A 115,343-nucleotide genomic window follows, 5' to 3' on the forward strand; every position below is an offset into this window, starting at 1 on the left:
AACAATCTAGTAAAAAGTTATGCCAGCAAGGCTGCGCAAACCGCTTTGTTCCGCAGTGTATATCTTTGGATGACGCTGGCACTGGTCATTACGGGCTTTGTAGCCATGTACGTGGCCAAATCGTACACCCTCATTGAGGCCATGATGCAGAACTCCATCTTGTTCTGGGGCTTACTGATTGCCGAAGTAGCCCTGGTGATGTATCTTTCTGCCCGCATACATAAAATCAGCTTCACCACGGCCACCCTTCTGTTCATCGCCTATTCGGTACTGAACGGGGTCACAATGTCCGTGCTCTTCCTGATTTATACCCTCAGTTCCATTGCCACTACCTTCTTTGTGACAGCCGGAACATTCGGAGTAACGGCTTTATACGGCTATATCACCAAGAAAGACCTTACCCGTATCGGCAGTCTTTGCCTGATGGGAGTAATCGGACTGATTATCGCCTCACTGGTGAACATGTTCCTTCACAACACGATGATGGACATGATTATTTCCTACATCGGCGTGCTGCTCTTTGTGGGACTTACAGCCTACGATTCGCAAAAAATCAGGCAACTCCTGTCGCACGACGACATTGAGGTCAACGAGACCACACAGAAGATAGCCCTGCTGGGAGCCTTGACCCTGTATCTCGACTTCATCAACTTGTTCATTTATCTCCTCCGGATACTTGGAGACAGAAAATAAACCTTTTTCGAAGCTAATTTCTTTTATATATGGAAGAAATTAGCTTCTTTTGCAAAGAATTTCCAACTTTAATAACACAATAACATGAACCAACTTTCAGATCGTTTGAACAGCCTGTCGCCTTCGGCTACACTGGCTATGTCACAGAAAAGTAGTGAACTTAAAGCTCAGGGGGTTGACGTCATCAACCTGAGTGTGGGAGAACCGGATTTCAACACTCCTGACCACATCAAAGAAGCTGCCAAAAAGGCCATTGACGAAAACTACTCTCGTTATTCACCTGTTGCCGGCTATCCGGCACTACGCAACGCCATCGTGGCAAAACTGAAAAATGAAAACGGTCTGGAATACACCGCCGCTCAAATCAGCTGTGCAAACGGTGCCAAGCAGTCTGTCTGCAACACCATCCTGGCACTGATCAACAAAGGTGACGAAGTGATTGTTCCGGCTCCTTTCTGGGTAAGCTATCCGGAAATGGTGAAACTGGCAGAAGGTACTCCGGTCATCGTTCGTGCAGGCATCGAACAAGACTTCAAGATTACCCCGGCTCAGTTGGAAGCTGCCATCACTCCCAAGACCCGTGCCCTGATTCTTTGCTCTCCGTCTAACCCGACAGGTTCTGTCTATTCAAAGGAAGAACTGCAGGGACTGGCAGAAGTCATTGCCAAGCACGAACGTGTCATCGTCATCGCCGATGAAATCTACGAACATATCAACTACATCGGCAAGCACCAAAGCATCGCTCAGTTTGCTGACATCAAAGACCGTGTAGTCATTGTCAACGGTGTATCAAAGGCATACGCTATGACGGGATGGCGTATCGGTTTCATCGCCGGTCCGGAATGGATTGTGAAAGGTGTGAACAAACTGCAGGGACAGTACACTTCTGGACCTTGTTCCGTATCACAGAAAGCGGCTGAAGCTGCTTACATGGGCACACAGGCTCCGGTAGAAGAAATGCGCAAAGCATTCGAACGCCGCCGCGACCTGATTGTGAAACTGGCAAAAGAAATCCCTGGATTTGAAGTGAACGTACCACAAGGAGCCTTCTACCTGTTCCCGAAATGCGACTCTTTCTTCGGAAAGAAAGACGGCGACCGCGTTATCAACAACGCAGATGATTTGGCTATGTACCTGCTGGAAGTAGGCCACGTGGCTTGCGTAGGCGGTACTTCCTTCGGAGCACCTGAGTGCATCCGTATGAGTTACGCCACTTCCGACGAAAACATCGTGGAATCTATGCGCCGCATCAAGGAAACTTTGGCTCGATTGAAATAACAAGCTGAAAAACAAAATCTTACAAAACAGCTTCGGGATATTCCCGAGGCTGTTTTTTTATGCCCTGAAAACGCACTTGCGTTTGGAACAAAACGTCCTTACGTTTTCATTGAAACGCACTTGCGTTTCCAATCAAACGCAAAGGCGTTTTCCACGAGCCAAAACCAGCCCGTTTTTCTCTCTGAAAACAGCAAAAAAATAAGGGAACCCCGAAAAGGATTCCCTTATTGTGTGTCATACAGACGACTCGATTATCCCAAGTGAATTGCTTCAGAAGGACAAACGTCAGCACAAGTTCCACATTCTGTGCAAGCGTCCGGATTGATTGAATATTTATCACCTTCTGAGATTGCTCCAACCGGGCATTCATCGATACAAGTACCGCAAGCGATACAATCGTCACTAATTACGTAAGCCATTGTTGTAAAAAAGTTAAGTTATTATTAGTCCAAAATTGATAGTGCAAAGTTAATCTTTTTCCTATCAGTTGCCACATCCACTTTACATTTTCTAGCCAATTTATATTCTGTCTAAATAGAATCAGCGCATTATCGACTGATACATTACCTGTTGCACCCGGGTCCGGATGTTGTATTTCACCAAGTTATTCGGCCCCAAGGCAGAAGGATACGTCCGGTTGCTCAGGAATACAAATACCAGCTCGTTGTCTGGGTCCACCCACACACAGGTACCGGTATATCCGGTATGACCAAACACCGAAGCAGGTGCTTCAGGCGTACACGGACTGTTTTCCGGACGTTCCACATCGGGCTTATCGAAGCCCAGTCCCCGGCGGCTGCTGCGCGACTTCAAGGTAGTAAAGAGTTCGCACGTCGCACGGCTCAGATACCTCCGGTCGCCACAAATACCTTTGTCTAGCCACATCTGTGCAATCCGGGCCACATCGTGGGCCGTAGAAAACAGACCAGCATTTCCCGAAACGCCTCCCATAAAGGCGGCCGCCTCATCCTGCACAAACCCTTGTAAAGGGCCGCCGCGCAACAAATCTTTTTCTACAGAAGGCACCAGCTGCTCCTTCTTGAATTTATGCAAAGGCTGGAAAGTCGTATGTCTCAAGCCCATCGGACTGTAAAATACGCTGTCCAGGTACACATCCATCGGTGTACCTGTTATTTTCTCCACCATCTCCTTCAGGAGCATGAAATTCAGACAACTGTAACGGTATGATTTCCCTTTCAACGGAGCCTCCACAATCTGCTTCACCACTTCCCGGCAAAATTCCTTGTTCAGGAACAAGCTGTCGGCCACTTGAAGCGGATAATCTGCCGACGGAATACGCGACACCCACTCCGGTTTATACCGGAAATCCTCGCACGCATAAACATTCTCCGCCAGTTTCAGGGTATGGTTCTTATCGGGTTTCTTACGGAACAGTTCCCCCTTGCACGACTTCATGTCGATGGCCTCTTCATAGAAAGGCAGATAAGCCGGAAGCCCTGACTCATGGAAAAGCAAATCCTGAATGGTGAGACGCGACTTGTCCGTTTTTTTCAATACGGGCAAATAATCCGATACCCGGTCGGTCAGGCCGAATTTACCTTCGTCGTAAAGTTTCATGACTGCCAGCAGCGTAGCCGTCACCTTGGTCAGCGAGGCTAAATCGTAGAGACTGTTTTCCTTCACCGGAGTCATTCCCTCATAGGTATAATTTCCAAAACACCTGTTGTACACCGGAAGTCCCTCCCGCAAAATCATGACATGACAACCCGGATAAGCCCCGAGTCTGATTCCTTCTTCCGCGATACTGTCGATACGGGCCAGTATGGAGGCATCCATCCCCACCTCTTCCGGGGCATATTTACGAGGAGCATCCGGATCAACCGTGATTCCGTCGCCCGCCTTGAACAGCCCGGCCAACGGAATGGACAACCGCCCGTCGGCATACGCATTGCCTAAAAACAAATCGGCCACCTGACGCTGCACACCGTCCGCGTCTGTATGGGCCAAAATGACGGTGGAAGAATGGCGGACCACTTCCGGAATCTTCTCCAGCATCTTCATGTCGCCGAAACAAACCAAAGCCAGCGGTTTGTCTGCCGCCAGATTTTCCAGCAAAGGCGCATAAGGTTCGATTTCCGCAGTGTGCAAAGCCACCAGCACACGCTGTGCCGGACGCAGACGAGTTCCGATTGCCTCCAGCGAATCTACATTCGCATGCAGCCAGCTGACCGGAAATTCCTCACGCAACTGATGATAAAAAGGATATGCCTCCGACAAGGAAGAAGACACACTCAGCAATACCGTCCCCGACACAGACAAATCGAGCGGAAGAAGGCCCAAAGAGTCCTTCAACACCGTCACTGCCGCCTTTGACAGGTTTTGCTGAAGCGCCAGCGACTCCGGGGTATTGATTTTCGCTTCAAGTCCCTCCACTGGTATCTCCTGCCAGGAAGAAAGCCCCAAAGCGTACTTGAACATCAGTACCTTCCGGCACTTCCGGTCAATCTCTTCCTCCGACAAACGTCCTTTTTTAATGGCCGTCATGACCCCGTCAATCTCTTTCTTCAGGTTGCGGGGAGCCAGCAGCACATCGTTGCCGGCAATCAGCGCCTTTGCGCAAACATCTTCATGTCCTGCAATACCTTTCATTTCCAAAGCATCCGTCACCACAAGTCCTTGGAAGCGCAACTCGTCTATCAGCGTACGCATAATCACTCCTTGCGAGATGGAAGCCGGCTTGTCGCCCAAAGTAGGGGCGTGCAAATGGCCTACCATCACACCACCCACACCGGCTTCAATGGCCTTCTTGAAAGGATACAATTCCACGCTGTCCAAACGCAAACGGTCAAAATTCAGCTCCGGAAGTGCCTTATGAGAATCGATTTCCGTATCGCCATGTCCCGGGAAATGCTTGCACACCGCCAGCACTCCCCCAGCCTCCAGTCCGGTGGCATAAGCCACCACCTTGTCGGCCACCCGTTTCGCCTCACTGCCGAACGAACGGAAATTAATTACCGGATTATTGGGATTGTTGTCCACATCTGCCACGGGAGCAAAGTTCACCTGCACTCCTATCAAGCGGCACTGACGAGCCACCTCCTTTCCATAGGCATAAATCAGTGAATCATTCTGCACACAACCCAATACCCGGTTGTAAGGAAACGAGGGCGTATTTTTCAAGCGCATACCCAGTCCCCATTCCCCGTCGAAGGTAATCATCAACGGCACCGAGGCACACGACTGGGCAAAATTGGTCAGCTGCACCTGCTTGCCGGCTTCTCCACCGGTAAACAACAGGCCTCCGATGGCATAGTCTTCCACGGCCTTGCGCAACACATTCTTAGTATACTGGTTCGTCACCGGTTGGAGCGTATAGATAAACAATTGGCCCACCTTCTGCTTCAAGGTCATACGCCCCATTTGCTCGTCCACCCATTTCCGGCAGGCTCCCGTGTCTTGCATCTGTTTTAAAAGAGCAGGCTCCTGTGCCCAAATGCCGTTCACCACCAGGCAGCACAGCACCCAGCTCCACCAATTTCTTTTTATCATTCTAGCTTTTGTTTTAATTTTTCTGCATCTTGACCTTCATCTTTCCGACAAAGGCAGCACTTTTCCCCATCTGCTGCAAAGGAACTTCCACTCCATCCAGATTCTTATAAAATTCCGGACCTTCAAAGAAGGAATGCGAATGTCCTCCCAGCACGATATCAATATGACGGGTATTTTCAATGAGTTCCACATCCGAGTAAGGTTCCCCTTTCCAACCCAGATGCGACAGGCAAATCACTAAATCACAATGTTCCTGATTCTTCAACAAATCGGCTACACGCTGCCCTTCCGACACAGGGTCTTCAAACTTCACATTGCCATAATTGGCATGTGCCACCAGTCCGTCGAGTTCCGGACTCAACCCGAACACCCCGATGCGGATACCTTCCCGTTCCAGAATGGTGTATTCTTTCACCAAGCCTTCCAACACCGTCCCAGTCACGTCATAATTGGCGCACACGATGGGGAACTGTGCCATCTTGAACAGACGGGCCATGTTATCCAGTCCGAAATCAAACTCATGGTTTCCGATGGTACCGGCATCGTAGCCCATCTCGTTCATCATCTTGATTTCCACTTCTCCTTTAAACAGATTGTAATACGGACTGCCCTGAGAAAAATCTCCCGAATCAAACAGTAACATGTCCTTGTGCTCCCGACGCTGCTCCTTGACAAAGGTGGCCCGACGCAGCATACCGGCTTTTCCCGCCAATAACGAATCGGGGAAATAAGAGGCGTATGGTTCTATACGACTGTGCATGTCGTTTGTGTGGAATATATACAATTCTTTTACCGACTGAGCTGCCAACACACCTGCCAACAGGCACATCAGCCACAAACAATATATCTTTTTCATATCTTTCGTTTTCTAGTTCAATTGGACGCACTCACTTTTATTCTCCCTTCTACCTGTGCAGAGACAAACTGTCCTTTCTGCTCGCACTGTTTTACCGCATCGAGCAACAATCCCCGCAGCAACGCATCTTTCGGGAATGTCTTCGACTGCGCTTTCCGGAAAGCCATCATCCGGTCATTGCCTTCGGCCAGATAATCGATGGTAGCTACCGTGTAGACTTTCTTTTCCTCTACCGGACGCCCATTGACTTTTGCATCCTGCAGATTTCCCTCTTCATCAATCTGCAAGGCAGCCCCACTAAGCCCCTCACCGTGCACGGAAGCAATCTCCGCAAAAAGTTCCTTCAAAGTAGCACCGTCCATCGTCAATACGCACAAGGCATTCTCGAAAGGTGCAATCTCATAAATGGTACCATAGGTAATCTCCCCTTCCGGCATCGCATTCCGGATTCCTCCCATATTCATCACAGCCACATCAGCCGGCCTGCCAATGGCCCGCACGGCCGACTGACGAAGCACATCCGCAATCCAGTTTGACAAGGGTGACTCCGGACGATAGGCACTCAAGGCCTTTGCCGAATGACCGATAACCGGCTTCATGATACTGTCTACTTTCTGCTGATAAGGCTTCAATATATTTAATGCTTCAGGGTCGGTATTCCGGTCATATTTATCAGTTATGGCAATCCGTCCACCTTCAACACCCGCCAGCGAATAGCCTGAGCTACACCCGGCCAACAACCATCCGGCAAGAAAACCGACGGCCATACCTTTCACAAGTTTCATCTCCATACAATTCATAAAAATAAAATTTATTTGAAGTCAAAAGTAACTAAAAAAGAAACACAGACAAAAGCTATCTGAAAGCGTTCTCATTTTTTAATAAAATACCCGGGAAACATTTGGCAACATCATGAAAAAACGCTATCTTTGCCCCGCTTTCGCGCAATCGCTGTCAAAGAAGAGTTACTTGATATGTTGCGTTGTAACGATCAAACAATTTAATTTATTACAAAACATGGATTTAATTAAAATTGCAGAAGAAGCATTTGCTACTGGCAAACAGCATCCTTCATTCAAAGCTGGTGATACTATCACAGTAGCATACCGTATCGTTGAAGGTAGCAAGGAACGTGTACAGTTGTATCGCGGTGTTGTTATCAAAATTTCAGGTCACGGTGAAAAGAAACGTTTCACTGTCCGTAAAATGTCAGGTACAGTGGGTGTTGAACGTATCTTCCCATTGGAATCTCCGGCTATTGACAGCATCACTGTCAACAAAGTGGGTAAAGTTCGTCGCGCTAAATTGTACTACTTGCGTGCACTTACTGGTAAGAAAGCCAGAATTCAGGAAAAACGTGCCAACGCGTAATCCAAGTCTATCCCTGAAAAAAGACAAAATAAAAGAGCGTATCGGTTATCCCGATACGCTCTTTTATTTTATGACTCATCCAGCATCTCCTTCAACTTCTTCTTTCCATAAAAGATTCGGCTCTTCACCAACCCTATCGGAATACCGGTATGCTTGGCAATCTCCAGATACTTGAATCCCTTCAACCGCATCGAAACAACTATCCGCAGATTCGCCGGCAGCTCATCAATCACCTGACATACCTCCTTAAAGCTATATTCATCATCTGCAAACTCCATAGCCCGGACCATTTCTTCATTCACACTGCCATCGGACAAGCTCAGAAACAGGCTATATTTCTTCGACTTGCAGATATTGATGAAAATATTGTGCATAATAGTATATAACCAACCCTTAAAATTGACATTTTCATTATACCTCTCTCTATTCTCCAATGCTTTCAATAAGGTTTCCTGAATCAAATCTTCAGCATCCTCCCTTTGGGAAAACAACAAATACGCATAACTGCGGAGTTTTCCCTGCAAGGCTATCAGCTCCTCCTCAAAATCAAAACGTTCCATATCTGATCAAGACCTACTCTCCTATATAATATATGTATCATCCTCTCTTCAAATCTTACTAACTCAATTACGTGCTTCATTCTTATTCCAAAGGCAACATCCTCCTCCACTCTTTCGCAAGTATCCGCAGCAATTCAAAAAAGAAATCACTGACATTCACCTCATCTGCATACAAATCAAAGGCCAGACAGCGCAACGAGGAATCGTCCACCTCACGAGTCCAACTCAAAAAATCATCTACCTGACGATGGAAATATTGCTCATGAGAAAAGAATGCCTCCAGTGCGGCCATTGGTTCCTGCTTGTCTTGCGGAGTGAACACTTGCTCTTTCACGGATACCTCAAGCCCTCCAGCGAGCAAATACGCGGTTATCTTGCCAATTCGCGCAGCCTTCTTCTGCACCTGCATCCCTAACCAAGACGACAACATCGGCATGTTTTGTTCACTAAAATACAATTGAAAAGCCATATAAACCCCAAAGGACCATATTTCATTATTAAGCTGCTCATTGACAACTTCTTCTATTCTTTTATCCATAATTTTTCTTTTTGACTTGAATTCACAATTCGATGCGACAAAACCGCATTGCAAAAAGTAGGAAAATGACTTTTTATCACATTTACCACGAAAAATCAGACAGAACGTCTATCCGTTTTACCCCAATTCTTGAAATTTCTTTTCAAAACAGAAGGGTTTCACAAGACTTCCGACAGCACAAATCCTTTTCCATATACGACAAACCACTTTTTCGTCCTGAAATTTCATAACCGTTCATCGCTCACCACCTATGCCCAAAAGAAAAAATGGCACAAATTTTGTTTCAAAGATTTATGACGAGACAAAACAAAAAGAAATAATAGAAGAGAAAAATCTGATTACAGAAGGAATCGCGATCTACAACATGAAATGTTTTCATATACAATCCAATTGTCAGCTTACTTCCCCCAAAAGCCGTTATTATAATACTGAAGCGTGGGGAACTTTAGCATTACCTGTTCAGAAGTATCCCCATACTTGATAACCGAGTAATACATAAAGCCCCACGCCTATTATATAAATACATTTTCGATTCTGAACTGCAAATATAAATAGTCCGTGGAGCGTCTTTGTATTATCCATTGTTATCGTTACGAAATTGGGGATTTCCTGAACTTGTGGATAATGTCAAAACGCTTCTAATACTTTCTTTTCTCTCTTAGAGTAAAACAAATATACAAAATTTTTTAAATCACACAGAGAAACGGCGCTATTATTTTTTAGCTTTCACGCCAGAAAGCCAATTACAGAAACATTTAAAACAAAAAGAGAGGGTCACTTAATGTGACTCTCTCTTCTGGTGATCCGCTTGGGGCTCGAACCCAAGACCCCAACATTAAAAGTGTTGTGCTCTACCTGCTGAGCTAGCGAATCAATCCTTGTTTGCATCGGTTATTTCCCGATTGCGAGTGCAAAGGTAGAAGTTTTTATCATAACTACCAAATATTGTCCCTATATTTTTTCAATATTTTCTCACTCTATCACGCATACAACTGTTTTTCAGCTATTTATTATTCTGTTCCTGTTTCAGTGCTTTTTGATAGCAGCAGCGGCACAAAGGTTCATATTCCTCTTTTTCCCCCAACAGAACCCTTTTCTCGTTCGAAACGGTACGATGCGACACGTATGCCAGATTTCCACATTTCACACAAATGGCATGTACTTTCGTAACTTCATCAGCAATGGCGCACAATGCAGGTATCGGTCCAAAGGGAATGCCTTTAAAGTCCATATCCAATCCGGCGATAATCACCCGAATGCCTTGGTTAGCCAGCTCATTGCACACCTCCGGCAATCCGTCATCAAAAAACTGTGCTTCGTCAATCCCCACCACATCAATCTCCGAAGTAAACAAAAGAATACTTGCAGAAGTATCAATCGGAGTCGATTTGATACTATTATTGTCATGTGACACCACATCCTCCTCCGAATAACGGGTATCTATGGCCGGCTTGAAGATTTCCACCCGCTGATGGGCAAAAGTAGCCCGCCGCAAACGCCGAATCAACTCTTCCGTCTTCCCTGAAAACATGGAACCACATATCACTTCTATTCTTCCTCTCCGGCAAGTTTCTTCCCGGTGGTCTTCTGAAAATACTACCATATAGCTTCATTCTATAAAACAAGTACAAAATTACAACGATAGGTTGAAACTGCCGAAAAATCGAGGTTTTTTTATTAATAGTGTCGAAAAGGACATATAAAGAGAAAACTTCTGTTAAATGTTTGATGAATCGGGCGCGTGAAGACGAAAACTTTTTACCTTTGCTTTATCACATATTAAGAAAAGAAAATGGGTAAACTATATGTTGTACCTACTCCGGTAGGCAATATGGAGGACATGACTTTCCGTGCCATCCGCATCCTGAAAGAAGCGGATTTGATTCTGGCTGAAGATACACGTACATCGGGTATCCTGCTGAAGCATTATGAAATCAAGAATGCCATGCAGTCTCATCATAAGTTCAATGAGCACCAGACTGTGGAAAGCGTGGTCAACCGCATCAAAGGAGGGCAAACTGTAGCCCTGATTTCCGATGCAGGTACTCCGGGCATATCCGACCCCGGATTTCTGGTAGTGAGGGAATGCGTAAGAAACGGCATAGAAGTGCAATGTCTCCCTGGAGCCACCGCTTTTGTACCGGCACTGGTTTCTTCCGGTCTGCCGGACGAACGCTTTTGTTTCGAAGGTTTCCTTCCACAAAAAAAAGGCAGAATGACTCGTCTGAACGGTCTGAAAGAAGAAACACGCACAATGATTTTCTACGAATCACCCTATCGGCTGGTAAAAACCCTGACGCAATTTGCTGAGATTTTCGGTGCAGACCGTCCGGTATCCGTATGCCGTGAAATCTCCAAAATACATGAAGAAAGCGTACGGGGCACTTTACAGGAAGTTATTGCCCACTTCACAGAGACTGAACCAAGAGGAGAAATCGTCATCATACTTGGAGGAAAAGAAAACTAAATTATAATTCTAAATTAAAAAGTTATGAGAAAGGTTGTTTTATCTGCTTTATGTGCTGCCGCATTATTGACAGCATGTAACAATTCCGGCCAGGACAAAAGCACATTGCAAGCCCAGAATGATTCACTGATGCTTGAACTTTCCAACCGCGACACAGAGCTGGACGAAATCATGGGATCTTTTAATGAAATTCAGGAAGGATTCCGCGAAATCAATGAAGCTGAAAACCGTGTAGACTTGAAAGAAGGTACCCTCGAAAGCCAGTCGGCTGCCGACAAAATAAAAGAAGATATCCGCTTTATCAGCGAAAAACTGAAATCGAACCGTGAACAGATTGCCAAACTGGAAGCACAGCTGAAAAAAAGTAATTACCAGTCCGCACAACTGAAAAAAGCCATCAAAAACCTGACCGCAGAACTGGCTGCCAAACAACAGCAAATCGAAACATTGCAGGCAGAACTGGCTGCCAAGAACATCCGTATCGCCGAACTGGACGAAGCGGTCATGGACTTGAACAAAAACGTAGACGAGCTGAGTGCTGAAAACGAGGCCAAGACAAAGACAGTGGAAGCACAGGACCAAGCACTGAACACTGCCTGGTATGTATTCGGAACGAAATCTGAACTGAAAGACCAGAAAATCCTGAAAAAAGGGGATGTCTTGAAAGACAACGAATTCAACAAGGATTATTTCACACAAATTGATATCCGCAAGGAAAAAGAAATCAAGCTTTACTCCAAACGTGCCGAACTGCTGACCACCCATCCGCAAGGTTCTTACGAACTTGTGAAAGATGACAAAGGACAATTGACTTTGAAAATCAACAATCCGAATGAATTCTGGAGCGTATCACGCTATCTGGTAATTCAAGTGAGATAAATCAATATCATTTTACATAAGGTCCTCTTATTCCTGCATGGAATGAGAGGATTTTTACTTTATATCCGGCCCAATTTACTCCCAACATCTCACTTCCTGATAGATGAAACGATTGAACTCTATTCTTTCATTTTTTTGTATTAACAAATAGTATTTCTAAATTTGCATTTATTATTTGCATAATACCATGAAACGACATATTTTTCTACTCCCAATATTTGCTATAGTTTCCGTTTTGGGATGGGGAGCTCCCAACATTTCCAAGGAATATATTAATTTCAGCCCGCTAAGGAACCTCATACAACTTCCAACAAACGAAGTCCGAAATCTTTTTCAAGACAAGGAAGGCTATATCTGGATTGCCACTTATAACGGACTGGTACGTTATGATGGCTATTCCACAAAAGTATACCATGCCGAACCTGATGGCAGTGAAAAATCGATTGACGGATTCATCAATGCAATTGCAGAAGATTACCAGTGCAATTTATGGATTGGCACACACAACGGATTATACAAACTGAATAAAAGAAATGATAAAATAGAAAATATTTCACTTCCACACCCGCAAGTGACAAATGTAGAGACAGTCACATGCACACACAAAGGAGCAGTATGGGTAGGTACCAATAAAGGCCTATTCATAAAAAAAGAAAATGAAACCAATTTCACCCAATATAAGTTTGAAACGAACATCGACGTTAAATCCATATTAGAGGACAAGAGAGGACATATTTGGATTGGCACATGGAACCAAGGACTCTATCGCTATGACCCTACGAGACAACAACTTTATACTTATCACAATGTATGTCCCAGCAATTCCGCACATGTCATTTTTCAGGATAAGAATGAAAATATATGGATTGGAACATGGAGGTATGGCCTATTAAAAATGCAGAATCCATACGACATGCAACATTATGGATTTATCCGGTACACGCATGATGAAAACAACCCTTCAAGCATCGCCGACAACATCATCTATACCATCACTCAAGATAGAAACACCGGAAAACTCTGGATTGGCTCTCGGAGCGCACTCAGCATCATGGAACCGGAGAACGGGACGTTTACCAATTACTATCCGAGCGACAAAAGTGGACATCTCCCTTTTAATGAGGTGGATGCATTACTTTCTAGTGCCGATGGACTAATGTGGGTAGGAATGCTCGGCGGAGGAATCCGGGTAGCAAATACAAACACCCGGAAATTCAGTCTGAACTCACTCAGAAGCATACGCGACATCTTTCCCAGTGCGTCAGTACGAGCCATTTGCCCCATCGACCAAAACTGGATTTGGATCAGTATCATGGGGTTCGGATTTGTAAAATACAATATGCAAAGCCATGAGGTTATTCCATATAATCAAATGCCAGCATTCAGGAGTCTACCTCCTGTATCCACCGTCAACGAAATCATCCGGCTCAGAGAAAATGGAGAATACTGCTTTGCCACATGGGATGACGGACTCTGGATTCTTGATGAAAAAAAGGTAGAGGAAATAAATATTGACTCCTATCCACAACTAACGGATGTGTGTATTTATTCCGTACTGGAGGACAACAAGAAAAATATATGGTTAGGCACGCGCAGTGGAATCTTTTTACTCACTCCCCAAAAGAAAATGCACGCACTGAATGACTTAATAGAAAACAATGCATATATTCCTCCCAAGGAATCTATATTCCGCTTACAAGAAGACAAAGATGGCCATATCTGGGCTGCAACACCTAATTCGGGAATTTGGAAAATCACTCCTAAAAATCATAAATTCGTAACCAAACAATACAGCATCAATTTGGGAAACGCAGAAGCAGTGGGAGCCATGGCATTGTACATTGACAGTGAGAATACCATTTGGGCAGGTACAAATGGGAAAGGACTAAATGTCTATAATCCTCACAAAGATTGTTTTCAGAATGCATTGCCCAATACAATGAAAAAAGGGGAAGTAGTTTCTTGCATACTTGAAGATGACCAAAAGGGGTTATGGGTCACCATGACCTCTGAAATGATTCATATTGACAAAACAAAAAAAGGGAAAAACATACAAGTATTTACCACCGAAGACGGACTACAAGACTACATCTTCAATCGAAATGCTTGTGCGAAGGGAGAAGATGGCAAATTATATTTCGGTGGGGTTCACGGCATAAACAGTTTCTTTCCGGAAGAAATCAATTATGATACTGTTTCATACCCTGTAGTATTAACCGACCTGAAAATCTACAACACATCCATTTCACACATGTCAGACACAGAACTGCAAAAAATAATGGATTCATCCTTGGAATATACACAACATATAACCCTTTCATACAAACAAAATAATTTCAGTATCGGATTTTCAGTATTAAACTATATCAACCCCATACTGAATAAATATGAATACAAATTAGAAGGATATGATAATCAATGGATTTCTACAGAAGGTTATCAACCAGCCGCATTCTATAACAATCTTCCTGCAGGTACTTATACTTTCTATGTAAGAGGGAGTAATCCGAATGGGTTATGGTCGAACAACATACGTTCTGTAACCATTACCATTTTGCCTCCTCCCTGGCTAACCTGGTGGGCTTATTGCATCTATACTATTTTGTTCGCCTTATTGGTATGGTATTCCTACAGAATCATACGTAAAAGAATCCACCTGCAACAAATGGTAGAATTGGCCAATATACAACGCCAGAAAGACGAAGAAATCAATCACAGCAAACTGCAATTCTTCACCAATATCACCCATGAACTGCTTACCCCATTATCCATCATTTCCGCCTCAATTGATGAAATAAAAATACATTTTCCGGAAACCCGGAACTCACTGCCGGAAATAGAAGATAACCTATTGCGGTTAAAACGATTAATACAGCAAATACTGGAATTTCGGAAAGTAGAAAACGGACGCCAGAAACTGAAGGTTTCTTACGGAAACCTAACCACCTTCCTGCAGCATTCGGCACAAGCATTTACTCCATTGGTCAGAAAAAAAAATCTGCACTTTGCTTTTCAGAATATGAGTACCGAATACCAAGGCTATTTTGATCATGACAAGCTGGATAAAATCATCTATAACCTTTTGTCCAATGCAGCCAAATATACCACAGAAAATAAGTATGGGGCATACAACGAAGCGGTTTTTTCAATGGTCGGGGAAAATGGGCGAAAGGCTTTGAGAACCAAATGGTTTAGGCATGTTCGGGAAAATGGGCTGAATATTTCGAAGCGGTTTTTCTCTTTACATGGGCTTACATCTGCTTTACGTTTGAGGGGCTTTTCTGCGGATCTTCGGGCGATTGCTTTACATCGGGCTTGCAGATGGGGCTAAAACGTCCTGGAAGGGCTTTATTTTCGGCTGTGTGGCCGTTTTATGGCTGGGTTGATGGATTTTGTTATATGATGGTGTGAACGGCTGTATGGCCGTTTTTTTAGTGTCTATTTTCAAATATTATTTCTTGAAATTCTTCCAAATAGGTATTATTTGGTATATTTGCAGCATAATAGAAACGAGTATGGCAAAAGTGATTCATGTGCATTTGCTGCATAAAATAGATGGAACGAAGCAGAAAGACTGGTATTTCAGCAGTATATCGGCTGTTTATACGGTTCTGACGGCAGAACAGGTGGGAGCGACCAAGAACTACCTGCTTCATGCCGGACTGTCTGGTAACGGCACAATATGCACGAAAAAGGCTATAATTAAGCAATCTACGCTCATTTCGGGCGGTAGTAAGGGCAATGGTTAGAACGACATAATAACGCCGTTAGAAAGGCTTGTAGGCGTTATTTCTTTGAATGCTGATTGGGGAGCTTATGGCTCCCCTTTTTTATGCCCTTACGGATGGTAATTTTTGGTTTAGGGTTACTATTACGGTTACTGTTTAGGGTTACTACTTTAATGAGTTTAGGGTTACTTTTAGGGTTACTTTTTTGGATTTTGGAGGGTTCGCCCGAAATAGGAAAGAATGCAGTAAATGTAAATAAGTGCCGTTTTTCGCTGTTTTCAGATAGGAAAAACGACACTTACTTTATAGATACACATTATATATATAGCGTGAAGCCTTTGATTTTCAGTTGTTTTTGCATCCTGATACTCTGTAAATGCCTCTAAAAGTGTGTGCGTGCGTCTTATTGTGCCTGTTGGGTGATATGACGCATGTGCTTCCTCATTAGAAGAACTTGCTGATGCTTCCAATGACTTCAAAGACATTCATGATGCGTGATTTGTCGAATTCCTGCTCATCGTAGTCCTCTGTATTAATGGGAATGAAGCGCAACTTGCTTGGATCCGGCGACCTGCGCAGGATTTTAATGGTACGGATGGTGTCCAATACCACTGCATAGATTTCTCCATACTGGATGTCGTTGAGTGTGCATTGTCGCAGGGCGATGATGTCGCCATGGTTTATTTTGGGCTCCATGGAGTGGCCGGTGACATTGCACCAGAGGCTGGCTTTTTCGAATCCCCTTATTACGATGTTGGTGGCAGGTATGTTTACCTGAGAGTTGAACACCTCATCGAATCCCCCAATAAAGTCAACATCGTAGTATGGTGTGCCGACAGATGGGTTCATAGATGTTGTAGGCAGAGTCGAAGGATTGGCTTCGTCTGCTGTTTGAATGCCGTTCAAATCATCTTTCAACATGCTACCTGCACCAGTAAGTAACCAATCGGCAGATAATTCTGGATAGGCTAATAGAATTTTTTCAATATTCATTGAGCTCATACCTTTGCCAGACACCTTTGCTTTCCCGATAAGTCCAACAGAAAGACCGGCATTGACAGTCATTTGATTGTCATTTATGCCCTTTTTCTCCATGAAATATTGAAGTCTTTCTATAAAATTCATGCCTTTATATTGATTTTCTTCCATATTTAGTTTGGTGTATTGAAATATTTCTATATATTTGCAGCGTGTTTAAGATGTAAACAGCGCGCCAAATATACAAAAAAGGCGTGTGATTAGCGAATTTTAAGTATAAGATTATGAAAGAGACATTATTGAGAAAGGTAAAACCGGAAACATTGGAAAAACTCCTCAGTGCGTTTGGTGATGTTCTTGATGAAATCAAGGATGCAGTACCTAACAAGAATGAAAGGTTACGAGATGAATTATATACATCTTTACTCGTGATGAACTATGATGCGTTTCAGACACTAAGGTGGCACGAACAGAAGAAACAAGAGGGCAAAGAGATTGCCGGATAACTGGCAGCCCGGAAAGACGGGCAGGGGCGGCAGGCACGGCCGGAAAGTTGGTAAATTGAAAATAAGAAAGCGTAGAAAGCCGCTGGGGTTCGATTCCCCTCGCCCCACGATATTAACCTTTAAAAATTCAGATTATGGCAAAGAAATTCAACCAAGGAAGGGATGAACGCCAGTTCAAGCAGAAGCTTCGCACGATGATAAGCAGTGCGGCCCATACACAGAACATTGCCGACCAGGCTATGGATTTGGCCGGACAGTTCATGACAGAGGATGCGATCAGCAACTCGGATGCCTACCGGGTGATAGAGAATGTGAGCTGTGTGTGCGAGGAAGCCATGCAGGTGCTGATTGAGGAACTGAAGAAGGGAACACGCCTTTACGAGATCCTTCCGGATGATTCGGATGACATCAAGCGGAAAGCGATTGAGGAATTATAAATGAGCAATATATCAAGAGATAAACGATATGAGAAAGCAGATTTTGACAGATAACGAGACAAAGACCTTCCTGATGAAGACCTTTAAGTGCAGCCGTCAGGCTGTGTGGCAGGCACTGAATTTTGTCCGTGACAGCGACCAGGCCCGTCGGATCCGTACCCTTGCCCTGAAGCGAGGCGGTAAACTGACCGACGGGAACTTCATCCCGAACTGCGAAACCACCTTTGAAGAGTGCGAGAAAACCATGACCTGCACCTTCGGTCCCCGTGTAAAACTGGTAGTCCAACGGAAGACCAACGATGTGGACGTGTACGTGGACGGAAAACGGACCGAAACCTACCAATGTGAGTTTGTATCAGACTTCATGCAGCTGCAGCACGAGACCCAACAGATGGCAGCCGCCTTATAAACAGAAATGAAATGGAGTATTATGGAAAGATATTGTGCATATCCTACAATGACCTGACCTACGACGACCGACCGGTGATGGTGAACGGGAAGGCTGACTACAGCAGAAGCCGCACGCTGAAAGGCGTTCATCCTTCCACTCTTTCCGAAGAAGAACTTGCTCCCATCCTGTCGGTACCCAATTACAAGAAATTAGCGGCCAAGAAAGAAATCAACGTAGTGCGACCCGGCAAGGGGCTTGGAAGCTATGCACTGGTAGAGATAGCGACCATGCCACTGCGGTTTCAGGAAAGGATAAAACTAAAATACGGAGACATGAAAGAGGACGTTATAAGAAATTGGCTCGGCAGCCATTACCACATCGATGCGAAAGCCCGGGAGTTCTACACCCGATTCCGCTTTGACAACGGAGATACACTGCCACCGGAACACATCCAAGAATATACGGTAAACGCTTCGGTAATTGAGGCAGTGATGCGTGCCATGGAGGATGCCACGTTTATGCGAAAGGCCATGAAGGCCGGGCCGGTGAACTGGGGCGAACTGGCAGGAGCCATCAGTTACTACCAAGCAGAGTTCGGACATACCTTGCCTGTCAGTTCCAACCGCTTCAAGAAGCGTGTGAATGACTTCAAGGCCAACGGCTATGAAAGCCTTATCAGCCGCAAGTTCATGAACCAGAACCGCCGGAAAGTGACCTATGACATTGAACGCCTGCTGCTGAGCATCGATGCCCAACCGGAGCAGCCCTTCAATACCACCGTGTGGGAACAGTACAATCTATTTGTGCAAGGAGAACTGGAGCTATATGACCCCGAAACCGGCGAGGTGTTGAATCCGGCAGACTTTACCGACAAGGATGGAAATCCGCTGGTATTGAGCCCGGCCACAGTAGCCAACTACCTGAACAACCCCAAGAACAAGGCCCTTCGCGGTAAGCTGCACATGAGCCAATGGGATTTCAACAATGCCTACCGTCCTTATCATCTGCGCAGCATCGGTGAATATTCCTTGAGTAAGGTTTCTCTTGACGACCGCGACCTGCCGCGCCCAATGAAGGATGGCAACCGAGTGAAAGCCTATTATGCCTACGATGTGGTGAGCGGTGCTGTGGTGGGATATGCCTACAACCGGTACAAGACTACCGAGTTATTTTTAGACTGCATGCGAAACATGTTCCAGACCCTGGACCGGAACGGCATGTATATCCCCGCCGAGTTAGAAGTGGAACACCACCTGGTAAGCGACTTTGCCGACGGATTGATGCAAGCCGGTACCGTCTTCCCCCTGATCCGCTGGTGTAACCCCGGGAACTCGCGTGAAAAACGTGCCGAGCACAAGAACCGCGAAAAGAAATACGGTGTGGAGAAACGCACGCAGGTAGGTATCGGCCGATGGTATGCCAAGCTGGAGGCCAACCGCCCGAAGGAAGAAAAGGTGTATGACGAAAAGAACAACACCTACAAGGTGAAGACCTATAGTTATGAAGAATTGGTAGCCGATGATATACGCGCCATTGAGACCTTCAACGCACAGCCTCACCCCAACCAAAAGCGCTATCCGGGCATGAGCCGTTGGGATGTGCTTTGCGCCCATCAGAACCCGAACCTTGCACCTTGGGACAAGGCCGTTCTTTACCGGTTCATCGGACAGCACACCGAAACAACCATCCGGCAGAACACCTACTGCACGGTGATGTACAACCAATACGGACTGCCCAGCCCGGAAATCATCGAAAAGCTGGAGCCGAGGAACTACAAGGTAGATGCCTATTATCTGCCCGATGCCGACGGAACCATCAACGAGGTATATATCTACCAGAACGGACGATATATCGCCACCTGCAAGCCCGTAGCCCGTTACAATGAGAATACAGCCGAGCAGACCGAGTACGACAAGGCAGCCTATACCGAACAGTCCAAGTATGTAGCTCAATTCGACAAGATGATGAAGGACGGCAAGATCAAGCGTGTGGGCATCCTTGCCAAAGAGGAAGCAAAGCTGATAACAGAGGTACAGGCGGAAGCCGTTCCCCTTCCTGCACAAGCCGAGGAAGAAGATTACTCAGCCTATATGGACATCAGTGCCTTCGAGCATGATGCAGTAGCCAAGATATAATTAACGACGTTAGAACGAATTTAAAACAGCATTCAAATGGAAATAACAAATGAAGTAAAGCAACGTATTGTGGCAGCGATAGCCGCCGACCGTGAAAATTATCCCAGTGACAACCGCCATGCCACGGCACTGGGCATAGCCCCCAGCGTTTACAATGCCATCAAGCGGGGCAATTATGAAAAGCAGGTCAGTGATGCCAACTGGGTAGGTATAGCCCGAAGATTAGGCGTGCAACTGCGTACAGAAATACCTTGGCTGGCAGCACAGACCCCGACCTACGTGTTTGTGAGCAAGCAGCTGGAAGTGTGCCAGGGAAGCGGGCTGAGTGCCATCCTGTGCGATATGCCCAATATCGGCAAGACCTTTACAGCGAAAGCTTACGTGAAGCAGCACAAGCACGCCGTATATGTGGACTGCAGCCAGGTGAAGACCAAACTGAAGCTGATACGCTACATTGCCAAGGAATTCGGTGTGACCAGCAACGGACGCTATAGCGACGTGTATGAGGATCTGGTGGCCTACCTGCGCACGATTGATACGCCCCTGGTTATCCTGGATGAAGCCGGGGACCTGCAGTATGAAGCCTTCCTGGAGTTAAAGGCGCTTTGGAACGCTACGGAACGCTGCTGTGCCTGGTATATGATGGGTGCCGACGGATTAAAGGAGAAGATCAACCGCGCCATCGAAGGCAAGAAGGTGGGCTATACCGAAATGTTGAGCCGCTACGGTGACTCCTACAGCAAGGTGACCCCGGACGATGCGCAGGAACGCGAAAAGTTTCTGAAGGCACAGGCTGCCATCGTCGCAAAAATCAATGCCCCGGACGGTGCCGACATTGCCAAGATTGTTCATAGCACCGGAGGCGGCTTGCGGCGCGTATATACCGAAATCGAAAAATTAAGGAGGATGCAGGCATGATAAGCAAGATAGAAATGCAAGCGATGGATGCTGTTATCGGTATCCATCGCGAGATGAGAAAAGCGAATGAGATAGACTGGGAACAGCGCAGATATGAAATTGCCAAAAGCATGCTTCCGGTAGTAAGAAGCAATTCATCAGGTATAATGTCTATAAAACAAGTTGCCAGACTTGCTGTGGACTATGCTGATGCTCTTATTGAAGAATTGAAAGGAGGTAACCGTGAAACTGAAGAGAGCCTACAGTCCCGGTGAGGTGCTGAACATGAAGATTCCCCGGTTCGAGTTTTCCGGGGACTGGCAAACCTCGATAGGCAACCCGGCCAAGAGCGGCGTGTGGATTATTTGGGGAGCCAGCGGAAACGGTAAGAGCAGCTTTGTGATGCAGCTGGCCAAGTACCTGTGTAGCTTCGGACGCGTAATTTATGACAGTTTGGAAGAAAGTACCGGTTTGTCGTTCCAGATGAGCCTGAAACGGCACAAGATGGGTGAAGTGAAAAAGAAGCTGATTATCCTTGACCGGGAACCGATGGAGCAATTGGAGGAACGGTTACGGCGCAGAGGCAGTCCCGGAATCGTGATTATCGACAGCTTCCAATACAGCGGCTTGAACTACAAAACCTACAAGGAGTTCAAGGAACGTCATCCCAAGAAACTGTTTATCTTCATCAGCCATGCCGAGGGGCTTCATCCGGCAGGTAGAAGCGCCCGCAAGGTGGAATATGACGCCGATGTGAAAATCATGGTAAGCTGTTTCAAAGCCTGGTGCAAAAGCCGCTTTATGGAGCGGCCCGGTGAGCCCTACGTGATATGGGAAGAAGGTGCTGCCAAAACATTGAAGGACGATAATATGGAGGATTATTTGAATGATGGAATGGGAGAATAAGCTGTACCAGATACTCCTGAAAGAACAGGAAGCGGAGGCCGTGGTGGACGATTGGGTAGAACGTAACATACAAAGCGACCTCCGTCTGCGCAGGGCCAAGACAAAGGGACACGTAGTGATAGAAACCAGGGATGTGATGTTTGCTCGGAATATTCAGGTATGGCATCCGTCCTGCCAAATAAACATTAAAGATTTGAAGTGATGGAAAAGAAAGAAGAAAAGAAAGTGTGCTGCATCTGCGGCAAAGAGTATGAGGGCTACGGATACAATCCGTTCCCGGTGAAAGAAGAAGGCTGCTGCTGCCAATCGTGCAACTACAGTGTGGTGGTTCCGGAACGGTGGGAACGACACAAGGCTTTTCAACGTGGTGAAGCGACCGGTGCCGGGAAAGTGTACATCAGCGGAGCCATCGCGCACTATGATATGAATGAGCGCAAGGAAGCCTTCAGCCGTGCCGAGGAGAAACTGATGGCACAAGGCTATGATCCTGTAAACCCTTTCAGGAACGGATTGCCGGATGAAGCTCATTGGAGAGCCCACATGCGGGCCGACATTGCCCTGTTGCTGGCTTGTGACTATATCTACATGCTGAAGGACTGGGAACTGAGCAAGGGAGCCAAACTGGAGCTTGACGTAGCCAGTTCGTGTGGCATTAAAGTATTGTTTGAATAACCTTTTAATAGTGAATGTATGGAAGAAAAACAGAAAGTTCAGGTCGTATTTGAATTTGACCGTTCCGAGTATGACGCGTATCTCTTTTTGATGAATCAAAAGAAGACGAAAGAGGTAGAGCAAATATGGAACACCATGAGCGGTGAGCCTGTGGTTGCGGATATTGATTTGTTTGAAGAGGACAGCCAGTCTGTAAAACTTATGATGATAAGTTTGGCAATTCTTTCAGTGGAGAAAAAAGTGAAAGGATGATATGGCACAGGAAGTAACCAATTTCGCCCGGTTCTATGCATTGTTCAACAAACTGCCTTATCAGGGCGATCGGGAGGAATTCAAAAAACAAATCGTGCTGCAGTACACGTGGAACCGGACAGACAGTCTGAAGGAAATGACGGCCAAGGAGTATGAAGTTTGTTGTACTGCTCTGGAGAAACTGAGCGGACAAGACGAATGGCGGCAGAAACTTCGCGAGGAACTGCGACGGAAACGCAGCGTCTGCCTGAAGCTGATGCAACAGTTGGGTATAGACACCACCGACTGGAACCGGGTGAACGAATTCTGCAACAACCCCCGGATAGCCGGCAAGCCCTTTGTTCAGGTTAGTACAGCCGAGCTGGAACAACTGGCCATCAAACTGCGGGCTATCCAACGAAAAGGAGGTTTAACCGATAAATAGAGCAATATGGATAAAAAAGCACATGAAGCGCTTGAGCGCATAAGAAAAGACGTGACCCTTACGACATCCGATATGGAGAACCAGGATGCAGCGGAGTTTTTCAACGAACTGGCCGACTGGGCGTATGCCAATGGGGAGGCCATGCTGATAGACGATGAACCGGAAAAGCAGGATGATTATGAGGATAGATGACCAAGACAAGCTGATAAAAGCGGGGTTCTGTATAATACGAAAGGATGATTATCCAGGCCCGAGGATAAAGATGTGTACCGGCATAAACGGTGGCTGGAAGACATACAAGAAGTTTGAAACCAAAGCAGAAAGAGACAGGACATTCGCTTTGCTGCTGAAGGATGACAAAGTAATAGCTGATTAACAACTAAAATGATTTAAAATGGAAAAGAACAATCAAAGTGTGGACATCAAGTCCCTGAGTAAAGAACAGCGAGCAGCCCTCATGGCCCAGCTGCAGCAAGAAGAGAAAGAAGACCGCATCGCCCGTCGTGAAACTTACGAGGCATTACGCGGTGAGTTTATGCACGAAGTAAAGACCAACGTTCTTGAGATGGTGAATGCCGTGACCGGGTTCCGCGGATGGCTGGAAAAAGAAGCCGATGCCTTTACCAAGGTGATGAAGGAATACGGCCAGGTGAAAAGCGACGAACAGCGCAGCTATACCATTACGGACGGAGACTTCCGTCTGGAAGTGAAAAGCAACAAGGTGAAAGGCTTCGATGAACGAGCCGACATGGCAGCCGACCGTCTGATTGACTATTTGAAGCGCTACATGCAGAACAGCGAGAAAGGTTCTGATGATCCGATGTATCAGATGGCCATGACCCTGCTGGAGCGCAACAAGATGGGCGACCTGGACTACAAGAGCATTTCAAAGCTGTATGAACTGGAAGATAAGTTCGATGAAGAGTATGCAGACATCATGCGCCTGTTCAAGGAAGCTAATGTAGTGCAGCGCAATGCCACCAACTACTACTTCAGCCGCCGCAACCCTGAAAACGGCGTATGGACCCGCATTGAACCCAGTTTCTGCCGTTTGTAGCCGAAACCCGTTAACCCTATAAACAGAAAGCGCCGCAGTTGTTATAATTGCGGCGCTTTTGTTCTTAAAATAGATGGAAATCAGTTATTTTTGTAAGAGAAATAAAATGTATGGGCAAAGGACGGGATAAAGAACTGATCAAGCTGCGTGACGAGGCACTATGCCGTCGTTACTACTATTGGACAGAAATACAGCGGTTGCGGTTCGACGATGCTTTAAAAGTGTTGTCGGAGCGCGAATTCTTTATATCCGAGGAACGTATCATGACCATCATCCGCCGGAAATCACGTGAGGGAACAGACTACAATCTGAAGCCTGTTCCCAAGGTGAAAGCCCCCCGTCTGACTGCCGCCCAGCTGGAACTATTCCCCATAAGATGACGGCATGGCCGATTCATCGTGCAGTGTGAATGAGAACGTCATTTCATAGACCTTGATGTAATGCGGCATGGCATACGAACGGCTTTTCTCGCGTACCAGCGGCGAAGCGTTGTCCGTGCATTGCAGACACTGCAGCGACTTGTATAATTTCTTGGCCAGCTGCTGCCTTTCCCTCACCTTGTCATACGTGCCGGATGCGTAGCTTGTATCGTCGTAACAATCGATGGCCAGCCGGACGGTCAGTGCGGATTCGCTTTTCTGTGCCCCGTATCCGAGGTCGTGCCAGTCGGAGTTTGTATTTCCGATTAATACACAAGGGAAAGTGACCGGGTACTGGTCTTCTTCTGCTCCCATTTCCAATTGTCCGTAGTCCTCGTCGATGAGAGAGAGTTCCGGCATTTCCTGTGCAATCTGTTCCATGATTGCGATAAAAATTTCGTCCATATCGTTATTGGTTTAAAATGTTGGTAATTTCCTGGTCCACCTTTTCCCGGATACGCCGGTTCAATTCTTCGCTTTCGCCCATGAACTGGCGCTGCGGGATGCGGATGTGCAGTTTCTTTTTTTGGGTAAGCGCCATGTTCCTCCAGAACTGTGCCTGCGGATTCAGTTCCTTCGGCTTGGAACGTCGTTTGACGCGTTTCTTTTGCCCTGTGCCGGTTTTTTTTCTTTTTCCCGAAGCCTTGTAGAACTTGGCCCATGCAAAGCGCCTCATGCGGTCTGTGACGGTGACATCGATTTCCCCGCCCCAGTTGTTGATGGGTGCATAGACCACCTCGTTGAATACCCTTACCCGGTAGTCTGCAGGTGTATATCCGACCGATTTGAACAGATGTTTCCTGCCGGAGAGCAGCGTTCCATAATTGCTGGCGGCATCGGAACCTCCCGAGGACAGCCGTTTGGCTTTGGGCCAAGGGTGAAGACCGCCATTGACAAATCCACCCTGCCGGAAGTTATCCTGAAAATGGTCTTTGGCCATTCGTCCTACCATGACTGGCATTTTGCGGCGCATCATACTGTCCAGCCTGTCACGTTTCCGCTTTATCATTTCCGTAAAATCTTTTATGTCCATAATCATCAGTAATTCAAGAATAATTTATAACTTTGCAACCGAGGCTTCCAATATGCCTTTTATGCGTTATGAATATACCGGAACAAGTAAAGAACGAGGCCCGTGTACTTATTGAGCAATACGGTGACACCTTCGAATACCTTGGTATTTATGAAGGCCAGGAAGCCTATGTGTTCAAGTTTCCGGGGGACTCCTGTACCGGTTATCCTTTCGTCTATCTGTATGACGGTAAAGACGCAACCGAAATAACCGGTCCGTTATCCCTTGACGTTATCGATTCATGTATCGAAAATATCGAGGAAGGAGACATCGAATAGCTTATTGTCAATTCTCAGGACTCCCCTGCAGTTGTGGGAAGTCGCAGCTCCTATTTCACATAAATATTTTACGTCTTTCCATTCCATTCCTGAACCGGCAGAATTATCGCTTTGGGGTTCGATATACCTTAGTTCACCATCCGCAAACCGTTGCAGGATTGTAGCATGACCTCCTCCACTTTTCCAGCCGATGCACAATTCATACACGCCTTCTTCCTTACATACCTCATTGAAATACTCCATGTACCTTTTAGGGGTCATTTTCAGGTATCCTTTGTGCGCAAGCCAGCTGTTTATACTTATATGTTGCGCCGGAGTACCGTCGGTGTTTTTCCAGACTTCAAAAGCACGTCCATTACTCAGATATTCAAGTTTAGACCCTGCGACATTGCCTTTGGCGGTAATATCCCATCCACGTAATCGTAAAGCGTATGCCGGTGCGCAAGTCTGGCAGTTGATACTGTATGGAGTATCCCGTTTTTTATCGTAATCGCTGTTCTTCCGGTATCTGTTTCCCCTTTTATCGCGGTATATTCCTTTGGAATCCAAAATATACTCTTCCACATGTTTGGGATTTGCATTCTGTTTGTCCGCCTTATCCACATCCATAGGTTTTCCTTTTTTGATTTTAAGAGCCTTTTCCATTTCGAGGTTGTTCCGGGCAATGGCCATTTTTTCCTCCCCGGTAAGGTAGTCCGGCATTTCCGCAATCATCTCGTCAATACGGGCCATAAGTTTATCCACCGCTTTTTGGGCACCCTTGTGGGCTTCTGCCTGATATGGATGATTGTCGGAAAACAGTTTGCCGTCCGTTCCCGGATTGTTATCCAGTCCGGGCTGGGGCTTGTTCTTGTCGTCTTCGTCCGGAAGTGGTGTCGGCTCCTCGTCGGTGGCAGTGAGGTCGCACTTGCAGTTCCACCGGTCGCCCGGTCGGTGGATGTTCCAGAACGTGTCATCAATCGGCCGGATGGTATTCCAGAACGGGCGGTGGTCAGCCCCCGGATGAATGGAGGTGGACGGTAGCCATTTGAGGTTGGGCAGAATATCGCGTTCGCGCAGGAACTGTTGCCAGTCAGCCGCCTGATGCGCCCGGATGACCGCCGTATCATACTCCGTCCGCAGCCAGTGACGAACCTGATGGGAAGCAATGGGCAAGACTTCCTGTACCCATTTGTCGAACGGTTTTAAAATGCCGTTTGAATCCAATAAAAGTCGTGCCATGTCATTCTGCATACGATGTACCTTGAATGCCGAGAATACGGCATTGTTCCGGAGTATGGCATTTCTGAAATCCTCGTCCGGAGTAATGGCCTTGGATTTGCTGAACCCTTCCTTTGCCGCCTTGTCCATCTTTGCCCATATTTCATTGAACAGGTTGATTTCGATTTCGGTTGCCGGATGAAAGTCCCTGCTGTATATGTTCAGCAAGGCACGCCGCAGCACCTCTTCGGAGAAGTCAAACTCCATGGAGATGCTGCCATTATCAGCCGCATACAGTCTGTCGACTACCAGTCTAAAGCTGCCCCGTCTGCCGGGGCTTTCACGAAAAAACCTTTGAGCCAGTTCCGGAAGTTTCTTTTCTGTTTCGGTGTCGGTTCATCATCCCGTCCCTTATTCGCTGGCTCCGGCTCCTTCTTCGGGCTTGGAATCTGGTCGGCTTGTTCAGCCGTCTTTTGTTCCGCCTTCAGCTGCTCGTAATTGGCCGGTTTGTCGATACCGAATTCCTCATAGAGATAGTCGTCGTCGATGGGGATGTTGAAGTTCTTCTTCAGCTGCGTGAGGATGGATATTTTGGTACCGGCATCCGTTTCCTTCGGTTCGGGGAAACAGAACGTACCCCCTTCGGTGTTGATGCCCATGCGCAGCAGAATGTCCGTCATGTCGTAATTCAGCACGTTGAGCACGTACTTCCGGTCGGCCTCCAGTACCTTGTCCTCTACTTTCTTATGAACCGTACCCAAAGCCTGCGTGCCTTTTTCGGACGATTCGGTGGTCAGCGTATTGCCCAGTATCAGTTTGGAAATTTCGTTGTTGCACCGCTCGCAGAGGCGTTCATAGACATCGGCAGACCCTGTTTTGTTTCCGGCTTCCGTGAGTTTGAGTTCCGTGTCCTTGGCATGGAAGAACTGCGCCAGACTTCCGGCATTGGCCGCATCCTCCATGGCCCGCTGGCGTGACTCGTCGTCGTCGGAATCATAGATATATTCCTGGATAGGCATGCCGAATACCTCGGAGAACTGTGCCCAGTCGCCCGTAGTGTTACGTTTGTAGATGACCCAAGGTGCAGCCTTGGCCAACAGCCCCAAATCGGACGGTGAACCCACAAACAGCAGGTCGGTATATTCATTCCAGGAATGGCCGGTAATGTCCGTCTGGTGGCGCAGGATGAGTTCCCTGACCGGATCCACATGCTTGCGTGGTACCAGGTCATAATCCACCCACTCCTGCAGCTTGTAGAACTGGCAGAGCGAGAAGCCCCAGAATTTCGCATCAAGGATGTCACCCACCAGCCGGTTGAACCAGGGCGACTGTATCTGTTCGTTGATTTTATCGTCGGGCTTCCCGTCCACCCGGAATTCCATGTTGGAGCACAGCACGGCATTCTTTCGCTTTTCGAGCACACAGGAAAGGTGGGTATCCATCAGAATGTCCTCGTAGAGGTCATAAAGTTTGTAACGTCGCGAGAAATCGACATTCTCGGCCACCCTTACGGCTGCCATGTAGTCGGAAATGTCCAGCCCGAAGCGTTTGGGCTGTGTGAGCACAATCACATTCGGTCTCTTTTGTCCCGGCAACGTGAAGTTTCCCCCTACGGTGATGATGCCGGCTTTGTTGTTTTTTCTGTTTTTCTTTTTCATGATGCTTGCTTTTTACCAGTGGTTCGTTCGTTTGCGGTTGCTTTGAATGCGGAAATCCGACCTGCCCGCCCTTTGTTCCTCGGGCAGCAGCGGAGCCCCTTCGATTGAAATGTCCTCGTCGGCCACCGCCTTCATCCATTCCACCGCCCGTTCGTAACGATCCTTGCGTACCTGGGAAAGTTTCTGCGGGTTGTGGATGCAGAAGATGTGATAGACCGCCATGTCGATGACCATCATCAGCACGAGCTGGTTACGGTTCTCGCCGGTGGCTGCAAAAATCTTGTTGCAGTCGTAGCGTTTGCCCAGATAACACCGCATTTCGGCAATGGCCCTGTCCTCGCAAACCTCAATGACCGTTTCGTCTTCGCGAACCAGTGCGTCGAGGATGTCTCGGTGGATGCTCGCATCGTAATCGGTAAGTTCAACAAATTTGCTCATAGTCCTATTGTTTTAGAGTTGTCATAATCTTTTCTTATTCCGTTTTCTTACATCCTTCCGTGATCGGAATACGGGCGGTTCAATGCGCCTGATCAGTTCGTCAATGATACGGTTCGCCCCTTCGACCGCATCCGGTCCGTCGGCCGGATAGCGCATGGTCAGGGTGAACAACTTGAATTGATCCTCCAGTTCCTTCATGTGCGGATTGTCCCGTTCAGCCTCGTTGAGGATGAGGTTCCCCTCGCGGTTGAGCGGTTCAAGGTTGGCCTCGATGCGCGTAGCCTTGTCCGTCTTCTTCTCCTCGTCGCCCCGGATGAACAGCGCAATCTTCTGTTCGCGGCGTACTTTTGCCACCAGCGGTTTGAACACCTGTTGGAAGAAAGGGTCCTGCAGCTTGTTGTTCTCCATGTAGCAATAGACATTGGTCTTGCCCCCGACAAATTCAAGCATCCGGACATACCAGTCAATGAACTCCGCATTGAGCGCCTGTGCCAGGAAAGTCTTGATGACGTAAAGCCTGCCACCCAATTTGCCACAGAGCGAAACCGTCTTGAAGGATTTGCCTTTCTTACCCTTGCTTTCGCCCGGTGCCGGGTCGCCATACACCACGAGGAACTTGAATTTGGAGAGTGCCGGAACCTTGCCGTATGCAATGTTTTCGAATACCTCTCCCACGGAAATCGGGTTGTTGAAATATTCTCCCTGTGCCGCCTTTTTGGATATTTTGGACAGTGTGCGGTCGATGTCCTCTTCCGAGTTCTTTTCCGGCCATGTGGAAAAACCGTTTTTGTCGCGGATGTTCACGATGTCCCAGGAGTCGGCCATTTCGCCCGCCCTCACCACGCAGCAGTCCTTGGCGATGATGTTTCCGCAGAAGATGACCAGTGTAGGTTCGGAAATGGACCTTGTGGGATACAGCGCATTTTCCCACCAGTCCCAGCGCTTCTGGATGATGTCCGGGTTCTTGGTATCCTCGTCCGTATCAAAGTCATCGACCAGCAGTACGTCGGGACGTATGGCCTCGTTTCGCGAACCACGCGGAGATTGTCCGGCACCCAGTGCGCGGAAAGAGACCTTCCCTTTGGTGGTGAATTCATCCTCGGTCCATGAGCCCGGCAGTTCCTGTTTGCCGTAGTATGCCATGATGCGTCCGTTGGCTTCGAGATTGGCCCGGTAGGGATCGAGCAGGCGCACCGCATTGTCCTTGCTGTTGGAGGTCAGAATCACATTCTTTTTGCGTCCGGTAAGCGTGAGATTCATGACGATGAACATGGTGACGGTGGATTTGGCCAGCTCACGGCTCCAAGAAAGCACCTCAAACCATTCATCGTGTGCAATGATCCGCCGGATAGCCTTTTTCTGGAAGTCGGCAAATTCATATTTGACATAATTCGGAAAAAAGAACTTGATCCATTCTATGGGATGTTTCTCAAGATATTCCCGGTGTTTTTCCCGTTCGGCTGCCGTCATGTTCCTATCGACCGGTGTAGCCCTTGCGATGTCTTCTTTGTACTTCTCCCAATCGAGGAGAGCGAGTCTGTCAGTCTGTTTCATTGTCTATCCCTTTATAATTTGTCTTTAATGTACGCATCGGCCAGGCGTGTAATTTCCTTTGCCTTTTCGAGGTCGGCCGCCCGTACCCAGTCGATGAGCCCGGTGAGGACACTGATGATGTCGGCAATGCCCACTTCCTGCTCCATGTTGCGTATGGCCGCCGACAGTTTCCCGAGGATGTCAGCCTCCTTGGATGAGGGGAACCGTTCCCCTTCGGGCCGTTCGGCGATGGCCTTGTTTATTTCGGCCACCTGCCGGTAGAGGTTAGCCACCTGTTCCTGCCTTGTGAGCGTAAGCCCCACCTTCTGTTCCTCCCACTTCCCGGCCCGTACCCAGTTGGACACGGACACCCGTGACACGCCCACCCGGTCGGCGATTTCCTGCTGTGTGAGGTTTTCCTTGAGGTACAAAGTTTTTGCCCATTCCTTTTTCTGGGCATTCGTCAAATCTGCCATAAATCGTCCTTTTTAGTTGTAAATCACGTTACAAAATTGCATGAAAAAGCGGGGTTTGTAAAAGCGCGTACGCATGATGACGGGTTACAGCGTTATGATAACGCCAGAAAACGTTATGATGCGGACGCGGTTTCTTGGTGCCATGGGAATGTTCTATTTTCGCACCATCGAAAGGCGGGGAAACCGCTGGTAAAGACATGACGATGAGCAGATTTTTCAATATTACAACGAGTGACGACGGCACCAGTACGATATTCCTGTACGGGGACATCGGAGACTATACGGAGGTGCAAAGCGGGCGCATAGCCCAGGAACTGATGGAAGCCGAACGCGTGAGCCGACGCATCCATGTGCGTATCAACAGCAACGGCGGGGAAGTGTACAGCGGCATTGCGATATTCAACGCCCTGCGCCATAGCCAGGCCGACATCCGCATTTATGTGGATGGCATAGCCGCCAGCATGGCCAGTGTGATAGCCCTTTGCGGCAAGCCCGTAGAAATGAGCAAATATGCCCGTCTGATGCTGCACAGTGTGAGCGGCGGGTGTTACGGCAACAAGCAGGACCTGCAGCGTTGCATGGAAGAGATAGAAAGCCTGGAAGGCAGCTTGAGTGAAATCTATGCCGAGCGGCTGGGCATGAGCAAGGAAGAAGTGAAACAGACCTATTTTGACGGCGAGGACCATTGGCTGACCGCCAAGGAAGCCCTGGACCTTGGTTTCATAGACGACATCTATGATGCAGACCCCGTGCCGGCAGACAGTACACCGGCGCAGATATATACTTTATTCAATAACCGGCTCGTTGAGCCACAAAAAAACAGAGAAGACATGAATCTGGAAGACGTAAAGAAACGCCCGCGCTTCAAGGACTGCGCGAGTGATGCGGATGTGTTCCGCCTGATGGACCAACTGGAGGAAGAGGCAGGCAAGGTACCTATCCTTACGAAAGAGAACACCGACCTGAAGGCCAAGGTGAAGACCTACGAAGACAAGGCTGAAGCCGAAGACCTTGCCGCCCGCAAGCAGCTGCTTGACGCAGCCGAGCAGGACGGTCGCATTGATGCGACTACCCGCCCCATCTACGAAAACCTTTTGGCCAATGACCGCGAGAACGGCGAAAAGGCCCTGGCCCAACTGCCGGTAAAGCGCCGTGTGATGGAAGACCTGCATCTGGAACCGAATGGTGAAGAAAGCCCCTGGAACAGGCGTATGCGAGAAATTAAGGACAAACGTAAAAAGTGATTGAACTATGGCAATAATTGTAAGAAACACGAATTACAGCGGCGAGGTACTGGAACAGTTGCTGACGCTTGCCGCTACGAGCAATGAGATTGTGGAAAAGGGGCTGATCATGGTGATTCCCGGTGTGGAGAAGAAAATCAGCCTGCCGCGCCTGAAGACCGGCAAGATGCTCCAGAAGCGCAAGGAGAACCCCGGCGTGGAGGATTCGAAGGGCAACTTCAACTACGACGAAAAGAGTCTTGACCCGGTGGACTTCATGGCCTTTACGGTGTTTAACCCCCGCACGTTCGAGAACATCTGGCGCAAATGGCAGCCGAAGGGCAACCTGGTATTCTCGGAACTTCCGCCCGAAGCGCAGAACGCCCTGCTTGCCGAGTTGGCCAAGCGGGTACAGTTTGAACTGGGTGACCACTATGTGAACGGTGAATATGGGGATGATGACGACCACTTGTTTAACGGCATCCTGACCCAGATGGCCAAGGATACTGAGGTGATTGTGGTGGACAGCGCAGAATCGACCATGCTGGGCAGACTGAAAGCCATGCGTGCGAAGATTCCCGTGGCCATCCGCAACAACCCGGACCTCCGCATTCTGATGAGCGTGAACGACTTTGACAAGTATGATGACGAGCTGACCCAGCGCGAGTCCAAGAACACGAGCGAAACCGATGTGAATGCCCGTCGCTACAAGGGCATTACCATTGAGACGCTTGCGGCCTGGCCCGATGATCTGATTGTGTGCACCCTCTGTTCGCCCGATGCCGGCGGCAACCTGTTTGCGGCTGTGAACCTGCAGGACGATGAAGACGTGATTCAGATTGACAAGATCTCGAACGCGAGCGAACTGTACTTCTTCAAGATGCTGATGAAGGCTGACACGAACATTGCCTTCGGTGAAGAAGTGGTGGTGCTGGACAAGCGAAGCAACCCCGTGTTCAAGGCGAGCGAGAAGAAGATTTCAGTTGACCCTGCCAGTGTGACCCTTGAGGCAACCGGTGGCAGTGAAGAAGTGACCGTGACCGCCAGCGGAGAATATGAGATAGGCAGTGCCCCTGCCGGCTTCAAGGTGGAAGCGACGGATAAAGGCGTGAAGATTTCGGCCGGTGCAAACAGTGGCAGTCAGAAAACCGGTACACTGACCCTTACGCTCAATGCCGACCGCAGCAAGACGGCCAAGATTACCATTACCCAAAACCAGAAAGGATAAGATGGTATGGCAAAATTGAAGTATCTGGTAATTCACTGTACGGCAACCCCGGAGGGGCGTGAGGTATCATCGGCGGACATCCGGAAGTGGCACACTTCGCCCGTAAGCCAGGGTGGCAGAGGTTGGAAACAGGTGGGCTACACCGACCTGTTCCACCTGCAGGGCGGTGTGGAACGCTTGGTGAACAACAACGAGGATGCGCAGGTGGATCCCTGGGAAGTGACCAACGGAGCCAAGGGGTACAACAGCGTGAGCCGCCACATTGTGTATGCCGGCGGTGTGGCCAAGGACGGCAAGACCCCGAAGGACACCCGCACCGGCTGCCAGAAAAAGGCACTGGAGAAGTATGTGAAGGACTTCCATCGCAGATTCCCGGATGTGCGCATTGTGGGACACAACGAGCTGGCGGCCAAAGCCTGCCCCAGTTTCGATGTACAGAAATGGCTGAAAGAAATAGGTATTAACCAATAATAAAAGAAGCAATCAATGAAACGAATTATGCTGTTTATGATGCTGATGCTGGGAACAGTATCGGCTGTGATGGCCCAAGGGGCCGATGTTCCGGCAACGGACTATGACGCAATGATTGGCACCTTTGCCGGTTTCGTCGGCGGTGTGGTGGTGCTTACTGAAGGGTTGAAAGGTTTGTTCCCCAACATGAAAGGCTGGGTGACGCAGCTGGTGAGCTGGTGTGTGGGCTTGGTGTGCGCGATGCTACTGTGGTGGCTTGATGCCGGATTTGTGAGTGATGTGAGCTGGGACATTGCCTTGCTCTATGGTTTTGGTGCCTCACTTGTAGCCAATGGGGTAGCCGACACGGGACTGGTGCAATGGGTTATCGGACTATTCCGAAAGAAACGCGAGGAAGCAGAATAAAAGGTTGACTGACTAAAAAACGGGTGGTATGGACTTTAGCGAGATCATGAACATTATTCTTAGCGGCGGCCTTGTGGGCACTGCAGCAGCCATCGGTTCCCTGCGTGCTACGGTGAGGAAAGCGAAAGCGGAAGCGATGAAAGCCGAAGCCGACGCAGAGGGTGTGCGTGTGGATAACGCAGAACATGCCACTCGCGTTTTGGTGAGCAATATTGTGGTACCCTTAAAAGAAGAACTGAATGCAACAAGAAAAGACCTGCAGGCCAACAAGCGCGAAATGGCGCGACTGCGCAAGGCCATTGACACTGCCAACAGTTGCCGCCATCATGATGACTGTCCTGTGCTTGGCGGGCTGCGCAAGCAGCAGGAAGAGCACGACGGTGGAGAAGATACAGACGGAATCGGCAAGCACCGACAGCGCGAGCGGAAGCCGACGGGCGGGACTGGTGATGGCGGGTATACCGGCGAGTTCGGTGAAGCTGTCTATACCTGCGGACAGCCTCCGTAAACTTCCTGAAGGTGCCGTGTACCGTGGCAAGAGCGGACAGGCGAATCTGACCGTAGGCAGCGACGACAGCGGGAACATCGTGGCCGAAGCCTCGTGTGACAGTCTGCAGCAGCTGGTGCTATGGTATGAAGAAGAGCTGGCGCGCATCCGTAGCGAAACCAAGAGCGAAATTTCAAATGACGTTCAAACGGTAGAAAAACGCCCTCCGAACCGGATGCGGACGTTTATCACAGGTGTATTGGCCGGCTTATTGGCCGGTGTGTTATTAACCATCAAACTTTATAAACGATGAACAAGAATTTCATGTACGGCATAGGAGCCGTAAAGTATAAGGATTTCACAATCGGGTATATTGAAAAGAACTCGTTTGACCTGGGCGGCAAGAAACCCGAGGCCGCGAAGATCGAGGCCGAACAGGTGCAGGGTGCCCCGGTGCTGGTCATCCCACAGAGTAACGGCGGCATCGCCCCGACGTTCAATGTGATCCAGATGAACTATTCGAACCTGCACAAACTGCTTGGCGGCAGCCTGCATTATAAGAAAGAAGACTCGGAAAAGAAAACTCCGATCGGCTGGACAGCCCCGTCGGAGGTGCTTGTCATGCAGGGACCATGGGAACTCTCCCTCGTGTCCGGACAGAGCGTACTGATTCCCAACGCCACGCTGCTTTCCAATCCTGCAGGCAAGCTGACCCTTACAGAAACCTCCAAGATAGAGGTTACGCTCGAAGTGGCGATGCCGGAGGACGGTTCGCAGCCTTACGGCGTGTTCGATACGGAAGCAATACCGGACGAGTGGGGGCAGTACAAGCTGCCGCCGGCGGAAGCCGCGGCTGCAGCATCGCTCCAAAGTGAGGAGGGCTAACGTATGGCTGACCGGCTGGAACAACTGATAGAGATGGAGTGTGCGGACGCGCTGCTTGACAGCGGCGTGTCCGTACCTCTTAAAAGGTGGAAGCTTCCGTGGCTGAAACGCCCGGTGGAGGTGCGTGTGACGATGAAGCGTCCGAGGCTGCGGGGTCAGATTCTGCTGGCGCGGGAATACCTGAAGACGGGTGTCAAACCCGATTGGCAACCGAAGGACAAGACCGAGGAACTGGCCTTTGTGGCGGAGCATGGTAAGGCTGTGAGCCGCCTGCTGGCCTATACGGTATGCCGGGGATACGTGTCGCGGCACGTGGGCATCGGGGTGACAGCGTGGGTACTGCGGAACTTTGTGGAGTGGCGTTATCTGACGGCCATGTTCCGAACATTCGAGCGTCTGATGGGCACGAAGGATTTTATGCGTATTATCAGCTCGACAGCGCGGGCGAACCCGATAACTCCGAGACTGAGCCAGGCAAGGAAGGGGAGTTAAGAACCCGGTATGAAGGTTCCCATAGCCCTTTCGGCTTCGTGTGGCAGATTGCATCGGCGACCGGCTGGAGCGTGGATTACATCCTTGATGGGGTGAATTACCAGACGCTGATCATGATGCTGAGCGACGCGCCGCGGTATGTGCGGAAAAAGCAAGGCGGCGGAAACGGTGCTCCCAGACCGGAACACAGCGCCGAGGATGAAGCGAACGATATAGTAGGATTTTTTCAAAGCAAACTGGAATGAGCAAACCTGTAGAAGTTGAATTTTTGATGAAGGACAAACTCACGCCCGGCATGAACAAGGCCGAACGTGAGGCGCTGGAACTGCGTAATACCGTCAGGCTGCTGGAGGCTGAACTGGAAAGGCTGCGCCTTGCCGGGGAGACGGCTGCCCCCAATCTGGACCAGAGTGCCAATATCGCGCAGATCCATGCACTGGAGAAGCAGCTTGAGGAATTGCGCGGCAAACTGAAACTGCTGCAGGAGGAATCGGAATCCGTGCAGGTCACCCCTGCAGACATGCCCAATGCACAGCGCCAGTTCAACGGGCTTCACAACAGCATCCAGCAGATGGCCCGTGAAATGCCTTCTTTGGCCATGGGACCGCAGATGTTCTTTCTGGCCATATCCAACAACCTGCCGATTTTTACGGACGAACTGGCCCGTGCCCGCAAGGAATACGATGAGCTGCAGAAGTCAGGCAAGAAAGGCACACCGGTATGGAAACAGGTCCTGTCCTCGCTCTTTTCCTGGCAGACGGCCATGACCACCGGCATCATGCTGCTGGTAATGTACGGTGATGAAATCTGGGATTGGACGAAAAACCTGTTCAGTGCCAAAAAAGGCGTGGATGAATTCAACGTATCAGTCAAGGAAATGACCGAGATAGAGAAGGACGGCCGTGCCCAGATGGTGCGTACCCGCTTCGAACTGAAATCGGTCATCGATGAAATAAAGAACTTCACCGGCAGCAAGGAACAGGAAAAGGCGAAGGTAGAGGAACTGAACCGCAAGTACGGGGAATCTTTCGGGTATTATAAAACACTTTCCGAATGGTATGATACCCTTATCCAAAAGAGCGAGGACTATGTACAGGTCCTGCTGCACCAGGCCAATGTCCAGAACCTTGTAAAAAAAGCTGCAGAAGCCGATGAAGAGGTGAATAAAATCAAGGCGCAGAAACCGGAAGAGGCGGAAAGCGCCATGGGTTTTTTCGGGAAATGGGGACAATATATCATGCAGTCAAGCATGGCAGAATCCGGGCAGTTCTATGATGCACAGGCTGCCATTAAGAAACATGATCAGGAAGCTTATGACATACTGTTGAAAAATGCCGAAAACAAACGCGACGGTTATCTGAAAAAAGCGGAGGAAGAGGTAAAGAAAGCGGCAGAAGCAGCCAAAAAAGGAAATATCGGCGGACATACCGACCCCGAACAGTCCGGGGAGAATCCGGAAGCGGAAGCCAAGCAACGGCTTGCCACAGAGCGCAGGCTGGCGCAGGATCTTGCCGCCCTGCAGGCCGAGAACCGGAAGGAAGAGATAGACCGTATGCAAGCCGGTACCGAAAAGAAACTGGCACAAATCGAATATGACTATAACGCCCGGAAAGAAGAAATAAACCGGCAGGAAGCCGACTGGAAGCGTGAGAACAAGGAAGCCGGTCTTTCCACCGGAGATAACGGACTTACCCGGGAGCAACAGGATGAACTTGAAAAAGCCCGTGCCTCAAACACCGAGTCAAGGAAAAAAGCGGAGGCGGACGTGTACAGGGAAGAGGCGGAAGCCATGCGTGACTATCTGAAGGAATACGGGACCTTCCAGCAGCAGAAACTGGCCATCGCTGAAGAATATGCCGAGAAAATCCGCAAGGCACAGTCCCAGGGAGAAAGGCTGACTTTGGAGAAGCAGCGTGATGCGGCTGTGCACAAAGTGGACATGGAAGCCCTTACCCAGAAGATAGACTGGGGAGCAGCGTTCGGGGATTTGACCGGTCTGCTTGCAGACCAGATGAAGAACCTGCTTGGCGAGCTTAAACAGTATGTCAAGACGGATGAGTTCAAAAAAACGGGAGCCGCAGACCAGCAGGTCGTTTACGATGCCATCGAACGGATTCAAAGCATGCTCCCCGGTGGCAACGGGACATTGGATTTTGCCCGGCTGCAAACGCAGATGCACGCTTTGGGGGATGCCGTAACACGCGTGCAAAATGCGGAACTGCAGCAGGAAGCGGCATTCATTCGGTTAAAAGCAGCGCAGACCGATTACAACAAGGCTCTTGAAAGCGGTAACCAGGCAGAAATAGAACGTACTAAAATCGCTCTTCAAACGGCCCAATCGTCCAGCATTTCAGCTGACGAAGAATACCTGAACGCCACCTCTGAAATGAAGGCGCTTGCCGGGGAGGTGAAAAGTGCCTCCCGGGACACGGTTGACGGGTTGAACATGGTATCCGACGGGTTGCACGGCTTTGCGAGCGGAACCTTGCAGGGATCATTTGAAGGAATCCAGAACATGCTTACCGGTCTTTCAAAACTGAATATCGGAGGCAAGGTCGGCGATGCCATCAGCCGGATGTCCGAAACCCTGTCAAGTGCCGGAGTCATCGGACAAATCATATCGGCCATTCTCTCCATACTGGATTTGCTGAAAGACGGTATTGGCCCGATTATCTCATCATTGATAGATACCATTTTCAATGCGATAACCGGAATACTCGACAATATCCTCAGCGGAGACCTGTTCAAACAGATAGGCGGTTCCCTTGTGAATGGTATCGGAGGACTGCTGAACACGGTGTCTTTCGGAGGTTTCAACAAACTGTTCGGCATCGGCGGGAACGCCAGGGAAGTGCAGGCGGCTATAGACCGTCTTACGGACCGGAACGAGAAACTGCAGACTTCCATCGAAGACCTGACCGATACCATTAAGGCAAGCAAGGGGACAAAATCGGTGGAAGCTTACCGGGATGCTTATAAATACCAGAAAGAAACGAATGCAAACTATCTGCAGATAGCAAAGGAACAGGCACGCTACAGCGGAAGTCACCACAGCTGGAACTACTACTGGGGCGGTTTCAACCAGGCACAGATAGACAAACTGAGCGGACAGATCGGCCGCCAGTGGGACGGGAACCTGTGGAGCCTGAGCCCGGAGGAAATGAAGGCACTGCGCAGCAACGTGGATATGTGGACGCAAATCCAGAATACCGGTAAGGGAGGCTATGGCGGGCGACTGACCGAGAAACTGGATGACTACATAGACCAGGCCGGCAAGCTGGAGGAACTGACCGACCAGCTGTATGAAGGGCTGACGGGCATTTCGTTCGACGGTATGTACAGCAGCTTCATCGACAACCTGATGAACATGAAGTACGGTGCCAAGGATGCGGCGGAGGATATATCCGAGTACTTCATGCGGGCGATGCTGAGCAACAAGATCGGTGAGATGTACAGCGACAAACTGAAAGGCTGGTGGGAGAAGTTCGGCAAGGCCATGGAGGACAACGAACTGACCGAGGCGGAACGGAACGCGCTGATGGAAGAGTACATGCAGTATATGGATGAAGCCCTTGCCCTGCGTGACAACCTGGCGGCAGCCACCGGTTATGACAAGACGCAGCAGGGCGGTACGAGCCAAAGTGCGAAAGCGGGCGGCTTTACGGCCATGACGCAGGACCAGGGCACGAAGCTGGAGGGCATGTTCACCGGCGGGCTGCAGCACTGGAGCAGCATGGACGTCCGGCTGGAAAGCGTGGTGGAGAAGATGGACACGGCTGAAGGGCATCTGGCCCGGATAGCCGAGAACACCGGTGTGAGCGCCGGACACCTGGGCGAACTGAAGGAAGTGATAAAGAAAATGATACGTGACGGACTAAAAGTGAAGTGATATGGGCAATATACTGAGCGGACTGGTGCTGGTGAACGGCACGGACATCTGGACGGAATACGGCGTGTTCCTGGTGGAAGACCGACGCGGGGGCATGGAGAACCTGACGGCCATCCTGACCCCGAGCAAGGCCAAGAAGGATACGGCTGTGGACATACGGGAAGAGCACGGGGAAAAATACAGCCCCGTGCTGACCCCACGGAATGAAGCGCGTGACGTGACGCTGCATTTTGCGCTTTACAACAAGACCCAGGCAGGCTGGATGAAGCAGTACTTTGCCTTTGTGAATTTCCTGAAGCAAGGGAAGGACGGCTGGCTGGAGATCCGTTTCCCCCAGCTGGATCTGCAGCTGCGGGTGAAGTATGCCGACTGTACGAAGTTCACCCCGCTGACCTATCTGTGGACGGAAGGTGTGCATGCCGGAAAGTTCCGGGTAAAGTTCCGGGAACCGAAACCGATTATATAACCATTCAAACGCTATTAGAATATGCTTCTAACGATATATGATAAAGCCGGAACCAAGCGTGCGGATGTGGCCGTGAACGACAGCTCGACGCAAAGCAAGGAAGTGCAGGGAGACAATGTGCTTTCCCTGTCGTTCAGCTATTATGCCTTCCTGCCCCTGGACGTGAACGACTACACGGACTATCTGGGCGAACGGTACTGGCTGACAGAACGCTACACGCCGAAGCAGGTGAGCGATGGTGAATGGGAGTATAACCTGAAGCTGTACGGTATCGAGAGCCTGATCAAGCGGTTCCTGGTGCTGGAGACGACGGACGGGGACACCAACCCCCTGTTTACCCTGACGGCCACGCCCCGCGAGCATGTGGCGATGGTGGTGAAGGCTATCAATAACGGCATGGGCCACATTACTGACTGGAAGACGGGTACGGTGGAAGGTACGGAGCTGATCACGATAGACTACGAGGGGATGTACTGCGACGAAGCGCTGAAAGCCATCGCGGAAAAGGCAGGCGGCAAGGTGGAATGGTGGGTTGAGGGGCAGACTGTGAACGTGTGCCGCTGCGAACACGGGGAAGAAATCACCCTTGGCTATGGCAAGGGGCTGACCTCCCTGGAAAGAGATACGAGCAACACGGCCAAATTCTATACGCGCCTGTTCCCGGTAGGCTCGACCCGCAACATCGATGCGGAGAAATACGGCAGCCCGCGTCTGATGCTTCCCGGCGGCAGGAAGTACATCGAGCAGGGCGTGGAGGAATATGGCATCTATGACCATTACGAGCAGGATGCTTTCAGCGGCATCTTCCCCCGTCGGGTCGGTACGGTGAGCTCGGTTCGCAGCGAGGAGGTGGCAGACGATGAAGGAAACAAATTCACCGTCTATTATTTCCGGGACGGGGAACTGGACTTTGACCCCAACCTGTACGAGCTGGCGGGTGAGACAAAACGTGTGTCGTTCCAGACAGGCGACCTGGCCAGACTCGGGGAGAGTGACGACCACTATTTTGAGGTGAACTACGACAGCGCGGCACGTGAATTCGAACTGATCACCATCTGGCCCTACGATGACGACACCCAGCTGCCGGGCGGCAAGCTGGTGCCCCGAGCAGGCGACACCTATATCCTGTGGAATATCCGGATGCCGGATGAGTATTACCGGCTGGCCGAAGAGGAGTTTGCGGTTGCGGTGGACGAGTACAACCGGGACCACTGGCTGGACATTGCCGCCTACAAAGCCCCGACAGACCCGGTATACATCGAGGAGCACGGCATAGACCTGTTTGTGGGCAGACGGGTGAAGCTGGAGAGCCGGAAGTATTTCCCGGAAAAAGGCTACCGTCAGAGCCGTATCACCAAGATCAGCCGCAAGGTGAACGAACCCGGGCAGATGGACATCGAGATAAGCGATGCGCTGCAGGTGGGCAAGTTCGACAAGGTGACGGACAGCATCGGTGCGCTGAAAAGCTATACGAAATCAAAGACGGAAGGCGCTGCCCTTCCGGACATCATACGAAGCTGGGACAAGACGCTGCCCACGGACAACAACCTGTTTTCCGCCCGGCGCAGCCAGAAAGAGTTCCTGAGCAAGAACCAGCCGGACACAGCCAAAGAGTCCATCCGCTTCCTGAAGGGTGTGAGCTTTGGCGAGGCTGCTGGCGGCAAGCCCTGCGGCATCGTGGATGGTGAGGGCAATGCCGAATACTTGACTGCCGTGATCCGCGAACTGCTGCGCAGCACGGAGTTTGTGGACGGGCTGACCGGTGAGGGCTGGCAGCTGTGGATTGACCAGCTGACCGGACTGACAAACCTGACGGTGGACAAAGTGACTGCCCGGCAAAGCCTGGTGGCGCTGGAACTGCTGATCGAGAAGGTGCGCAGCGTGTGCGGCCAGCTGGTGGTGTCCGCTGCCAACGGCAAGATCAAGGACGTGGTGAAGCAGGGCGACAACTACCGCATCGTGTTTGAGCAGGAATCGGGCTTTGTGGCCCATGACCTGATGCGCTGTGCGGTTACGGGTGGTAAGAAACTAAAAGCATACTGGGTGGAGGTGGCTTCGGTGATAGCCGGCGGTGTGCTGGTCCCGGTAAGCGAGTTTGGCGGGGTGAAGCCGGAGGCAGGCGATGAGTGCGTGCTGATGGGCAACACCGAAAACCCGCTCCGGCAGAACCTTATATCCATTGCGGCCACGGAGGACGGGCAGCCCCGTATCGACATTCTGGACGGTGTGAAGGCCAAGAACTTCAACGGCTGCCTTCGTTGCCGGCTGGGTAAGCTGGACGGCATCAGGAGCAGCGCTTTCCCGGCAGACAAACAGCCGAAAGGAAACGGCCTGTATGCCGACAACGTGTGGCTGAAGGGTACGTTCGTGTTGATGACGGGCGAGGACATCCTGACGCGGTTTGAGATAACCGAGGGGAAAATCCATTCAGCCGTGGAAAGCTTGCGCAAGGAAATACGCGAAGAACAGAGTTATCTGGACAACAGCAGTTTTGCCGACGGCATGGACAAATGGAAGACGGGCAGCAAGGCTACGCTGTTCACCCTGGGCGGACGCTGGATCTGGGCGAACGGCGGTCCTTACGGTACGAAGCCGGACGGCCATGCCGAGATACGGACCGAAGGCAAGGTGCCTTATGCCTATATCCGGAACAGCTATATCATGCAGAAACTGGAGGACTTCCGGCTGGTACCGGAGTACCGGCAGACGAACAGCCAGGGCGAACGGGTGCCCGGCGTGGTGTATCTGTCGTTCAGCTACCGGGTTATCAAGGCCGGAAGGTTGAAAATAGAATTTGTGAACGCTGATAAGACCGGGTTTGAGAACTTCAACATGTTCGGCCATGAAGAGGACCTGCCCGTTGGCGGTGAGAAGATGTTCACGTTGGACGGACTTTGGAACGGCACTGGCGACTTCAAGCTGTCGTTTACGGGCGTGATTTACATTTCGCTGCTGGTGTTCAGCACCAACAAGGCGGACGCACTGGCCTATAAGTACCGTACACTGTTCGAACAGAGCGACCGGCTGGTAAAGATTTCAGCGGCGGTCTTCGACAAGGACGGTAATGCGCTGAAAGAGACCGGGCTTGTCATAAAGCCTGAAGGTTCCGGTCTGTATGCGCAGGACAATACAGGAAAGATTGCCCTTATCGGGGTGAGCGTGGAGGAAGAGGACGAGTACGGAAATACCGTGAGCAAAATCAAGCTGACAGCCGACCATATACAGCTGGAGGGACTGGTAACGGCCAACGGCAACTTCAAGATACTGGAAGACGGCAGCATTGAAACGACCAACGGTAAGTTTACCGGAGAGATAGACAGCAGCAAAGGGAAAATCGGCGGCTTTGAGATAGGGAACGGCCGTATCGGTTCTGTGGCCGACTCTCACGGGAGCGGTGGCGGTCTTGCCATTTATGATGATTTTTTCCGTGTCGGCGGCAGCAAAGGATATGTGATGTTCGGTGATGATGTGATACCGTCTTCTGCAGGAGGAGCTTTTACCGCTGTCGGTCGTATCGTGAACTCAGCCCCCAATATATACGGGAATTACGGCTTCGACCAAGCGAACTATGGATTGTTTATAGATGTTACCGGCGGTACGAAGAACTACGGTATCAGCAGCAATGCGGCATTACTTGCCCCGGCGTTTATCAATACGAAAGCCAAGCTGCTTACCTTCGGAAGTGGAAACTACACGGTGGATTTCTCACAACACAATATCATTTTGATGTATTACAATGAACCCAACTACAGTAAGGTAGAGGTTACGCTGCCGTCGGAAAGTTCTGTGGCATACAAGTTCGGCATGAGTTACTTGCCTACCGATTTTGCAGCCATTGTCACGTTCAGGGTCAGACCCGGTTCAAAGAATATCATACTAAAAGGTATCTATAACCACAATGAAGATTTGCAAAACTACGAGATGGCATCCGGGGACTCCGTAACGGTACTTATTACAAAAGCGGACGGATTCCGTTACCAGATATTGAATCATTCATCCTAAAAAACAGATATATATGAAAAAGTTAGATTTCAGGAATTTCAGCGTTCCCACCGGAATAACCCGTCAGACGAGGGAGGTTTTCGATGCACGTGAGCAGATAGCCGATTTGCTGTATACGCGTGTCAGTGGCATCAAGGCCCATCGGCTTGCGTTCAAGATTTTCGAGAGTACCGGCGAGACCGAGTTCAGCGATGAGGAAACCGGGATGATACACATGGCGGTGGAACGCTATTGTCTTCCCAATGTGATAGATGCCCTGAACGAAATCCTGGGCGGGTCAGAAACCGATAAAAACGAATGAGTATGGCAGAAATGACACAAGAAGAACTGGTTCAGGAAGTGCTGGACCGTGTACTCCAGAGTTCTACCGGCGTGGAGGACTTGGAGACCGTCACCTCGCTGAGCGGTGTGAAATCACTGCCCGGGGAGAAGGACGGCAAGATGGTGAACGTCCCCCTGGAACTGATAGGGAAGCCTGCGAGCGATGCCGCCGCCCGTGCCGAGGCTGCCGCCAAGAAAGCGGAAGGAGCCGTAGCCGGACTGGAGGAAAAGACCCAGGCCGCCACGGAAGCGGCCACCAAGGCCAACGAAGCGGCAGCCAAGGCAGAAAACGCCGCTGCCAAGGTGGAACAGACTACGGCAGCAGCCATCGGCGGGGCTACCGCACGCTTTTCCTCATGGATGGAAACAGGCAACGTTTTACCTGACAAGAGTACCAAACCGGGCGGCAGCGTAGTGTATGTAGCGGATGCCGGGAAGTTCGCCTACCACATGGACTCCACCCTGTACGGGGACTGGGATGTGGCGGGTGTGCCTCCTGCCGGCATATTCATGAATGCGGACCGGACAGCCATCCTGCCGGACAAGCTCTACCTGCTGGGTGATGCCGTATATACCGGAACAGGCGGCAGCCTGAGACTGCTGGCCTACCGGCATGAGGTGATGAGCGGGGAAGCTTACGAGGCGCTGCAGGACAAGGATGCGAATACGCTGTATCTGATTTATGAGGAGGATTGACGATGATAACCATAGGCGGTAAGGAAATAACGGCTGCGTATGTGGGGAAACGTGCCCTGTCGGCTGTCTATGCCGGGGCAAGACTGGTGTGGTCTGCGATAAGCAGCTGTTTCGGACTTGGATACTGGAAAGGCGACGAGCCGTGGAACGGATCGGACGCATGGAACGGTAGCAGTAAAACTGATAAATGAATGATTATTATAAAAGGACAGTATTATGGCAAAAAGGAAAATAAGCGGAATCATCAACGCGACCGAGCATCCGATGAATCTTGAAACACCATGGAATCAGAAACAGCCGGACGGCACCTATCATGCCTATGCAGGCGATGACATCGAAGCGTTCCTGAAGAAGGAACTGTCAAACCGTACCCCTACCGAGGAACTGGTGAGCGGCGAGACGAAACCTCCTACATCCGGAACGGTGTTCGATGCGATGGTGGGTACGGTGACGGACGTGGATGTGCAGGACAGCGAGGACGGCACCCAGTACGTGATGACCGTCAAGCAGAAGGACAACCAGGGCGGCGAGAGCTCGAAGGAAGTGCGCTTTTCCAAGTACACGGACGATGACAAGGTGGTGGTGAACATCGACCTGACGGACAGCGGCGGTGCGGGACTTCCCGCCTCGCAGTATCTGGCACTGGGCAGCGGCTTTGTGGTGAAATACTCCGTAGGTGTGGGCACTGCCGGTGGCGGTACGGTGGACGGCTACAGCGACCTGAAAGCCCGTGTAATCGTGAAACGCGGTTCGACCGTCATCAGTGAGTTCCGGGATGCGGAGTTTGTGGGCGTTACAGCCGGACAGAGCTATACCTTTGACGCTTCGCCCTATCTGAAGGATGCCACTGCCTATACCGTACAGGTGGAAGCGCAGGCAACTTACCAGGACGGCACGCTGATGAAGACGGCCACGGCCATGGTGACCATGGTGGCCATGGAGCTGGAGACCACCTACTCGGCGGGCAACGGGCTGGCCGACGGGGGATATAAAAATGACGTGAACATCCCCTTTACTGCCAAGGGCACGAGCGGTGAGAAGAACATCTACTACCGCGTGAACGGCGGACAGGCCTTTACCCTCGGTCTTTCGGCCGGCAGCGGTGTGCAGCAGAAGAACGTGACCATCCCCCTGACACAGATGCAGGAGGGTACGAACGTGGTGGAAGCCTACGCGCAGCATGAGAACTCCGGTGTGGTGAGCCGGGTGCATTACATTACGCTGCTGAAGGCAGGCGGAGGTGTGACAGCGTATGCCGGCCTGATGTTCAGCCACCGGGCAGCGGGGTTCCAGCGTGACTGGAAACACCCGGTGCTGGAGGCAGAGCAGTTCACGGCATGGAACTTCACGTATGCCGGCTATGACCGCGATGCGTACACGGCCCGTGTGAAAGTGACCGACCGGGGCAGCGTGGTGAAGGAAGACCTGCTGCAACGCGGTGAGACCGGCAGCTACGGACGGACGAACGTGAACGTGGAACCGTTGGACTACCGTGTGTCATGCGGCGATGCCGTGCTTGAGGTGCAGGTGAACACCACATCGCACCCGGACATTGAAGCCACGCTGGCACCGGATGCCGTGTGTACGTTTGACGCCTTCGGGCGAAGCAACACGGAAAACAACCCGGCAAGCTGGGTGAGCGGTGACAAGCGTATGGAGTTCCGGGACGTGCTGTGGAGCGTGAACGAATATGGTGCCGGTAGCGGCTGGCACAAGGACCGCCTGCTGCTGGCCGGTGGTGCAGGTATGACCCTGACCGCTGACGGCGGTTACCGCCCCTTCAACGAGGCGGACAAGCCCGAGGGATTTGCCATCCGTGACGTGGGCATGACGCTGGAGATAGAATACAGCACGGCCAACGTGACGGATACGGATGCCGAGCTGATCACCTGCCTGGGGCAGCTGGACAACGGCAACCGGTACGGGCTGATTGTGACTCCGGAAGAGGCCAAGTTCCTGACCGGTGTGGTGACCGAGGCGATGGATGCCGGACAGATGCTGCGCTATGAAGACTCGGTGGGTACCAAGTTCCAGCCGGGTACGAATATCCGCATTACCTACGTGTTCTATCCGAACGTGCAGACCAACGAACAGCGCACGCTGATCGGTTTCTATGTGAACGGTGAAGAGTCGGCTGCTTCCAAGTGGCTCGACAAGGTGAATTTTGACATTCAGAGCCAGTTGGAATTTAAGTCGGCGGGTGCCGACCTGAACGTGAAGAGCGTGCGTATCTATAACAAGGCGCTGACCTCGGACGAGGTGCTGAACAACTACATCGTGGACCGCAACCACCTGGAGGATGCCGACGGGGAACCGGGCGTGCGCTCACTGGATGAGGACAACCGCGTGCTGAATGAAGGAGATACGGTGAGCATGGAGAAGCTGATGGGGCTGATGAAGAAGCGCCGGAACTCGATCCTGGTACTGATAGGCACGGGCAGCGTGGGCAGTGAGGTTCCGAGCGACAGCGACACGCTGAACGTGGTGGATGCACTGGCCCAGCTGAACGACAAGAAGGCCAACAAACTGGTAAGGGAGGTCCGTTTCTATAACGGAGAGGACAGGACGCTTGACTTTATCCTTACCAACGTATATGTCCGTATTCAGGGTACTTCTTCCGTGAACTATGCCAGAAAGAACTTCCGTTTCTACTTCCAGAAGACGGCAAGCGGCTGGACGGTTACATTGAGCTACGGGGAGATTGACGGAAACGGCAGGCAGAAGAATCCGGTGGTAACTACCGGCAAAAAAAATCTCTTCAAGTTACGCAGGAACTCGGTAGGCGCGAAGCTGGCATGTTCCAAATGCGACTTCTCGGACTCGTCCATGACCACCAATACCGGAGGTGCGAAGCTTATCAATGACGGACTGAAAGAGATGGGGCTGCTTACGCCTGCCCAGCGTTACGCCAAAGACCATGGGCTGAAGGACGATTACCGTTCGGCCATCGACGGCCTGCCGTGCGACCTGTTCGTAGCGAAGAGTGCCGACGAAGACCTGACCTATTACGGCCAGTACAACATGAACAACGAGAAGAGCGACAGCTACCCCATCTTCGGGCAGGATGAGACCATCGGCGGCGAGAAATGGGGCGAGGGCGACACGCTGAACTACCTGGAAGCCGACGAGGAAGGACACAAGCAGTACCTGCCCGTCTGCTTCGAGACGCTGAACAACTCCAATCCGCTGTGCCTGTTCCACTGGTTGCCGAGTACCGAACCGGAGCATAAGGATTTCATGGACTACAACTTTGACGGAGGACTGGAATTTAATCATCCGAAAGATACCTTCTGGTCGGACGGAGGCGGTGACGCGGAGGAAGAACCGAACCTGAAAGACCACCTCGGTACCGGTGACAAGTACGACAAGATGTACAAGGCCACCGACCGCATGATGAGTTTCGTCTACCGGTGCGTAAAGGAAACGCCTGCGGGCAGGAACATGGTTTACAGCACGGAATCCCATTCGTTCGAGGGGGTGGACTATGAGGACGACGGCGACAAGTTCCCTACCGCCAAGTGGCAGAGCGATACGTTCAGGAAAGAGGCATCGAAGTATTTCGACCTTCCCCACCTGATTGCCTACTATCTGTACGTGCAGTTCAACCTCGGCGTGGACCAGCTTGCGAAGAACATGCTTATCCGCACATGGGACGGTGTGAAATGGTCGATTGACTATTATGACGGCGACTGCCAGCTCGGTTCTGACAACAAGTCGTTCCTGACCGGGAAGTATGACGACAACCGCCAGACGAAGCGCGACGGGGCTTATGTGATGCAGGGTCATAACTCGTGGCTGTGGAACCTCATCGTGGCCAATTGCTGGGACATGATTGTGGAGATTATGGTGAGCGGATGGAACGGGGGCGCAAGCTTCATGAGTGCTTTCAGTATCCAGAAAGCCATTGACCATTTCGATACCGAACAGATGAAGAAGTGGTGCTCGCGCCTCTATAACAAGTCCGGCATCTTCAAATACATCTATCCGTTCCTGAACGAAATGCCGGTGGGTGCGGACGGAGCCAAACAGACCTATCCGCAAATCTACGGTCTGAAGGGTTCGTTGAAAGCACACCGAAACTACTTCATCCAACGCCGGTATGACCTGAAGCAGGTGGAGTACGGCTATGTATCCACGCTGGGTGCCCAGTTCTACCAGAGTACGGCATCGCTGGACAAGGCCTACACGCTGAAACCGATGCAGTACCGTCTGACCATTCCGTACCGTGTGCAGCTTTCCACCAGCAACGGCGTGCAGGCCGACAGCGGCGTGGTGGATGCGGACGTGCTCCACTCGTTGCAGCTGACCCGTGCCTTCGGTGAAAATGACCCGTTGAAGATCATCGGTGCGGCGAAAGTCAAGGAACTGGTTTGGCATGAGGATGCGTTCGCAATCGGCTTCAACTTCGGTCTGCTGACCTCACTGGTAAAACTCGACATGAGCGTGGAGAAAGCCAGCGGTTACCGGAACGGCTCGTTCATGGCTTCGACGAACGGCATGCTGCTTCTGGAAGAAGTGAACATGCGGAACAACCGGCTGGCCCGGAACGGGGACAACGGCAATGTGGCTACTTTGGACTTGAGCTGGCAGGGCCGCCTGAAGAAACTGGACGTGAGGGGTACGGGGCTGACCCGTGTGAAACTGGCCACCGGTGCGCCCGTTGTGCAGTTATGCCTGCCGGACACGATTGAGGAACTGTTCCTGGAATATCTGACCAAGCTGTCCGACAGTGGCCTGATACTGGAAGGCATCAATAATGTGCGGGGCTACCGCTACACCAACTGCCCCGGCATCGACGGGTTCGCTATGCTGGAACGCCTTCACCAGGCCAGACTGAACGGCAGCGGCAAGCTGGAACGCTTCGTGCTGGAGATAGACCGGGAAGACGACGGAACCCTGCTGAAGAAGTATTACGACTACGGAACGTATACGCAGACGGGTGCCGTGGATGACCGGCATTCGGGACTGAGGGGCAAGCTGACCCTGACGAAGTATCTGGCTGATGAGGAACTGGAGAAGTATGCCGCCCGTTATCCGGAACTGACCATCAAGCAGCCGCCCTATACGATGATTGAGTTTGACGACAGTGTGGCCGACGATGCCAATGTTTCGAACCTGGACAACAAGACGGGGTACAAATTCGGCAATACGTACAAAATGAGCGGGCATGTGAATGCCATCCTGTCCAAGCGCCACCGCGTATTGGCCAAGGTGACCAGGATGCCCACGAGCCGGAAGGTGGAGATAGCCGGGCAGCAGGTGGAAGTGAACAACCCGGACGGGGAGATGACCTATTTCCCCCTGCATGACGAAAGCTCGAACTTCTATGCCGATGCGGAGGATATGAACGATTGCACGGTGGCGAAGCTGGACGGCAGCGAGGGAGACTGGATGATGTATGAGCCGTTTTACTGGAGCAAAGGCATCAACGATTATTTGAACAACAAGAAGTACGCCTGCTACAGCAGTTATCCGGAGGACGAAATGCCCCCGATTCCGGACGCGACGGTACTGACACTGGATGCCATCAAGGAGACACAGGGCGGCTGGCTGGGTGAACGCAAGATCATGAGCGGCAAGCCCACGCTGATGGAATCCTATACGACGGACAAGGCTTATTCCGTGTGCAAAGTGGACGTGTCGGGTTACAGACGTGTCCGCTTCCCGAGCGTTCCAGGAACAGGGCTTATCGGCAGTGTGTTTGCTGATGCGGAGGGAAACATCCTGAAGAGTATTGTGGTGCCGACCATCGGCTTGAAATTTGAAGCCGGCATGTATCTGATAGCAGACGTTCCGGAACGTGCTACAGCCCTGCATTTCTCCATTCTGAACACGGCAGAGTTTGACTGCGTGGTGCTGAGCAACAGCGACAAGATAGAGGACATGGAACCGGATTGGGTGGCCAATGAGGAACATCTGTGTGCCGTTGTGGGCAGTTCTGTAGTGGGCAGCAAGTTGCGTGCCTGCATAACCGGAGCTTCGACCACGGCAAGCATGACATGGACGGACTTCCACTATTACAGCCAGCAGCGTGGCATGCAGCAGATAGATGCCCTGATGCACAGCCGCATCGCGAACCTGAGCTATGCAAAGTACGGGCGTAGGGACATGCAGGAACAATGCGGTGCCGGTCAGCATAACAATAACCGGACAACGGGTGGAACGGCCGACCATGGAATGACAGACACCATCGGCTATGACGAAGCGTATGTCATCAACAACAAAATCACGAATTCGCTGATTGACGGCTTGGTGCATCAGTATGCCTGGTATAAGAGCCGGGACGAATACGGACAGGCGACCGTGGTGCAGGTGAACAATATCTGCTGCCTGGGCTACGAGGACATCTACGGCAACAAGTATGACATGATGGACGGCGTGGATCTGCCGAATGACAGCGGCAACCAGGGCAAATGGCGCATCTGGATGCCTGACGGCAGTATCCGTATGGTACAGGGCAAGAAGGACAGCGGTCAGTGGATTACAGGCGTGGCGCACGGCAAGTATATGGACATGGTTCCGGTAGGTAATTTGAACGGATCATCTTCCACCTACTATACCGACATGTACTGGATAAGCACCGCTACAGTCCGTGTGGTCTATCGCGGGTACAGCTATGCGTATGCGCTTGGCGGTGTGTCGTATGCGCATGCGTTTTACGATGCTTCGCTTACGAGTGCGAATGTCGGCTCGCGTCTGGCCTTCCGCGGCAAAATCGTCCGGGCGCAAAGCGTGGCAGCGTACAAGGCGATACGCGAGGTGGCGTAAGCGCAAAGCGCCAAAGCGTGGAGCGAAGCGACTAAAACGAAAGAACGGGATTCGGATGGTTTCCGAATTCCATTTAAAAGGTATTCAAATACCGGCGAAGCCGGTCGAAAAAATAGAATTTTGAGGTATATGAAAAAGATTATCGCATTTTTAAAAATGAGTAACCGTTACAAGCATCTTATCGGTGGTTTGATGGTAGGTCTATTGGGATTTACTCCTTGGACGGCCTTTTATGCTGCGGCCATTGCAGCTTCCTGTCTGGAACTGAAAGATACTCTTCGGGGAAGTCCTTGGGACTGGATTGATTGGGGGCTCACCGTCGCGGGTGGCAGTATATCCGTTTTATTTTGGATGATAGTGTAATTCGTTTATCTGTTTTGCCTGTTAAATCAGTAACTTTGCAAGCGGTAGAGTTCCCCAATAGTCCGTGTGGTCTATCGCGGGTACAACAATGCGAATGCGAATGGCGGTGTGTCGAATGCGAATGCGAATAACGATGCTTCGAATACGAATGCGAATGTCGGCTCGCGTCTGGAAATCTAACAAATCGGCGTACAGCAGCGGGGACGTGTCCCCGAAGCGGTGCCGAGGGGAGCAAGCCACAGCAACAGCACCAGAAAAGGTGGAAAGCTGAAAAATCACGCGTCGGGTGGAGTTTGGTAGGCTGTTATCAGTTCGAAGAAGTCAGACCCGGGGAAAGGAAGGCCCTCATCTTCCATGTTTATTAACCAATAGCTTATGCGCAGGGAAGGATATATTATCGAGGAAATCATCGAATACTCCAATATGTCGGAGGCATTCGATTCGGTACTTCGCGGAACCGATCGTAAGAGGTCAAGGCAGGGACGATTCCTGCTTGCCCATAGGGAGAAGATTATCACCGAACTGACGGCTTCCATTGCGGACGGCTCATTCCGGCTGGGCGGCTACCATGAGAGGGAAATTGAAGAATACGGTAAAAAACGTATTTTGCAGATCCTGTCCATGAAAGACCGCATCGCTGTGTTTGCCATCATGAATGTGGTGGACCGCCACCTGCAAAAACGTTATATCCGGACAACTGGTGCAAGCATCAAAAGGCGCGGTACTCATGACCTGATGAACTGCATACGTACCGATTTGCAAAAAAATCCGGAAGGCACGCTTTACGCATACAAATTTGACATCCGGAGGTTTTATGACAATGCGCGGCAGGACTTTGTTATGTGGTGCTTCCGGAGGGTGTTCAAGGACAAAAGGCTGTTGGTCTTGTTGGAGCGGTTTGTTAAGCTGCTGCCGGAAGGTATCAGTTTCGGACTGCGCAGTTCACAAGGGGCAGGAAATCTGCTTCTGTCTGTATTTTTAGACCACTATCTGAAGGATAAGTACGGGGTTCGTTATTACTATCGCTATTGCGATGACGGACTGGTACTCGGTAAAACGAAAGCGGAATTGTGGAAGATTCGTGATGCTGTTCACGGGCAAATGGGAAAAATAGACTTGGAAATAAAGCCGAATGAACGGGTGTTCCCTGTGGAAGAAGGCATTGATTTCCTTGGCTATGTTATCCGTCCCGACTATGTAAGATTGCGGAAACGCATCAAACAGAAGTTTGCCCGGAAAATGCACGAGGTAAAATCGAGAAAAAGACGGCGGGAACTGATTGCCAGTTTCTACGGCATGACGAAGCACGCCGACTGTAATAAGTTGTTTAAAAAATTAACAGGCAAAGAAATGAGAAGTTTTAAAGACTTGAATGTCGCTTACAAGCCGGAAGACGGTAAAAAGCGATTCCCCGGAGTGGTGGTAAGCATCCGGGAACTGGTAAACTTACCCATTGTAGTGAAGGACTTTGAGACCGGTATCAAAACCGAGCAGGGAGAAGACCGCTGTATTGTGGCCATCGAAGTGAACGGCGAGGCAAAGAAGTTCTTCACCAACAGCGAGGAAATGAAGAATATTCTCGCACAAGTAAAGGAAATGCCGGATGGTTTCCCGTTTGAAACGACCATCAAGACAGAGACATTCGGCAAAGGTAGAACCAAATACGTGTTTACATGAGAAGAGTTGAAGGAAGTTCCGGGGTTTCGCTGATGGAATGCACGAACCCGGTTAAAGACAAATGGCGCATCCGATGGGATGTGCAGGAAAAAGAGAACGGCTCTGCCTCCTACATGGAAGAGGAGTTCGGGCATAAGCCTACTGATGAGGAAATCCACACATTGGTTATGTCCTGGTATAACAGCCAGACTGATGCGGCTATCCTATCCGGATTCGCCTATAATGGTGCCCATGTATGGCTTTCTGTGGAGAACCAGTACAACTATAAGGCAGCATACGATTTGGCCGTTCAGACGGGCGGAGAAACCCTGCCAGTGACGTTTAAGTTTGGTTCGGATGAACAACCGGAATACCATACTTTTACTCAGTTAGAAGAACTGAAAGATTTCTATACAAAAGCAGTAGGATTCATTCAGACAGTTCTGGCTGAAGGCTGGGAAAAAAAGGACAAGTTCAATTTGGAATTATATCGGATTGAGTGATTGACAATCCCTTCGGGGGAGGGATAAAAAAAGCCCCCGGCCTGTTAATATAGACGCCAATCATTTATTAACACAAAACGCCACGAGAGTGCGCGACCGGGGGCAATGCCCTCTGCCGCACTCTCGTGGCGTTTTTACGCATTAAATAAATGATTGGCATTGCAAAAGTACAAAAATGATTGGATATGACATTGTTTGAAGCACTTAAATTTAACAGAGAACCGCTTGAAATGCTTATAAGTTTGGGCGGCAAGCAGGATGACCTTCGATTCATAGACTTATATACGGAGTATGAGGTCATGAAAAAACAAGGTGAAAAGACCACTTATGCAGTGGCGTTTTTGGCAAATAAATATTCGGTAAGCGAACGTAAGGTGTATGATGTTATCAAACGGTTTGGAAAGCACTGCACGCTCGGTGCAGTGTGATTGATGTGCCGGGGATGCCTTGTGTTGTCCGGTAGAGCTACCTTTGTACAACCAAAAATAAAGCTCATGAATAAGTATTACCAGACATTAGACAAGATACTCCAAACGGGCAAAATCCAGACCAATAGGAAAGGGCGTATCAAGTATCTATTAAACGAAAGGCTCATGCTAACCCCCGCTGATTTACTTGACATATTTGAAAGCCACGGGATAGCCAGGAAAAAGCTGAAAGAGGAATTGAAACTGTTTATGCAAGGAGTCCGGGATGTGGAAAAATACAAAGAGGCAGGGATTACCTGGTGGGATTATTGCGGCCATACCCTTGTAAACAGCTATCCAACTTACTTTGAAAAGCTTCCACCCCTCATAACCAGGATTAACCGGGAAAAGCGCAACAGCAAGAATTATGTCCTGTTTCTTGGAGAAACCGGGGTGGAAAGCAACCAGGCACCCTGCCTGAGTCTTGTGCAGTTCCAAATTGATGAGGGAGAATTGGTGCTATCTGCATATCAGCGTAGTTCTGATGCGAACCTTGGGCTTCCGGCTGATATTTATCATCTTTATCTGATGGCAAGGCAGGTGGAGCTTCCCCTGAAGTCCATAACCCTTGACCTTGGAAATGTGCATATATATGAAAATAACATTGACCGGACTCTGGAACTGTTATCCGGAGTTGAAAACATTAAATTTGACTTGAACGTATGAAGAATATGAATTTATCTGCACCACTGCCATTTGTAGGCCAAAAAAGAATGTTTGCTAAAGAGTTTATTAAAGTTTTGGAACAGTTCCCTGAAGATACCGTGTTTGTGGACTTGTTTGGCGGTTCCGGACTTCTTTCGCATATAGCCAAAAGAAGCAAGCCCGATGCTACTGTTGTCTACAATGACTTCGACAACTACCGGTTCAGACTGAAAAATATCCCACAGACAAATAAACTGCTTGCCGATATTAGGGAGCTGGTGGGTAATTCGATACCCAAACATAAACCAATTAAAGGGGAACTTAGAGAACGCATTTTTAAACGTATCGAGGAAGAAGAACTAAATGTTGGGTACGTGGATTTTATAACCTTATCATCCTCACTTATGTTCTCCATGAAGTATAAATTGTCTGTAGCCGAAATGCGCAAGGAAGTCCTTTATAACAACATTCGCAAGACCGGTTATCCGGAGTCTTCTGACTACTTAAAAGGGCTTGAAATTGTATCATGCGACTACAAAGCAGTATTCAACCAATATAAGGATGTTCCCGGAGTCGTCTTTTTAATTGATCCGCCTTATCTTTCCACTGATGTTGGTACGTACAATATGTATTGGCGCTTGTCTGATTATTTGGATGTTTTAAAGATACTCGAAAAGCATTCCTTCGTTTATTTCACATCCAATAAATCCTCCATACTTGAACTGTGTGAATGGATTGGAGCAAACAAAACCATTGGCAATCCTTTTGAGGGTTGTACAAAAAAGGAATTCAATGCCCACATGAATTATTCTGCCGAATATACAGACATGATGCTGTATAAGAAACAGGAAAAATTAGTTCATAAAACAGCTGCTTAGCACTGAACAAAGATACAATTTTTCAAGTAGAAGGCCAAACTTTTGAGCCTTATTTTAATGCCGTTATAAAGCCATTTTTTATGAAATTATAAAGCCGAAACAGAGGTCATTACAAAACTTTTGTTTCGGCTTTTTGAGTGTTGCGCGCTTTCCTTTTTTGAACGCTTCGTTTTGTCCTTTTCCCTGAAAATCGAACGCTTCGTTTCGGATTCTGCGGAAATTTGGATTTGCGGATTATATAAGACAATCACTATAGCACAAGCTTATCATATCGAACAAAATCTTTTCCAGATAAGCATCAGCAATCCAGGAGAACCCATACCTGAAAACAAGCTGAAACATTTATTTGAAAGGTTTTATGAAGGAGAATACCGCAAATTCCACACCATTGGTACAGGAATAGGACTCTCTCTGACTAAAGACCTTACCCTCCTGCATCACGGACAAATAAAAGTGGAGAATGACAAAGAAAAAGGGAATACGTTTACCGTATTAATACCCATAAATAAAGATGCATATAGCAAAGAAGAAATTGACGAAGAAAACGAAAGTCACGAAACGTTAGAATCAAACATGCCACAGGAAACAACAGAGTATTTATCTGCTAATGCTATCCAAACATTTCCAGCCCATAGTCCCGATAAAGAAAAACCGTCCTTGCTGTTCGTGGAAGACAATGAAGAACTGCGGAATGTAATGCGACGTATCCTTACAGATTATTTTAACCTTACAGAAGCTTCCTGCGGTGAAACAGCTTTGATCCAACTGGAAGACAAAGACATAGATATCATCGTGTCTGATGTCATGATGCCAGGAATGGATGGATTTGAACTATGTAAAAAAGTAAAAGAAAAATTCGAAACAAAACATATTCCATTCATCCTGTTAACAGCTAAAACTAGCGATATTGACAGAATAGAAGGATACGAAGCGGGGGCCGACGGATATATATGCAAACCTTTGAATATTCCGGTCTTGCTTGCCAAAATAGACAACCTGCTGAAGAAAAGTGGGTCTCAAAACGGTAATTCCAAAAAACAACTGGTTTTCGAGGCCAAGCATGTGGATTATACAAGTCTAGATGAAGAATTCCTAAAAAAAGCCGTCGAATGTGTCAATGCACACTTGAGTGATATGGATTTCGATACAGTAACATTTGTCAAGGAAATGCAAATGTCCAGAAGTACATTAAACGAGAAACTGAAGCAACTGACCGATATGACACCACTGGCATTCATATCAAGCATACGCCTGCAGGCTGCATTTCGCCTATTGGAAGAAAAGAAAAAAATACGAGTTTCCGAACTGGCCTATGCTGTAGGCTTCAATGACCCCAAATACTTTAGCCAATGCTTCAAGAAAAAATTTGGTTTTCTACCTAAAGAATATACCATAAACAAGGAAAACAACAACGAATAAAGAATCAGCCTCACCGGAAATGGATGAAAAAACAGCAGAAAAGGATGAAATTTTAGTTTTTATCCTTTTCTGCTATTTTTTCATCACCCCATCGTCTTCATAAAACTAATTTTGAGCTTGCTCAATCAAAGAAAGCAAACTTAAACATTAATATTATGAAACGTAGAAAACTAACTGTAAGTAAAATGTTAGCTTTAGGATTGCTCATATCCTATTCAACTCACATTGAAGCTAACATTGCCAACGAAACAACCGGTATTCAACAAAACAACGCGTACAAAGTTTCTGGAGTTGTCACCGACACGAATGGAGAACCTGTTATTGGAGCCAGCATTGTGGAAAAAGGTACATCTAATGGAACAATCACAGACCTTGATGGGAAATTCGTACTCGAAGTCAGTGCAGGAGCCACATTAAATATATCTTATATAGGCTATAAAAGCCAAGAAGTGAAAGTTGACCGCAATGGATTATCACTGAAGCTCACCTTAAAAGAAGATACTGAAACATTGGACGAAGTCATCGTAGTAGGATACGGAACTGTCCGTAAAGCTGACTTGGCAGGTTCCGTGGCCGTCATGGACAACAAATCCTTCAAAGACCAGCCTGTAACCCGTATATCTGAAGCTCTGCAGGGGCGTGTTTCCGGCGTGCAGGTAGAAAATAGTGGAGTGCCTGGCGGAGACATCCGAATCCGTGTCCGTGGAGCCAATTCTGTGAACCTCAGCAATGAACCTTTATATGTAGTGGATGGTATCGTCCGTGAAGGAGGTCTAAGCGGGCTGAACACTGACGATATCAAATCTATTCAGGTTTTAAAAGATGCCTCCTCTACTGCCATATATGGTTCTCGAGGCGCCAATGGTGTGGTATTGGTTACAACAAAGACAGGTGTGGCCGGACAAACTCAAATTACGTTTGATGCATCAGTAGGAGTATCCAACGTATATAAGCACTATGATATGCTCAGCCCTTACGAATATGCCGAAGCGTACAATTTCTGGTATCCAGGAAACGGTTACTCTGACAGCGAACTGGAAGCCCTCAAGACAGGAAAGAAAGGGATAAACTGGCAGGATGAAATGTTCCGTTCCGGCTTGGTACAGAACTACAAACTGGCCCTTTCAGGAGGTAGTGAGAAAACACAGTATTACGTTTCTGCAAACTATGTGAACGAGCAAGGTGTACTGCGTTATTCCGACAATGAACGATACTCCGCACGTGTCAACTTAAATTCAGACGTAACAAAATGGCTGACAGTTACCACCGACATACAATTCACTCATGGCGTAAGAAACGGAAACACCTACATTGCCAGTAAAGGAAATCCTATATTCAATTCATTGAACTATGACCCAACCATGGACATGTTCACTGAAGATGGAAAATATAATGTAGGTAAAAACACAACTGGAGGTAACCCGCTGGCAGCCATCGAGGCCACAGACAATGAACTGCGTACTTATGCGGCCACCGGTAACCTGTCTCTGCGATTCAAGATTATCGACGGATTGACATTTACGACCACAAACGCTTTCGATTACCAAGATAACAAATCTTATTCCTTCTCTTCTGCTAAATCAGGCCCCACAGCCATCAGCAGTATGGGAAACAGCGATGCTTTCCGGATGATGCTGCAATCAACGAATAATTTCACTTACATGAAAAAATTCGGCAAGCACAACCTGACTGCTACGGCTGTATGGGAAGCTACTTCTACTGAATATCGTAACATGAATATCGGCGGAAACAATCTTTCAACCGAAGCCGTAGGATGGTGGAACGTAAATATGGCAAGTACAAAAACATTAGGAAACAGCTATTCAAGAGAAACATTGCTATCTGGCGTAGGACGTGTGATTTACAACTACAATGACCGATACACTTTAACTGCTACATTCCGTGCCGATGGTTCTTCCAAATTCAGCACAGACAAATGGGGATACTTCCCGTCTATCGCAGTAGCATGGGATATCAGTAATGAACCTTTCCTGAAAGACTTTAAAGCCTTACAAAACATGAAGTTACGTGCCAGCTATGGTGTAATTGGTAATCAAGGTATCAGTTCATACTCTACTCTTGGATTGTTAGGACAAGCTTATACCAACTATGGAACTTCTTCTCAATTGTATTATGGCTATTGGCCTACATCACTGCCAACCCCTGATGTGACCTGGGAAAAGACCAAACAATTTGACTTGGGACTGGAATTTGCGGTATGGAACCAGCGCTTGTCATTCTCATTCGACTATTTCTACAAACGTACAGTCGACTGCTTGATGCAGGAACCTATTCCTGGATATAATGGAGGCGGCAATTACCTTGCAAATGTAGGACGTATTGACAACAAAGGTATCGACTTCTCTATCAATGCCCGCCTTGTTCAGACAAAAGACTGGCAATGGAACTCCACTTTGACAGGTACCTACCTGAAGAATGAAGTAAAAAGCTTAGGAACTAATGAATATATTTACGGAAAAACTCCGGCAGACAAGATGGCCGATGAATCTACTATCGTCATGCCAGGATACAGCATTGGTTCTTTCTATGGATATGTATGGGAAGGAATCAGCAAAGATGGTAAAAACGTATATGCAGATTTGAACAACAACGGAAGTATCGATGCCGGCGACCGTACCGTAATCGGTAACGCAAATCCGAACTTCACCTTTGGATGGAACAATACAGTAAACTATAAGAACTGGGATTTAAGCATGTTCCTGACTGGAGCCTTTGGAATGGACCGTTTGAACCTGGTACGCTATGCCATGTCTACCTCCATCTCGGATGCATCCTTCATCAACACAAAAGAAGCATACGAATACAACTGGGATGTCAATCCGAACAATGCTAAATTTGCATCCTTACTGAACGGAGGAACTAACTATGCAAACTCAACTCAATGGGTAGAAAATGCCAGCTATGTACGCTTGGCTAACTTAAGTGTAGGATATACTTTCCCTAAATCTAAGACTAAATTTGCAGATATCCGCTTGTCTGTCAGCTGCCAGAATCTGTTTACCATTACCAAATATAAAGGTATGGATCCTACAGCCTCAGCCTTTACAGACGACTCTTCAAAGAGTGTGGATGTGAGCAGCGGTGTAGATATAGGTGGTTATCCCACTCCTAGGACTTTCACCTTTGGTGTAAAGATGAATTTCTAATATCAACAATGCATAGAACTTTTAATAAATCGATCATTATGAAAACAAAGATATTTATAAGCGCATTAATGGCTTGTGCAGTGGCCATGACCTCTTGCAGTGACTTCCTGACCGAAGACCCGAAGGGACAAATGGTACCCGAAAATTACTTCACCTCACAAAACGACCTGGATGGTGCCATCAACGTACTATATGCCCAAGTGCAATATTCCATTAACGGTACACATACCTTATCTCCTAACTGGATGGGAGACGACTTGACCGCACTCACAAGTGGAAACAAAGATGTATATCGGGAATTCGACAGCTACAAAGTGAATGATAACAATGCCGATTCAAAAAGTGCATGGAACACCAACTATGCAATCATAAAAGCTGCCAACTTTATTGTTAATAACGTAGAAAAAGTTCCCACAACTGAAGACGAAATTAATATTGGAAAAGGACAAGCACTCTTTTGGAGAGCTGTAGCTTACTTTAAACTGGTACGCTGGTACGGAGAAATTCCTTTGATTCTTACCACGGATTTGGATTTCAATGTCAAAAAATCTACAATAGCACAGATTTATGCTCAAATATGCAGCGACCTGGAAGAGGCTGAACGTATTTTACCTTATGCCTATACCTCTTCTCCACGGGTTGCAGACGGACTGAACAACTATATAAACAAAGGTGCTGCACAAGCGGTATTGGCCGCCGTTTATATGGCTCGGGCGGGCTACCCACTGAATGAAACCTCTTACTATAGCAAAGCAGCCCAAATGGCTAAAGCTGTAATAGATGGTGTGAACAATAGCAACTACTATTACAAACTGGAACCCAATTACAAAGACCGGTTCATGTATGTATCCAACCCTTACTCACAAGAAGGTGTAGTAGCTGTCAAATTCAACAAAGACAACCCATGGGGATGGTCGGGATTAGACTCTTGGAACTCCGTTTGTCAGGCATACGAATCTGTCACCAACGGCGGATGGGGGGATGCCGTAGGAGAAATCAAATATTGGAAAGAAATGCCAGAAGGACCTCGAAAAGATGCTATTTATGGAAGTGACGGAGGTAAGATCTTGGTTGAAAAGAACACCTATAAAGATAAGCTGATTGATTGGTATCAGAAAGATGATAAAGGTACATTCATTCTCAGTGAATGTCATCCGATGTTCCGCACCTTACTATATGGAGGAGGTACAGATGGTAGCGCAATGAATGACTATAATGACCGGGAGTATACAATGAACAACGGTATCTGTAGCCAAACATTATATTTGGTTTCATACAGTGAAGTTCTGCTATGGTATGCTGAAGCACAAGCACGTAGCGGGTCTGTAAATGAAGAAGCCAAACAATGTTTACAAAAAGTGCTAGACCGTGCATACGGAAAAGGAGTAGACAAAGCGGAAAATTATGCCAATAACCCGACAACATTTGCAGACAAATGTTTAAAAGAGCACGGATATGAAGTCACAGGATATTATGTAGCTCTCGTGGTTCGGGCCAATGACCAGCTTCGTATGAATGATCTTAAAAACACATTTGCTTCACGCCAGGCAAATACTCCAGTAGAAGTCGCTCCAGGCGTATCTTTGACAGAAGGTGTGGAAGTGACAGGCAGCTGGAATGATTCACGCAACTATGCCACAATTCCTTCATTTGACGCTGATCTGAACGAAAACTTGAAATAAATTATTTTAAATAAAAGTCACAGGAAAAGTTCTATCTACCTGTGACTTTTTTATTTTTCTCAATCTAACCCGATTCATGAAAATAATAAAAAACCTTTTTATAATCGTATCCCTATGTGCAATCGGATGTACTTCTGCTCCTCCCATATATTATTTGGATGCCACAAATGGAGACGATACGAATACTGGAATGTCTGCAAATCATGCATGGAAGACACTGAAGCGAACAGAAAATCTTTCTTTGGAACAGGGAGCCAAATTGTTGTTAAAACGTGGAGAGACCTTCAAAGGAGAACTGAAAATAACCGGGAAAGGAATTGCTCAAAATCCCATTATCATTGATGCTTATGGTGAAGGAAAACAAAAGCCACGCATTATAGGTAATGATTCTTCCAAGTATGCTGTATGCATCTCTAATTCTGATTATCTAACTATCCAAAACTTGGAAATAATCAATACAGGAGAAAAAGCCTTGGCTGGACGTACAGGGCTAAAAGTGGAATGCATGAATTATGGTGTATCACATAACATCAGAATTAATAATATTACCGTACGGGATGTCAACGGCTCTCTTGTCAAAGAAGAAGGAGGAGGCAGTGGAATTCTGATTGTCAATGGCGGCGACAGTATTCGTTCCCGCTTTGACAGTCTGACGATTGAAAATTGCCATATCCTACGCTGTGCGCGCAATGCCATAATCTGGAGCGGATATTACGACCGGAAAAACTGGTATCCGAATACCCACACCATCGTAAGAAAAAATCTCATTGAAAAAGTTCCAGGCGATGGAATTGTTCCCATTGGATGCGACAGCACACTGATTGAATATAATCTTATGTGCGATTCTCCCGACACACTTCCTATGACAGAAGCAGCTGCAGGAATCTGGCCTTGGAGTTGCGACAATACTATCATACAATACAATGAAGTGAGTCATCATAAAGCACCCTGGGACGCCCAAGGGTTTGACTCTGACTACAATTGTCAGAACACCCTCATACAATACAATTATAGTCATGACAATTATGGAGGAATGGTCTTAATATGTAATAGCGGAGAAGCTGGAGATTATAGTTGTGGCAATATCGGAAGTGTAATTCGATATAATATCAGCATCGGTGATGGAATACGCCCCAAAGAAACAAGGCAAGGGATGTTCTCACCTAGTATCCATATTGCAGGTCCAGTAAAACGAACCTTAATTGAACGAAATATTGTACATGCCAACCATAAACCATACGCTACCACAGACCGAACAATGATTACTTCTGATTCATGGAGTGGATACGCAGACAGCACCAGCTTCCGGCAAAATATTTTTTACGCTGCAGAAGAAAGTCGTTTTGATTTGACCTTTTCAACTCACAATATCTTCCAGCAAAATGTTTATATTGGCAAATTCAAAAACCAGCCGGAACACACCTCTAATCTCAAAGCAGAAAATATTTACAAAACAAAAGTCCTAGATATATCTGCTGAAGGATACAAAGGTTTGTATCATCTTATGGATTCTATGACAATAAAAGGCCGTAAGCTTCATTACATAAATCCAGAACTTGCTGAAACTTTTTTCAATACGATATTCGTAGAAGCTAAATAACAATTATCCCCTCATTCTCCTATACCAGAAAAATGAGGGGATAATTGTCTTTCATGAATCAACGCCCAAAACGTTCTTTCAATTTGGCAAGCATATCTTTGGTCATAGCATCCAGGTCATATTCCGGTTGCCATCCCCATTCCTCGCGGGCACAGGTATCATCCAAGGAATTCGGCCATGATTCGGCAATAGCCTGACGCAAGGGATCCACCTGATATTCCATTTCAAAATCTGGAAGATACTTCCGTATCTGCTGATAAATAGTGTCCGGCTCAAAACTCATGGAAGCGATGTTAAATGAGTTACGATGTACCAGTTTTGTCGGATCCGCTTCCATTATTTCGATTGCTGCCCGCAAAGCGTCCGGCATATACATCATGTCCATATAAGTGCCTGCCGCAATCGGACAAACAAACTTTTCACCTTTTGCTGCCGAATAATAAATATCTACCGCATAGTCAGTAGTTCCACCTCCCGGAGGAGTCACATAAGAAATCAATCCCGGGAAACGTACCGAACGGGTATCGACTCCAAAACGTGTAAAATAATAGTCGCTCAGCAATTCTCCAGAAACTTTTGTCACGCCATACATAGTCTTAGGGCGCTGTATGGTGTCCTGAGGGGTCTTGTCTTTCGGAGTTCCGGGACCAAACGAACCGATAGAACTCGGCGTAAAGACGGCACAATTCTTTTCACGAGCCACTTCCAACGTATTGAACAGACCGCCCAATCCGATTTTCCAAGCCAGCTGAGGTTTGTTTTCAGCTACGGCTGAAAGCAAGGCCGCCAGATTATAGATGGTATCCACCTGATATTTCGTTACCGCATCGGCTATTTGCTGCGAATTGGTTATATCCACAATGGCAGAAGGACCAGATTCTTTCAGTTCTCCTTTTGGTTCTGCACCCGGAATATATCCTGCTACTACATTGCCCGTATAGCTCTTTCTCAAAAGCATCGTAAGCTCCGAACCAATTTGTCCGGTAGCCCCAATTATTAAAATATTTTTCATCTACATGCTAGATTTTAAAATTACAAGGCAAATATACAAAAGTTATCATAGATAAAATAAAAATACGCTGCTTCTTTTTTCTAAATAAAAAAAATTGCATCTTTGCATAAGCAAAAACCTTAATATCAATATATGTATACCAATTTTAGAGATTTCCTGAAGAAGGAACTTGCCGACATCGAAGCTGCCGGCTTATATAAAAAAGAACGTATTATAACCACTCCACAGCGCGCAGACATCAAAGTCAACGCAGGAGAGGAAGTGCTTAACTTCTGTGCCAATAACTATTTGGGACTTTCAGACAACAAACGCCTGATAGAGGCAGCCAAAAAAGCAATGGACACACATGGCTACGGAATGTCGTCCGTACGTTTTATCTGTGGTACACAGGACATTCACAAGCAGCTGGAAGCAGCCATTTCCGACTATTTCCACACTGAGGACACCATTCTGTACGCAGCTTGTTTTGATGCCAACGGTGGTTTGTTCGAGCCTTTGTTCACTGAAGAAGATGCCATCATCTCGGACGCACTGAACCACGCTTCCATCATTGACGGCGTACGTTTGTGTAAAGCCAAACGCTATCGCTATGCCAATGCCGACATGGCTGATCTGGAACGTTGCCTACAGGAAGCACAAACTCAACGCCACCGCATTATCGCTACCGATGGTGTATTTTCCATGGACGGAAACGTAGCTCCCATGGATAAGATTTGTGAACTTGCAGAAAAGTACAATGCCTTGGTAATGGTGGACGAATCACATTCTGCAGGAGTGGTAGGACCTACCGGACACGGTGTAGCAGAACAATTTGGAGTCTATGACAAGATTGACATTTTCACAGGTACATTAGGGAAAGCATTTGGTGGTGCCATGGGTGGATTTACAACAGGAAAGAAAGAAATCATCGATATGTTACGCCAGCGTTCTCGTCCTTACTTGTTCTCGAATTCCGTGGCTCCAGCCATCATAGGGGCAAGCTTGGAAATGTTCCGTATCTTGAAAGAAAGCAATGCACTACACGACAAACTGATGGCCAATGTGGCTTACTTCCGTGACAAGATGATTGCTGCCGGATTTGACATCAAACCGACACAAAGTGCCATTTGTGCCGTCATGCTGTATGATGCAAAACTGTCACAAGACTTTGCAGTCCGCATGCAGGAAGAAGGTATCTACGTCACAGGATTCTACTATCCGGTTGTACCCAAAGGACAAGCTCGTATCCGTGTACAGCTTTCTGCCGGTCATGAACAATACCATTTGGACAAGGCCATCCAAGCCTTTATCAAAGTGGGAAAAGAATTAAACGTCATAAAATAACCTTCTACTAAAGAATCACATATTCGGAAGGCTGTCTTTTCATCACGAGATTGAAAGGGCAGCCTTTCCTTCAGAATCCTTCACAGCTGCCACATTCCACATTTCTTTTATTTTTCAACCTGACTTCCCGGCCAGTTTACCAGATATAACTTCTCTGTAGCCCGAGTAAAGGCAGTATAAAGCCAACGGAAATAATCGGGTGAAAGCATTTCTTCAGTCACATATCCCTGATCCAGAAACACCCTCTTCCACTGTCCGCCTTGCGCCTTATGGCAGGTTACCGCATAAGCATATTTTACCTGCAACGCATTGTAATAAGGGTCTTCCTTCATTTTTTTCATCCGCTCACGCTTTGTAGGCAAATCAGCATAATCCTCCAAGATGGCATAAAACAAACGGTCGTTCTCTTCTTTCGAAAGAGAGGGAGAGTCTGAATGCAAGGTATCCAGTAAAATTTTTACCTCCAGTTCCAAATCGTCATAATCCGGAAAAGCAAGAAGCACATCTGCAAACCGGAATCCATACATCTCACGAACACGACGAACCCGACGGACAACCGCCACGTCCCCATTGGCAATAAAATCAAACTCTTTGCAATCTGTCCCCCAGAAATAATTATTTTTCGCCACCATCAGCACATCCCCTCCATTCAATTCGTCTTCACGAAAAAGAATGCTGTTGCGTATTCCTTTATTATATAAAGAGGCCCGTTTATTAGAACGACAAATAACAATCGTTTCGTCCAACCCGACATGGTCGTAACAGTCATTAATGGCTTCTATCAATTCATTGCCAGGCAATCGACAGATGTCCGAAAAACCTTTACATTTTACCTGGGGATATTCAAAAAAATCCTCTTTAATGATACGCGCACGCAATGCTGTCGCATTCCATAAAATTCCCGACGCCACACTTTGTCTCACCACCTCTGTCAATTCACATTCTGTCACTTCCAACCCATATCCCTGCAACATAGCCACAGAAAGAGCCGGACTTTCTTCCTCTCCAATCGGTGGAAGCTGGGCAGTATCACCTACCAACATCAACCTGCACCCCATCCCGTTATATACATATTGAATAAGATCATCCAGCAAACGTCCACTACCAAAATGTGCGCCGGACAACCCCTCATTCGCAATCATGGAAGCCTCGTCGACAATAAATAACGTATGGCGATATAGATTCGGATTGGCGATGAAATTGTCTGTTTCGTTCGAAAACATCTTCTGACGATATATTTTCTTATGTATCGTAAAGGCAGGATGTCCCGCATAAGAAGAAAAAACCTTTGCCGCTCTCCCTGTAGGTGCCAACAATACCGTTTTCCATTGCAACTGGTCAAGCGTACGGACTAATGCCGCAGTCAATGTGGTCTTACCGGTCCCCGCATAGCCTTTCAGTAAAAAAACACTATCTCCAGAAAGGGACAACAAGAAATCTGCAAAACTTTTCACCGCTTTTTCCTGCTCTTCTGTTGGTTTATAGGAAAAATTTCGCTTAATTTGCTGCGATAAATCATTATTTAACATAAAGTCCGTATAAAAAGTTTACCTAAGATTGACGTGGTTCAAGTAAATTATTTATTTTTGCGCTACGAATATAAACTAAAAAAACAATATTATCATGAAAACAGTTATTAATCTTGTGTTGGCCGCCTGTGTTATTTGCTTGGTATATATATGCTACGGCAGTATTATGGGCCCTATTAACTTCGACAATGAGAAAAAAGTCAGAGAAAAAGCTATTATCGCTCGTCTGATTGACATCCGTAAAGCACAGCAGGAATATCGTACTGTCCACAATGGAGCATACACTGCCAGCTTTGATAGCTTGATTGCTTTCGTAAAAACTGCAAAACTTCCGTTCATCATGAAAGTCGGTTCTTTGACAGACGACCAGTTGAACAATGGAATGACTGAAAAGAAAGCAATGGACTTGATTAATAAAGCAAAGAAAACAGGTAACTGGAGTGAAGTAGAAAAAGAAGGTCTGCAGAACTTCCGTCGTGATACAATGTGGGTAGCCGTAATGGATACAATTTTTGAAAAAGGCTTCAATCCGGATTCTTTGGCATACGTTCCTTATGGAAATGGAGCTAAGTTTGAAATGGCTATCCGTCAGGACACTACTAAGTCAGGTGCTCCTTTGAACTTGTTCCAGGCCCAGGTAGGATATGATGTATATCTGAAAGGACTGAACGAACAGGAATTAATCAACCTGAAAGACATGCAGTCTAAACTGGGTAAATATTGCGGTTTAAGAGTTGGTGATATCGAACAACCGAACAATAACGCAGGAAACTGGGAATAATTCTATGGCCCAACCCATTGATTTTAATAAATCAGAACAGTATATATTATCCATCCGTCTAAGTACGGATGGATTTTCTTTTTCTATCTATCACCCTCAACAGGAGAGTGAAGTCTATTTCAGCGCTTCACCTGTCAATACACAGCGGTCTATGGCTGCCAATGTAAAAGCCTATTTGACAGAAACAGAAGAATTGAAACATCCCTTCAAACAAGTTAATATTCTCATTCATACTTCGCGCTACACCACCGTTCCTCTAGAATTATATGAAGATGAACAGACTGAGCTATTGTTCTACCAGAATCTTCCTGCTCAAAACAATGAAGTCATTTTATGCAATATTTTAGGTAAAAGCAACGTTGTGATTCTTTTTGGACTGGACAAGCTGACACACCTATTCCTGACCGAACATTTCCCAAATGCCCGGTTATTTGCTTCTATCAGTCCGCTTGCAGAATACTTCTCACATAAATGCAAACAAAATGAAGAGCGGAAACTGTTTGCAATCTTTCATCCTGAAAGCATGGAAGTTATTGGATTTGAAAAGGAGAAATTAATTCTACTAAATACATATTCCACCCCCACTATCCACGATTCATCCTACTACCTGCTCAATGTGTGGCAACAGGCCGGATTCGACCAGGAAAAAGATACGCTATATATTCATGGAAGCAGCCGAATGGCACAATGGGAAGAACTTCTTCTCCTGCTACAAAAATATATACGAAAACTTTTTATCATTAACCCACAAATGGAATTCAATGACTCCGGCCTCAGCCGTATCAAACAAATTCCATTTGACATGCTATCTTTAATCTCATGCGAGTAATCAGCGGAATATACAAACGGAGACGTTTTGACGTCCCCCATACATTCAAAGCACGTCCTACCACGGATTTTGCTAAAGAAAATCTGTTTAACGTACTCAACAACTACATCGACTTCGAAGATGGAGTAACTGCCCTTGACCTCTTTTCAGGGACAGGAAGCATCAGTATCGAACTGGTATCCAGAGGCTGCGACCAAGTGATATCCGTAGAAAAAGACCCACAACACCATGCCTTCATCAGCAAAATCATGAAGGAAGTAAAGACAGACAAGTGTCTCCCCTTGAGAGCAGACGTATTCAAATATATCGAAAAATGCGGCATGCAATTCGACTTTATCTTTGCCGATCCACCGTATGCCTTGGAAAAACTTGCCAGTATTCCCGACCTGATTATCCAATATAACCTGCTCAAACCCGAAGGGATTTTTGTATTGGAACACGGAAAGAACCTCAGTTTCGAACAGCATCCCTGTTTTTTTGAACATCGGCATTATGGAAGTGTCAACTTCTCGTTTTTCAGAGTAAAGGAGCAAACAGACGAACTACAGACTCTGTGACCTTATTCTTCCAAGATCGCTTCTCCCAAACTCTAGCCGAAAGCAAGATACAATCTTTCTGGTCGGCCAAAAAGATTTCACGCAAAGCCAATGCAGTCTCCTTATCATAGAAGAAGGCATTGGCTTCAAAATTATGTTCAAAACTACGGAAATCCATATTGGTTGACCCTACTGTAGAAAGTTCATCATCGCACACCATGAGTTTGGAATGCAAAAACCCTTTCTTATACAGATAAATCTTGACACCCGCTTTCAACATCTCAGACAAATAAGAAAGAGAGCCCTTGTGAATCAACCAAGAATCTCCCCTTTTAGGAAGCATAAGCCGTACATCCACACCGGACAATGCCAAAGTCTGCAAAGCCGTCATAATCTCTTCATTGGGAAGGAAATAGGGCGTTTGTACATAGAAATATCGCCTCGCCCCACATATTGCCATCATCAGTCCCTGCATGATATCACGCCATTCACCCACCGGGTCGGAAGTGACAATCTGGGCTAAGACATTACCTTTCACCTGAATTTTCGGGAAATAAGCTTCAGAAGTCAGCAACGTACGGTCGATTGCAAACCAATCAGTCAGAAAAGCTGTCTGTAATCCATATACAGCCTTCCCTTCAAGCCTGACATGCGTATCTCTCCACACCCCTTTACCCAGCCCTTTCACATAACGTTCAGCCAGATTCATCCCCCCTATAAAGCCTACACAGCCATCAATTACCACAATCTTGCGATGATTACGGTAATTTACCTTACTGGTAAACTGAGGAAAACGGACCTTCAAGAATGAGAGAGTCTCAATACCCTCACAAAGCATCTGTTCATAGAAATCATGAGGAACTCTCCAGCAGCCTACATCATCATACAGTACACGTATCTTCACTCCTTCACGAGCACGGTCAATTAAAGCATCACGTACCAATCTGCCCACGGCATCGTCTTCAAAGATATAGAATTCCAGGTGAATGTGATGATGTGCCCGGTAAATGGCTTTTAGTAAATCCGACACCATAGACACCGCATCCGTGTACACCGTTACCTTATTTCCCGCAAAAGGCAAAGCGTTGTTTACATGATTGAAAAAATCCATCAGACGTTGTTTCCCATGTTCACCTCCTACCGGCAATTGTGCCTGATAAGCAGCCATCGGACGCTTGCTCAAACGGGCATATCCCTTCCGGCTAATCAACCGTTCCTTTCGCGTGCTCCGCCCAAAAAACAAATAGAAAATCAATCCTGCAATCGGAAGAAAGAAAAGAACCAGAATCCATGCCATGGTCTTTACCGGGCTACGGTTATCAAGAATCACGACAAAGATGGTCGTCAGTATCACTGCAAAATAGAGGAAATAGGCTGCGGCCACAAAGATACTATTCCAGACTGCTACATCCATCAGACTTTGGTTTCCAACAAAAATACAAGTTATTTGGAAAAAAGCAAAAGAAATGCCACAAAAGTCAGATACAACTTTTGCGGCATTTCTTCTTTCCGAATATCAGAATCGGCGAGGTCCATGTCCTCCTCCAGGACCGAATCCCGGACCTCCAGGACCACCCATACGGGGACCAGCACCTTTTCCACCAAACAAATTCAGACGATAGATAAAATGAACCATGCAGTAACTATAGATTGCATTGTACTCTGTATCACTTCGCATCGCCGCACTGATTACACGGCTGATATTGCTCTGGTTCCGTAAAATATCATAGAACTGAATGCTGACTGTTGCCGCATTCCCTTTCAGGAAATCTTGTGAAATCTGTGCATTCCAAATCAACTCATCCCGGTTCATGCTCGCATCAGCATATCCACGACGTGAATTCTGAGAAATATCGGTAGCAATCGACATATTCCAAGGCAAGCGGACATTCGTACTGGCACCATAGGAGAACTGATAAGTATCCATGTTATTCTCCTCCTGAAAACTGTTGCGAGAATGTGTGTAAGCCAACGAACCATTCAGTGAGAACTCCCACCAGTCATTCCGATAAGTTCCTCTCAAACGTTCACTCAAAGAAAGCTGACGCGTCTTGTTTTTATCAGATGCACCCTGTGACTGCGTATCACTCATATAACTTACAATATTGTTATAACGCGCCATCGTGAAAGTATTAATCGTATATTTCTTATTTCGCAAAGCCGTGTTTGACCCTAAAATACCAAACAAGTTCCAGTTTCCATTAATGTTTTCCGGCTGGGTAATTGTTCCACCAGTTGTCGGGTCGTATGTACTACGGTTACTGATACTGTTCATCACGTTCTCAAACCGGAAGTGCGTCATGATACCCCGTTGCTTCTTCGTATCAAACGTATTATAGAAAGCCATGAAAGTATTCGTAAATGCCGGCTTCAATCCCGGATTTCCCCGACGAATATTCAGCGGGTCGGTTGTATCCTCAATCGGAAGCAAATCAGTCATACTCGGCTGAGAACTTCTTCCCCGATAGTTGATTCGCAACTGGCTGGTTTTCGAGAAATTATAACGAAAGTCAAAGGTCGGCGTAAAATTGAAGACATTACGGATAGCCACCGTATCCAGCTGATCCTTCTTGTAAGACAGTTTAGATTTCTGAGGCTGGAAAGAGAATCCAGCATTCAAACGCATTTTCTCACGAATCCATCTCAAAGAAATATCCGCTTGGTGATTATAGTAAGTGTACTGTGCACTCTTACTGTTCTGTGTATCCAGTTCTCCCGTATGGTCACCACCGAATCCCTGGCTAATGACCCAATCTTCAGGCATCGTATATGTTGAGTTGTCACTCTTCGAACGCTTGTATTGGAAATTATAGCTGAACTGCAGGAAACCACCCTTGAAAATCGGTTCACTGTACGTAAACCGGGCACTGTAATTGTAATTCAAGGTCGGTGTGGTAATGTAACGGTTCAAGATTTCCAGACGTTCGTCATCCGTTTTCTGGAAATATTCCGTTTCTGATTCGGAGAACTGCTCGCTCGAACTGTTCGTATAGTTGTAGGTTCCACGGAAAGTGATGTTACGGCCGGCTTTGCCCAAACGGCGGTTAATCATAGCCGAACCTCCTACATTGAAATCACTACTCTTTTGCAAACTGTTACGTGCGATTGTATTAATGATTGCCTCTTCCGGAATCAATGTAGACAAATTCTCACCTGCATTCAGAATCTCATCGGTAGTATATCCCGGATCCTGATTAAACGTAAACGAATTGCTATTGCTTCCATTGTTATTCTTTCCATAGGTCAGGCGCGGACGGATAATAATTGTAGTCATTGTATCCGGTTTCCACTCGATACGGAAATCAGCAGTCAATGAAGTCGTTTTGTTCCGGTTTGCTGTCATCGCATTCTTGAATGAACTGCTTTCAGTAGACACAAAGGTTTCCGAAGCCTGCTTACTGATAATATCCGCATCCTTGTAATTGTAGTTCACACTACCACCGGTTTCCAGCTTTTCACTCTGGGTACTAAAGTTAAAACCACCCATTTTAATACTGGTCAATCCATTTTGTCCCCCCCAGCGGAAACCTCCTCCACCTCCTGGATAACCATTGTCGTTTACATTGTTCATTGAACCAATCACCGTGAACTGGTTATTCCCCACAAAACGGTTCAGCATCACCTTTCCACTATAACGGTCTTCCGTTCCAGCAGCAAGGTCTGCATTGCCAAACCAACCTTTGTTCATTCCAGGCTTCACACTCAAATCAAGCACTGTTTCCTCTTCTCCATCATCAATCCCCGTTACACGCGCCAAGTCCGACTGCTTGTCGTACGCACGTACCTTATCAATGATATTCACCGGCAAGTTCTTCATGGCGATATTCGGATCGTCGGCAAAGAATTCCTTCCCATCAATCATGATTTTCTTGATTTCCTTTCCGTTGATGGTAATCTTTCCGTTCTCATCCACTTCAGCACCTGGCAGTTTTTTGACCAGTTCCTCCAAAGCCGATCCTTCCGGCACACGATAAGCTGAACTATTATATACCAATGTATCTTCCGCGGCTGTTACTTCCGGAGCCTGTGCCACCACCACAGCTTCCGCCAGCATAATGGCATCCGTAGCCAGTTGCACCTTCCCCACATTTACCCGTGGAGCATTTCGTGTAAGTGCCACCTGCTTGAAAAAAGGTGTATATCCAATGTATGAAACCTTCAACAAATATTTACCAGGACGCACTGATAAAGAGAAATGTCCATTCATATCAGTCACATTTCCCACTACCATCGAACTGTCCTTCACTGAAAGGAGCTGCACAGTTGCCTGAATCACAGGCGACTTGTCTCCATCATCTATCACCGTACCCGAAACGGTACCCCGGCTGCTTCCACTTTGCGCAAAAGCGGAAATGGCTACCCCAACCATCAGCAGCATTCCCAATAAAAATCTTTTCATTGCCTTTCCTTTTTCTTCCATTTGATTAATTGTACCTTTGACAATCATTCTGGAAAAAGGTTTAACTCTCTACCCCTATTTTTTATTTATTTTGCCGGAAATTTTTCTCAATCCGCGCTTTCTGCATCAAAAATTCTTTGCAGAACACATTAATCACCATGTAAACGATACCTACTGAATTGTCAGCTTCCTGTAAATTTCCATCATACGCCGACTTTATCAACATCACAACATAATAAATGCACCATAAATAGAGCGAAATTACCATCGCTTTCCGGCGGATAGAAAACGCTTCTTCATTTTCCTCTTTCATCCTGGCCAGAAAAATCATAAACAATGAAAGCCAGATTACTACCTTCATACTCAATTTCACATACAGCAAATTGCCGTCGTTCACCTGTCCGAACATATACATCAATAAAGGTACAAATACAGCCAACAGCAATAATACATACCCCAATAAACGGCACGAGGCCGGTAAAAATCCTTTCATAACCTAATTTATTTTTATTCGCACAAAAATACTTAATTGTAAGCCAACATCTGACTTCTTCTAACTTTTTTTCTAAATTTGCGCCTAAAACAAATACACTTATGAGTAAACAGGAAGTCATTATTTGCCAAAATTTCACGTCGGAACTCAGCCTGAAGATATCCGCACATTCATACGACAAGATTTTTATCCTGACCGACGAGCATACCTGCCGTTTCTGCCTGCCCTTGCTACAAGGCATTCCCAGCTTGAAAGAAGCAGAACAAATTGTCATCGGTCCAGAAGACATCCATAAAAACCTGGAGACATTGGCTTATGTATGGAACCAGCTCAGCAGCCGGGGAGCCACTCGTCACACGCTACTGATTAATCTGGGAGGAGGAATGGTAACCGACTTGGGAGGGTTTGCCGCCGCCACCTTCAAACGAGGTATTTCATACATAAATATCCCCACGACACTACTTTCCATGGTAGATGCAGCCGTTGGCGGAAAGACGGGTATCAATTTCAACGATTTGAAAAATGAAATCGGCGCTTTTTATCCGGCAGATCAGGTGTTGATTGACAGTGAGTTTCTCAAAACCCTTGACATACAGAACCTGCTTTCCGGCTATGGAGAAATGCTGAAACATGGTCTCATCAGCAATCAAGCACACTGGAGCGAGCTGCTCAAATTCGACTTTAACCAGATAGATTACTCCAAGCTACAAACCCTCATCGGACAATCCGTAAAGGTAAAAGAAGATATTGTGGAAAAAGACCCCTACGAACAAAACATACGGAAAGCGTTGAATTTCGGTCATACCATCGGACATGCTTTCGAAAGTTTTGCCTTAAAGAGTGAACACCCGGTGCTTCACGGCTATGCCGTAGCCTGGGGAATGGTTTGTGAACTTTACCTTTCCCACCTTCGTTGTGGTTTTCCCAAGGAAGCATTACGAACCACCATCCAGTTCATTAAAGAAAACTATGGCAGTCTTTACTTTACATGTGATGACTATGACTCTCTCTATGACTTGATGAAGCATGACAAGAAAAATATAGCATCCGGTGTAATCAATTTCACCTTGCTGGGGGGAGTCGGCGATATCCGTATCAACCAGACTGCTTCGCAGGAAGAAATTTACGAACTGCTTGATTTCTATCGCGAAACAATGGGATAAGACCTTTTCCTTTGAGAAAAGTCTTTCCCGAAATTCAGATGGAATGTCAAAATTAAAATAAATAATTGCAGAAAAAGTTTGCTTATTCCGAATAAAGCACTACCTTTGCATCCGCAATTCGGGGTGTAGCTCAGCCCGGTTAGAGTACGCGTCTGGGGGGCGTGTGGTCGCTGGTTCGAATCCAGTCACCCCGACTGGGAAAAAGCATTGATAATCTGATGATTGTCGATGCTTTTTTGTTTTTAGGCATATCGCTGTAAGCGGCGGTTTAATCGAACAAATTAAACCCAAAAGTAAACCAAGAAGTAAACTAAAAAGCACAAGAAACCACCACCTATTTTATGAAAGGGGAATATACTTGCCTTCCCCTCAACGCATTTTATAAGCCAATACAGAATAAGACACAAACGTAAATGCCATCAGTACCACACCGAACACAGAGAAATAAATTGCATTTTCACAGGTCTGTGCAAGCAACTTCCCTAAATTCATACAACCGATTGCCACATTCCAGAATTGGCATAACCGGATAGCCAACACATATTGCCGCCCCACATTTGCCTCTGTTACCCGAAAGACAAATCTATAGTATCGGACTGGCACAAACATGCTACAGCCCAACACCAGAAACAAAAGCAACATCACAATTCCTGCCGTACCGTTTTCCTGAAAGAACAAGCCACCCACCTGTCGGGTCTGATATAATATGTATATCCAACCTACCAATACCGGCAGGAAAGCAATTCCTGTCAGCAAATAGTCGAACCCAGTCCGCTGATACCGAACATTGCGGCCGCTCCCTGTATAAAATCCCAAATTAATCATCCGATTCTTCTCCCTCTTTTTTCTCCCGGTTACTTTTCTTCAATCTCCCGCTTTTGCGCAAGGCCTCATTGATTATCCACTGCAATTGTCCATTGGTACTGCGGAATTCATCAGCTGCCCACTTTTCTATGGCATCCATCGTGGCGGCGTCTACCCGCAGTACAAAACTTTTGGTCGTATTTTCTTTCTTGGGCACTATATCCTCACTTAAAATTAAACAACCAGATTTCTACTCACATAAGAACAGAACGGAGTCACCGTCTGTCATTCCCAGATTTAATGGTTCAGCGTGCCAGTATTCAACACCGGCTGGGCAGCCTCATCCGCACAGAGTACCACAAGCAGATTGCTTACCATGGCAGCTTTCTTTTCTTCATCCAGCTCCACAATATCCTCTTTCGACAATTTGTCCAGTGCCATGTGAACCATTGAAACGGCTCCTTCCACGATTTTCTCACGGGCACTGATAATGGCCGAAGCCTGCTGACGCCGAAGCATGACCGCAGCAATTTCCGGTGCGTAGGCCAGATAATTGATGCGGGCCTCCACCACTTCCATACCGGCCATTGCCAGACGCTCATTCAGCTTTTGTTCCAGCTGCTCATTGATTTCCTCACCTCCCGAACGGAGTGTCAATTCATTCACATTCGATTCATTGTCATCATAGGCGTACTGTCCGGCCACCTGGCGCAAAGCCGCATCACTCTGTATCTTTACAAAGTTCTCAAACGCATTCATGCGACTGGCCACTGCATTCCCCACATTTACCGACTTACCGTCTCCCGTGCTGGCCATGGTCTGCGCATCAATCTCAAACATGGCTTTGTAGGTGTCTTTCAACCGCCACACCAACACCAACCCAATCAGAATGGGATTACCTATCTTATCATTCACCTTTATAGGTTCCACATCCAAATTGCGGGCACGAAGCGACAATTTCTTTTTATCCATGAACGGATTCACCCAAAAGAATCCCGTTTCTTTAAATGTACCTTTATATTTGCCAAAGAAAACCATGGCACGTGCTTCATTGGGTTCCAGCAGCATATAGCCGCAATTCAAGATAATCCACAACAACACCATCACTCCTCCTAATATATAGAAAAGAGTTTCTCCCACAGTAAAACACCATACCGTTATTCCGGCCCATACAAATAAAAATAAGAAAAGAGCTAAAAAGCCATTCATTTTAAAACCACTGAATTTCACTTCCTTCATTTCCATATCCATTAGATTTAGATGATATTATTTTGATATCACAAATATATTATTTAAGAAATTAAAATCCAAGTGCAGGAACTTTCCTTTTCCATCTTTAACAACTTATAACCGTGAATGTCGACCGATTCAAATATGAGTCAAATATGAGAAGAGGCCATCTCAAAGAGATGGCCTCTTACTCTTACTTACGTATTTTACAGCCGTACATTCCATAATATAAAATAAACAGGAAACAGGGTAAACACAACCAATATGCCTGTTGTGCACCACATGCATCTTTCAACCAACCATACACCGTCGGTATAACTGCACCACCGAACATGGCCATAATAAGAAGTGATGAACCTGTTTTCGTAAATCTGCCAAGGTCAGCTATTGCCAAAGGCCATAGCGCAGGCCACATCAGCGAACAACCCAAAGCCATTAAAGACACGAAATAGATAGATATGTCGGAAGGAGTAATAACCACCAGTATGGAACCGATAATTGCGACTATAGAACATATCTTCAATGCGGTAGCCTGGCTGATATAGCGTGGTATAAAGATGATGCCACATATATATCCTATAACGATTCCTATAGGTGCAATCCATGCATAGTTGGCCGCATTTGCCAGTCCGATTGAATTGGCATAATCAACCAGTGTACCCAACGATACAGTTTCCACACCGACATAAAGAAACAGTGCAATACACCCCAACAATAAATGTGGGAACTGGAATACAGATGTTTTTCCTGAGCTATTTGACTCGTCAGCCACATTGTCTGCCGGAGCATCTTCTCCTTCTGCCTTTACTTCCGGCAGAGGAGCGAAAAATGCCATTATACCAAGAATCACAAATGCCAAGATGATAATCAGGAAAGGATATTCAAGGTCGGAAATTCCAATCTTGTTTACATCTTTTCCAATGAGCCATACGATGAATATGGATGGTATCGGCCAAGCAAGCTTGTTACAAATACCCATAATACTGATACGTTTGGCTGCACTTTCCAAAGGACCGAGTATGGTGATATATGGATTGACAGAGGCCTGCAGATAGGCATTGCCTGCCCCACTCACGAAGGAAGCCAGAAGGAACAATGTGAAACTGCCCCTATTTGCAGACAAAATAAAAAGATAAAACGCAACTGCAAATATAAAAAAGGACAATGACATGGTTTTCTTATATCCTATCGCCTTTATCGTAAGTCCAGCAGGATAGCCGAATAGCAGAAAAGGGATAAAGGTTGCTGCAATAATCAGGTAGGAAGCGGCATTGGATATATTCAGTGAACCTTGCAATACCGGTACCAGTAAAGAATTAATTCCCAAAGCAAAACCTATGGCAAAGAACATTATTCCAATAAAAGCCAAAGGAATCATAGTTTTGTTGTTTGAAGTCATTTTTTCGTAAAAAATTAAGGTAATAAATACAATGTAATACTATTCTAATAAGGTAATGTGATTTTTAAATAGAGAGACCAAAAAGCTAATCTGAACTAGTTCAGTTTTTCTGTTGCTTCTTCACCTTCAGCCCGCTCAAATTGACGCGACTATTGCCATTGGTCGTACAGTCGAGCTCATCCGTTTCTCCTTTTAAGGTAAATTGGCTACCCGCTCCAGCCGATATCTGTAAATATTTTGCCTTTACGTCCATCGTCCCCCTGGAACCTGCAGCCAACGATACGCTGAGTGAATCTACGGTAAGTGCCCTGTCTGCCGTCAGTTCAGAACAAATCATGCTGATTCGACGAACATCGTTCGTATAAATACAAACTTTCCCTTTTGGCATCGTTCCATTTGCATCCTTAAGCGTGAACGACAGTGTCCCATTCTCCAATTTCTGTATTCCCTGCTCCGGATTTTCCACCTCTACGCGGAAGGTATCCGACCGGATCAATACGACTTTGTATCCGGCAAAAGAAAAGTCTTTTACCGGCTCCCCAGCCTGGCTCAACAAACAAAAGCCAAGCCCTGCCAACAATAAAGCTGTTCTCTTCATACTACTATTTATTTTTAATGTCATTTACTTTTCACCAGCATTTAGATTTTGCGAATATAACACATTCTCCCCCAATAGCCAAGAAAAAATTAACAGATAACACACGGTAATTCAGAGCCGACAGTACCTCTTTTCCTTACCAGCACTTGCATGTCGCAAGAAAAATTATCATCTTTGTAAAAAAGCTAAAGATATTAATACGCTCCTCCATGAAAAATCTATACATTATAGATGACCACCCGATTGTCACTGAAGGTCTCAGCCAGTTACTGGCAAATAATCCGCATTATCAGGTAACTACAGGGCATCATCACTCCGAATTATACAGTTATCTGAACCACACCACTCCCGATTTGCTCATCATTGATTATGAAATCCAAGATAAAACTGCTTTGGATATCATAACCTATCTAAGGCAGAAAACAATCCAGATTCCCATACTTGTGTACACCATGCACACCGAGTTCTGGATTATCAAACTGCTGACCAAGGCGGAAGTGGCAGGCATCGTCACGAAAAACGACAAAATAGATGAAATCGAAACAGCCATTCAACGGATATTAGGGGAACACGCAAAATATTACTCTCCTACCGCCCTGCACATCGTACTTTCCATTGTGGGCGACCAGTCTGCCGCCAGACAGATAAACTATACGCCTAGCCCACGTGAAAACGAAATCATTCAGATGCTCTCCTGCGGACTTACCTCCGACGAAATCGCCCACAAACTTAATCTTAGCAAGAATACCATCGATACGATGCGGAAAAATATCCTGTTAAAAAGTGGGGCCACCAACGTATCACATCTCATGCGAATTGCTTTTTTTAAAGGTTGGATTACGATATGAAACAAATTGTATTTTTTATTTTTCTCTGCCTGACCGCACATTTAACGGCCAGTGACAAAAATGACAGCTTGGCCGACTTGCTGCAGTCATTTGGAGATAACGGTGAATATGACCGGATGGATTCTATCTACGGAGTCATCACCCGTGAAAACCGTTACGAACAAGATAAGCTTTATGCCCTGGATATCGACTTGGATTACGCCCGCTACCTCAATCAGAAAGGAGACTGCGACAAAGCATATACCCTGCTGGCTCAAACACGGAAAAAGGCTGCTACACTGGGAAAGCACCTGTCGGAGCAGTCCTCCCGTTCCCAAATACAGACAATCGAGGCACTTGCTACGTACGAAACTGCCTACGGACAATGGCAGACCGACCACCTGACAGAAGCCAGAAGTACGGCTACAGAAGCAATCAGTTTATTGGAGCAATTGAAAGATTCAGCCAATCTGGCCGAAGCCTACAATTTATCGGGAGTCATACACCGGAAACTTTTTATGTTCGACAATGCCATTTCACTGTACGAAAAAGCGCTGGCCATTACCGAAGACCTGCAAAACTATAACCTGGCAGCTATCATCGTATCCAATATCTCCATTCTCTACAATGAAGTAGGGAAAAACAATGAAGCCATACAGGTTTCACGCAAAATGTTTGCCTATCCTCAAACCGATACACTGACCATAGATTACCGTATTGGAGAAGTCAACAGACTATGCAACCATGCCATCCTGCTGGCCAACAACCACCTGCTCGGCAATGCACTCGACACGCTCCGCCTGGTGAACAAGAAACTCCAGCCGGAAATGCCCGATGGGCTCAAGTTGCTGGCATATACACAATATGCCCGGGTAGCAAGGGATTTGGGTAAACCGTCACAAGCTTTACAATACTTCCAAAAGGCGATGAGTTACAAGGCCACCACACTCAATAAGGCAAACATTGCCAATCTGGAATACCTGTACGGCTATATGCTGTTTCACGATACAGATTCTTTGTCTCAGGCCCGACAGTATGTCATGAAAGCAGCCGACTTTGCCCGCCAACATCCTTCCGGTCTGCTTCCTAAGGTACTCTTGACTCTTGCTGAAATAGAGGCTAAAAGACATGAGAACCAGCTATCCTACCAGCTTGTACTCGAGGCTTATAAAGCCAACGACGAACTGAATAACCAGTATTTCCACAACCGACTGTCAGGATTCGAAGCCGAACTGGATCTCAAAGAAAAAGACTTGCAAATTGCCGGTATCAATGAAAAACGCGCGGAAGAGAAAGCAGCCTATCTGGCACGCACCTATACCATCGGGGGGATACTTGTACTAGTCGTCCTGCTCCTTGTCATCCTGACCATCAGCATGCACAAAAGAAAAATCGCTTTTAACCTGAAGCAGCTGAAACTGGAAAAAGAAATCAAGGACAAAGAAATGCAAAGCCAGCTCCTCCTCACCGACATGCATAAGAAAATGACAGAACAATATATCTGCGGCCTGGAGGACAGCAATAACCGTATTTCCAAAGAACTGCACGACGGCGTATGCAACGACCTGTTATCCATCGAAATAGAAATGCGGCAAGCGGAAACTCCTTCTTTCAGTATACAGCTTGAGCGGATAAGAGAAGCCTTGCGCAATCTCTCCCATCAGCTGGCTACTCCCGTTTTTCATAATTTCAGCTTGTACCAGGTACTGGCACTCTATACTGACAAACTGAAATCATTGGAGAACATTCACATTGAATGCTATATAGAGGAAAGTATAAAGCAAATTACTTTCCCGCCCGAACAGACACAGGAAGTATATCGTATCTTGCAGGAGGCAATATCCAACCTGGTAAAACATGCCGATGCTCAAAATGCTTACGTTACTGTCAGCCAGGAAGCCAGCCAAATCCATATCCTCATCGAGGATGACGGAAAAGGTTTCACCCCCAACTCGTTTACCAACAATCCTCTCCAGAGCGGATTAGGACTGAAAAACATCAAAGAACGATGTTCCAAGCTGCAAGGCGACTGTGAAATCAAATCGAAAGAGGGACAGGGAACCGTAGTCCATTTCTGGTTCCCAATATAAGGCAAAAAAAGAATCCGCATTACAACTCCCCGATATTGTAATACGGATTCTTCGTCCAACATGATTATAAGGCCTTCTTATTTATTCATCCATCAGCCTGTCGGCTCCCCAAAGCATGATTACCCATTTGCCTTCCTTGTCCTTTACCAGGTACAAAGACGTCTCATGTTCATCCCCAGCCATGTAAACCTCCTTAAAAGTTACTCTAGCGTAAGTCCCCGTCTTACTAAATTCTTCCTTCAGAATCTCATAACTTTTCAGCTTTTCTTTGTCACCTTGCTTGGCGGCTTGTTTTTCAATCATCTCGGCAAATTCCTTTTTTGCCTCTTCCTTTACCTGGGGATCATTATCCTCGGTTAGCTGCATCAAATCCACATAACCTTTATAGTCCTCAGATACTACACAATCCAACGCTTTCTCTACTACCGCCGAAGGAGTATTTGAAGAGCAGGCCGACAAAAACAACAAAGCTCCTATTACCCATGTGAACTTAAAAATTGTTTTCATAGTTTTTCTTTTTTTAGTTGGCATCTCTATTTCGTTCGTCTAACAATTATTTTTGTCAAAAATAAGCGATAAAATCTAAAAAATAATTCCCATAAATAACCTATTTCATATTCCTATTTATTGGAATAGAAAAAAAAGGAGGCCAGACCTCTTGCGTCCAGCCTCCACTATGAAGATTGATTTCTGTCAGAAACCAGTGTCCTCGCTTTTTTTAGTTATCCCAAGTAGAATAGTCTATCCACACCGTTTTAGACATTGACACATCGGCATCGACAGATTCATGCCCGTAACGAATACCGCAATTATAATGTGCCTTCGTCTTTTGCAGCTTCATGGCATCCTTCAGGGTCACGCTGACCAATCCGGGCTGTGCATCAGACTCAAGCGTATAAATACATTGCTGACGATAAAGCTTCATGCTGTTATTGATGTGGTCAAGATAGTTCTGGCGAAGTGTCCATCCCCCCTCCAACACATAATTCGACGTCATGGCCTGTACCGCATCTATCACATGCTTATTTCCACTTCCTTCATACACAAAAGCTTCTCCACGATCATAAAATTCACCCGGAACGAACAACCAGCGTTTGCCGTAAAGCCCATCACCAGAGTTACCTTTACAAGTAACCGACATGCTTTCTGTCTTATACGAGACTGCTGTAGAAGACTCTTTGGAGAAAGAAGCTTTAAACGCTCCCCAAGGTCTTTCCGCCAGCTGAGTGGGAGATACCGCAACAGAGACTTTCCAAAACGAGTTTTCAGTATAGTTCGCCCCATGTACAACTGTCTGCGGCTGATAGCTCACTTCACGGAAAATCCCTCCATCGGAATGTATGGTCACTTCGCTGGAAGCCATCTGCATCAGGTTCCATATATACGCATATACATCAATGCCTTTAGGAGTCGTGTAATCCTTGATAGAAGCACTAAAACCACTCCCCAATGCATTGGTCACACTCAACAAGCAATTATTGTTTTTACTGTATATCTGAAAATTGTAGGCCGAAATCACCCACGTATTATCAATACATACATCACCCGGCTTCCCGTCTTTTGTCGCATAAGGATAACAGTCAAAGGTATAGTCCATATCACCCTTGTCATACGCATACAAACGATTGTAAACCTCAATCTGTTTTAAGGCTTCCTTATCGGCCATCTGTGCATTATAGCCTGCATCCGGAATAAAGCCTGCCCTGCTGCCTGCAGCACTCGCAACCGAAAATGTCTGCTGCTGAAGCGAAGCTGCCACTTTACCTATCATATTTTCCAGGGCATGCGGATCATTATCTGGAAATATACGATAATGCTGCACCCGGTCATAGTTGATGGCATAATATCCCGGTTCCATATACACCCCGACAAGCGAAAGCATCGCCTTCTTCTGCTCTGTTGTATTCTCATCTGAGATAAGATAAAAATCCCGTTTATAATACTTCAGCAAACGGAATAAAGAAGTCGGATACTTACCGGACACCACATCTTTCACATCCAATATCACAGTAAGAAACGTATTCTCGCTCTTTATCATATCCTCCAGCTCGCTGGTCGACATTCCATCATCATAGTTTATGATTTTCTTATCTTTTATCTCCCACGAAACCGGAATATTAGCAAGTAAAAGAGTAGCGACCTTGTTCACTTTCTCGCCCGATCCCATACAGAGCAACACGACATCTTTTTTCCCATCAACCACTCCGGCTAGACGTTCCTTTCCAGTAAGTGTATCCAAATCAAAATCGTTGCAGGACCCCATAAAAAAAGTACCCACTAACAAACCTAAATATAATAGAAATCTCATATTCGTAAATCATTAAATATTACCAATTGTTAAAATCAATCCACACAGTAAGTTTCGCACTTACATCCAACAGTGCATCACATGCCACACCGGAATCATTGGGCAAAGGATGAGCCGTAGGCGTTCCCCAGCTGTTAAACCAAACTCCTCCGCGCTGCAAGTTCATGCCATCCACAATCTCCACAGCCACAATACCGGCTGAAGCTCCATCGGTCTTCATCGTTACCGCACATTCCTGCTGATAGTTCAGAAGATTCTGGTTGAACAACGGGTCATTGTCATAATCACAGAATACATTTTTTGAGACCGGGGTCACTGCATTATACAAGATATCATACCACGCAGGTGAAATCATGGCGCTTCCATCTATCATGTTATCATCTTTCATTGCCCGACTGCCTCTGAACAAGGTTTCCGGATACCACTTCCATGAGTAACTCAGTTCCGAATCGGTCTGGGTCTTGTTTACCACCCGAGTCATTTCTTTCAACTGGTAAGAAATGCTCTTCCCCCATCGGTATTCACCTTTCAGTTCAGGCTTCATACTCAAGTCAAAACCAACCGAACGGCTTTGCGAATGGCTGATGGTCGATTCGTCCTGAGGAAGTCCGGGAGCAAAGTCTATTGAAGAAAGGTTGAGCAACGACGACTGCCCGTCTGAAATCCGAATACGGGTATAAGCATTGTTCCTCAAGCCCCACAATAATCCCCACACTTCATTCTTAGGAGGATTCTTCACAAAGACAGTCGAGTTCTGGATTTTATTAGCGAACCCGTTACCTCCTGCCGAATAAACGGCAAGCATGTTGTCTCCGTTGGTCGGGGCATAGATACGGAGATTATAGGCATCTATCGCCCATTCACGATCCACCGCCGCGTCCCAAAGCTTATCGCTAGCCGGCGAATACTTGCGGACTTCTCCTGAATACGGGGGAAGCAGCTCATATCCCGTCATCGGATAATCGTAACGGTTGGTGTACACATAGAAACGATTACTCAGATAGATTCTTTTCATGGCACGCATGGCACGTTTTGTCACTTCCGGATCGGACGTATCATCCGTAGTAGGAGCTCCCCAGGCCAGTGTACGACTGTCTGCTGGAAGGCCATTCGTTCCACAAAGTTTCTTCAGCGCATTAGGGTCTGCCATGTCATAATAATAATAACGCTGTTCATTGGGATAAGAAACCTTGTAATAGCCTTTACCCACATACATTCCCAGAAGACGCAACATCCATGATTTCAACTGTTCACTGTTGTCATTATCCGCAATCAGTACGACGCCCCTCCGCAAATGCCGAAGTTCCTGAATCAAATCCGGACTATACGTACCAGCCACAAATTGTTTGACATTACCTACAACTGTAACGTCATTCAAACTGTCACGGGCAATGGTCAACAGACTGTTCACTTGATCGGGACCTGGAAGCTGGCTGAATGCCAACAACGAATCATAATGATTAACCGATTGAATCTGTTCTGCCAGACTTTTGCATCCGGATCCATCCAACCATATCAAATAACTGCTATGTTGCACACGGGGGTCATTTTGGACACTCTCAGCCCTACTTTCTGCAAGCTCCATAGACTTTGGAAGTTCATCCTGCCTACAGCCCGTCAGAAATGTAATTAGAATGTCAACAAGGAATAAAAATAAAAATGATTTTCTCATAATCGGCTGTTTTTTTAAGGTAAAACATTAGATAAAAACTCAAGTCGACTTTGAATTATAACATACCGCCAGAAAAAATTGTTCATGTTTATCCTTGGGGACAAGATGCGATTGGCCCTTTTATAAGTCCTGCCAACAACGGGAATACGCACCCACAACAGTCTGGATGTGGTATTTTCCGTCAGTCCAAAAATAAAAGTATTTCTGCCACCTGACCGGCATATTGTGCACCCACAGGCAGGTCTTCAGCCAGGCCTTTCAATTTCACCCGCGTACGAGTAAAAGATATTACAGATGAGATAGAGATAACATACGAACGGTGAATGCGCAAAAACATGCTGTCGGGCAATAAATCAGTAATAGCCTTCAGATTGGTACGGGTCAGCACATGTCCTCCCGACTGACGGACAATCTTGACATAATTCCCCAATGCCTCTACATACAATATATCTGAAAGAGGAATGCTCACATTATTGTATTCCTGCTTGACCACCAGACATTCGGGAACCGCGGACCGACAGGTATCCAAACGGCGCAGGGCTTTTTCCACCGCCACTTCAAAACGTTCATACGAGAAAGGTTTGAGAAGGAAGTCCACCGCGTCCAGGTTAAACCCTTCAAGTGCATACTCCGCGTAAGCGGTAGTAAAAATAAAGCCACATTCATGCGGAAGGATATCGGCTATCTCCAGTCCGTTGAGACTGTTCATCTGAATATCCAGAAAGACCAGGTCGGGTTTCAGACGGCATATTGCCTCCAAGCCTACGCGCGGCTCACTAAAGGTAAGCAGTTCCATTCCCCCTCTCCGACGGCAGAACTGTTCAATGACCAACAGAGCCATCGGCTCATCATCGATAGCAATACATTTCAATTTTCTGTTCATAACCTTCTGCAATCCTTTCAGTCCTCATTTTTCAACCGTATGTCCAGGTTTACACGATAGATACCATTCTCCGCTCCTGCCTCCAACTCATAACGCCTCGGATAAAGCAACTCCAACCGTTTCCGGCAATTCTCAATACCAATGCCGCGCAAGCCATCTTCCCGAAACCGCATCACCATATTTTCCGTTTCAAAAAGTAAGTGATGGTCGTCCACCCTGACGCAGATACGGACCGTACAGTCCACTTCCGATGAAGTGCCATACTTGAATGCGTTCTCAATAAAAGTGATGAGCAGCATCGATGGAACAAGCACCTGCCCGTCGGCAACTTCCACCTCCAGTTCCACATGAGTATGTTCATTCAAGCGGAGTTTCTGCAATTCAACATACTGACGGATGTATTCCAGTTCACGTTCTGCAGGAATAAGCTCAGAGCCACTCTGTGAATACATATAACGCAAGATGCCGGAAAATTTCACAAAGGCCGATTCCGTTTTGTCTGAACCGGAAAGCACCAAGGCATAAAGTGTATTGAGGGTATTAAACAGAAAATGGGGATTAATCTGCGCCTTGTAAAGAGCCAGCTCTGCTTTGTTCTTTTCAGCTTCTATCTCTTGACGCGAAAGAATCTGACGAAACAGCTCAAAGGTCAGTTCAATAGCCAGTGAAAAACCTGTCACCACCAAGAAGAAAAACCAGATGGTCTGTGTGCGCATGTGCAGGCGTACCTCTATCGGTCGGGTCACACCAGACACCAGTTCAGACGGTAACGGGAAATAGGTCAACAGTTCCGTCATGCCGACAAAACACAGCATGTAGCACACAATGTGCAAGTACTTTTTCTGCATAAAAAGCTTGGGCAAGCACACCCAGCGGTACAAAAAATAAAGCACATACACATATAATACCAGCGTAATGAGAAAGGCGGTATTGTGCACAATCCAACGGTCTACCGGCAACAGCATAATGGCCAGTGGCATAATGACCAGACAAAAACAGAAGGTCTATATACAAAGGGATATGGCTTTTCCTCATACATCATTTACTTGTAAAGACAAAGATACGACATTTTACCCGCGAATGAATCAAAGTTCCAGAGTGTTCATCACCACATCTGCCCGGTTCGTCACCACATGCTCCTTTTTTCGTCTTCTTCTGCGTAAGTTTGTGCGACAAACCTCATAATGATATGCACATGAAGACAAGCATCTATCTCATGCTGTGCTGTCTGCCATTGCTCGCCGGTTGCGGCGCAAAACAGCAGGACATGCCCGGCGAAAAGTACAAAACACTAACCGTGACCACAACGAATCAGACCTTACAATCCACCTACCCCGCTACACTGCGTGGAAAACAGGCGGTGGAAATACGCCCACAGGTGAGTGGCACCATCACCCAAATCTGCATCAACGAAGGGGATGCCGTACGCCGCGGACAAGTGCTTTTCATTATCGACCAAGTGCCCTACCGGGCGGCACTGGAAACCGCACTGGCCAACGTGAAAAGTGCCGAAGCACAATTACAGACAGCCAAGCTTACAGCAAACAGTAAAGAAGAGCTTTACAAAGAGAAGGTGGTATCCGACTTCGACCGTCAGACGGCCCGCAACCAGTTGCTTGAAGCAGAAGCTGCCGTGGCACAGGCCAAGGCAGAAGAGACCAATGCCCGCAACAATCTGTCGTACACAGAAGTGAAAAGTCCCGTCGACGGAGTAGCCAGCATGATTCCCTACCGAGTAGGTGCATTGGTAAGCAGCAGCATCACCGAACCATTGGTCACGGTATCCGACGACCAGGAAATCTACGCTTATTTTTCCATGGCAGAGAATCAGATGCTTGACCTTATCCAGCAATATGGTTCGCTCGAAGAAGCCTGTCAGAAACTTCCGCAGGTCGGACTGACCATGAGCAATGGAAAGAACTATCCGGACGCTGGCCGCATCGATGCCATCAGCGGAACAGTGGATGAAGGAACAGGAGGAGTTACCCTGCGGGCCGTATTCCCCAACAAGGGCCATCTGCTACGTAACGGAGGAAGCGGCATTGTTTCAGTCCCTACTGAACACAAGAACTGCATCACTATTCCGCAGAGTGCGACCTACGAGCTCCAGAATAAAGTGTTTACCTGGAAGGTGGTAGACGGCAAAACGCAGTCGGCCCCTATCACAGTTTATAAATACAATGACGGACAGACCTATATCGTACTTTCCGGCCTGAAAGAAGGTGACATCATCATCGCCGAGGGTGCCGGCCTGATGCGCGAAGGCACTACCGTCAATGTGACTTCCACCTCTGAACCTGAAAAATAACCGAATGCCATGAAGATAAGAACTTTTATTGACCGTCCCATCCTGGCTGGTGTCATCTCCGTACTTATCCTGATATTGGGATTTATTGGTCTGTCGCAATTGCCTATCGAACAATTTCCGGAAATAGCACCTCCTACGGTCAGCGTATCGGCCACCTATACAGGTGCCAATGCGGAAACCGTACTAAAAAGTGTGGTCGTACCGCTGGAAGAAGCGCTTAACGGAGTGGAGAACATGATGTACATGACTTCTACGGCTTCAAACAACGGTTCTGCCAAAATCACGGTTTATTTCCGTCAGGGAACCGATCCGGATATGGCCACTGTCAACGTGCAGAACCGTATCGCTACGGCCGAGGGACTGCTTCCAGCCGAAGTAACCAAAAGCGGTATCACCGTGCGCAAACGACAGACCAGTAACATCAAACAGCTGGCTGTATACAGTCCGGACGACTCGTTCGATGAGGCCTTCCTGACCAACTACATGAAAATCAACATCGAGCCCCGGCTTTCACGTATTGCCGGCGTGGGAGAAGTGAACGTATTCGGCTATGAATACTCCATGCGTATCTGGCTCGACCCGAACAAGATGCAGAAATATTCACTGGTTCCTTCCGACATCACAACCGTATTGGACGAACAGAACGTGGAAGCTGCTACGGGTACATTGGGAGCTGAGTCCAAGAATACTTTTCAGTATGTGCTGAAATATCGCGGACGCTATGAGAACGAAGTAGATTATGAAAACATGGTCATCAAGTCGCTGCCCGACGGAGAAGTGCTGCGACTGAAAGACGTGGCTACCATCGAGCTGGGCACACGTGCCTACGATTACATCGGTGAGGTAAACGGACATCCGGGCTGTAACATCATGATTGCCCAGACCTCCGGCTCCAATGCAAATGAGATTATCGAAGAAATAGACCGTACCGTGGCTGAAATCTCCAAGACACTGCCCAAAGGCATCAAGATTGTCGACCTGATGAGTACGAAAGACTTTCTTGACGCTTCTATCAAGAGCGTCATCAAGACCCTGATTGAGGCCATCCTTCTGGTAGTGCTTGTCGTATATGTATTTCTGCAAAGTTTACGCTCCACTTTTATTCCAGCCATCTCCATCATCGTATCCCTGGTGGGTACCTTTGCCTTTCTCTCCATTGTGGGTTTCAGCCTCAACATGCTGACCCTTTTCGCCTTGGTACTGGTGATTGGTACGGTGGTCGACGATGCCATCGTGGTGGTCGAGGCGGTACAGGCCAAGTTCGATGAAGGATACAAATCGTCCTACCTGGCCACCATCGACGCCATGGATGGCATCACCTCTGCCTTGGTGACCACCACCTTTGTCTTCATGGCAGTATTTATTCCTGTCAGCTTTATCGGAGGAACCACCGGTACGTTCTACACACAGTTTGGTCTGACCATGGCAGCTGCCGTAGCCATCTCCCTGCTGAACGCCCTGACATTGAGTCCGGCCCTGTGCGCCCTCATCATGACTCCCCATCAGACGGCAGAAAACGGAGGAAAACTGAGTTTTTCTTCCCGCTTCCATATCGCATTCGACACGGCTTTCCACCGGTTGGTCACCAAGTACAAGGTGGGAGTGGTCTTCATGCTCAAGCGCAAATGGCTGGCGGGCTCTCTGCTGGTGGCAGCCTGCGGCGGGTTTGCCTTTCTGATGATGACCACCAAGACGGGTCTGGTACCCAACGAAGATATGGGGACCGTCTTTATTGATGTCCGTACCTCACCGGGAAACAGCGTGGAAGAAACACGCAAGGTGATGGAACAGGTAGACAGCTGCTTGCGCACCATTCCTCAAATCGAACTTCAGTCCAATACCACCGGCAATTCCATGTTGAGCGGACAGGGTGCCTGCAACGGTATGTTCACCATCCGTTTGAAAGACTGGAGCGAACGCCCCAACAAGGAAGACGCCATCGATGCCGTGATGGAAGAAATCAGTCGCCGCACGGCCTTCATCTCCAGTGCCGACATCATGCCATTCACTCGTCCGATGATTCCGGGCTATGGAGTGAACAGCGGATTCGAGGTGTATGTACAGGACCAAAAAGGCGGTACCACGGAAGACTTGCAGAAATATACCCGCCAATTCTTGGATGCACTGAACCAGCGTCCGGAAATCGGTCGGGCCACCACCTCATTCGATACAAAATTCCCGCAATACCTCGTGGAGGTGGATGCTGCACGCTGCAAGCGCAACGGGGTATCACCTGCCGACGTACTGAGTACCCTCTCTGGTTACGTGGGCGGTAACTATGCTTCCAACATGAACCGCTTCTCCAAACTGTATCGTGTCATGGTACAGGCACCTCCCCAATTCCGTCTGGACACCGAATCACTTCACAGTATTTTCGTACGCAATGACTCGGGCGAGATGAGCCCCATCAGCCAATACCTGAAACTGACCCGTGTGTACGGTTCCGAAATGCTGACCCGCTTCAACCTGTTCTCTGCCATTCAGGTGAACGGGGCAGCCGCTACGGGTTACAGTTCCGGACAGGCCATCAAGGCCATTCAGGAAGTAGCTGCACAAACTCTACCTACCGGCTACGGGTTTGAATTCGGTGGGATGTCGCGAGAGGAATCCAATACTGGAAATACTACCACGCTGGTGTTTGTCATCTGTGTGGTATTCATCTACCTGATTCTTTGTGCCTTATATGAGAGTTTGTTCGTTCCCTTGGCTGTCATCCTTTCCGTGCCGTTCGGACTGGCCGGTAGTTTCCTTTTTGCCAGAATGTTCGGACTGGAAAACAACATCTACCTGCAAACAGGACTAATCATGCTGATTGGCTTGCTGTCCAAGACCGCCATTCTGCTGACCGAATACGCCTCGGAACGCCGCCGCCACGGCATGAGCATCATGCAGGCAGCCGTATCAGCCGCACAAATTCGTCTGCGACCGATTCTGATGACTTCGCTCACCATGATTTTCGGTATGCTGCCGCTGATGTTCTCCACCGGTGTAGGTGCCAACGGCAACATCTCCATCGGAGTAGGTACGGTAGGAGGTATGCTTATCGGAACCATCGCCTTGCTCTTCATTGTGCCACCACTGTTCATGGTATTCCAATATCTCCAGGAAAAATGGATGCCGGAACGCCAGTTGCCTAAGATTGAAAAGAAATAACTTCAAAGGATTACACGCATGAAAAATAAGATAGTGATTCCCCTCTTGCTCGCTTCCACACTGAGCAGCTGCCACATCTACCGGACGTATGAACGCCCGGAATCCATCACGGTGTCCGACAGCCTGTACCGCCAACCGGTAGCCACGGAAGATACCACCTCACTGGCCTCACTTTCGTGGAAGGAACTCTTCACAGACCCGCAGTTGCAACAGCTCATTGAAACGGGACTGGCTCATAATACAGACTTGAACATCGCCCGGCTCAAGGTGAAAGAGGCCGAAGCCTTGCTCATGAACTCACGGCTTTCGTACTTGCCTTCCCTATCGCTTACTCCACAAGGCACACTTACCAGTCTGGACGGCAGCAAACCCTCCAAGACTTACAACCTGGCAGTGTCTGCCGACTGGGAAATCGACCTCTTCGGCAAACTGCTGAATGCCAAGCGAGGGGCCCAGGCTGCACTCGAACAGAGCGAAGCCTATCGCCAAGCTGTACAGACTCAGCTAGTGGCTACCATTGCCAACAGTTACTACAGCCTGCTGATGCTGGACAAGCAACTGAACATCACACGGTGTACAGCAGAAACATGGACGGAAAGCCTGCGCACAATGAAAGCCCTGAAACGAGCCGGTCAAGCCACCGAAATGGCAGTCGCACAAACCGAAGCCAGCAAACTGTCCGTAGAGGCTTCGGTAGTTTCCATCGAACGCCAAATCAACGAAATGGAGAATGCGCTTTCTACCCTGCTGGGGATGTCACCACAGACGGTGGGACGTTCCACCCTCGAAGCGCAAGAGTTTCCCGATTCGCTTTCTACGGGAATTCCGCTGCAATTATTAAGCCGCCGTCCGGATGTGCGCCAATGTGAAAACCAGCTGGCCGTGGCCTACTACGCCACCAACTCCGCCCGCTCGGCTTTCTATCCCAGCATCACGCTGAATGGTTCCGCCGGATGGACCAACGCAGCCGGTGCCGTCCTCACCAATCCGGGACAGTGGCTGCTTTCTGCCGTCGCTTCCCTCGTACAACCGTTGTTTAATCGAGGAAAAAACATCGTGAACCTGAAAATAGCCAAAGCACAGCAGGAAGAAGCACTGCTGACCTTCCAGCAAAGTCTGCTCGACGCCGGAGCGGAAGTGAACGATGCGCTGGTTCAATGGCAGACCGCCCGCAAGCGCATCCAACTGGATGAACGTCAGTGTGCTTCCCTCCAATCCGCTCTGCGAAGCTCTGAACTGCTCATGCGGCACAGTTCCCAAAACTACCTGGAAGTGATTACGGCCCGCCAAGCTTTGCTCCAGGCAGAACTCGACACCACCACCGACCGTTTCGACGAGATACAAGGAGTCATCAACCTGTATCATGCGCTGGGAGGCGGATACTAAGCCCCTATACCCTCACCCATCATAAGCAACCCCTTTCTCAAAACTCAGGCGGAGTAGAGAGAAAGGGGTTCATCGTTCAAACAATAGATTGAATCTACAGATTCATTCAGCTTACACCCTATTTTTCCCCATAATAATAGATAATCCAGTAATGGCTTTCCTAGTACCCTTTTCTTGATAAGGATTCTTAACCTATTTTCTATTCTTTATACAAAGAAAAGTATTTTTCACTTCATATACACCACGGAAAACCGTGATTTCATTCATCGGATAAAAATAAATGACAATCTGTTTTTGGTCAAACGAAATGGAAAATTCTCTGTTTCACACTGTGGGATACAAAAACCACACTGTGGAATATATATTTCACACTGTGGGATACAAATCCCAAAGTATGGTACACAGAAAATACAAGCAGAAAAGAAAGAATACACCAGTAGGTAAGCAAGAATACTCCCCGCCTCCTGTGCTTATCATACCAAAGGCCATAAAAAAAGGGTCTATGGACCTCATGACAGTCCATAGACCCTTTTATGCTGAATAGTAGATTTCAGAATTTGTGGCTTACCATACGTTCACACGTTTTTCAGGAGCTACGTACAACGGATCAGACGGTGTGATGTGGAAAGCATCATACCAAGCCTGGATGTGCGGCAGTGCACCGTTCACACGCCATTTGCCCAAAGAGTGAGGGTCTGACTTGGTGTACACGCGAATCTGCTCGTCGCGGATGTTGCCAGCCCACAGAGTGGCGTAGGCCAGGAAGAAACGCTGTTCCGGAGTGAAACCGTCTACCACACCCAGAGGTGCATCCTTCGTAGCATTCTGGAAGGCCAGATAAGCCACGTTCAAACCTCCGTGGTCGGCTAGGTTCTCGCCCAGCGTCAGCTCACCATTGGCATGCAAGCCCGGCAATACTTCGATATTGTTGAAGAAGTCCACCATCACCTGTGCACGTTCCTTGAAGCGGTCGGCATCACCCGGAGCCCACCAGTCAGTCAGGTTACCGTTCTTGTCGAACTGACGGCCCTGGTCGTCGAATCCGTGAGTCATTTCATGACCGATTACCACACCGATGGCACCGTAGTTGGCTGCATCGTCTGCTTCCATGTTGAAGAACGGCGGCTGAAGAATGGCAGCCGGGAAGCAGATTTCGTTGGTAGACGGATTGTAATAAGCATTCACTGTCTGCGGAGTCATCAGCCATTCATCCTTGTCGACCGGTTTGCCCAGACGGCTGTACATATCGTTGAAGCTCCATTCTGAAGCACGGCATACGTTGGCCCAGTAAGAATCTTTCTTGATGTCCAGTTTGGAATAGTCTTTCCATTTGTCAGGATAACCAACTTTTACATGGAAGGCAGCCAGTTTTTCCTGTGCTTTCACCTTGGTGCTGTCGCTCATCCAGTCCTGTGCATTGATACGTTCTCCCAAAGCAGTCTGCAAGTTCTTCACCAGCTTCACCATACGTTCCTTGGCGGCTGCCGGGAAGTATTTTTCTACATACATTTCGCCTACCAGTTCGCCCAGCATGCCGTTTACTGAATTTACGGCACGTTTCCAGCGCGGCTGGTTTACCTGACGTCCGGACAATACCTTGCCGTAGAAATCAAAGCGGGCAGCCACGAAGTCATCGCTCAGGCAAGAAGCGGCTGCATCCAGCAAATTGTATTCCAGATATGACACATGTTTTGACACCGGCAGAGTGTTCATCAGACGAGCCACTTCCTGAATCGGTTCTACCTGTTCCACGTTCAGTTCGGCAGGAGCCTGAATGCCCAGTCCCTTTACATACGCATCCCAGTCGATGCCGGAGATGGTCTTCTTCAGTTCGTCGAACGACATCTTGTGATAGTTGGCTTCCGGGTCACGAAGCTCTGTGGCACTGCGTGAAGCCTTGGCAATAGCGGTTTCGATTTCCATTACATCTGCCACCTTCTGCTGAGCTTCTGCTTCTGTGAAACCTGCCAGCTGGAACAGTTTGCCGATATATACCTTGTACTGTTCACGGATGTTCTGCGTAATGCTGTCGTTGTCCAGATAATATTCCTTTTCACCCAGGTTGATACCGCCCTGTCCCATCTGGAAGATGTTCAGCGAACTGTTCTTCGGGTCAGCATACACATAGCCGTGGAAATAGGTACCGATGCCGGCATGCGCCATCTCGGTCATCATCGGAATGATTTCACTCTTGTCTTTCAGGGCTGCAATCTTACCCAGCATTGCTTTCACCGGTTCCGCTCCCTGCTTGTTCAAGGTCACGCTGTCCATGGCCATGTTGTACAAATCACCGATTTTCTGCGCAGCTGAACCTGCCGGATTGTTCTTCTGGGCAGCCAGTCCTTCAATCAGTTCACGCAACTGCTTCTGGCTGTTGTCGAACAACAGGTCGAATGTCCCATAACGGGAATATTCGGCAGTCAGCGGATGTGCTTCGTTCCAACCGCCACATGCATAACGGAAAAAGTCGGTTCCGGCAGCCACGGTCGTATCCATGTTTGCCAAATCGATGCCAGAAGTGCTTTTGGCTTCCTTCTGTCCGGCACAGCTGGTCATCATGGCAAATGCCAACGCTGCTACGGCTACATAATTTTTTTTGTTCATAAGTGTATTATTTTAATTAAGTCTCAAATTATTCTTGTTTCATTTCTTCCAGTTCCGACAAGAGCGCAGTCCACTCGTCCTCCGCTTCTGAAATCTGTTTCTTCAGCTGCTGATGCTGTTCATACAGTTTCATGTCGGACGCACCTTCCGGTGTGGCCATCTGCTGTTCCAGTTCCCCTACCTGGCCTTCCAGCTTTTCAATCTTCACTTCACAGTCGGCCACCTGTTTTTCCAGCTTACGGATTTTCTTGTTCAGCTCTTTCTGGGCTTCATACGAAAGTTTGTTGTCACTGTCCGGTGTCTCTTCTTTCTTTTCTGAAACCACCTGAGGCGACTGCGACAACTGAAGTTCGTTCAGGCTCTCCATCCTCTTCTTTTGCAGGAAATCGTAAATGCCGCCGATATGTTCTTTCACCAGACCACCGCCAAACTCATAGACCTTGGTCACCAGTCCGTCGAGGAACTCACGGTCGTGTGACACCACGATGACGGTCCCATCGAATTCCTTTATCGCTTCCTTCAGCACGTCTTTCGAACGCATGTCCAGGTGATTGGTCGGCTCATCCAGAATCAGGAAGTTCACCGGCTCCAGCAGCAGTTTTATCATGGCCAGACGGCTGCGTTCTCCTCCTGACAGCACTTTCACCTTCTTTTCGGAGGCTTCTCCTCCAAACATGAAGGCACCCAGGATGTCGCGTATCTTCAAACGGATATCTCCTTTCGCCACCCGGTCGATGGTATCGAACACCGTCAGATTCTCATCAAGCAGCTGAGCCTGGTTTTGGGCGAAATACCCAATCTGCACGTTGTGTCCGATGGTCAGCTTGCCTTCGAAAGGAATCTCATCCATGATGCACTTCACCAAGGTAGACTTACCTTCTCCGTTCTTTCCCACAAACGCCACCTTTTCCCCGCGGTGGATAGTCAGGTTCACATCGTGGAACACCACGTGATTGCCGTATGCTTTCTTCACATTCTCGCAAATCACCGGATAGTTGCCGGAACGGATGGAAGGAGGGAATTTCAGGCGAAGGGTGGAATTGTCCTCTTCATCAATTTCGATAGGCACGATTTTTTCCAGCTGCTTGATGCGGCTCTGCACCTGTACAGCCTTCGTGGCCTTGTAACGGAAGCGTTCTATGAAATCCTCCGTGTCTTTTATCTCTTTCTGCTGGTTTTCGTACGCACGCAACTGTTGCTCGCGGCGCTCCTTACGCAGCACGACAAATTCATCGTAAGGTACTTTGTAGTCGTAAACCCGTCCGCAGGAAATCTCAATAGTGCGGTTCGTCACGTTGTTGATGAAGGCCCGGTCGTGACTCACCAGCACCACAGCCCCCGAACTTGCTTTCAGAAAGTTCTCCAGCCACTGGATACTCTCAATGTCCAGGTGGTTGGTCGGCTCGTCGAGCAAGAGCACATCCGGACGACGCAACAAAAGTTTCGCCAGCTCAATACGCATGCGCCATCCTCCACTGAACTCAGATGTCGGCCGGTCAAAATCGCTCCGGTTGAATCCCAAACCCGTCAGCGTACGTTCAATCTCTGCATGGTAGTTGGTACCTCCCATCATCAGGAAACGTTCGTTCTCGTGAGTAAAGCGCTCTATCAGTTCGTGATAACTCTCCGAATCATAATCCGTACGGTCAGCCAGCTCCTGGTTCATCTTCTCCAGCTTCTCCTGCATCTCGAAGATATGCTCAAAAGCCATCTCGGCTTCTGCCATCACCGTACGTGTATCGCTTAAAATCATCACCTGCGGCAAATACCCGATGGTAATGCCCCGCTGCACGGCCACCACCCCATCCGTGGGTTGCTGCAATCCCGCCAGGATTTTCAGCATGGTAGATTTTCCGGCACCGTTTTTTCCGACCAGTGCGATGCGGTCTTTCTTGTTTATGACAAACGATACATCTTCAAACAGGGGAGTCGTTCCAAACTCCACCTTCAATCCTTCTATTGAAATCATGCGAATCTATTCTTCTACATTACAAAGTGTCGGCAAAGTTACAACTTTCCGCGCACAGCAATGACAGACAAGCTGTTAATTTTTCAAAGCGTCGGACGTTCCTTCTGCCTTACGCTGCAAATACAACTGGTAGGAATTGACCACATTGTGCCATACACTGTAGAAACCGGCAGCTACTGCCGTCACGGGAGTGAAGAAAGTATAGCCCATCCAAATGGCGAATACGGTGTTTTTCTGCCCCAAAGCTTGTCCGGAACTGATAGAATCGCCATACTTACGCCCGGCTTTCTTTCCAAAATAAAACTGCAGACCACAGCACACCAGGGAAACGACTCCCAATCCGGCCTGATACCAGAAAGACACGTTGCTGTGAACGATACTTTTTACCGTCACTCCGATAGCCAGAGTCAGGGCTACAGCCCACAAATAGAATGACAGCTCATGATACTGAGCCACCTTGGCATGGACCTTCGGCAGAAGTACCCGCAACAGAATGGCAGCCAGAAACGGACAAAGCAACAACGGGAAGACCTTTCCTAAAATCAGGGTGAACGAACTGCCGAAATTCAGTTCCGGATGCGGATGAACCAGCGGAAGCATCAACGGTACCAGAATGGCAGTCAGGATATTAATCAGAATAGTATAGGTGGTCAGATGGGCCGCATCTCCCCCCAGTTTACGGGTGACTACTGCGGCTGCCGTGGCCGTGGGACAAATCAGACAAATCATCGCTCCTTCCACCAGAATGCGGGCCGGAAAATCAGGGAATATCACCAAAAGCAATCCCAAGACCACAAAACTGATTCCCTGAATCAGCAGCAAACGCAGGTGCCAGGCACACAGCTTCAAATCGTGCAGACTAATTTTACAGAACGTGAGAAACAGCATCAGGAAAATCAACACCGGCTGTACAATGTCGATGGCACGGGTCACAAACGGTTTGGTCGGGACAAGAAAAGGAATATTGACATACACAAAATACAGAATGACTCCCATTGCCATGGCAATCGGAAGCGTCCAGTTTTTACAAAAACGCAGAAAATTCATTTTAAATCCACTATGATGAAACAAATCGGGGGAACAGAATAAAAAAAGGATTTGCAAATCCGGCCATCGACAGGCTACGGTTTGCAAATCCTTTGTATGGTCTCATGCCTTTCTCTACGGGAAAAGCATATCTAGTGTCTCAATTATTTACAGTTACCTGTGCAACGAGGTTTGATTTGTTTGAAGAAATCATTACCCTTGTTGTCTACCAAGATAAATGCCGGAAAATCTTCTACCTCAATCTTCCAGATAGCTTCCATACCCAGTTCCGGATATTCCACACATTCGATGCTCTTGATGTTGTTCTGTGCCAGAATAGCAGCCGGACCACCGATAGAACCCAAGTAGAAACCACCGTGTTTCTTGCAGGCATCCGTCACAGCCTGGCTACGGTTACCCTTAGCCAACATAATCATAGAACCACCATGACTCTGGAACAGGTCTACGTACGGGTCCATACGTCCCGCAGTTGTCGGGCCCATAGAACCGCAAGCCATTCCCTTCGGAGTCTTGGCCGGACCAGCATAATAAATCGGATGATCCTTGATATACTGAGGCAGGTCTTCACCGCGATCCAAACGTTCTTTCAGTTTGGCATGAGCGATATCACGACCTACGATAATCGTACCGTTCAAAGAAAGACGGGTAGCTACCGGATACTTGTCCAGTTCTGCCAGGATTTCCGGCATCGGACGGTTCAGGTCAATCTTCACGGCATTGCCTTCACCTGCCTGACGCAATTCTTCCGGAATCAGTTCGCCCGGATTTGAATCCAGCTTTTCAATCCAGATACCGTCTTTGTTGATTTTGCAACGGATGTTACGGTCGGCAGAGCAAGATACGCCCAAACCAACCGGACAAGAAGCACCGTGACGCGGCAGACGGATGATGCGCACATCGTGTGCATAATATTTACCACCGAACTGTGCACCCAAACCAATGCGGTGAGCTTCTTCAAGCACTTGTTTCTCCAGCTCGATATCACGGAATGCACGACCGTATTCGTTACCAGTAGTAGGCAGTGTGTCATAGAAACGAGTAGAAGCCAGTTTCACTGTCAGCAGGTTCTTTTCAGCAGAAGTACCGCCAATCACGAAAGCGATGTGATAAGGAGGACAAGCAGCTGTACCCAAGGTCTTCATCTTTTCTACCAGGAACGGCACCAGCGTAGCCGGATTCAGGATGGCCTTCGTTTCCTGATACAAATAAGTCTTGTTGGCAGAACCACCACCCTTTGTGACGCAAAGGAATTCATACTCCATACCCTGAGTAGCTTCGATATCAATCTGAGCCGGCAGGTTGCAACGAGTATTCACCTCTTCGTACATGGTAAGCGGTGCATTCTGAGAATAACGCAGGTTTTCTTCTGTATAAGTTTTGTACACACCCAGAGAAAGCGCTTCTTCATCACAATATCCGGTCCATACCTGCTGTCCTTTTTCACCGTGGATAATCGCCGTACCGGTATCCTGGCAGAAAGGAAGTACGCCCTTAGCTGCTACTTCTGCATTGCGCAGGAAAGTCAAAGCTACATACTTGTCGTTGTCGCTTGCTTCCGGATCAGTCAGAATCTTTGCGACCTGTTCGTTGTGAGAGCGGCGCAACATGAAAGAAACGTCGCGGAAAGCCGCATTGGCCATCGCTGTCAAACCTTCCTTTTCGATTTTCAGGATGGGTTTTCCTTCAAACTCGCTTACAGATACATAATCTTTGGTAAGCAAATAGTATTCAGTCGTATCTTTGCCACGTTCAAACATTGGCTGATACTTGAATTCGGGTGTTGCCATATTACATTAAATTAATTGTTAGTTATTGTGGACACAAAGTTACAAAGTATTATCGAAATTTTTCCTTAATTCATCCAAAAAGTTATCGGCAATCCGTTTTACTCTTCCACCGCACGAAGCAAATCTTTCTGCAGCACGTCTACTCCCGGGAAACCTACATAGCGTGCCTGCAATTTTCCGTCATGGCTGATAATCAGATAAGCAGGAATACCAGTCACCCCATACGCATTACAAAGGTATTTCCATTGTGCGTCCGTCAGCCGGTAATGTACCCCTGTCATTTTGGAAAGGCTGGACTTCCAGATATTCTCCGGCGAAGAAGGGCCGGTCAGATAAATATACACAATGTCTTTGGAAGACAGACCTCTTTTCAGAGGGACCATGGCCTGCATGCTTTTCCGGCACGGACCGCACCAAGTAGCCCAAAAATCCACCAGAATAGCCCGACCTTTATGGGGTGCGATAATCCGCGGAAGGATATCAGCTCCTTCCACCTGCGTGGCCAACGAAGCAATTACGGCTTCCTTGGTGGATTCCACCCGTGCCGCATTCAGTTGCAAAGCCTGTGCAACCGCTTCCACATACGTACGAATTTCCGGGAACTCCACTGTTTTGAGCACCTTCCGGTCGTCCGAAGTCAAGGAAGATGCGGCAAGCAAATGCTCACACACCGGTCTGACTTTATCATAATCGGCCTTTAGCTTCGCTGCAACTTCCGGCTGCTCCATCATCCCTTTTTCTACAGCCCGATAAGCCTCCAATGCCGACAAGCTTCCACACGAAAGTTCCCGGTTTATCGTTTCGGCCTCTCCATCAAACCAAGCCTTTTCCTTTTTCTCATAATGCTTTCCTTGCAAGTGAGAGGCCGACATACTCAGACGAGGCAGGTTGACATAGACAGTCAGTTCCTCTCCAGGAACCAGAAAAAGGGGTAAAACGGCCCCGTTCAGCCTCAATGAAGTCAGAGTGGGCTGCAACAAATCTGTTTCCAGATGAAAGAAACCATCCTGACGGACTTTTACCGGCACATTCCATTCCTTCGGGAAAAGGCCATCGTCGTACACCAGCTCCGGAAACAGAGACATCTTGGCTTCATATCCCAAAAGGTATCCGTTCACCACGGCCTTGCCAGCCGACAATCCCGGTTCAGGCAATTCATTCTGGCGGACCGGATTTTCCGATGTCAAAAAGTTCGGCACATATACATAGGGCTCTTTCCGGCTCAACTGAATGCCGAAGATGTTCCACCCCATTTCCGGTTCCACAAAATCCACTTCATGCACATCGGGTTGCAACGGCGCGAAAGAAAGAGTCACTTCCAATTGCCCGTCCTCACCAACAACCTCCGGTTCCGTCACTCCGTCGAGCGAAATATGCTCTGCCTCACGAAGCCTTGCCACTCCTCCATTTCCCCATTTCAACATGGCTCTGGAAGAAATGACGACCGGAGTACCAGGCTTGCCATACATCACCGCATCCACCTGAGTCTGCTCATCGGTCAAAATCATCCGCTTGAACTCTATTTCCGTGGTATTCGACAAGACAAAACCGGGATATTCCAACACCTTCTTCCGTCCTGCCTGTGCCTGTAAGCTCATCAGGCATAAACAAAGCAAACATATATATCCGTATATACTCTTCATACACAGGCCCTCCTGTATTTACAACAAATCCTTCAGACGTTCTATCAATTCATTTCCAAGTGCGGTTTTCACCTTAATATGTTCAAGTACAGCTGTCACGAACGGATTACTTTCAAACACGCCCCGCACTTCTTCAAAGTCACGTACTTTTTCCTCACTGCTTCCATCGGCCCCAAACCCAGTCATGGAGGTCAGAGAAAATTCCTTTTTGGCATCCTCATATACCATTTTGTCCAGTCCGACCACTGCTTCCTGCCACTGACGCACGATGGACACAATATCTGCTGCCGTCACCTTATCCGCCTGCAATCCATAAAACTCCAGCATTTTCTCATAAGCCCACGTCCACTCATAGGTGTAATAATGGGCATGCATTTCAGCAAAGCGGCTGTGTATCTCATCCACAGAAATCAACCGTCCGCACTCGATATCCTCCATCAACCGTTCAATCTCACTTTTCGGAGCTATCAGCCCGGAAATATCCACCCACTCTCCCGTACCGACCGGAGTGTCCGGCAACAACCGCCTCCGGATTTCCTCATCGGAAATAAAATGAATGTTCTCCAGACGCTTGATAACGGAATTGCCTAAAAACTTATGGATGGCCGTTTCATAGAATTTGATTCCCTTGTTTAAGGAAGAATTCTTGATTTTCGCACTCTGATAAGAATAGATTTCCGAAGTCTCTCCCGATACCCGTGCCAACTCCTTCAGAATTCGGCGTCCCGTCATCATCTTCTGAATGGTATACGGGCTCAACAGGTTGTAATTAATCTGGTCCAACCGGTTCGGGTCCTTCCGCCTGTCACGTTTGGGCCATTTCTGCGCATCGCGAATGGTACCCACACTCCGCAAATTGACCCCCGGTACCAGATACGTGGTATTTTTCTCCTCTATCAGATAAGAAAAAGGCAGATTGGAAGTGTCCGGATGCGTCACATGGCGCCCCATCACCAATGAAAAGGCACCGATACGGGCCGGCCATAAGACATAAGAATCAGAGGTCGTCTTCGCCCCCCGTTCCAGCGTTCCCTGATGAATCGGACCCAGCTTGTACATGTGATTGCTTTGATTCGAGCCCGACCCCGCATTCATAAACGAGAACATACCCGCAATCAATAAAGTCGATTTATGGTGTGTCACCGTGAAAGGTCCTGCAAAAATGGCACAAGCCTCTCCGTTTTCTTCCTGACAGTTGCTGAAGAACAACGAATCGGAAGCCGAATACGTATGTCCCAAATGACACGCCTGCCCCACGAAGCAACGGGTCAGCATGGTACCGTCTTCCACATGAGAGCCACTTGAAATGATGAAATCATCACACACCACTCCATAACCTATATGCACCGGGGCCGCCTCATTACTGTTCACGCTTCCGTTCTTCAGGCGCCCGGCTCCTTCCACCTGACAATAATCGCCAATCCGCACATTCTTGATGTAACCCGCATTGACAATCGTGACATGATGTCCAATCGTTCCCGTCTCCGAAGCATGCTCTTCTGCATAGGCCTCGATAATCTGCCGCATTTTCTCAATCAGCAGCGGACGATGGCGGTAAAGCGCCATGATATAGGCTTGATGCGCCGACAGGCGGTCGTGCATGATTACCTCACGTCCTCCCGTTTCATTCAAGACCGAAACCTCCACTCCATTTCCGAAACGACTCCGGCAATCGACCAAAATAATATCTACGTTTTCGATAAACGTATCCTGCCCAATTTCGTAATTGGCAATATAATTCTTGACATTTTCAATGTAACAATTATCCCCCACCGACACATTGTGCAGAGTGGCATAATACAATCCCGAATGCTTGGCTATCCCGCCTGCCAGTATAAACTCTTTTTCAAAGACTCCCAGCCGTATCTTTCCCGAAAAGCGGGTATGATGGATATGGTCTGTACGGAAGCCCTCGGCCACCTCTACGCTTTTCCAGTCGGAAGCCACACAATGCTGTGCCTCCAGCAGCGCAATCTCTTCTTGTGCCAGTGAACGATAGTGTTCTGTCATCTTTTATTTTTTTGTCGGTTATTCTTCGTCGTATGTCTGATACAAAAAATCATTGTAAGGATATTTCTGTACATGCAGTTCCCTTACCTTTTTATATAAGAGGTCACGGAACTGTTCGATATTGGTCTTCTCCCGGGCGGATATGAAGATACAATTATCGTTCAATTTCGCCATCCAGGTATGCATCAGTTCCTCCAAGGTGATATTCTCCTTTGTTTTCGGAGTCAGGTCGTCTTCCGCCTTCTCCACGTACGTATAAGCATCCACCTTGTTAAATACAATCATGCTCGGTTTTCCGCCTGCTCCCAAATCGGCAATGGTTTTCTCCACCACTTGAATCTGTTCTTCAAAATCCGGATGAGAAATATCGACCACATGAACCAATAAATCAGCCTCACGTACCTCGTCCAATGTCGACTTGAACGAATCGACCAGGTCGGTCGGTAATTTCCGGATAAACCCTACCGTATCGGACAACAGGAAAGGAAGATTCTCGATAATCACCTTGCGCACTGTGGTGTCCAGCGTGGCGAACAGTTTGTTTTCCGCAAACACATCACTCTTTGCCAGCAGATTCATCAACGTAGATTTTCCCACATTGGTATATCCCACCAACGCCACACGAATCAAGCGCCCGCGATTCTTGCGCTGAGTGGATTTCTGCGTATCAATTTCAGCCAGACGCTGCTTCAGCAAGGCCATACGGTTCAAGATGATACGACGGTCCATTTCCAACTGGGTTTCACCCGGACCACGCAAACCCACGGAACCTTTACCACCTCCGGCACCGGAACCACCACCCTGCCGTTCCAAGTGTGTCCACAAACGCTGCAAGCGGGGAAGCATGTACTTGTATTGCGCCAGCTCCACCTGCGTTTTGGCATTGGCTGTCTGTGCCCGCATGGCAAAAATATCCAAGATTAATGAAGTACGGTCGAGTATTTTGACTTTCAGCTCATTTTCAATGTTACGGATTTGCTTCGCCGAGAGTTCATCATCGAAAATCACCATTCCGATTTCAGTCTCCTCATTTTCGTTCTGAACAGCCAAGTATTCTTTGATTTCCTGCAATTTACCCTTTCCTACATAAGTCACAGAGTTGGGGGTATCCAGCTTTTGGGTGAAGCGTTTCACCACCTCCGCCCCTGCTGTCTCCGCCAGGAAAGCCAGTTCATCCAGGTATTCATTGGTCTTACGTTCATTCTGAGTCTGGGTTATCAAACCCACCAACGCAGCCTTTTCGGTCTGCGCATCCGATATCACAAATTCCTTCATTCAGTGTAAATCTAATTTCTATATGTCGCAAATATACAGAAAAAGAGCGCATCTCCTTTCAGATGCGCTCTTTTATTTTTACAAACCACAATCATTCGCGGTTATTTATGCTGTACCGTAATTTCCATACGGGCCTCAGCACCCGGAGACAGATGAGTACCTTCTTTAAAGGTCAATACTGCCGTATATTTCTTCTCCTTCCACTGACCTGTCGGCACAAAACCCACTTCCACATAAGCCGCCGGTTCTCCGTCCTTAAAGGTCACTTCCGGTGTCTGAAGTTTCAGTACGTTCTCCGAAACCGCCTTCGCGTCAAGCATCACTTCCACCTTGGCCTCACCAGTTCTGCTGGAGCGATAAACCGGTACTTTCACCACACCGGCATTCCCGGCCTCTACTTCCATCACTTGTTTGGCGTTCACAAAAGAAAACGCCATTTCACGTTCCGTGTACACCACTCCTTCCGCATCTTTGTTGCACGAAGCAGCCACACCCGATAATAAAACCGCAATCGCGAGTATATAATTCTTCATTTCATTTCTATTAAAAGTTATCGAACAATAGGATTGTTATCCGAGCTGCTGATATGCTCGTTTCCGTCAATCTCCGACTGAGGCAAGGGGAATATGAAGAGCGGAGAAGCCACTCCCGTATTCTTCGTCTGCACTGTTTGCGAATGATTGGAGCCCTCATACTTCCGGTCGTAACCCAAGGCCAAGCGCTGCAAGTCGAAAATTCTTCCTGCTTCACCCCACAATTCCACACGGCGCTGCAACAGGATTTCTTCCATCAGCGTAGTAACAGGAGCATTCGTATCCGAATTATAAGTTTCCGAATCCTTACGCTTCGCCAGAATATCTTCATATTTTGCATCCCGAAGCATCCCCAGTCGCTTGATGGTAGCCCGTGCCAGATTAAACTCCTTCAGATGACATTCCGCCTCCGCCTGAATCAACACCATTTCCTCCGCACGCATCAACAGATAGTCGCCAGTCCAGATGGTATAATCGGCCATCTTAAATTTCAACTGACAATAACTTACCATAGAATTGCCCTTCTCGTTCTTTTCCAGTTTTCCCCGGAACCATTTCATCTTACGCTCATCCGTATCCGACAACAGGTTATACAATCCGGAACTGATGCACTGGCGGGCCTTGGAGCCATACATACCTTTTGCATCCGCATCCATGTGAGAGAAGAATCCGGCATAACCCGAAGTCTGGTCTTTCGAAATCTCCAGTCCCCACATGACATCGTCCACCTTCACACTGTTGTTTCCACCCAAGACATCTACTTTAACCAACGAAAGTCCGGGTTTCGTCAGTGCCTCTTTCGCCGCTTCCGCCGCTTCCTTATACTTATGCTGCACCAAGAAAGCACGTGCCTGGAAACCTTTGGCCACATAATAATCTATGTGAGAGATGTGTGACTGTTTCAGTCCTTTCAGACGGCTGACTGCCTCGGCCAAATCCGAATTAATCTGGTCGTACACTCCCTGCACCGTACCACGCGGTTTTCCTTCCGTTCCGGCTACCGTCGGTTCCGTGTAAAGAGGAACTCCCGGTGCATTCTCATGCCCTGCATAAGTTTGCTGATACAATTGAATCAGATAAAAATAGCAATAAGCCCGGAAGGCATACGCCTGCCCCATCAGACTATTCACCAATTCAGGGTCTCCGTCCAGCTTTCCGTCGTTTGCCAGAATATAATTCAGGTTACTGATAATCGTATAATAAAAATTCCATACAGAATAAGAACGTCCGGCTTTTCCGGCATAATCTCCGTGTACGTTTAGGCGATAATCCTCATAAAACCATCCCTGCCCCTGTTCATTCATCAAATGATCTTCTGCCATCAAATCGGCAAATAACTGAATGGCCGTCTGCCCACAGTTCTGTGTGCCCCAGCCAGAGCTCCATCCGGCAGTATACAAAAAGCGATATGCACCGTTAATCGCGGCTTCCGCATGCTCCGCGTTCTCAAAAATCTGCGTTCCAGACACAGAGTTGGTAGGCTGCGTTTCCAATTCATCCGAGCAGGAAGCCAACAAACCGACTCCTGCGAATGCCAGCCCGCATAAAAAATATTTATTGATTTTCATTGTTGTCTTTTTTCATTAGAATGTTACGTCGATACCAAATGATACAGTCCGAACCGGCACATAGCCAAAGCTCGTACCGCCACTGAAATTGTGCTGAGGATTCATACCCTTCAGGCAGTTGAACAACACCACATTGTCTGCCGTAGCCGAAAGCCGCAAGCGGTTCATGCCCCATTTCTGAATCAGTTTCTCCGGGAAAGTATATCCCAGCGAGATATTCTTGATGGCCAGGTAAGAAGCATCAATCAAGTCGTTGTTAGTCGTAATATAACTCTTGCCAATCTCGATACGAGGAATGTCGGTGATGTCACCAGGCTGTTTCCAGGCACGTTCCAAGTGCTTGCTCTTAGCCTGTCCGACATAATTTCCATACAGCAAGGTTCTGTACACACCGTCCAGCACCTTACCTCCAATAGAATACGTACAAAGCACAGCCAAATCAAAGTTCTTGTACCGGAATTCATTGTTGAAAGAACCATACAAGTTTGGAATACGGCTGCCCTGGATATCCTTGCAGTTAGTAGCCTTCGACGCATCATTCGAGATATACTTCTCGCCTCTTACACCATCTTTATCTGTATCCCATACCCAGTACAACTGTTCACCTGTAGCCGGATCCACTCCTGCCGCGGTAGCCGTATAGAACGAATTGATAGTCTCACCTTCACGGATGATATAACTTCCATTAATAATTTCCGGTTTATCGGCCAACTGCAACACCTCATTCTTCACAGTCGAACCCATCAACGTCAGTCGCCATCCGAAGTTCGGTTGCTGGAAGATATCAGTGGCAATGCTCACATCCCACCCTCGGTTACGCATGCTGCCGATGTTCTTGTTGTATCCGTCAAACCCAAGCGAGGTAGCCATCGGGAAAGACATCAGCATGTCCGAAGTTTTCCGCTGATACCATTCCACACTGAAGCTCACACGGTCGAACAAACGACCTTCCACACCCACATTCAGGTTGCCGTTTTTCTCCCACTTCAGCCCCTTATTTTCCAAAGAAGACAAAGCAGCACCGTTCATCGTGTTGTTCGGGTAGCTCAGGCTATAGAAAGACTGCCATGCATAATAAATGTCATAACCGCCTGAATCGAGCAAACGGTCATTTCCCTGCACACCGTAGCTAGCCTTCACCGACAGGTTGTTCACCCATCTCACGTTTTTCATGAACGCTTCCTGCGAAATCCGCCAGTTCGCACCTACCGACCAGAAATTACCCCAGCGGCTGTCCTTGTAAAAACGAGACGATCCGTCGGTTCGGAAGCTGGCCGAGAAATAATATTTATCGGCGTAGTCATAAGACAGGCGCGACAAGACCGATTCCACCGAATAATTATGGCTATAAGAGTCCGTATCTACTACCGTTGTAGCCGCCGCCAGTTCATACAACCCACCGAAAGGGAAACCGGTCTTTTGACCAGACAAATAAGAATAGGTGTATTTATAAAATTCATGTCCCACCAGTGCCGCCACATGATGCTTGCCAAAGCGCCGGTCATAATTCAGCAGCTGGTTCAAGGTGTAGCTGAAAGAACGGGAAGCACTCTTTGTCAGACGTCCCTTCACGGAAGTCGCATTACCGTTATAAGGATTGTAATAAGTCATATTATCCCGGTTAATCAAATCGAATCCATAATTCACCGAGAATTTCAATCCCTGCAAAGGACCCTCTTTCAGGTTACCTAATTCCATATACATACGGGCACTCAAGTTGTCGCTCGTTGTAGAATATTTGTCATCATACAAGGTAGCAATGGTATTCCAGTCCGCATTCGCACCCGCCGGGCGGTTTGCACCATAATCAAACACCGGATTACCACTTTTATCTAATACCGTTTTTCCATCCGCATCCTTCTCGTACACAGGGAAAATAGGTGCCATCAGCTGGGCCGTGTACCACACATTGGAGTTTCCCGATGAGTTTTCCACTGCCGTATTATTTTCATTGCGCGAATAGCTGGCATTCATTCCGGCCTTCAACCAGTTTGTCACATCCGAATCAATGTTCATACGGCCATTGTAACGTGAGAACTGGGTAGTCTTCAACAAACCTTTTTCGTTCAAATATCCCAATGAAAACATATACTTTGTCTTCTCATTTCCACCAGAAAAAGAAGCATTATACTCCTGACGCAACGGATTGTTCACCATCGCCTCGTTCATCCAATCTTCCGAATATTTCAAGCGAGCATCACCACGCACCTTACCCGTAGTAGGATCAATCAGGTCCGTCACAGAATAATTAAACGGATTATACTGCTCATTCTGACCGAAAATCGCAGTAGGTCCCGATTTCATAGCTTCCAGTGCCGCAACTCCTGCTGCCGCCGGCGAAAGGCCATTATTATAAATCTGATTGTTTTTGTACGACTGGAAAACAGTTTCCAGATATCCCGCCTCATCCATTGTCTCATAACGAGGAATGGAACGGGAAGCCACACCCCAGTTAGCCTTCAGATTGACATTTACCTTGCCCGACTTTCCTTTCTTCGTTGTAATCATCACTACGCCGTTTGCTCCGCGTGAACCATACAACGCACCTGCCGAGGCATCCTTCAACACCGTCATCGATTCGATATCATTCGGATTGATGGAAACCACATCTCCATCATAAGGCACTCCGTCTACCACATACAAAGGGCTTTGAGCCGAGTTGATAGAACCATAACCGCGAACCACGACCGAAACCCCTGAACCCGGCTGGCCAGAACCGGAAGTGGTCTGTACACCGGCCACCAGTCCGTCTAAAGCCTTCGTGACATTGGCTACCGGCCTTGACGTGATTTTGTCAGCCTTGACTACTGATGCCGAACCGGTAAACGATTCCTTCTTGGCTGTACCATAAGCCACAACCATCACTTCGTCCAGCTGCTTTGCATCCGACTTCAGTACCACATTTACCACCGATTTCACAGGCACTTCCTGGCTCTGCAAACCGATAAAAGAAACCACCAGAACTTTTGCCGAGGCCGGCACTCCGGTAATTGTAAAATTTCCGTCGATATCGGTCACTGTCCCTACAGTCGTACCCTTTACCAATACCGATGCGCCCACTACCGGCAGTCCGTCTTCATCGGACGTCACATTACCGGTCACTTGAGAAATCTGGGCATTAGACAGACCAATCCCTATCAGGAGAAAGGTCACGAACCACGTGATTTTTTTCTTCATAAAATCTCTCTTTAGTTTAGTTAAGTTAAACAAGTATGTTTTCACAAACGGGCTGCTAAAATAATAAACTAAGGAGAATAAGTCAAACAGAGGGTATTCTTACACTTATTCCATAGGCAGGAAACAAAAGAATATTAAAAAGAGATAAACAAATGATTCTTAATAGCTTGCATGGATTTACCTATATTTATACAAAACGAATATAAATAGAATAAAATTGCATATATTTTGTATTATTAACAAGACGATTCATATGAAAAGACCATATTTTAATGGGATATTACCAAAAACTGGTTTAAAAACAATAATATTGAATCCAACAAGATAAAAATTATACATGCTATCCCAATAAGCTTTTCAGAAACCTACTAAAAAAAATAGTTTTACATAAAAACAACTTACCCAAGAATACGCTCAAAACGTAAACTTGGGTAAGGTTTCAAAAACTAAAAGAAATCTAATCTTTTAGCCTATAATATATTATTTATCCGAAATAAGATTTTAGTCTTATAACGCGGGCAAATAATCGCTCCAGTTGTCATTCTGCTGACAACCCGTTCCTGTATTGATTTCAGCTTCTGGTATCGGGAATACGAAATTCTTAATGTCCCAATTCTGGAAGTTATCTCCTGATACCAAATCTCCCATACGGCGTGCGTCGTAGAAACGGTGTCCCTCAGCTACAAATTCACGAATTCTTTCTTCAGAAATGAAAGACAACAACGCAGCAGAAGTTGAAGGCAGATCATCTGTTGACGTAATATCTTTATTACGCTTTGCTGTAAACATCAGATATTTCTGAGCTTCTCCAATGTTTCCATTACGTGCTTCACACTCTGCAATGATGAGTGACATTTCTGACTTACGGAAAACAGGGATGTTACAAACTGCTGTAGAAGTTTTACCTACGAATTTGGCTGTAGTCGTTCCACCTCCAGCTCCACCAATTAATAGCTGTTTACGAATGTCATTGGCACCGAATTTATTAATTACGCTATTCTGCACAGTGGCATAATAACTTCCGTACAATGTATTAATAGAATTGGCGGAAAGGTTATCATCTTCAGATTTCTTGATGGTGAAAAGATCCTCGTCCGTCATAACCACATCTCCCCACATAGATACGTAGATATCATTCGAGGGAACATTGTCAGCACCTGTTCCATCTCCATTGCCTTTCAACGCAATGGCTTCTTTAGCGGCAGCTTCAGCAATGCCATACTCGCCCAAAGACATATATACACGAGCTTTCAAAGCCTGAAGTCCCATCATGCTCATATAATAAGCAGAATTATAAGTACTTGTAGTAGCTTCTTCACCTGCTTGACCAAAAGCATCTTCAGCAGACTGAATATCTTTTGTAATCTGTGCATAAGTTCCCTCAATCGTACCACGGCTTACATTTGCGAAAGCTTCGGGTACTTCTTTATCAATAATGATAATACCCAGCTGTGATTTGTTAGCCTCTGAATAAGGAAGAGCATACAGATTTACCAAATAATAACCAGCTAAAGCCTTTAACGCATAGAACTGAGCAATATAATTATAAGTCGTTGCTTGTTCACTTCCCAGAATGGTACCATCAGTCAACAGTTTGTTTGCTGCATTTATGCCTTCTGTTGCGCCTGCAAGAATTTTGTAGCCTACATTCCACATGTCTTCCAGCTCTTGGTCTGTACTTGTAA

Annotated in this window: 100 protein-coding genes and 2 tRNA genes (2 of these 102 only partly in view); 60 read left to right on the forward strand and 42 right to left on the reverse strand. The window is 47.6% G+C overall.

Features of this window, described 5'->3' with window-relative positions:
- Both BQ7480_RS14705 and BQ7480_RS14710 read left to right on the forward strand, forming a co-directional pair.
- A protein-coding gene (locus BQ7480_RS14705; RefSeq protein WP_072543461.1) for a Bax inhibitor-1/YccA family protein crosses the window boundary here: on the forward strand, positions 1-693 show its 3' portion. 9 nt of this gene lie to the left of the window's left edge; only the last 693 of its 702 coding nucleotides appear in the window; its start codon lies off the left edge, out of view; the stop codon is at positions 691-693.
- 84 nt (positions 694-777) lie between these two features.
- Entirely contained in the window at positions 778-1,971 is a 1,194-nt protein-coding gene (locus tag BQ7480_RS14710) for a pyridoxal phosphate-dependent aminotransferase (protein WP_072543462.1), read from the forward strand.
- Positions 1,972-2,222: 251 nt separating this feature from the next.
- Here the strand turns inward: BQ7480_RS14710 and BQ7480_RS14715 are convergent, their stop codons facing one another.
- The 4 genes from BQ7480_RS14715 to BQ7480_RS14730 all read right to left on the reverse strand — a co-directional run bounded on the left by BQ7480_RS14715 (position 2,223) and on the right by BQ7480_RS14730 (position 7,128).
- Entirely contained in the window at positions 2,223-2,390 is a 168-nt protein-coding gene (locus BQ7480_RS14715; RefSeq protein WP_007557742.1) for a DUF362 domain-containing protein, read from the reverse strand.
- Positions 2,391-2,511: 121 nt separating this feature from the next.
- Positions 2,512-5,478: a serine hydrolase domain-containing protein gene (locus BQ7480_RS14720; RefSeq protein WP_072544072.1), complete on the reverse strand. Its 2,967-nt coding sequence runs from the start codon at positions 5,476-5,478 to the stop codon at positions 2,512-2,514.
- A 16-nt stretch (positions 5,479-5,494) separates the two neighbouring features.
- Complete coding sequence (locus BQ7480_RS14725) at positions 5,495-6,337, reverse strand: bifunctional metallophosphatase/5'-nucleotidase (protein ID WP_072543463.1); 843 nt, start codon at positions 6,335-6,337, stop codon at positions 5,495-5,497.
- Between the two features lie 17 nt (positions 6,338-6,354).
- A complete protein-coding gene (locus BQ7480_RS14730) occupies positions 6,355-7,128 on the reverse strand; it encodes a 5'-nucleotidase C-terminal domain-containing protein (RefSeq protein ID WP_394332636.1) in 774 nt (257 codons plus the stop codon).
- Positions 7,129-7,354: 226 nt separating this feature from the next.
- On the opposite strand from BQ7480_RS14730, the gene rplS reads away from it, so the two are divergent.
- Positions 7,355-7,708, forward strand: a complete 354-nt coding sequence (gene rplS / locus BQ7480_RS14735) for a 50S ribosomal protein L19 (RefSeq protein WP_022352866.1) — start codon at positions 7,355-7,357, stop codon at positions 7,706-7,708.
- A 68-nt stretch (positions 7,709-7,776) separates the two neighbouring features.
- Here rplS and BQ7480_RS14740 read toward each other — a convergent pair whose 3' ends face one another.
- The 4 genes from BQ7480_RS14740 to BQ7480_RS14760 all read right to left on the reverse strand — a co-directional run bounded on the left by BQ7480_RS14740 (position 7,777) and on the right by BQ7480_RS14760 (position 10,409).
- Positions 7,777-8,268: an RNA polymerase sigma factor gene (locus BQ7480_RS14740; protein WP_072543464.1), complete on the reverse strand. Its 492-nt coding sequence runs from the start codon at positions 8,266-8,268 to the stop codon at positions 7,777-7,779.
- Positions 8,269-8,350: 82 nt separating this feature from the next.
- Complete coding sequence (locus BQ7480_RS14745; RefSeq protein WP_072543465.1) at positions 8,351-8,806, reverse strand: ferritin-like domain-containing protein; 456 nt, start codon at positions 8,804-8,806, stop codon at positions 8,351-8,353.
- A 797-nt stretch (positions 8,807-9,603) separates the two neighbouring features.
- Positions 9,604-9,679, reverse strand: a tRNA-Lys gene (locus BQ7480_RS14755).
- A gap of 130 nt (positions 9,680-9,809) precedes the next feature.
- Positions 9,810-10,409, reverse strand: coding sequence for a thymidine kinase (locus BQ7480_RS14760; RefSeq protein WP_072543467.1), 600 nt, complete (start codon positions 10,407-10,409; stop codon positions 9,810-9,812).
- Between the two features lie 189 nt (positions 10,410-10,598).
- On the opposite strand from BQ7480_RS14760, the gene rsmI reads away from it, so the two are divergent.
- The 4 genes from rsmI to BQ7480_RS14790 all read left to right on the forward strand — a co-directional run bounded on the left by rsmI (position 10,599) and on the right by BQ7480_RS14790 (position 15,901).
- Positions 10,599-11,273, forward strand: coding sequence for a 16S rRNA (cytidine(1402)-2'-O)-methyltransferase (gene rsmI, locus BQ7480_RS14765; RefSeq protein WP_072543468.1), 675 nt, complete (start codon positions 10,599-10,601; stop codon positions 11,271-11,273).
- Positions 11,274-11,297: 24 nt separating this feature from the next.
- Positions 11,298-12,152 carry a Cbp1 family collagen-binding glycoprotein adhesin gene (locus BQ7480_RS14770; protein WP_022352915.1) on the forward strand — a complete coding sequence of 285 codons (855 nt, stop codon included), beginning with the start codon at positions 11,298-11,300 and terminating at the stop codon, positions 12,150-12,152.
- A 187-nt stretch (positions 12,153-12,339) separates the two neighbouring features.
- Entirely contained in the window at positions 12,340-15,483 is a 3,144-nt protein-coding gene (locus BQ7480_RS14785) for a sensor histidine kinase (protein ID WP_083581840.1), read from the forward strand.
- A gap of 184 nt (positions 15,484-15,667) precedes the next feature.
- Complete coding sequence (locus BQ7480_RS14790) at positions 15,668-15,901, forward strand: hypothetical protein (protein ID WP_072544074.1); 234 nt, start codon at positions 15,668-15,670, stop codon at positions 15,899-15,901.
- Positions 15,902-16,324: 423 nt separating this feature from the next.
- Here BQ7480_RS14790 and BQ7480_RS14800 read toward each other — a convergent pair whose 3' ends face one another.
- Complete coding sequence (locus BQ7480_RS14800) at positions 16,325-17,029, reverse strand: S24 family peptidase (protein ID WP_139247516.1); 705 nt, start codon at positions 17,027-17,029, stop codon at positions 16,325-16,327.
- A gap of 113 nt (positions 17,030-17,142) precedes the next feature.
- On the opposite strand from BQ7480_RS14800, the gene BQ7480_RS14805 reads away from it, so the two are divergent.
- The 15 genes from BQ7480_RS14805 (at position 17,143) to BQ7480_RS14875 (ending at position 24,915) form a co-directional block, all read left to right on the forward strand.
- Entirely contained in the window at positions 17,143-17,364 is a 222-nt protein-coding gene (locus BQ7480_RS14805; protein WP_072543469.1) for a hypothetical protein, read from the forward strand.
- A 134-nt stretch (positions 17,365-17,498) separates the two neighbouring features.
- On the forward strand, positions 17,499-17,801 hold the full coding sequence (locus BQ7480_RS14810) for a hypothetical protein (protein WP_072543470.1): 303 nt from the start codon (positions 17,499-17,501) through the stop codon (positions 17,799-17,801).
- A 28-nt stretch (positions 17,802-17,829) separates the two neighbouring features.
- Entirely contained in the window at positions 17,830-18,210 is a 381-nt protein-coding gene (locus BQ7480_RS14815; RefSeq protein WP_072543471.1) for a hypothetical protein, read from the forward strand.
- Positions 18,211-18,221: 11 nt separating this feature from the next.
- Complete coding sequence (locus BQ7480_RS14820) at positions 18,222-20,327, forward strand: hypothetical protein (RefSeq protein ID WP_072543472.1); 2,106 nt, start codon at positions 18,222-18,224, stop codon at positions 20,325-20,327.
- A 36-nt stretch (positions 20,328-20,363) separates the two neighbouring features.
- Positions 20,364-21,245, forward strand: coding sequence for an AAA family ATPase (locus tag BQ7480_RS14825; protein ID WP_007751516.1), 882 nt, complete (start codon positions 20,364-20,366; stop codon positions 21,243-21,245).
- Complete coding sequence (locus tag BQ7480_RS14830; RefSeq protein WP_007751518.1) at positions 21,242-21,499, forward strand: hypothetical protein; 258 nt, start codon at positions 21,242-21,244, stop codon at positions 21,497-21,499. Before BQ7480_RS14825 ends, BQ7480_RS14830 begins: the two co-directional genes overlap by 4 nt.
- On the forward strand, positions 21,468-22,130 hold the full coding sequence (locus BQ7480_RS14835; protein ID WP_032558186.1) for an AAA family ATPase: 663 nt from the start codon (positions 21,468-21,470) through the stop codon (positions 22,128-22,130). The genes BQ7480_RS14830 and BQ7480_RS14835 overlap by 32 nt, the downstream gene beginning before the upstream one ends.
- A complete protein-coding gene (locus BQ7480_RS14840; protein ID WP_007751522.1) occupies positions 22,111-22,332 on the forward strand; it encodes a hypothetical protein in 222 nt (73 codons plus the stop codon). Before BQ7480_RS14835 ends, BQ7480_RS14840 begins: the two co-directional genes overlap by 20 nt.
- Positions 22,332-22,802 (forward strand): DUF4406 domain-containing protein, encoded by a 471-nt coding sequence (locus tag BQ7480_RS18420; RefSeq protein ID WP_007562536.1) that lies wholly within the window; start codon positions 22,332-22,334, stop codon positions 22,800-22,802. The genes BQ7480_RS14840 and BQ7480_RS18420 overlap by 1 nt, the downstream gene beginning before the upstream one ends.
- A gap of 18 nt (positions 22,803-22,820) precedes the next feature.
- Positions 22,821-23,054: a hypothetical protein gene (locus tag BQ7480_RS14850; RefSeq protein ID WP_007562534.1), complete on the forward strand. Its 234-nt coding sequence runs from the start codon at positions 22,821-22,823 to the stop codon at positions 23,052-23,054.
- A gap of 1 nt (position 23,055) precedes the next feature.
- Complete coding sequence (locus BQ7480_RS14855; protein ID WP_007562532.1) at positions 23,056-23,478, forward strand: hypothetical protein; 423 nt, start codon at positions 23,056-23,058, stop codon at positions 23,476-23,478.
- A gap of 6 nt (positions 23,479-23,484) precedes the next feature.
- The gene (locus BQ7480_RS14860) at positions 23,485-23,670 is read left to right on the forward strand and encodes a hypothetical protein (RefSeq protein ID WP_007562531.1); all 186 of its coding nucleotides are present in this window, start codon (positions 23,485-23,487) and stop codon (positions 23,668-23,670) included.
- Entirely contained in the window at positions 23,657-23,854 is a 198-nt protein-coding gene (locus BQ7480_RS14865) for a hypothetical protein (protein WP_007562529.1), read from the forward strand. Before BQ7480_RS14860 ends, BQ7480_RS14865 begins: the two co-directional genes overlap by 14 nt.
- Before the next feature lie 18 nt (positions 23,855-23,872).
- Positions 23,873-24,535: a DUF3164 family protein gene (locus BQ7480_RS14870; RefSeq protein ID WP_007751532.1), complete on the forward strand. Its 663-nt coding sequence runs from the start codon at positions 23,873-23,875 to the stop codon at positions 24,533-24,535.
- A 110-nt stretch (positions 24,536-24,645) separates the two neighbouring features.
- Positions 24,646-24,915 (forward strand): hypothetical protein, encoded by a 270-nt coding sequence (locus tag BQ7480_RS14875; RefSeq protein WP_007562525.1) that lies wholly within the window; start codon positions 24,646-24,648, stop codon positions 24,913-24,915.
- Here the strand turns inward: BQ7480_RS14875 and BQ7480_RS14880 are convergent.
- Positions 24,898-25,359, reverse strand: coding sequence for a hypothetical protein (locus BQ7480_RS14880; protein ID WP_007562523.1), 462 nt, complete (start codon positions 25,357-25,359; stop codon positions 24,898-24,900). The genes BQ7480_RS14875 and BQ7480_RS14880 overlap by 18 nt on opposite strands.
- Positions 25,360-25,363: 4 nt before the next feature.
- The gene (locus BQ7480_RS14885; RefSeq protein WP_172772470.1) at positions 25,364-25,987 is read right to left on the reverse strand and encodes a hypothetical protein; all 624 of its coding nucleotides are present in this window, start codon (positions 25,985-25,987) and stop codon (positions 25,364-25,366) included.
- A gap of 68 nt (positions 25,988-26,055) precedes the next feature.
- On the opposite strand from BQ7480_RS14885, the gene BQ7480_RS14890 reads away from it, so the two are divergent.
- Positions 26,056-26,304 carry a hypothetical protein gene (locus tag BQ7480_RS14890; RefSeq protein ID WP_007562519.1) on the forward strand — a complete coding sequence of 83 codons (249 nt, stop codon included), beginning with the start codon at positions 26,056-26,058 and terminating at the stop codon, positions 26,302-26,304.
- On the opposite strand, the gene BQ7480_RS14895 is transcribed toward BQ7480_RS14890, so the two are convergent.
- The 5 genes from BQ7480_RS14895 to BQ7480_RS14915 are packed head-to-tail and all read right to left on the reverse strand — an operon-like array spanning position 26,266 to position 31,609.
- On the reverse strand, positions 26,266-27,771 hold the full coding sequence (locus BQ7480_RS14895) for a toxin glutamine deamidase domain-containing protein (protein ID WP_007562518.1): 1,506 nt from the start codon (positions 27,769-27,771) through the stop codon (positions 26,266-26,268). The genes BQ7480_RS14890 and BQ7480_RS14895 overlap by 39 nt on opposite strands.
- 38 nt (positions 27,772-27,809) lie before the next feature.
- Complete coding sequence (locus BQ7480_RS14900; RefSeq protein WP_007562517.1) at positions 27,810-29,162, reverse strand: phage portal protein family protein; 1,353 nt, start codon at positions 29,160-29,162, stop codon at positions 27,810-27,812.
- Positions 29,163-29,174: 12 nt separating this feature from the next.
- A complete protein-coding gene (locus BQ7480_RS14905) occupies positions 29,175-29,600 on the reverse strand; it encodes a phage protein Gp36 family protein (protein WP_007562516.1) in 426 nt (141 codons plus the stop codon).
- Between the two features lie 21 nt (positions 29,601-29,621).
- Positions 29,622-31,154 (reverse strand): hypothetical protein, encoded by a 1,533-nt coding sequence (locus tag BQ7480_RS14910; protein WP_007562515.1) that lies wholly within the window; start codon positions 31,152-31,154, stop codon positions 29,622-29,624.
- An 11-nt stretch (positions 31,155-31,165) separates the two neighbouring features.
- The gene (locus tag BQ7480_RS14915) at positions 31,166-31,609 is read right to left on the reverse strand and encodes a helix-turn-helix domain-containing protein (RefSeq protein WP_007562513.1); all 444 of its coding nucleotides are present in this window, start codon (positions 31,607-31,609) and stop codon (positions 31,166-31,168) included.
- 203 nt (positions 31,610-31,812) lie between these two features.
- On the opposite strand from BQ7480_RS14915, the gene BQ7480_RS14920 reads away from it, so the two are divergent.
- From BQ7480_RS14920 to BQ7480_RS15045, 26 genes are all read left to right on the forward strand, one after another.
- A complete protein-coding gene (locus BQ7480_RS14920; RefSeq protein WP_022199168.1) occupies positions 31,813-32,853 on the forward strand; it encodes a head maturation protease, ClpP-related in 1,041 nt (346 codons plus the stop codon).
- A 7-nt stretch (positions 32,854-32,860) separates the two neighbouring features.
- Positions 32,861-34,060, forward strand: coding sequence for a BACON domain-containing protein (locus BQ7480_RS14925; protein ID WP_007562509.1), 1,200 nt, complete (start codon positions 32,861-32,863; stop codon positions 34,058-34,060).
- Between the two features lie 6 nt (positions 34,061-34,066).
- The gene (locus BQ7480_RS14930) at positions 34,067-34,531 is read left to right on the forward strand and encodes an N-acetylmuramoyl-L-alanine amidase (RefSeq protein ID WP_007562507.1); all 465 of its coding nucleotides are present in this window, start codon (positions 34,067-34,069) and stop codon (positions 34,529-34,531) included.
- Positions 34,532-34,546: 15 nt separating this feature from the next.
- A complete protein-coding gene (locus tag BQ7480_RS14935; protein WP_007562505.1) occupies positions 34,547-34,936 on the forward strand; it encodes a hypothetical protein in 390 nt (129 codons plus the stop codon).
- 28 nt (positions 34,937-34,964) lie between these two features.
- Positions 34,965-35,444, forward strand: a complete 480-nt coding sequence (locus BQ7480_RS14940) for a hypothetical protein (protein WP_007562503.1) — start codon at positions 34,965-34,967, stop codon at positions 35,442-35,444.
- Positions 35,410-35,736 (forward strand): hypothetical protein, encoded by a 327-nt coding sequence (locus tag BQ7480_RS14945; RefSeq protein WP_224205180.1) that lies wholly within the window; start codon positions 35,410-35,412, stop codon positions 35,734-35,736. Before BQ7480_RS14940 ends, BQ7480_RS14945 begins: the two co-directional genes overlap by 35 nt.
- Positions 35,733-36,308: a hypothetical protein gene (locus tag BQ7480_RS14950; RefSeq protein WP_005798256.1), complete on the forward strand. Its 576-nt coding sequence runs from the start codon at positions 35,733-35,735 to the stop codon at positions 36,306-36,308. Before BQ7480_RS14945 ends, BQ7480_RS14950 begins: the two co-directional genes overlap by 4 nt.
- Before the next feature lie 3 nt (positions 36,309-36,311).
- Positions 36,312-36,800: a hypothetical protein gene (locus BQ7480_RS14955; protein WP_072543473.1), complete on the forward strand. Its 489-nt coding sequence runs from the start codon at positions 36,312-36,314 to the stop codon at positions 36,798-36,800.
- 38 nt (positions 36,801-36,838) lie between these two features.
- Positions 36,839-37,045, forward strand: a complete 207-nt coding sequence (locus BQ7480_RS14960; protein WP_007562496.1) for a hypothetical protein — start codon at positions 36,839-36,841, stop codon at positions 37,043-37,045.
- Positions 37,042-40,689: a phage tail family protein gene (locus BQ7480_RS14965; RefSeq protein ID WP_072543474.1), complete on the forward strand. Its 3,648-nt coding sequence runs from the start codon at positions 37,042-37,044 to the stop codon at positions 40,687-40,689. The genes BQ7480_RS14960 and BQ7480_RS14965 overlap by 4 nt, the downstream gene beginning before the upstream one ends.
- 1 nt (position 40,690) lies before the next feature.
- Positions 40,691-41,155, forward strand: a complete 465-nt coding sequence (locus tag BQ7480_RS14970) for a hypothetical protein (protein ID WP_005798248.1) — start codon at positions 40,691-40,693, stop codon at positions 41,153-41,155.
- A gap of 21 nt (positions 41,156-41,176) precedes the next feature.
- Complete coding sequence (locus BQ7480_RS14975; protein WP_072543475.1) at positions 41,177-45,157, forward strand: hypothetical protein; 3,981 nt, start codon at positions 41,177-41,179, stop codon at positions 45,155-45,157.
- A 13-nt stretch (positions 45,158-45,170) separates the two neighbouring features.
- Positions 45,171-45,458 (forward strand): hypothetical protein, encoded by a 288-nt coding sequence (locus BQ7480_RS14980; RefSeq protein ID WP_005798244.1) that lies wholly within the window; start codon positions 45,171-45,173, stop codon positions 45,456-45,458.
- Positions 45,455-46,174 (forward strand): hypothetical protein, encoded by a 720-nt coding sequence (locus BQ7480_RS14985; protein ID WP_007571287.1) that lies wholly within the window; start codon positions 45,455-45,457, stop codon positions 46,172-46,174. The genes BQ7480_RS14980 and BQ7480_RS14985 overlap by 4 nt, the downstream gene beginning before the upstream one ends.
- A 2-nt stretch (positions 46,175-46,176) precedes the next feature.
- A complete protein-coding gene (locus BQ7480_RS14990) occupies positions 46,177-46,365 on the forward strand; it encodes a hypothetical protein (RefSeq protein WP_007562482.1) in 189 nt (62 codons plus the stop codon).
- 25 nt (positions 46,366-46,390) lie between these two features.
- The gene (locus tag BQ7480_RS14995) at positions 46,391-52,942 is read left to right on the forward strand and encodes a hypothetical protein (protein WP_072543476.1); all 6,552 of its coding nucleotides are present in this window, start codon (positions 46,391-46,393) and stop codon (positions 52,940-52,942) included.
- Positions 52,943-53,071: 129 nt separating this feature from the next.
- Positions 53,072-53,305, forward strand: a complete 234-nt coding sequence (locus BQ7480_RS15000) for a hypothetical protein (RefSeq protein WP_007562474.1) — start codon at positions 53,072-53,074, stop codon at positions 53,303-53,305.
- Positions 53,306-53,680: 375 nt separating this feature from the next.
- On the forward strand, positions 53,681-54,982 hold the full coding sequence (locus BQ7480_RS15005) for a reverse transcriptase domain-containing protein (RefSeq protein ID WP_007562471.1): 1,302 nt from the start codon (positions 53,681-53,683) through the stop codon (positions 54,980-54,982).
- Entirely contained in the window at positions 54,979-55,464 is a 486-nt protein-coding gene (locus tag BQ7480_RS15010; protein ID WP_007562469.1) for a DUF4376 domain-containing protein, read from the forward strand. The genes BQ7480_RS15005 and BQ7480_RS15010 overlap by 4 nt, the downstream gene beginning before the upstream one ends.
- A gap of 185 nt (positions 55,465-55,649) precedes the next feature.
- Positions 55,650-55,892 (forward strand): hypothetical protein, encoded by a 243-nt coding sequence (locus BQ7480_RS15015; protein WP_007562467.1) that lies wholly within the window; start codon positions 55,650-55,652, stop codon positions 55,890-55,892.
- Positions 55,893-55,958: 66 nt separating this feature from the next.
- Positions 55,959-56,597 carry a thymidylate synthase gene (locus BQ7480_RS15020; RefSeq protein ID WP_007562465.1) on the forward strand — a complete coding sequence of 213 codons (639 nt, stop codon included), beginning with the start codon at positions 55,959-55,961 and terminating at the stop codon, positions 56,595-56,597.
- Positions 56,594-57,454, forward strand: a complete 861-nt coding sequence (locus tag BQ7480_RS15025; RefSeq protein WP_007562461.1) for a DNA adenine methylase — start codon at positions 56,594-56,596, stop codon at positions 57,452-57,454. Before BQ7480_RS15020 ends, BQ7480_RS15025 begins: the two co-directional genes overlap by 4 nt.
- 120 nt (positions 57,455-57,574) lie before the next feature.
- Positions 57,575-58,873 carry a response regulator gene (locus BQ7480_RS15030; RefSeq protein WP_083581841.1) on the forward strand — a complete coding sequence of 433 codons (1,299 nt, stop codon included), beginning with the start codon at positions 57,575-57,577 and terminating at the stop codon, positions 58,871-58,873.
- Between the two features lie 155 nt (positions 58,874-59,028).
- Positions 59,029-62,040, forward strand: a complete 3,012-nt coding sequence (locus tag BQ7480_RS15035; RefSeq protein ID WP_072543478.1) for a SusC/RagA family TonB-linked outer membrane protein — start codon at positions 59,029-59,031, stop codon at positions 62,038-62,040.
- Between the two features lie 38 nt (positions 62,041-62,078).
- Positions 62,079-63,722: a RagB/SusD family nutrient uptake outer membrane protein gene (locus tag BQ7480_RS15040; RefSeq protein ID WP_072543479.1), complete on the forward strand. Its 1,644-nt coding sequence runs from the start codon at positions 62,079-62,081 to the stop codon at positions 63,720-63,722.
- Positions 63,723-63,798: 76 nt separating this feature from the next.
- On the forward strand, positions 63,799-65,322 hold the full coding sequence (locus tag BQ7480_RS15045; protein WP_139255794.1) for a right-handed parallel beta-helix repeat-containing protein: 1,524 nt from the start codon (positions 63,799-63,801) through the stop codon (positions 65,320-65,322).
- A 58-nt stretch (positions 65,323-65,380) separates the two neighbouring features.
- Here BQ7480_RS15045 and BQ7480_RS15050 read toward each other — a convergent pair whose 3' ends face one another.
- Positions 65,381-66,334: an NAD-dependent epimerase/dehydratase family protein gene (locus tag BQ7480_RS15050; protein WP_072543480.1), complete on the reverse strand. Its 954-nt coding sequence runs from the start codon at positions 66,332-66,334 to the stop codon at positions 65,381-65,383.
- Positions 66,335-66,466: 132 nt separating this feature from the next.
- Here BQ7480_RS15050 and kbl point away from each other — a divergent pair, with 132 nt between their 5' ends.
- Positions 66,467-67,657: a glycine C-acetyltransferase gene (gene kbl / locus BQ7480_RS15055; protein WP_072543481.1), complete on the forward strand. Its 1,191-nt coding sequence runs from the start codon at positions 66,467-66,469 to the stop codon at positions 67,655-67,657.
- A gap of 107 nt (positions 67,658-67,764) precedes the next feature.
- On the opposite strand, the gene BQ7480_RS15060 is transcribed toward kbl, so the two are convergent.
- Positions 67,765-69,186, reverse strand: coding sequence for an ATP-dependent DNA helicase (locus BQ7480_RS15060; protein WP_072543482.1), 1,422 nt, complete (start codon positions 69,184-69,186; stop codon positions 67,765-67,767).
- Positions 69,187-69,280: 94 nt separating this feature from the next.
- Between BQ7480_RS15060 and BQ7480_RS15065 the strand changes: the two genes are divergently transcribed.
- The 3 genes from BQ7480_RS15065 to BQ7480_RS15075 are packed head-to-tail and all read left to right on the forward strand — an operon-like array spanning position 69,281 to position 71,353.
- Positions 69,281-69,967: a hypothetical protein gene (locus tag BQ7480_RS15065; protein ID WP_072543483.1), complete on the forward strand. Its 687-nt coding sequence runs from the start codon at positions 69,281-69,283 to the stop codon at positions 69,965-69,967.
- Positions 69,968-69,971: 4 nt separating this feature from the next.
- Positions 69,972-70,796, forward strand: coding sequence for a DUF3822 family protein (locus BQ7480_RS15070; protein WP_072543484.1), 825 nt, complete (start codon positions 69,972-69,974; stop codon positions 70,794-70,796).
- The gene (locus tag BQ7480_RS15075; RefSeq protein ID WP_072543485.1) at positions 70,787-71,353 is read left to right on the forward strand and encodes an RsmD family RNA methyltransferase; all 567 of its coding nucleotides are present in this window, start codon (positions 70,787-70,789) and stop codon (positions 71,351-71,353) included. Before BQ7480_RS15070 ends, BQ7480_RS15075 begins: the two co-directional genes overlap by 10 nt.
- Here the strand turns inward: BQ7480_RS15075 and cls are convergent.
- From cls to BQ7480_RS15090, 3 genes are all read right to left on the reverse strand, one after another.
- Positions 71,313-72,749 (reverse strand): cardiolipin synthase, encoded by a 1,437-nt coding sequence (gene cls / locus BQ7480_RS15080; protein ID WP_210436356.1) that lies wholly within the window; start codon positions 72,747-72,749, stop codon positions 71,313-71,315. The two genes, BQ7480_RS15075 and cls, sit on opposite strands and share 41 nt — an antisense overlap.
- A 99-nt stretch (positions 72,750-72,848) precedes the next feature.
- Entirely contained in the window at positions 72,849-75,731 is a 2,883-nt protein-coding gene (locus tag BQ7480_RS15085; protein WP_072544077.1) for a TonB-dependent receptor, read from the reverse strand.
- 82 nt (positions 75,732-75,813) lie between these two features.
- Positions 75,814-76,224: a hypothetical protein gene (locus BQ7480_RS15090; RefSeq protein ID WP_072543487.1), complete on the reverse strand. Its 411-nt coding sequence runs from the start codon at positions 76,222-76,224 to the stop codon at positions 75,814-75,816.
- A 101-nt stretch (positions 76,225-76,325) separates the two neighbouring features.
- Here BQ7480_RS15090 and aroB point away from each other — a divergent pair, with 101 nt between their 5' ends.
- Both aroB and BQ7480_RS15100 read left to right on the forward strand, forming a co-directional pair.
- Positions 76,326-77,387, forward strand: a complete 1,062-nt coding sequence (gene aroB, locus BQ7480_RS15095) for a 3-dehydroquinate synthase (protein WP_072543488.1) — start codon at positions 76,326-76,328, stop codon at positions 77,385-77,387.
- Between the two features lie 119 nt (positions 77,388-77,506).
- Positions 77,507-77,581 (forward strand) — tRNA-Pro (locus BQ7480_RS15100).
- A 175-nt stretch (positions 77,582-77,756) separates the two neighbouring features.
- Here BQ7480_RS15100 and BQ7480_RS15105 read toward each other — a convergent pair.
- From BQ7480_RS15105 to BQ7480_RS15125, 5 genes are all read right to left on the reverse strand, one after another.
- Positions 77,757-78,212 carry a hypothetical protein gene (locus BQ7480_RS15105; RefSeq protein ID WP_072543489.1) on the reverse strand — a complete coding sequence of 152 codons (456 nt, stop codon included), beginning with the start codon at positions 78,210-78,212 and terminating at the stop codon, positions 77,757-77,759.
- Entirely contained in the window at positions 78,205-78,408 is a 204-nt protein-coding gene (locus BQ7480_RS15110; protein ID WP_072543490.1) for a type II toxin-antitoxin system antitoxin, read from the reverse strand. The genes BQ7480_RS15105 and BQ7480_RS15110 overlap by 8 nt, the downstream gene beginning before the upstream one ends.
- An 80-nt stretch (positions 78,409-78,488) precedes the next feature.
- Positions 78,489-79,436 carry an SPFH domain-containing protein gene (locus tag BQ7480_RS15115; RefSeq protein ID WP_072544078.1) on the reverse strand — a complete coding sequence of 316 codons (948 nt, stop codon included), beginning with the start codon at positions 79,434-79,436 and terminating at the stop codon, positions 78,489-78,491.
- Positions 79,437-79,614: 178 nt separating this feature from the next.
- On the reverse strand, positions 79,615-80,820 hold the full coding sequence (gluP, locus tag BQ7480_RS15120) for a glucose/galactose MFS transporter (RefSeq protein ID WP_072543491.1): 1,206 nt from the start codon (positions 80,818-80,820) through the stop codon (positions 79,615-79,617).
- A 100-nt stretch (positions 80,821-80,920) separates the two neighbouring features.
- A complete protein-coding gene (locus BQ7480_RS15125; RefSeq protein WP_139255796.1) occupies positions 80,921-81,418 on the reverse strand; it encodes a GIN domain-containing protein in 498 nt (165 codons plus the stop codon).
- A gap of 209 nt (positions 81,419-81,627) precedes the next feature.
- Between BQ7480_RS15125 and BQ7480_RS15130 the strand changes: the two genes are divergently transcribed.
- Both BQ7480_RS15130 and BQ7480_RS15135 read left to right on the forward strand, forming a co-directional pair.
- A complete protein-coding gene (locus BQ7480_RS15130; protein WP_072543493.1) occupies positions 81,628-82,266 on the forward strand; it encodes a response regulator transcription factor in 639 nt (212 codons plus the stop codon).
- On the forward strand, positions 82,263-84,335 hold the full coding sequence (locus BQ7480_RS15135) for a tetratricopeptide repeat-containing sensor histidine kinase (RefSeq protein WP_072543494.1): 2,073 nt from the start codon (positions 82,263-82,265) through the stop codon (positions 84,333-84,335). Before BQ7480_RS15130 ends, BQ7480_RS15135 begins: the two co-directional genes overlap by 4 nt.
- An 81-nt stretch (positions 84,336-84,416) precedes the next feature.
- On the opposite strand, the gene BQ7480_RS15140 is transcribed toward BQ7480_RS15135, so the two are convergent.
- The 5 genes from BQ7480_RS15140 to BQ7480_RS15160 form a co-directional block, all read right to left on the reverse strand.
- Complete coding sequence (locus BQ7480_RS15140) at positions 84,417-84,842, reverse strand: nuclear transport factor 2 family protein (protein WP_161946442.1); 426 nt, start codon at positions 84,840-84,842, stop codon at positions 84,417-84,419.
- A gap of 211 nt (positions 84,843-85,053) precedes the next feature.
- Positions 85,054-86,643 carry a hypothetical protein gene (locus tag BQ7480_RS15145; protein WP_072543496.1) on the reverse strand — a complete coding sequence of 530 codons (1,590 nt, stop codon included), beginning with the start codon at positions 86,641-86,643 and terminating at the stop codon, positions 85,054-85,056.
- Between the two features lie 19 nt (positions 86,644-86,662).
- A complete protein-coding gene (locus tag BQ7480_RS15150; RefSeq protein WP_072543497.1) occupies positions 86,663-88,315 on the reverse strand; it encodes an ATP-binding protein in 1,653 nt (550 codons plus the stop codon).
- 181 nt (positions 88,316-88,496) lie between these two features.
- Positions 88,497-89,198: a LytR/AlgR family response regulator transcription factor gene (locus BQ7480_RS15155; protein WP_072543498.1), complete on the reverse strand. Its 702-nt coding sequence runs from the start codon at positions 89,196-89,198 to the stop codon at positions 88,497-88,499.
- A 17-nt stretch (positions 89,199-89,215) separates the two neighbouring features.
- On the reverse strand, positions 89,216-90,178 hold the full coding sequence (locus BQ7480_RS15160) for a sensor histidine kinase (RefSeq protein ID WP_072543499.1): 963 nt from the start codon (positions 90,176-90,178) through the stop codon (positions 89,216-89,218).
- A gap of 215 nt (positions 90,179-90,393) precedes the next feature.
- Here BQ7480_RS15160 and BQ7480_RS15165 point away from each other — a divergent pair, with 215 nt between their 5' ends.
- From BQ7480_RS15165 to BQ7480_RS15175, 3 genes are read left to right on the forward strand one after another with little or no spacing between them, the layout of a single operon-like run.
- Complete coding sequence (locus tag BQ7480_RS15165; RefSeq protein WP_072544079.1) at positions 90,394-91,506, forward strand: efflux RND transporter periplasmic adaptor subunit; 1,113 nt, start codon at positions 90,394-90,396, stop codon at positions 91,504-91,506.
- 9 nt (positions 91,507-91,515) lie between these two features.
- Complete coding sequence (locus BQ7480_RS15170) at positions 91,516-94,659, forward strand: efflux RND transporter permease subunit (RefSeq protein ID WP_072543500.1); 3,144 nt, start codon at positions 91,516-91,518, stop codon at positions 94,657-94,659.
- Between the two features lie 18 nt (positions 94,660-94,677).
- The gene (locus tag BQ7480_RS15175; protein ID WP_072543501.1) at positions 94,678-96,045 is read left to right on the forward strand and encodes an efflux transporter outer membrane subunit; all 1,368 of its coding nucleotides are present in this window, start codon (positions 94,678-94,680) and stop codon (positions 96,043-96,045) included.
- A gap of 564 nt (positions 96,046-96,609) precedes the next feature.
- Here BQ7480_RS15175 and BQ7480_RS15185 read toward each other — a convergent pair.
- The 11 genes from BQ7480_RS15185 to BQ7480_RS15235 form a co-directional block, all read right to left on the reverse strand.
- Positions 96,610-98,649: a M13 family metallopeptidase gene (locus tag BQ7480_RS15185; RefSeq protein WP_072543503.1), complete on the reverse strand. Its 2,040-nt coding sequence runs from the start codon at positions 98,647-98,649 to the stop codon at positions 96,610-96,612.
- 28 nt (positions 98,650-98,677) lie between these two features.
- A complete protein-coding gene (locus tag BQ7480_RS15190) occupies positions 98,678-100,618 on the reverse strand; it encodes an ABC-F family ATP-binding cassette domain-containing protein (protein WP_072543504.1) in 1,941 nt (646 codons plus the stop codon).
- 75 nt (positions 100,619-100,693) lie between these two features.
- Positions 100,694-101,665: a bile acid:sodium symporter family protein gene (locus BQ7480_RS15195; RefSeq protein WP_072543505.1), complete on the reverse strand. Its 972-nt coding sequence runs from the start codon at positions 101,663-101,665 to the stop codon at positions 100,694-100,696.
- Between the two features lie 143 nt (positions 101,666-101,808).
- Positions 101,809-103,452, reverse strand: a complete 1,644-nt coding sequence (locus BQ7480_RS15200; protein WP_022352877.1) for a fumarate hydratase — start codon at positions 103,450-103,452, stop codon at positions 101,809-101,811.
- A gap of 98 nt (positions 103,453-103,550) precedes the next feature.
- Positions 103,551-105,050, reverse strand: a complete 1,500-nt coding sequence (locus BQ7480_RS15205) for a TlpA family protein disulfide reductase (protein WP_083581843.1) — start codon at positions 105,048-105,050, stop codon at positions 103,551-103,553.
- A 63-nt stretch (positions 105,051-105,113) separates the two neighbouring features.
- Entirely contained in the window at positions 105,114-107,105 is a 1,992-nt protein-coding gene (locus tag BQ7480_RS15210) for a DUF4954 family protein (protein WP_072543507.1), read from the reverse strand.
- Positions 107,106-107,123: 18 nt separating this feature from the next.
- Complete coding sequence (gene hflX / locus BQ7480_RS15215; RefSeq protein WP_072543508.1) at positions 107,124-108,380, reverse strand: GTPase HflX; 1,257 nt, start codon at positions 108,378-108,380, stop codon at positions 107,124-107,126.
- Positions 108,381-108,481: 101 nt separating this feature from the next.
- Positions 108,482-108,913 (reverse strand): hypothetical protein, encoded by a 432-nt coding sequence (locus BQ7480_RS15220; RefSeq protein ID WP_072543509.1) that lies wholly within the window; start codon positions 108,911-108,913, stop codon positions 108,482-108,484.
- A 17-nt stretch (positions 108,914-108,930) separates the two neighbouring features.
- Positions 108,931-110,481: a RagB/SusD family nutrient uptake outer membrane protein gene (locus tag BQ7480_RS15225; protein WP_072543510.1), complete on the reverse strand. Its 1,551-nt coding sequence runs from the start codon at positions 110,479-110,481 to the stop codon at positions 108,931-108,933.
- 15 nt (positions 110,482-110,496) lie between these two features.
- Positions 110,497-113,658: a SusC/RagA family TonB-linked outer membrane protein gene (locus BQ7480_RS15230; RefSeq protein WP_083581844.1), complete on the reverse strand. Its 3,162-nt coding sequence runs from the start codon at positions 113,656-113,658 to the stop codon at positions 110,497-110,499.
- A gap of 507 nt (positions 113,659-114,165) precedes the next feature.
- Positions 114,166-115,343: the 3' portion of a RagB/SusD family nutrient uptake outer membrane protein gene (locus tag BQ7480_RS15235; RefSeq protein ID WP_072543511.1), read on the reverse strand. 271 nt of this gene lie beyond the right edge of the window; 1,178 of the gene's 1,449 nt are visible here — the last part of the coding sequence; its start codon lies beyond the right edge, outside the window; the stop codon is at positions 114,166-114,168.

Source organism: Bacteroides mediterraneensis (genome assembly GCF_900128455.1).
Taxonomy (GTDB): Bacteria; Bacteroidota; Bacteroidia; order Bacteroidales; family Bacteroidaceae; genus Phocaeicola; species Phocaeicola mediterraneensis.

Excerpts from the sequence above, each read along its gene's own strand:
- BQ7480_RS14710 (WP_072543462.1), top strand. The coding sequence starts at position 778 with ATGAACCAACTTTCAGATCGTTTGAACAGCCTGTCGCCTTCGGCTACA.
- BQ7480_RS14715 (WP_007557742.1), bottom strand. The coding sequence starts at position 2,390 with ATGGCTTACGTAATTAGTGACGATTGTATCGCTTGCGGTACTTGTATC.
- BQ7480_RS14725 (WP_072543463.1), bottom strand. The coding sequence starts at position 6,337 with ATGAAAAAGATATATTGTTTGTGGCTGATGTGCCTGTTGGCAGGTGTG.
- BQ7480_RS14730 (WP_394332636.1), bottom strand. The coding sequence starts at position 7,128 with ATGGAGATGAAACTTGTGAAAGGTATGGCCGTCGGTTTTCTTGCCGGA.
- rplS (WP_022352866.1), top strand. The coding sequence starts at position 7,355 with ATGGATTTAATTAAAATTGCAGAAGAAGCATTTGCTACTGGCAAACAG.
- BQ7480_RS14740 (WP_072543464.1), bottom strand. The coding sequence starts at position 8,268 with ATGGAACGTTTTGATTTTGAGGAGGAGCTGATAGCCTTGCAGGGAAAA.
- BQ7480_RS14745 (WP_072543465.1), bottom strand. The coding sequence starts at position 8,806 with ATGGATAAAAGAATAGAAGAAGTTGTCAATGAGCAGCTTAATAATGAA.
- BQ7480_RS14760 (WP_072543467.1), bottom strand. The coding sequence starts at position 10,409 with ATGGTAGTATTTTCAGAAGACCACCGGGAAGAAACTTGCCGGAGAGGA.
- rsmI (WP_072543468.1), top strand. The coding sequence starts at position 10,599 with ATGGGTAAACTATATGTTGTACCTACTCCGGTAGGCAATATGGAGGAC.
- BQ7480_RS14770 (WP_022352915.1), top strand. The coding sequence starts at position 11,298 with ATGAGAAAGGTTGTTTTATCTGCTTTATGTGCTGCCGCATTATTGACA.
- BQ7480_RS14785 (WP_083581840.1), top strand. The coding sequence starts at position 12,340 with ATGAAACGACATATTTTTCTACTCCCAATATTTGCTATAGTTTCCGTT.
- BQ7480_RS14790 (WP_072544074.1), top strand. The coding sequence starts at position 15,668 with ATGGCAAAAGTGATTCATGTGCATTTGCTGCATAAAATAGATGGAACG.
- BQ7480_RS14800 (WP_139247516.1), bottom strand. The coding sequence starts at position 17,029 with ATGGAAGAAAATCAATATAAAGGCATGAATTTTATAGAAAGACTTCAA.
- BQ7480_RS14805 (WP_072543469.1), top strand. The coding sequence starts at position 17,143 with ATGAAAGAGACATTATTGAGAAAGGTAAAACCGGAAACATTGGAAAAA.
- BQ7480_RS14810 (WP_072543470.1), top strand. The coding sequence starts at position 17,499 with ATGGCAAAGAAATTCAACCAAGGAAGGGATGAACGCCAGTTCAAGCAG.
- BQ7480_RS14815 (WP_072543471.1), top strand. The coding sequence starts at position 17,830 with ATGAGAAAGCAGATTTTGACAGATAACGAGACAAAGACCTTCCTGATG.
- BQ7480_RS14820 (WP_072543472.1), top strand. The coding sequence starts at position 18,222 with ATGGAGTATTATGGAAAGATATTGTGCATATCCTACAATGACCTGACC.
- BQ7480_RS14825 (WP_007751516.1), top strand. The coding sequence starts at position 20,364 with ATGGAAATAACAAATGAAGTAAAGCAACGTATTGTGGCAGCGATAGCC.
- BQ7480_RS14830 (WP_007751518.1), top strand. The coding sequence starts at position 21,242 with ATGATAAGCAAGATAGAAATGCAAGCGATGGATGCTGTTATCGGTATC.
- BQ7480_RS14840 (WP_007751522.1), top strand. The coding sequence starts at position 22,111 with ATGATGGAATGGGAGAATAAGCTGTACCAGATACTCCTGAAAGAACAG.
- BQ7480_RS18420 (WP_007562536.1), top strand. The coding sequence starts at position 22,332 with ATGGAAAAGAAAGAAGAAAAGAAAGTGTGCTGCATCTGCGGCAAAGAG.
- BQ7480_RS14850 (WP_007562534.1), top strand. The coding sequence starts at position 22,821 with ATGGAAGAAAAACAGAAAGTTCAGGTCGTATTTGAATTTGACCGTTCC.
- BQ7480_RS14855 (WP_007562532.1), top strand. The coding sequence starts at position 23,056 with ATGGCACAGGAAGTAACCAATTTCGCCCGGTTCTATGCATTGTTCAAC.
- BQ7480_RS14860 (WP_007562531.1), top strand. The coding sequence starts at position 23,485 with ATGGATAAAAAAGCACATGAAGCGCTTGAGCGCATAAGAAAAGACGTG.
- BQ7480_RS14865 (WP_007562529.1), top strand. The coding sequence starts at position 23,657 with ATGAGGATAGATGACCAAGACAAGCTGATAAAAGCGGGGTTCTGTATA.
- BQ7480_RS14870 (WP_007751532.1), top strand. The coding sequence starts at position 23,873 with ATGGAAAAGAACAATCAAAGTGTGGACATCAAGTCCCTGAGTAAAGAA.
- BQ7480_RS14875 (WP_007562525.1), top strand. The coding sequence starts at position 24,646 with ATGGGCAAAGGACGGGATAAAGAACTGATCAAGCTGCGTGACGAGGCA.
- BQ7480_RS14880 (WP_007562523.1), bottom strand. The coding sequence starts at position 25,359 with ATGGACGAAATTTTTATCGCAATCATGGAACAGATTGCACAGGAAATG.
- BQ7480_RS14885 (WP_172772470.1), bottom strand. The coding sequence starts at position 25,987 with ATGGACATAAAAGATTTTACGGAAATGATAAAGCGGAAACGTGACAGG.
- BQ7480_RS14890 (WP_007562519.1), top strand. The coding sequence starts at position 26,056 with ATGAATATACCGGAACAAGTAAAGAACGAGGCCCGTGTACTTATTGAG.
- BQ7480_RS14895 (WP_007562518.1), bottom strand. The coding sequence starts at position 27,771 with ATGGAGTTTGACTTCTCCGAAGAGGTGCTGCGGCGTGCCTTGCTGAAC.
- BQ7480_RS14900 (WP_007562517.1), bottom strand. The coding sequence starts at position 29,162 with ATGAAAAAGAAAAACAGAAAAAACAACAAAGCCGGCATCATCACCGTA.
- BQ7480_RS14905 (WP_007562516.1), bottom strand. The coding sequence starts at position 29,600 with ATGAGCAAATTTGTTGAACTTACCGATTACGATGCGAGCATCCACCGA.
- BQ7480_RS14910 (WP_007562515.1), bottom strand. The coding sequence starts at position 31,154 with ATGAAACAGACTGACAGACTCGCTCTCCTCGATTGGGAGAAGTACAAA.
- BQ7480_RS14915 (WP_007562513.1), bottom strand. The coding sequence starts at position 31,609 with ATGGCAGATTTGACGAATGCCCAGAAAAAGGAATGGGCAAAAACTTTG.
- BQ7480_RS14920 (WP_022199168.1), top strand. The coding sequence starts at position 31,813 with ATGAGCAGATTTTTCAATATTACAACGAGTGACGACGGCACCAGTACG.
- BQ7480_RS14925 (WP_007562509.1), top strand. The coding sequence starts at position 32,861 with ATGGCAATAATTGTAAGAAACACGAATTACAGCGGCGAGGTACTGGAA.
- BQ7480_RS14930 (WP_007562507.1), top strand. The coding sequence starts at position 34,067 with ATGGCAAAATTGAAGTATCTGGTAATTCACTGTACGGCAACCCCGGAG.
- BQ7480_RS14935 (WP_007562505.1), top strand. The coding sequence starts at position 34,547 with ATGAAACGAATTATGCTGTTTATGATGCTGATGCTGGGAACAGTATCG.
- BQ7480_RS14940 (WP_007562503.1), top strand. The coding sequence starts at position 34,965 with ATGGACTTTAGCGAGATCATGAACATTATTCTTAGCGGCGGCCTTGTG.
- BQ7480_RS14950 (WP_005798256.1), top strand. The coding sequence starts at position 35,733 with ATGAACAAGAATTTCATGTACGGCATAGGAGCCGTAAAGTATAAGGAT.
- BQ7480_RS14955 (WP_072543473.1), top strand. The coding sequence starts at position 36,312 with ATGGCTGACCGGCTGGAACAACTGATAGAGATGGAGTGTGCGGACGCG.
- BQ7480_RS14965 (WP_072543474.1), top strand. The coding sequence starts at position 37,042 with ATGAGCAAACCTGTAGAAGTTGAATTTTTGATGAAGGACAAACTCACG.
- BQ7480_RS14970 (WP_005798248.1), top strand. The coding sequence starts at position 40,691 with ATGGGCAATATACTGAGCGGACTGGTGCTGGTGAACGGCACGGACATC.
- BQ7480_RS14975 (WP_072543475.1), top strand. The coding sequence starts at position 41,177 with ATGCTTCTAACGATATATGATAAAGCCGGAACCAAGCGTGCGGATGTG.
- BQ7480_RS14980 (WP_005798244.1), top strand. The coding sequence starts at position 45,171 with ATGAAAAAGTTAGATTTCAGGAATTTCAGCGTTCCCACCGGAATAACC.
- BQ7480_RS14985 (WP_007571287.1), top strand. The coding sequence starts at position 45,455 with ATGAGTATGGCAGAAATGACACAAGAAGAACTGGTTCAGGAAGTGCTG.
- BQ7480_RS14990 (WP_007562482.1), top strand. The coding sequence starts at position 46,177 with ATGATAACCATAGGCGGTAAGGAAATAACGGCTGCGTATGTGGGGAAA.
- BQ7480_RS14995 (WP_072543476.1), top strand. The coding sequence starts at position 46,391 with ATGGCAAAAAGGAAAATAAGCGGAATCATCAACGCGACCGAGCATCCG.
- BQ7480_RS15000 (WP_007562474.1), top strand. The coding sequence starts at position 53,072 with ATGAAAAAGATTATCGCATTTTTAAAAATGAGTAACCGTTACAAGCAT.
- BQ7480_RS15005 (WP_007562471.1), top strand. The coding sequence starts at position 53,681 with ATGCGCAGGGAAGGATATATTATCGAGGAAATCATCGAATACTCCAAT.
- BQ7480_RS15010 (WP_007562469.1), top strand. The coding sequence starts at position 54,979 with ATGAGAAGAGTTGAAGGAAGTTCCGGGGTTTCGCTGATGGAATGCACG.
- BQ7480_RS15015 (WP_007562467.1), top strand. The coding sequence starts at position 55,650 with ATGACATTGTTTGAAGCACTTAAATTTAACAGAGAACCGCTTGAAATG.
- BQ7480_RS15020 (WP_007562465.1), top strand. The coding sequence starts at position 55,959 with ATGAATAAGTATTACCAGACATTAGACAAGATACTCCAAACGGGCAAA.
- BQ7480_RS15025 (WP_007562461.1), top strand. The coding sequence starts at position 56,594 with ATGAAGAATATGAATTTATCTGCACCACTGCCATTTGTAGGCCAAAAA.
- BQ7480_RS15035 (WP_072543478.1), top strand. The coding sequence starts at position 59,029 with ATGAAACGTAGAAAACTAACTGTAAGTAAAATGTTAGCTTTAGGATTG.
- BQ7480_RS15040 (WP_072543479.1), top strand. The coding sequence starts at position 62,079 with ATGAAAACAAAGATATTTATAAGCGCATTAATGGCTTGTGCAGTGGCC.
- BQ7480_RS15045 (WP_139255794.1), top strand. The coding sequence starts at position 63,799 with ATGAAAATAATAAAAAACCTTTTTATAATCGTATCCCTATGTGCAATC.
- BQ7480_RS15050 (WP_072543480.1), bottom strand. The coding sequence starts at position 66,334 with ATGAAAAATATTTTAATAATTGGGGCTACCGGACAAATTGGTTCGGAG.
- kbl (WP_072543481.1), top strand. The coding sequence starts at position 66,467 with ATGTATACCAATTTTAGAGATTTCCTGAAGAAGGAACTTGCCGACATC.
- BQ7480_RS15060 (WP_072543482.1), bottom strand. The coding sequence starts at position 69,186 with ATGTTAAATAATGATTTATCGCAGCAAATTAAGCGAAATTTTTCCTAT.
- BQ7480_RS15065 (WP_072543483.1), top strand. The coding sequence starts at position 69,281 with ATGAAAACAGTTATTAATCTTGTGTTGGCCGCCTGTGTTATTTGCTTG.
- BQ7480_RS15070 (WP_072543484.1), top strand. The coding sequence starts at position 69,972 with ATGGCCCAACCCATTGATTTTAATAAATCAGAACAGTATATATTATCC.
- BQ7480_RS15075 (WP_072543485.1), top strand. The coding sequence starts at position 70,787 with ATGCGAGTAATCAGCGGAATATACAAACGGAGACGTTTTGACGTCCCC.
- BQ7480_RS15085 (WP_072544077.1), bottom strand. The coding sequence starts at position 75,731 with ATGAAAAGATTTTTATTGGGAATGCTGCTGATGGTTGGGGTAGCCATT.
- BQ7480_RS15090 (WP_072543487.1), bottom strand. The coding sequence starts at position 76,224 with ATGAAAGGATTTTTACCGGCCTCGTGCCGTTTATTGGGGTATGTATTA.
- aroB (WP_072543488.1), top strand. The coding sequence starts at position 76,326 with ATGAGTAAACAGGAAGTCATTATTTGCCAAAATTTCACGTCGGAACTC.
- BQ7480_RS15105 (WP_072543489.1), bottom strand. The coding sequence starts at position 78,212 with ATGATTAATTTGGGATTTTATACAGGGAGCGGCCGCAATGTTCGGTAT.
- BQ7480_RS15115 (WP_072544078.1), bottom strand. The coding sequence starts at position 79,436 with ATGGAAATGAAGGAAGTGAAATTCAGTGGTTTTAAAATGAATGGCTTT.
- gluP (WP_072543491.1), bottom strand. The coding sequence starts at position 80,820 with ATGACTTCAAACAACAAAACTATGATTCCTTTGGCTTTTATTGGAATA.
- BQ7480_RS15125 (WP_139255796.1), bottom strand. The coding sequence starts at position 81,418 with ATGAAGAGAACAGCTTTATTGTTGGCAGGGCTTGGCTTTTGTTTGTTG.
- BQ7480_RS15130 (WP_072543493.1), top strand. The coding sequence starts at position 81,628 with ATGAAAAATCTATACATTATAGATGACCACCCGATTGTCACTGAAGGT.
- BQ7480_RS15135 (WP_072543494.1), top strand. The coding sequence starts at position 82,263 with ATGAAACAAATTGTATTTTTTATTTTTCTCTGCCTGACCGCACATTTA.
- BQ7480_RS15140 (WP_161946442.1), bottom strand. The coding sequence starts at position 84,842 with ATGAAAACAATTTTTAAGTTCACATGGGTAATAGGAGCTTTGTTGTTT.
- BQ7480_RS15145 (WP_072543496.1), bottom strand. The coding sequence starts at position 86,643 with ATGAGATTTCTATTATATTTAGGTTTGTTAGTGGGTACTTTTTTTATG.
- BQ7480_RS15150 (WP_072543497.1), bottom strand. The coding sequence starts at position 88,315 with ATGAGAAAATCATTTTTATTTTTATTCCTTGTTGACATTCTAATTACA.
- BQ7480_RS15155 (WP_072543498.1), bottom strand. The coding sequence starts at position 89,198 with ATGAACAGAAAATTGAAATGTATTGCTATCGATGATGAGCCGATGGCT.
- BQ7480_RS15160 (WP_072543499.1), bottom strand. The coding sequence starts at position 90,178 with ATGCCACTGGCCATTATGCTGTTGCCGGTAGACCGTTGGATTGTGCAC.
- BQ7480_RS15165 (WP_072544079.1), top strand. The coding sequence starts at position 90,394 with ATGAAGACAAGCATCTATCTCATGCTGTGCTGTCTGCCATTGCTCGCC.
- BQ7480_RS15170 (WP_072543500.1), top strand. The coding sequence starts at position 91,516 with ATGAAGATAAGAACTTTTATTGACCGTCCCATCCTGGCTGGTGTCATC.
- BQ7480_RS15175 (WP_072543501.1), top strand. The coding sequence starts at position 94,678 with ATGAAAAATAAGATAGTGATTCCCCTCTTGCTCGCTTCCACACTGAGC.
- BQ7480_RS15185 (WP_072543503.1), bottom strand. The coding sequence starts at position 98,649 with ATGAACAAAAAAAATTATGTAGCCGTAGCAGCGTTGGCATTTGCCATG.
- BQ7480_RS15190 (WP_072543504.1), bottom strand. The coding sequence starts at position 100,618 with ATGATTTCAATAGAAGGATTGAAGGTGGAGTTTGGAACGACTCCCCTG.
- BQ7480_RS15195 (WP_072543505.1), bottom strand. The coding sequence starts at position 101,665 with ATGAATTTTCTGCGTTTTTGTAAAAACTGGACGCTTCCGATTGCCATG.
- BQ7480_RS15200 (WP_022352877.1), bottom strand. The coding sequence starts at position 103,452 with ATGGCAACACCCGAATTCAAGTATCAGCCAATGTTTGAACGTGGCAAA.
- BQ7480_RS15205 (WP_083581843.1), bottom strand. The coding sequence starts at position 105,050 with ATGAGCTTACAGGCACAGGCAGGACGGAAGAAGGTGTTGGAATATCCC.
- BQ7480_RS15210 (WP_072543507.1), bottom strand. The coding sequence starts at position 107,105 with ATGACAGAACACTATCGTTCACTGGCACAAGAAGAGATTGCGCTGCTG.
- hflX (WP_072543508.1), bottom strand. The coding sequence starts at position 108,380 with ATGAAGGAATTTGTGATATCGGATGCGCAGACCGAAAAGGCTGCGTTG.
- BQ7480_RS15220 (WP_072543509.1), bottom strand. The coding sequence starts at position 108,913 with ATGAAGAATTATATACTCGCGATTGCGGTTTTATTATCGGGTGTGGCT.
- BQ7480_RS15225 (WP_072543510.1), bottom strand. The coding sequence starts at position 110,481 with ATGAAAATCAATAAATATTTTTTATGCGGGCTGGCATTCGCAGGAGTC.
- BQ7480_RS15230 (WP_083581844.1), bottom strand. The coding sequence starts at position 113,658 with ATGAAGAAAAAAATCACGTGGTTCGTGACCTTTCTCCTGATAGGGATT.